The sequence below is a fragment of the Geodermatophilus arenarius genome, from assembly GCF_042654585.1.
GTDB lineage: Bacteria > Actinomycetota > Actinomycetes > Mycobacteriales > Geodermatophilaceae > Geodermatophilus > Geodermatophilus arenarius.
Genome location: NZ_JBHSGR010000013.1, coordinates 1 through 112,328, shown reverse-complemented (window position 1 = coordinate 112,328; position 112,328 = coordinate 1). Strand labels below are relative to the sequence as shown.

109 protein-coding genes and 1 riboswitch (1 of these 110 running past the window's edge) are annotated in these 112,328 nt (G+C 75.6%); of the genes, 50 read left to right on the top strand and 59 right to left on the bottom strand.

The genetic code is table 11. The features are described from left to right. A protein-coding gene (locus ACFO3M_RS13315; protein WP_387989277.1) for an AMP-dependent synthetase/ligase crosses the window boundary here: on the top strand, positions 1-1,264 show its 3' portion. The gene continues 536 nt to the left of window position 1, outside the view; the window shows 1,264 of its 1,800 coding nt (coding positions 537-1,800); its start codon lies off the left edge, out of view; the stop codon is at positions 1,262-1,264. A gap of 124 nt (positions 1,265-1,388) precedes the next feature. Here ACFO3M_RS13315 and ACFO3M_RS13310 read toward each other — a convergent pair whose 3' ends face one another. From ACFO3M_RS13310 to ACFO3M_RS13290, 5 genes are all read right to left on the bottom strand, one after another. Next, positions 1,389-2,531, bottom strand: a complete 1,143-nt coding sequence (locus ACFO3M_RS13310) for a glycosyltransferase family 4 protein (protein ID WP_387989274.1) — start codon at positions 2,529-2,531, stop codon at positions 1,389-1,391. Beyond that, positions 2,528-3,853, bottom strand: a complete 1,326-nt coding sequence (locus tag ACFO3M_RS13305) for a M48 family metalloprotease (protein WP_387989271.1) — start codon at positions 3,851-3,853, stop codon at positions 2,528-2,530. The genes ACFO3M_RS13310 and ACFO3M_RS13305 overlap by 4 nt, the downstream gene beginning before the upstream one ends. Before the next feature lie 170 nt (positions 3,854-4,023). Then, complete coding sequence (locus ACFO3M_RS13300) at positions 4,024-5,214, bottom strand: C40 family peptidase (protein ID WP_387989268.1); 1,191 nt, start codon at positions 5,212-5,214, stop codon at positions 4,024-4,026. A 16-nt stretch (positions 5,215-5,230) separates the two neighbouring features. Next, a riboswitch (cyclic di-AMP (ydaO/yuaA leader) is annotated at positions 5,231-5,410 on the bottom strand. Positions 5,411-5,566: 156 nt separating this feature from the next. Further along, positions 5,567-5,854: a hypothetical protein gene (locus ACFO3M_RS13295; protein WP_387989265.1), complete on the bottom strand. Its 288-nt coding sequence runs from the start codon at positions 5,852-5,854 to the stop codon at positions 5,567-5,569. 111 nt (positions 5,855-5,965) lie between these two features. Then, complete coding sequence (locus ACFO3M_RS13290) at positions 5,966-7,696, bottom strand: D-alanyl-D-alanine carboxypeptidase family protein (RefSeq protein ID WP_387989262.1); 1,731 nt, start codon at positions 7,694-7,696, stop codon at positions 5,966-5,968. A gap of 165 nt (positions 7,697-7,861) precedes the next feature. On the opposite strand from ACFO3M_RS13290, the gene ACFO3M_RS13285 reads away from it, so the two are divergent. Then, on the top strand, positions 7,862-9,814 hold the full coding sequence (locus ACFO3M_RS13285) for a DEDD exonuclease domain-containing protein (protein WP_387989259.1): 1,953 nt from the start codon (positions 7,862-7,864) through the stop codon (positions 9,812-9,814). Between the two features lie 10 nt (positions 9,815-9,824). Then, the gene (locus ACFO3M_RS13280; RefSeq protein WP_387989255.1) at positions 9,825-10,109 is read left to right on the top strand and encodes an Lrp/AsnC family transcriptional regulator; all 285 of its coding nucleotides are present in this window, start codon (positions 9,825-9,827) and stop codon (positions 10,107-10,109) included. Between the two features lie 21 nt (positions 10,110-10,130). Here ACFO3M_RS13280 and trpD read toward each other — a convergent pair whose 3' ends face one another. Together trpD and ACFO3M_RS13270 are read right to left on the bottom strand one after the other, a co-directional pair. Continuing rightward, a complete protein-coding gene (gene trpD, locus ACFO3M_RS13275; protein WP_387989252.1) occupies positions 10,131-11,189 on the bottom strand; it encodes an anthranilate phosphoribosyltransferase in 1,059 nt (352 codons plus the stop codon). After that, on the bottom strand, positions 11,186-11,599 hold the full coding sequence (locus tag ACFO3M_RS13270) for a hypothetical protein (RefSeq protein ID WP_387989249.1): 414 nt from the start codon (positions 11,597-11,599) through the stop codon (positions 11,186-11,188). Before ACFO3M_RS13270 ends, trpD begins: the two co-directional genes overlap by 4 nt. A 144-nt stretch (positions 11,600-11,743) precedes the next feature. On the opposite strand from ACFO3M_RS13270, the gene ctaE reads away from it, so the two are divergent. Genes ctaE through qcrB form a run of 4 tightly spaced genes read left to right on the top strand, consistent with a single transcriptional unit; the run spans position 11,744 to position 16,074 of the window. Then, positions 11,744-12,358 (top strand): aa3-type cytochrome oxidase subunit III, encoded by a 615-nt coding sequence (gene ctaE, locus ACFO3M_RS13265; protein ID WP_456903167.1) that lies wholly within the window; start codon positions 11,744-11,746, stop codon positions 12,356-12,358. A gap of 7 nt (positions 12,359-12,365) precedes the next feature. After that, complete coding sequence (qcrC, locus tag ACFO3M_RS13260; RefSeq protein ID WP_387989243.1) at positions 12,366-13,247, top strand: cytochrome bc1 complex diheme cytochrome c subunit; 882 nt, start codon at positions 12,366-12,368, stop codon at positions 13,245-13,247. Further along, positions 13,244-14,356, top strand: a complete 1,113-nt coding sequence (gene qcrA, locus ACFO3M_RS13255) for a cytochrome bc1 complex Rieske iron-sulfur subunit (protein ID WP_387989240.1) — start codon at positions 13,244-13,246, stop codon at positions 14,354-14,356. The genes qcrC and qcrA overlap by 4 nt, the downstream gene beginning before the upstream one ends. Beyond that, positions 14,356-16,074: a cytochrome bc1 complex cytochrome b subunit gene (qcrB, locus tag ACFO3M_RS13250; protein WP_387989238.1), complete on the top strand. Its 1,719-nt coding sequence runs from the start codon at positions 14,356-14,358 to the stop codon at positions 16,072-16,074. The genes qcrA and qcrB overlap by 1 nt, the downstream gene beginning before the upstream one ends. Before the next feature lie 733 nt (positions 16,075-16,807). Here qcrB and ACFO3M_RS13245 read toward each other — a convergent pair. Together ACFO3M_RS13245 and ctaC are read right to left on the bottom strand one after the other, a co-directional pair. Then, the gene (locus ACFO3M_RS13245; protein ID WP_387989235.1) at positions 16,808-17,212 is read right to left on the bottom strand and encodes a cytochrome c oxidase subunit 4; all 405 of its coding nucleotides are present in this window, start codon (positions 17,210-17,212) and stop codon (positions 16,808-16,810) included. A 54-nt stretch (positions 17,213-17,266) separates the two neighbouring features. Beyond that, a complete protein-coding gene (gene ctaC, locus ACFO3M_RS13240) occupies positions 17,267-18,139 on the bottom strand; it encodes an aa3-type cytochrome oxidase subunit II (RefSeq protein ID WP_387989232.1) in 873 nt (290 codons plus the stop codon). Positions 18,140-18,394: 255 nt separating this feature from the next. Here ctaC and ACFO3M_RS13235 point away from each other — a divergent pair, with 255 nt between their 5' ends. From ACFO3M_RS13235 to asnB, 3 genes are read left to right on the top strand one after another with little or no spacing between them, the layout of a single operon-like run. After that, positions 18,395-18,760 carry a metalloprotease gene (locus tag ACFO3M_RS13235; RefSeq protein WP_387989229.1) on the top strand — a complete coding sequence of 122 codons (366 nt, stop codon included), beginning with the start codon at positions 18,395-18,397 and terminating at the stop codon, positions 18,758-18,760. Beyond that, the gene (locus ACFO3M_RS13230) at positions 18,750-19,094 is read left to right on the top strand and encodes a DUF3817 domain-containing protein (RefSeq protein ID WP_387989226.1); all 345 of its coding nucleotides are present in this window, start codon (positions 18,750-18,752) and stop codon (positions 19,092-19,094) included. The genes ACFO3M_RS13235 and ACFO3M_RS13230 overlap by 11 nt, the downstream gene beginning before the upstream one ends. Before the next feature lie 31 nt (positions 19,095-19,125). After that, entirely contained in the window at positions 19,126-21,060 is a 1,935-nt protein-coding gene (gene asnB, locus ACFO3M_RS13225; RefSeq protein WP_387989223.1) for an asparagine synthase (glutamine-hydrolyzing), read from the top strand. A 65-nt stretch (positions 21,061-21,125) separates the two neighbouring features. On the opposite strand, the gene ACFO3M_RS13220 is transcribed toward asnB, so the two are convergent. Continuing rightward, the gene (locus ACFO3M_RS13220; protein ID WP_089402984.1) at positions 21,126-21,482 is read right to left on the bottom strand and encodes a HesB/IscA family protein; all 357 of its coding nucleotides are present in this window, start codon (positions 21,480-21,482) and stop codon (positions 21,126-21,128) included. 143 nt (positions 21,483-21,625) lie between these two features. On the opposite strand from ACFO3M_RS13220, the gene ACFO3M_RS13215 reads away from it, so the two are divergent. After that, positions 21,626-22,240 carry a DUF3043 domain-containing protein gene (locus ACFO3M_RS13215; protein ID WP_387989220.1) on the top strand — a complete coding sequence of 205 codons (615 nt, stop codon included), beginning with the start codon at positions 21,626-21,628 and terminating at the stop codon, positions 22,238-22,240. 21 nt (positions 22,241-22,261) lie between these two features. Continuing rightward, positions 22,262-23,245 (top strand): aldo/keto reductase family protein, encoded by a 984-nt coding sequence (locus ACFO3M_RS13210; protein WP_387989217.1) that lies wholly within the window; start codon positions 22,262-22,264, stop codon positions 23,243-23,245. Between the two features lie 31 nt (positions 23,246-23,276). Here ACFO3M_RS13210 and ACFO3M_RS13205 read toward each other — a convergent pair whose 3' ends face one another. Beyond that, positions 23,277-23,489 carry a hypothetical protein gene (locus ACFO3M_RS13205; protein WP_387989214.1) on the bottom strand — a complete coding sequence of 71 codons (213 nt, stop codon included), beginning with the start codon at positions 23,487-23,489 and terminating at the stop codon, positions 23,277-23,279. A 124-nt stretch (positions 23,490-23,613) separates the two neighbouring features. On the opposite strand from ACFO3M_RS13205, the gene ACFO3M_RS13200 reads away from it, so the two are divergent. From ACFO3M_RS13200 to ACFO3M_RS13185, 4 genes are read left to right on the top strand one after another with little or no spacing between them, the layout of a single operon-like run. Beyond that, positions 23,614-24,051: a phage holin family protein gene (locus ACFO3M_RS13200; protein WP_387989211.1), complete on the top strand. Its 438-nt coding sequence runs from the start codon at positions 23,614-23,616 to the stop codon at positions 24,049-24,051. Then, positions 24,048-24,515 (top strand): DUF3618 domain-containing protein, encoded by a 468-nt coding sequence (locus tag ACFO3M_RS13195; RefSeq protein ID WP_387989208.1) that lies wholly within the window; start codon positions 24,048-24,050, stop codon positions 24,513-24,515. The genes ACFO3M_RS13200 and ACFO3M_RS13195 overlap by 4 nt, the downstream gene beginning before the upstream one ends. Then, entirely contained in the window at positions 24,512-24,787 is a 276-nt protein-coding gene (locus ACFO3M_RS13190) for a DUF4235 domain-containing protein (protein WP_387989205.1), read from the top strand. Before ACFO3M_RS13195 ends, ACFO3M_RS13190 begins: the two co-directional genes overlap by 4 nt. 41 nt (positions 24,788-24,828) lie before the next feature. Continuing rightward, positions 24,829-25,965, top strand: coding sequence for a YihY/virulence factor BrkB family protein (locus tag ACFO3M_RS13185; protein ID WP_387989202.1), 1,137 nt, complete (start codon positions 24,829-24,831; stop codon positions 25,963-25,965). Positions 25,966-25,990: 25 nt separating this feature from the next. On the opposite strand, the gene gcvT is transcribed toward ACFO3M_RS13185, so the two are convergent. Further along, the gene (gene gcvT, locus ACFO3M_RS13180) at positions 25,991-27,100 is read right to left on the bottom strand and encodes a glycine cleavage system aminomethyltransferase GcvT (protein ID WP_387989199.1); all 1,110 of its coding nucleotides are present in this window, start codon (positions 27,098-27,100) and stop codon (positions 25,991-25,993) included. Between the two features lie 102 nt (positions 27,101-27,202). On the opposite strand from gcvT, the gene ACFO3M_RS13175 reads away from it, so the two are divergent. From ACFO3M_RS13175 to ACFO3M_RS13160, 4 genes are all read left to right on the top strand, one after another. Then, on the top strand, positions 27,203-28,714 hold the full coding sequence (locus ACFO3M_RS13175) for a leucyl aminopeptidase (protein ID WP_387989196.1): 1,512 nt from the start codon (positions 27,203-27,205) through the stop codon (positions 28,712-28,714). 141 nt (positions 28,715-28,855) lie between these two features. Next, a complete protein-coding gene (gene lpdA, locus ACFO3M_RS13170; protein WP_387989193.1) occupies positions 28,856-30,235 on the top strand; it encodes a dihydrolipoyl dehydrogenase in 1,380 nt (459 codons plus the stop codon). Between the two features lie 60 nt (positions 30,236-30,295). Continuing rightward, positions 30,296-32,182 (top strand): 2-oxoglutarate dehydrogenase, E2 component, dihydrolipoamide succinyltransferase, encoded by a 1,887-nt coding sequence (sucB, locus tag ACFO3M_RS13165; protein WP_387989190.1) that lies wholly within the window; start codon positions 30,296-30,298, stop codon positions 32,180-32,182. Between the two features lie 72 nt (positions 32,183-32,254). Beyond that, positions 32,255-33,166, top strand: a complete 912-nt coding sequence (locus ACFO3M_RS13160) for a TIGR01777 family oxidoreductase (protein ID WP_387989187.1) — start codon at positions 32,255-32,257, stop codon at positions 33,164-33,166. A gap of 14 nt (positions 33,167-33,180) precedes the next feature. Here the strand turns inward: ACFO3M_RS13160 and ACFO3M_RS13155 are convergent, their stop codons facing one another. After that, a complete protein-coding gene (locus ACFO3M_RS13155; RefSeq protein WP_387989184.1) occupies positions 33,181-34,806 on the bottom strand; it encodes a serine/threonine-protein kinase in 1,626 nt (541 codons plus the stop codon). A 118-nt stretch (positions 34,807-34,924) separates the two neighbouring features. On the opposite strand from ACFO3M_RS13155, the gene ACFO3M_RS13150 reads away from it, so the two are divergent. From ACFO3M_RS13150 to ACFO3M_RS13135, 4 genes are read left to right on the top strand one after another with little or no spacing between them, the layout of a single operon-like run. Continuing rightward, the gene (locus tag ACFO3M_RS13150; RefSeq protein ID WP_387989180.1) at positions 34,925-36,190 is read left to right on the top strand and encodes an NAD(P)/FAD-dependent oxidoreductase; all 1,266 of its coding nucleotides are present in this window, start codon (positions 34,925-34,927) and stop codon (positions 36,188-36,190) included. Further along, a complete protein-coding gene (locus ACFO3M_RS13145) occupies positions 36,190-36,924 on the top strand; it encodes a Type 1 glutamine amidotransferase-like domain-containing protein (protein WP_387989177.1) in 735 nt (244 codons plus the stop codon). The genes ACFO3M_RS13150 and ACFO3M_RS13145 overlap by 1 nt, the downstream gene beginning before the upstream one ends. 22 nt (positions 36,925-36,946) lie before the next feature. After that, positions 36,947-37,606: a lipoyl(octanoyl) transferase LipB gene (gene lipB / locus ACFO3M_RS13140; protein WP_387989175.1), complete on the top strand. Its 660-nt coding sequence runs from the start codon at positions 36,947-36,949 to the stop codon at positions 37,604-37,606. Continuing rightward, complete coding sequence (locus tag ACFO3M_RS13135; RefSeq protein ID WP_387989172.1) at positions 37,606-37,989, top strand: PPOX class F420-dependent oxidoreductase; 384 nt, start codon at positions 37,606-37,608, stop codon at positions 37,987-37,989. Before lipB ends, ACFO3M_RS13135 begins: the two co-directional genes overlap by 1 nt. A gap of 79 nt (positions 37,990-38,068) precedes the next feature. Here ACFO3M_RS13135 and leuS read toward each other — a convergent pair whose 3' ends face one another. Further along, positions 38,069-40,963 carry a leucine--tRNA ligase gene (gene leuS, locus ACFO3M_RS13130; RefSeq protein WP_387989170.1) on the bottom strand — a complete coding sequence of 965 codons (2,895 nt, stop codon included), beginning with the start codon at positions 40,961-40,963 and terminating at the stop codon, positions 38,069-38,071. Positions 40,964-41,232: 269 nt separating this feature from the next. Here leuS and ACFO3M_RS13125 point away from each other — a divergent pair, with 269 nt between their 5' ends. The 5 genes from ACFO3M_RS13125 to ACFO3M_RS13105 all read left to right on the top strand — a co-directional run bounded on the left by ACFO3M_RS13125 (position 41,233) and on the right by ACFO3M_RS13105 (position 48,798). Next, positions 41,233-43,455, top strand: a complete 2,223-nt coding sequence (locus ACFO3M_RS13125; protein WP_387989166.1) for a putative bifunctional diguanylate cyclase/phosphodiesterase — start codon at positions 41,233-41,235, stop codon at positions 43,453-43,455. Positions 43,456-43,510: 55 nt separating this feature from the next. Continuing rightward, positions 43,511-45,598, top strand: a complete 2,088-nt coding sequence (locus ACFO3M_RS13120; RefSeq protein WP_387989163.1) for a GGDEF domain-containing protein — start codon at positions 43,511-43,513, stop codon at positions 45,596-45,598. An 88-nt stretch (positions 45,599-45,686) separates the two neighbouring features. Continuing rightward, the gene (locus tag ACFO3M_RS13115; RefSeq protein WP_387989160.1) at positions 45,687-46,853 is read left to right on the top strand and encodes a hypothetical protein; all 1,167 of its coding nucleotides are present in this window, start codon (positions 45,687-45,689) and stop codon (positions 46,851-46,853) included. Between the two features lie 82 nt (positions 46,854-46,935). Then, the gene (gene lipA, locus ACFO3M_RS13110) at positions 46,936-47,910 is read left to right on the top strand and encodes a lipoyl synthase (protein WP_387989157.1); all 975 of its coding nucleotides are present in this window, start codon (positions 46,936-46,938) and stop codon (positions 47,908-47,910) included. A gap of 51 nt (positions 47,911-47,961) precedes the next feature. After that, complete coding sequence (locus ACFO3M_RS13105; RefSeq protein ID WP_387989154.1) at positions 47,962-48,798, top strand: DUF4191 domain-containing protein; 837 nt, start codon at positions 47,962-47,964, stop codon at positions 48,796-48,798. A 61-nt stretch (positions 48,799-48,859) separates the two neighbouring features. Here the strand turns inward: ACFO3M_RS13105 and ACFO3M_RS13100 are convergent, their stop codons facing one another. Both ACFO3M_RS13100 and ACFO3M_RS13095 read right to left on the bottom strand, forming a co-directional pair. Next, entirely contained in the window at positions 48,860-49,357 is a 498-nt protein-coding gene (locus ACFO3M_RS13100) for a GNAT family N-acetyltransferase (RefSeq protein ID WP_387989151.1), read from the bottom strand. Continuing rightward, positions 49,354-49,776, bottom strand: a complete 423-nt coding sequence (locus ACFO3M_RS13095; protein WP_387989148.1) for an RDD family protein — start codon at positions 49,774-49,776, stop codon at positions 49,354-49,356. Before ACFO3M_RS13095 ends, ACFO3M_RS13100 begins: the two co-directional genes overlap by 4 nt. Before the next feature lie 168 nt (positions 49,777-49,944). Here ACFO3M_RS13095 and glnA (ACFO3M_RS13090) point away from each other — a divergent pair, with 168 nt between their 5' ends. Beyond that, the gene (glnA, locus tag ACFO3M_RS13090) at positions 49,945-51,378 is read left to right on the top strand and encodes a type I glutamate--ammonia ligase (protein WP_387989145.1); all 1,434 of its coding nucleotides are present in this window, start codon (positions 49,945-49,947) and stop codon (positions 51,376-51,378) included. Between the two features lie 255 nt (positions 51,379-51,633). Here glnA (ACFO3M_RS13090) and wecB read toward each other — a convergent pair whose 3' ends face one another. The 4 genes from wecB to ACFO3M_RS13070 form a co-directional block, all read right to left on the bottom strand. Continuing rightward, a complete protein-coding gene (gene wecB / locus ACFO3M_RS13085) occupies positions 51,634-52,800 on the bottom strand; it encodes a non-hydrolyzing UDP-N-acetylglucosamine 2-epimerase (protein ID WP_387989142.1) in 1,167 nt (388 codons plus the stop codon). A gap of 26 nt (positions 52,801-52,826) precedes the next feature. Beyond that, positions 52,827-53,471 (bottom strand): 3-keto-alpha-glucoside-1,2-lyase-like domain-containing protein, encoded by a 645-nt coding sequence (locus tag ACFO3M_RS13080; protein ID WP_387989139.1) that lies wholly within the window; start codon positions 53,469-53,471, stop codon positions 52,827-52,829. A gap of 55 nt (positions 53,472-53,526) precedes the next feature. Beyond that, complete coding sequence (locus tag ACFO3M_RS13075) at positions 53,527-54,873, bottom strand: glycosyltransferase (protein ID WP_387989136.1); 1,347 nt, start codon at positions 54,871-54,873, stop codon at positions 53,527-53,529. Positions 54,874-55,124: 251 nt separating this feature from the next. Beyond that, complete coding sequence (locus tag ACFO3M_RS13070) at positions 55,125-56,780, bottom strand: DUF2334 domain-containing protein (protein WP_387989133.1); 1,656 nt, start codon at positions 56,778-56,780, stop codon at positions 55,125-55,127. Between the two features lie 584 nt (positions 56,781-57,364). Here ACFO3M_RS13070 and ACFO3M_RS13065 point away from each other — a divergent pair. After that, positions 57,365-58,027: a 3-keto-alpha-glucoside-1,2-lyase-like domain-containing protein gene (locus tag ACFO3M_RS13065; RefSeq protein ID WP_387989130.1), complete on the top strand. Its 663-nt coding sequence runs from the start codon at positions 57,365-57,367 to the stop codon at positions 58,025-58,027. A 457-nt stretch (positions 58,028-58,484) separates the two neighbouring features. Here the strand turns inward: ACFO3M_RS13065 and ACFO3M_RS13060 are convergent, their stop codons facing one another. Next, positions 58,485-58,931 carry a hypothetical protein gene (locus ACFO3M_RS13060; RefSeq protein ID WP_387989127.1) on the bottom strand — a complete coding sequence of 149 codons (447 nt, stop codon included), beginning with the start codon at positions 58,929-58,931 and terminating at the stop codon, positions 58,485-58,487. A 276-nt stretch (positions 58,932-59,207) separates the two neighbouring features. On the opposite strand from ACFO3M_RS13060, the gene ACFO3M_RS13055 reads away from it, so the two are divergent. The 4 genes from ACFO3M_RS13055 (at position 59,208) to ACFO3M_RS13040 (ending at position 64,446) form a co-directional block, all read left to right on the top strand. After that, a complete protein-coding gene (locus tag ACFO3M_RS13055; protein ID WP_387989125.1) occupies positions 59,208-59,903 on the top strand; it encodes a hemerythrin domain-containing protein in 696 nt (231 codons plus the stop codon). A gap of 1 nt (position 59,904) precedes the next feature. Continuing rightward, entirely contained in the window at positions 59,905-60,324 is a 420-nt protein-coding gene (locus ACFO3M_RS13050) for a hypothetical protein (protein WP_387989123.1), read from the top strand. A 38-nt stretch (positions 60,325-60,362) separates the two neighbouring features. Further along, a complete protein-coding gene (locus ACFO3M_RS13045) occupies positions 60,363-60,899 on the top strand; it encodes a DoxX family protein (protein ID WP_387989121.1) in 537 nt (178 codons plus the stop codon). Positions 60,900-61,116: 217 nt separating this feature from the next. Beyond that, positions 61,117-64,446 (top strand): SpoIIE family protein phosphatase, encoded by a 3,330-nt coding sequence (locus tag ACFO3M_RS13040; RefSeq protein ID WP_387989119.1) that lies wholly within the window; start codon positions 61,117-61,119, stop codon positions 64,444-64,446. A gap of 18 nt (positions 64,447-64,464) precedes the next feature. On the opposite strand, the gene ACFO3M_RS13035 is transcribed toward ACFO3M_RS13040, so the two are convergent. The 3 genes from ACFO3M_RS13035 to ACFO3M_RS13025 form a co-directional block, all read right to left on the bottom strand. After that, positions 64,465-65,547 (bottom strand): CDP-glycerol glycerophosphotransferase family protein, encoded by a 1,083-nt coding sequence (locus ACFO3M_RS13035; RefSeq protein ID WP_387989117.1) that lies wholly within the window; start codon positions 65,545-65,547, stop codon positions 64,465-64,467. 62 nt (positions 65,548-65,609) lie between these two features. After that, positions 65,610-67,169: a GNAT family N-acetyltransferase gene (locus ACFO3M_RS13030; RefSeq protein ID WP_387989115.1), complete on the bottom strand. Its 1,560-nt coding sequence runs from the start codon at positions 67,167-67,169 to the stop codon at positions 65,610-65,612. Between the two features lie 119 nt (positions 67,170-67,288). Further along, positions 67,289-68,542, bottom strand: a complete 1,254-nt coding sequence (locus tag ACFO3M_RS13025) for an alpha/beta fold hydrolase (RefSeq protein ID WP_387989113.1) — start codon at positions 68,540-68,542, stop codon at positions 67,289-67,291. A gap of 178 nt (positions 68,543-68,720) precedes the next feature. On the opposite strand from ACFO3M_RS13025, the gene ACFO3M_RS13020 reads away from it, so the two are divergent. Further along, on the top strand, positions 68,721-70,226 hold the full coding sequence (locus ACFO3M_RS13020) for a mannitol dehydrogenase family protein (RefSeq protein WP_387989111.1): 1,506 nt from the start codon (positions 68,721-68,723) through the stop codon (positions 70,224-70,226). Then, on the top strand, positions 70,223-70,963 hold the full coding sequence (locus ACFO3M_RS13015) for an HAD family hydrolase (protein WP_387989109.1): 741 nt from the start codon (positions 70,223-70,225) through the stop codon (positions 70,961-70,963). Before ACFO3M_RS13020 ends, ACFO3M_RS13015 begins: the two co-directional genes overlap by 4 nt. A 2-nt stretch (positions 70,964-70,965) precedes the next feature. Here ACFO3M_RS13015 and ACFO3M_RS13010 read toward each other — a convergent pair whose 3' ends face one another. The 4 genes from ACFO3M_RS13010 to ACFO3M_RS12995 all read right to left on the bottom strand — a co-directional run bounded on the left by ACFO3M_RS13010 (position 70,966) and on the right by ACFO3M_RS12995 (position 74,325). Continuing rightward, positions 70,966-71,676 carry a CPBP family intramembrane glutamic endopeptidase gene (locus ACFO3M_RS13010; protein ID WP_387989107.1) on the bottom strand — a complete coding sequence of 237 codons (711 nt, stop codon included), beginning with the start codon at positions 71,674-71,676 and terminating at the stop codon, positions 70,966-70,968. A 17-nt stretch (positions 71,677-71,693) separates the two neighbouring features. After that, the gene (locus ACFO3M_RS13005; RefSeq protein WP_387989105.1) at positions 71,694-72,266 is read right to left on the bottom strand and encodes a dihydrofolate reductase family protein; all 573 of its coding nucleotides are present in this window, start codon (positions 72,264-72,266) and stop codon (positions 71,694-71,696) included. Positions 72,267-72,384: 118 nt separating this feature from the next. Continuing rightward, a complete protein-coding gene (locus ACFO3M_RS13000) occupies positions 72,385-73,737 on the bottom strand; it encodes a dicarboxylate/amino acid:cation symporter (RefSeq protein WP_387989103.1) in 1,353 nt (450 codons plus the stop codon). A 222-nt stretch (positions 73,738-73,959) separates the two neighbouring features. Then, positions 73,960-74,325, bottom strand: a complete 366-nt coding sequence (locus tag ACFO3M_RS12995) for a hypothetical protein (protein ID WP_387989101.1) — start codon at positions 74,323-74,325, stop codon at positions 73,960-73,962. Positions 74,326-74,513: 188 nt separating this feature from the next. On the opposite strand from ACFO3M_RS12995, the gene yidD reads away from it, so the two are divergent. Then, on the top strand, positions 74,514-74,936 hold the full coding sequence (gene yidD / locus ACFO3M_RS12990; RefSeq protein WP_387989099.1) for a membrane protein insertion efficiency factor YidD: 423 nt from the start codon (positions 74,514-74,516) through the stop codon (positions 74,934-74,936). On the opposite strand, the gene ACFO3M_RS12985 is transcribed toward yidD, so the two are convergent. Together ACFO3M_RS12985 and ACFO3M_RS12980 are read right to left on the bottom strand one after the other, a co-directional pair. Then, positions 74,927-76,057: a 5-methyltetrahydropteroyltriglutamate--homocysteine S-methyltransferase gene (locus ACFO3M_RS12985; protein WP_387989097.1), complete on the bottom strand. Its 1,131-nt coding sequence runs from the start codon at positions 76,055-76,057 to the stop codon at positions 74,927-74,929. The two genes, yidD and ACFO3M_RS12985, sit on opposite strands and share 10 nt — an antisense overlap. A gap of 47 nt (positions 76,058-76,104) precedes the next feature. Next, positions 76,105-76,638: a DUF1353 domain-containing protein gene (locus ACFO3M_RS12980; protein WP_387989095.1), complete on the bottom strand. Its 534-nt coding sequence runs from the start codon at positions 76,636-76,638 to the stop codon at positions 76,105-76,107. 121 nt (positions 76,639-76,759) lie between these two features. Between ACFO3M_RS12980 and ACFO3M_RS12975 the strand changes: the two genes are divergently transcribed. Further along, positions 76,760-77,815 (top strand): iron-containing redox enzyme family protein, encoded by a 1,056-nt coding sequence (locus tag ACFO3M_RS12975; RefSeq protein WP_387989093.1) that lies wholly within the window; start codon positions 76,760-76,762, stop codon positions 77,813-77,815. A 121-nt stretch (positions 77,816-77,936) separates the two neighbouring features. Next, positions 77,937-78,266, top strand: coding sequence for a hypothetical protein (locus tag ACFO3M_RS12970; protein WP_387989091.1), 330 nt, complete (start codon positions 77,937-77,939; stop codon positions 78,264-78,266). 57 nt (positions 78,267-78,323) lie between these two features. On the opposite strand, the gene ACFO3M_RS12965 is transcribed toward ACFO3M_RS12970, so the two are convergent. Continuing rightward, positions 78,324-78,653 (bottom strand): CDGSH iron-sulfur domain-containing protein, encoded by a 330-nt coding sequence (locus ACFO3M_RS12965; protein WP_387989089.1) that lies wholly within the window; start codon positions 78,651-78,653, stop codon positions 78,324-78,326. Between the two features lie 85 nt (positions 78,654-78,738). Between ACFO3M_RS12965 and ACFO3M_RS12960 the strand changes: the two genes are divergently transcribed. Further along, positions 78,739-79,389, top strand: coding sequence for a chemotaxis protein CheB (locus tag ACFO3M_RS12960; RefSeq protein WP_387989087.1), 651 nt, complete (start codon positions 78,739-78,741; stop codon positions 79,387-79,389). A gap of 45 nt (positions 79,390-79,434) precedes the next feature. Beyond that, positions 79,435-80,235 (top strand): Crp/Fnr family transcriptional regulator, encoded by an 801-nt coding sequence (locus tag ACFO3M_RS12955; RefSeq protein ID WP_387989085.1) that lies wholly within the window; start codon positions 79,435-79,437, stop codon positions 80,233-80,235. On the opposite strand, the gene ACFO3M_RS12950 is transcribed toward ACFO3M_RS12955, so the two are convergent. From ACFO3M_RS12950 to ACFO3M_RS12925, 6 genes are all read right to left on the bottom strand, one after another. Then, positions 80,217-83,339, bottom strand: coding sequence for a bifunctional [glutamine synthetase] adenylyltransferase/[glutamine synthetase]-adenylyl-L-tyrosine phosphorylase (locus ACFO3M_RS12950; RefSeq protein WP_387989083.1), 3,123 nt, complete (start codon positions 83,337-83,339; stop codon positions 80,217-80,219). The two genes, ACFO3M_RS12955 and ACFO3M_RS12950, sit on opposite strands and share 19 nt — an antisense overlap. Before the next feature lie 4 nt (positions 83,340-83,343). Then, entirely contained in the window at positions 83,344-84,084 is a 741-nt protein-coding gene (locus tag ACFO3M_RS12945) for a type 1 glutamine amidotransferase (RefSeq protein WP_387989081.1), read from the bottom strand. Between the two features lie 86 nt (positions 84,085-84,170). Beyond that, positions 84,171-85,511: a type I glutamate--ammonia ligase gene (glnA, locus tag ACFO3M_RS12940; protein WP_387989079.1), complete on the bottom strand. Its 1,341-nt coding sequence runs from the start codon at positions 85,509-85,511 to the stop codon at positions 84,171-84,173. A gap of 116 nt (positions 85,512-85,627) precedes the next feature. Continuing rightward, entirely contained in the window at positions 85,628-86,851 is a 1,224-nt protein-coding gene (locus tag ACFO3M_RS12935) for an NAD(P)/FAD-dependent oxidoreductase (protein ID WP_387989077.1), read from the bottom strand. Between the two features lie 14 nt (positions 86,852-86,865). Beyond that, positions 86,866-87,531: a GTP cyclohydrolase I FolE gene (gene folE, locus ACFO3M_RS12930; RefSeq protein WP_387989075.1), complete on the bottom strand. Its 666-nt coding sequence runs from the start codon at positions 87,529-87,531 to the stop codon at positions 86,866-86,868. Between the two features lie 56 nt (positions 87,532-87,587). Next, complete coding sequence (locus ACFO3M_RS12925) at positions 87,588-88,265, bottom strand: helix-turn-helix transcriptional regulator (protein ID WP_387989073.1); 678 nt, start codon at positions 88,263-88,265, stop codon at positions 87,588-87,590. Between the two features lie 123 nt (positions 88,266-88,388). Here ACFO3M_RS12925 and ACFO3M_RS12920 point away from each other — a divergent pair, with 123 nt between their 5' ends. Beyond that, positions 88,389-89,219: a slipin family protein gene (locus ACFO3M_RS12920; RefSeq protein ID WP_387989071.1), complete on the top strand. Its 831-nt coding sequence runs from the start codon at positions 88,389-88,391 to the stop codon at positions 89,217-89,219. A 3-nt stretch (positions 89,220-89,222) separates the two neighbouring features. Here ACFO3M_RS12920 and ACFO3M_RS12915 read toward each other — a convergent pair whose 3' ends face one another. Continuing rightward, positions 89,223-89,672, bottom strand: coding sequence for a hypothetical protein (locus ACFO3M_RS12915; protein ID WP_387989070.1), 450 nt, complete (start codon positions 89,670-89,672; stop codon positions 89,223-89,225). 88 nt (positions 89,673-89,760) lie between these two features. Here ACFO3M_RS12915 and ACFO3M_RS12910 point away from each other — a divergent pair, with 88 nt between their 5' ends. Further along, on the top strand, positions 89,761-91,593 hold the full coding sequence (locus tag ACFO3M_RS12910) for an NAD+ synthase (RefSeq protein WP_387989068.1): 1,833 nt from the start codon (positions 89,761-89,763) through the stop codon (positions 91,591-91,593). Further along, positions 91,590-92,420: a 3-methyl-2-oxobutanoate hydroxymethyltransferase gene (gene panB, locus ACFO3M_RS12905; protein ID WP_387989066.1), complete on the top strand. Its 831-nt coding sequence runs from the start codon at positions 91,590-91,592 to the stop codon at positions 92,418-92,420. Before ACFO3M_RS12910 ends, panB begins: the two co-directional genes overlap by 4 nt. A gap of 74 nt (positions 92,421-92,494) precedes the next feature. Here the strand turns inward: panB and ubiG are convergent, their stop codons facing one another. The 5 genes from ubiG to ACFO3M_RS12880 all read right to left on the bottom strand — a co-directional run bounded on the left by ubiG (position 92,495) and on the right by ACFO3M_RS12880 (position 95,522). Next, positions 92,495-93,283 carry a bifunctional 2-polyprenyl-6-hydroxyphenol methylase/3-demethylubiquinol 3-O-methyltransferase UbiG gene (ubiG, locus tag ACFO3M_RS12900; RefSeq protein WP_387989064.1) on the bottom strand — a complete coding sequence of 263 codons (789 nt, stop codon included), beginning with the start codon at positions 93,281-93,283 and terminating at the stop codon, positions 92,495-92,497. Further along, positions 93,258-93,815 carry a DUF2784 domain-containing protein gene (locus ACFO3M_RS12895; RefSeq protein WP_387989062.1) on the bottom strand — a complete coding sequence of 186 codons (558 nt, stop codon included), beginning with the start codon at positions 93,813-93,815 and terminating at the stop codon, positions 93,258-93,260. Before ACFO3M_RS12895 ends, ubiG begins: the two co-directional genes overlap by 26 nt. Positions 93,816-93,991: 176 nt before the next feature. Continuing rightward, positions 93,992-94,693 carry an NADPH-dependent F420 reductase gene (gene npdG / locus ACFO3M_RS12890; protein WP_387989060.1) on the bottom strand — a complete coding sequence of 234 codons (702 nt, stop codon included), beginning with the start codon at positions 94,691-94,693 and terminating at the stop codon, positions 93,992-93,994. An 87-nt stretch (positions 94,694-94,780) separates the two neighbouring features. Further along, a complete protein-coding gene (locus tag ACFO3M_RS12885; RefSeq protein ID WP_387989058.1) occupies positions 94,781-94,963 on the bottom strand; it encodes a hypothetical protein in 183 nt (60 codons plus the stop codon). Between the two features lie 88 nt (positions 94,964-95,051). Continuing rightward, positions 95,052-95,522, bottom strand: a complete 471-nt coding sequence (locus ACFO3M_RS12880; protein WP_387989056.1) for a cupin domain-containing protein — start codon at positions 95,520-95,522, stop codon at positions 95,052-95,054. 104 nt (positions 95,523-95,626) lie between these two features. On the opposite strand from ACFO3M_RS12880, the gene ACFO3M_RS12875 reads away from it, so the two are divergent. Both ACFO3M_RS12875 and ACFO3M_RS12870 read left to right on the top strand, forming a co-directional pair. Further along, on the top strand, positions 95,627-96,796 hold the full coding sequence (locus ACFO3M_RS12875; protein WP_387989054.1) for a GGDEF domain-containing protein: 1,170 nt from the start codon (positions 95,627-95,629) through the stop codon (positions 96,794-96,796). A 49-nt stretch (positions 96,797-96,845) separates the two neighbouring features. Then, entirely contained in the window at positions 96,846-98,174 is a 1,329-nt protein-coding gene (locus ACFO3M_RS12870; protein ID WP_387989052.1) for a M24 family metallopeptidase, read from the top strand. Between the two features lie 61 nt (positions 98,175-98,235). On the opposite strand, the gene ACFO3M_RS12865 is transcribed toward ACFO3M_RS12870, so the two are convergent. From ACFO3M_RS12865 to ACFO3M_RS12835, 7 genes are read right to left on the bottom strand one after another with little or no spacing between them, the layout of a single operon-like run. Beyond that, complete coding sequence (locus ACFO3M_RS12865) at positions 98,236-99,234, bottom strand: SDR family oxidoreductase (RefSeq protein ID WP_387989050.1); 999 nt, start codon at positions 99,232-99,234, stop codon at positions 98,236-98,238. A 24-nt stretch (positions 99,235-99,258) separates the two neighbouring features. Next, positions 99,259-99,684, bottom strand: coding sequence for a ChaB family protein (locus tag ACFO3M_RS12860; protein WP_387989048.1), 426 nt, complete (start codon positions 99,682-99,684; stop codon positions 99,259-99,261). A 29-nt stretch (positions 99,685-99,713) separates the two neighbouring features. Continuing rightward, complete coding sequence (locus ACFO3M_RS12855; protein WP_387989046.1) at positions 99,714-100,175, bottom strand: cupin domain-containing protein; 462 nt, start codon at positions 100,173-100,175, stop codon at positions 99,714-99,716. 31 nt (positions 100,176-100,206) lie between these two features. Beyond that, positions 100,207-100,590 carry an acyl-CoA thioesterase gene (locus tag ACFO3M_RS12850; RefSeq protein WP_387989355.1) on the bottom strand — a complete coding sequence of 128 codons (384 nt, stop codon included), beginning with the start codon at positions 100,588-100,590 and terminating at the stop codon, positions 100,207-100,209. A gap of 26 nt (positions 100,591-100,616) precedes the next feature. Next, a complete protein-coding gene (locus ACFO3M_RS12845) occupies positions 100,617-100,847 on the bottom strand; it encodes a hypothetical protein (protein WP_387989044.1) in 231 nt (76 codons plus the stop codon). A gap of 10 nt (positions 100,848-100,857) precedes the next feature. Then, the gene (locus ACFO3M_RS12840; protein WP_387989042.1) at positions 100,858-101,115 is read right to left on the bottom strand and encodes a DUF2795 domain-containing protein; all 258 of its coding nucleotides are present in this window, start codon (positions 101,113-101,115) and stop codon (positions 100,858-100,860) included. A 14-nt stretch (positions 101,116-101,129) separates the two neighbouring features. Beyond that, a complete protein-coding gene (locus ACFO3M_RS12835) occupies positions 101,130-102,263 on the bottom strand; it encodes a baeRF2 domain-containing protein (protein WP_387989041.1) in 1,134 nt (377 codons plus the stop codon). 138 nt (positions 102,264-102,401) lie between these two features. On the opposite strand from ACFO3M_RS12835, the gene ACFO3M_RS12830 reads away from it, so the two are divergent. Further along, the gene (locus ACFO3M_RS12830; RefSeq protein WP_387989039.1) at positions 102,402-102,764 is read left to right on the top strand and encodes a DUF8129 domain-containing protein; all 363 of its coding nucleotides are present in this window, start codon (positions 102,402-102,404) and stop codon (positions 102,762-102,764) included. A 58-nt stretch (positions 102,765-102,822) separates the two neighbouring features. Here the strand turns inward: ACFO3M_RS12830 and ACFO3M_RS12825 are convergent, their stop codons facing one another. From ACFO3M_RS12825 to ACFO3M_RS12785, 9 genes are all read right to left on the bottom strand, one after another. After that, positions 102,823-103,722 carry a type II secretion system F family protein gene (locus ACFO3M_RS12825; protein ID WP_387989038.1) on the bottom strand — a complete coding sequence of 300 codons (900 nt, stop codon included), beginning with the start codon at positions 103,720-103,722 and terminating at the stop codon, positions 102,823-102,825. Beyond that, entirely contained in the window at positions 103,722-104,660 is a 939-nt protein-coding gene (locus ACFO3M_RS12820) for a type II secretion system F family protein (RefSeq protein WP_387989036.1), read from the bottom strand. The genes ACFO3M_RS12825 and ACFO3M_RS12820 overlap by 1 nt, the downstream gene beginning before the upstream one ends. Beyond that, complete coding sequence (locus ACFO3M_RS12815; RefSeq protein ID WP_387989034.1) at positions 104,660-106,093, bottom strand: CpaF family protein; 1,434 nt, start codon at positions 106,091-106,093, stop codon at positions 104,660-104,662. The genes ACFO3M_RS12820 and ACFO3M_RS12815 overlap by 1 nt, the downstream gene beginning before the upstream one ends. A gap of 60 nt (positions 106,094-106,153) precedes the next feature. Then, positions 106,154-107,344: an AAA family ATPase gene (locus ACFO3M_RS12810; RefSeq protein ID WP_387989032.1), complete on the bottom strand. Its 1,191-nt coding sequence runs from the start codon at positions 107,342-107,344 to the stop codon at positions 106,154-106,156. Then, complete coding sequence (gene cpaB, locus ACFO3M_RS12805; RefSeq protein ID WP_387989030.1) at positions 107,341-108,153, bottom strand: Flp pilus assembly protein CpaB; 813 nt, start codon at positions 108,151-108,153, stop codon at positions 107,341-107,343. Before cpaB ends, ACFO3M_RS12810 begins: the two co-directional genes overlap by 4 nt. Positions 108,154-108,163: 10 nt before the next feature. Further along, on the bottom strand, positions 108,164-109,150 hold the full coding sequence (locus tag ACFO3M_RS12800) for a pilus assembly protein TadG-related protein (protein ID WP_387989028.1): 987 nt from the start codon (positions 109,148-109,150) through the stop codon (positions 108,164-108,166). Beyond that, a complete protein-coding gene (locus ACFO3M_RS12795; RefSeq protein WP_387989026.1) occupies positions 109,138-109,533 on the bottom strand; it encodes a TadE/TadG family type IV pilus assembly protein in 396 nt (131 codons plus the stop codon). The genes ACFO3M_RS12800 and ACFO3M_RS12795 overlap by 13 nt, the downstream gene beginning before the upstream one ends. Positions 109,534-109,616: 83 nt before the next feature. Then, positions 109,617-109,841, bottom strand: a complete 225-nt coding sequence (locus ACFO3M_RS12790; RefSeq protein ID WP_387989024.1) for a Flp family type IVb pilin — start codon at positions 109,839-109,841, stop codon at positions 109,617-109,619. A 181-nt stretch (positions 109,842-110,022) separates the two neighbouring features. Then, on the bottom strand, positions 110,023-110,745 hold the full coding sequence (locus tag ACFO3M_RS12785) for a prepilin peptidase (RefSeq protein WP_387989022.1): 723 nt from the start codon (positions 110,743-110,745) through the stop codon (positions 110,023-110,025). 140 nt (positions 110,746-110,885) lie between these two features. Between ACFO3M_RS12785 and ACFO3M_RS12780 the strand changes: the two genes are divergently transcribed. Then, positions 110,886-111,731: an alpha/beta fold hydrolase gene (locus ACFO3M_RS12780; RefSeq protein WP_387989020.1), complete on the top strand. Its 846-nt coding sequence runs from the start codon at positions 110,886-110,888 to the stop codon at positions 111,729-111,731. Positions 111,732-111,871: 140 nt separating this feature from the next. Continuing rightward, positions 111,872-112,138: a DUF1905 domain-containing protein gene (locus ACFO3M_RS12775; protein WP_387989018.1), complete on the top strand. Its 267-nt coding sequence runs from the start codon at positions 111,872-111,874 to the stop codon at positions 112,136-112,138. The last annotated feature ends 190 nt before the right edge of the window (positions 112,139-112,328 follow it).

The window sequence follows — 112,328 nt, the reverse complement described above, 5'->3', positions numbered from 1 at the left end:
CCTGGCGACGCTCATCTACACCTCGGGCACCACCGGTCGCCCCAAGGGCTGCGAGCTCACCCACGGCAACTTCCTGTTCGAGGTCGGCAACGGCATGAGCCTGCTCGACCGGTTCATGAACGTGCAGGGCTCGCTGCTGCTGTTCATCCCCCTGGCGCACGTGCTGGCCCGCGTCATGCAGGTCGGCGCGGTGAAGACCCGCACCGTCATCGGCCACACGCCGGACGTGAAGAACCTGGTCGAGGACCTCGGCAGGTTCAGGCCGACGTTCGTCCTGGCCGTCCCGCGCGTGTTCGAGAAGGTCTTCAACCAGGCCAAGGCCAAGGCCGAGGCGGACAGCCCGGTCAAGGGGAGGATCTTCGACCGGGCCGCCCAGGTGGCCATCGCCTGGTCCCGCGCCCAGGACACCGGCGGCGCGGGCCTCGGCCTGCGCGTCCAGCACGCGGTGTTCGACCGGCTGGTGTACAGCAAGCTGCGCGCCGCTCTCGGCGGCCGCTGCCTCGGCGCCATCTCCGGCGGCGCCCCGCTCGGCGAGCGGCTCGGCCACTTCTTCCGCGGCGCCGGCGTCACCGTCTACGAGGGCTACGGCCTCACCGAGACCACCGCCGCCGCCTCGGTCAACCACGACCGCGCACTGCGGATCGGCACGGTCGGCCGCCCGCTGCCCGGCGTCTCGTTCCGGATCGCCGACGACGGCGAGATCCTCATCCGCGGCGGCGTCGTCATGCGCGGCTACTGGAGGAACGAGCAGGCCACCGCCGAGGCGATCGACCCCGACGGCTGGTTCCACTCCGGGGACATCGGCGAGATCGACGCCGACGGCTTCACCCGGATCACCGGCCGCAAGAAGGAGATCCTGGTGACCGCCGGCGGCAAGAACGTCGCCCCCGCGGTGCTCGAGGACCGGCTGCGCGCCCACCGGCTGGTCAGCCAGTGCATCGTCGTCGGCGACCAGCGGCCGTTCATCGCGGCGCTCATCACCCTGGACGCCGAGGCCCTGCCCGCCTGGCTGGAGAGCAAGGGCAAGCCGGCCGACACCCCGGCCTCCGCGCTCGTCGACGACCCCGAGGTCAGGGCCGAGATCGACGCCGCCGTCGCCGACGCCAACAGGGCGGTGTCCCAGGCCGAGGCGATCAAGAAGTACCGCGTCCTCGCCACGGACTTCACCGAGGACAACGGGATGCTGACGCCGAGCCTGAAGCTCAAGCGCGCGGTGGTCGTGAAGGAGTTCGACCAGGAGGTCGAGGCCCTCTACAATAGCTGAACCGGACCGACCGAGCCCCGTCCCGCCGCTGCGTGGGGCGGGGCTCGGTCGTCGCGGGGCCCGGTCGTCGCGGGGCTCGGTCGTCGCGGGGCTCGGTCGTCGCGGGGCCCGGTCGTCGCGGGGCTCAGTCGTCGCGGGGCTCCAGGAGCCCGGCGAACTGCGCGGCGATCGTCGTCCACGACCAGCGCCGCTCCACCCACGCCCGCCCGGCGGTGCCCATGGCCCGCGCCCGGGCCGGGTCGTCGAGCAGCGCGGTGACCGCGGCGGCGACCGCGTCCGGGGAGCGCGGGTCGGGGACGACCGTGCCGGTCTCGCCGTCGCGCACCGCCTCCGGCGCCCCGCCCGAGGTGCCCGCGACGACGGGCAGCCCGACGGCGGCGGCCTCCAGGTAGACCATGCCCAGGCCCTCGACGTCCAGGCCGCCGCGGCGGGTGCGGCAGGGCATGGCGAACACGTCCCCCGCCGCGTAGTGCTCGGGCAGCCGGTCCGGGGTCACCGGGCCGGTGAGCACCACCGAGTCGCCGAGCCGCCGGTCGGCCACCGCGCGGTGCAGCCGGGCCTCGTCCGGGCCGCCGCCGACCAGCAGGAGCCGCGCGCCCGGGTGCCGCGCGAGGACCTGCGGCCAGGCGGCCACGAGCACGTCCTGCCCCTTGCGCGGCACCAGCCGGGACACGCAGACGACGACCGGCGACTCCCCCAGCCCGTGCCGCCGCCGCACCGCGGTGCCGTCGACCGCGGGGGTGAACCGGTCGACGTCGACCCCGGGCGACAGCTGCGCCAGCCGGGTGCACCCGCCGAGCGCCGGCTCCAGGCGGCTGCGGGTGTACTCGCTGATGTAGGTCAGCACGTCCAGGCCGCTGGCGATGCGGCGCATGAGCCGGCGGGCGCCGGGCAGCGCCACCCAGCCGGTCTCGTGCCCGTGGGTGGCGCCGACCAGGTGCCGCACCCCGGCGTCGCGGAGGGTGGGCGCCAGAAGGCCCAGCGGCGCGGCCGCGCCGAAGAAGGCGGTGTCGCAGCCGTGCTCGGCGGCCAGGGCCGTCGCGGCCCGGGCGGTCGCCGGCGTGGGCAGCAGCACCGCCGTCCGCTGCCGGACCACCCGGTAGGGCAGCCGCGCGTCGTACGCCTCCCAGCCCGGTGAGCGGGAGGCCAGCACGACGAGGGAGTCCGGCGGGCGGCGCTCGAGCAGCGCCGCGACGAAGGTCTGGATGCCGCCCTGCCGCGGCGGGAAGTCGTTGGTGACGACGAGCGTGCGGCCGCGGTCGCTCACCGGTCGCCCCGCCGCAGCCAGTCCTCGGCCATCGCGACCCGCTCGGCCGCCGTCGGGTGGGAGCCGAAGAACCACTGCCACGGCGCCGGCGGGCTCGGGTCGGAGACGTTGGTCTCGGCCAGCCGGCGCTGCATCTCGATGAAGGCGGCGGCGTCCCGGGTGAGGTCGAGCGCGGCCAGGTCCGCCCGGGCCTCGACGTGCCGGGAGACGAGGTTCTGCACCGGCGTCGACACGAGGGACCCCACCGCGACGAGGAGCAGCACCAGCGGCACCACGCGCGGGTCGCCCGCCGAGTCCGCGCCGGCGCGGCGCAGCAGCGGCGCCCAGGTCAGGAGCCAGCCGAGCAGGGCGACGGCGGCGGCCGCGCCGAGCGCCCCGATGAGCGTGCCGGTCAGGACGTCGTCGGTGGCCACGTGCCCGAGCTCGTGGGCGACGATCGACTCGATCTCGTCCGGGGGGACGTCGGCCAGCAGGGTGTCGTAGAGCACCACCCGGCGGGTCGAGCCGAACCCGGACACGTAGGCGTTGAGCGACGTCGTCCGCCGGGACGCGTCGGCGACCAGGACGTCCTCGACCGGGGAGCCGCTCTCCTCGGCCAGCCGGAGCAGGTCGGTGCGCAGCTCGCCGGCCGGCAGCGGCGTGAAGCTGTTGAACGCGGGCTCGATGACCACCGGGTAGAGGAAGGAGCCGACGACGACCAGCGCGGCCGCGCCGCCGGCCGCCCACGCCCACCAGGCGCGGGGGGCGCGGCGGGCCAGCGCGACGAGCACCAGCAGGCCCAGGGCGGTGAGCCCGGCGTCGATGGCGGTGGAGACCGCGACGTCGCGCAGCCACAGCGGCCAGGAGCGCGTGGACAGCCCGTAGCGGTGCCGCACGACCTCGCCGTAGGCGGAGATCGGCAGCGTCGCCAGCCGGCCGACGACGACCAGCGTGACCGTGCCGAGCAGCACGGTGAGCGGCCAGCGGCGGCCTCCCGCCCGGCCGACCGCGGTGACCAGGCGGCTGCCCAGGCGGGTGAGGCCGAGCAGCGCCGAGACCGCGAGCCCGAGCACCAGGTTGGTCAGCGACGCGGGACGGATGTCGGCGGCGAGGGCCTCGGCGCGGCGGACGACCTCGGCGGGCAGCCCGGCGTCGTCGGTGACCGGGGAGGCGCCGCCGGGCGGGGTGGGCAGCGGCGTCCAGGGCGTCCGGAGCGCGATGACGAGGACGAGCGCCGCGCCGAGCACGAGCGCGACCAGCAGCGCGGCCCGGCGGGAGCCGGTGCGGTCCGGCCGGGTGGCCTCGGGGCCGGGGCGGGTGCTCGTCCCGCCCGCCCTGCCCACCCGGCCGATCCTAGGCGCGCGCCGGTGCCGCACCGTGCACTCCCCCGGCGGACGCCGAGGGCCGGCGACCCGTCCGGGTCACCGGCCCTCGGCCTCGCGACGTGCTGGAACGGCCTCCCTGCAGGGGCCCGCCGGGAGCTCGCGAGCGGTGGGGGCGGGGAGGTCCTCCGTCAGGCGATGCGGCGCATGGCGGTGATGCCGCCCATCGAGTCGACCGACACGACCTTCACCGGCTGCCCCGACGTGGAGGCGTGCACCATCTGGCCGTTGCCGATGTACATCGAGACGTGGCTGACCGGGCTGTAGTAGAAGATCAGGTCACCCGGCTGCAGGTCCGCCCGCGAGACGGCGGTGCCCATGCGCGACTGCATGCTGCTGGAGTGCGGGAGGCTGATGCCGGCCGCGGCGTAGGCGTACTGGGTCAGGCCCGAGCAGTCGAAGGCGTTCGGCCCGCCGGCGCCCCACACGTAGGGGTCGCCCACCTGGGCCAGCGCCGTCTGCACCGCGGTCTGCGCGGCACCGCTGCCGCCGCTGCCCGCCGACGGCGCCGGGGCCGGAGCGGGGGCCGCGGCCCGCGTGCCCGCGGTGGCCGGCGCGCTCTCCCCACCCGCGCCGCCGCCGGCGCCCGGCCCGGCCGGCGCGCCGGTGGCCAGGCCGGCCGCCTGCGCGGCGAGCGCCGCCTGCCGCTGCGCCTCGGTGAGCGCGGCGAACTGCGCCTGGTAGTCCGCGATGTCGCCCTGGAGCTGCGCCTCCTGGGCGCTCAGGTCGTCGAGGGTGCGCTGCGCCTCGGTCTCGGCGGCCTCGGCGTCGGCCTGCGCCTGCCGGGCGGCGGCGGCCGCCTCGTTCACCTGGTCGAGGACCGAGGTGGTGTGGTCGGCGATCTGGCCGAGGGTGGCCAGCGAGGCGACGAAGTCCTCGGCCGAGTCGCTGGTCATCAGCAGGTCGAGCCCGGCGAAGCCGTCGCCGTTGCCGGCGGTGTAGGCGCTGCGGGCCACCTCGCGGATCCGGCCGTCGAGGTCCTGCAGCCGGTCCTGCGCCTCGGCGGCGGCCTGGTCGGCCTCGCCGGCGGCGGCCTGCTGCTGGGCGAGGACCTCGCGGGCCTCGTTGACCTGCTCGGTGACGACCTCGAGCCGGTGACCGGCCTCGGCGGCGAGCTGGGCGGCCTGCTCCGGGGTGCCGGCCCGCTCGGGGTCGGCGGCCGCGGTGCCGGACAGCAGGGTGAGGGTCAGCGCGGCGGTGGTGCCGACCAGGGTGACCCGGCCGAGGCGGCGGGCCCGCGACGGGCGGTGCAGGCCGGCGATCCGGGTGGTGGGTGTGGACTTCTCGCGTGCATGCCCCAGGGCAGGGCGGGGGGTCGCCACGGGCGGCGGCTCTCCGTTTCTTCCTCAGCAACCGCCTACCGAGTTAGCTGACGGGTTCGGGCTGGGAAGACGTGCCCTATCTCCGCGCCCCGGTCGGGACCGGCGCGCGCGAGAACTCACCCCAGTGCTGCGGTGGGTCCCCGGCTCACCTCGCGCACCTCCGGGAGGGCGTCCGGTGACTCGGCGGTGTCGGCCGAGGTCACCCTGCGTCGGGTGACGACCACCCGGCCGGACGGCGCCACAGTACGGACGTGATGCAGTTGTGACAAACGGGGGGTGCGGGAACTGTGAGGACACACACGGTCAGCAGCCGCGCCACTCCGGTGCGTACCCGATCGGGTGTCCGCGCCGGTCAGCCCGTGCGCCGGCGCCCGTCCCGCGACGGCCGGTGCCGCAGGGGCGGCACCAGGCCGCCCTCGGCCAGCGCCCGCACGGCCCGCCGCTCGACGTCGTCGAGCTCCACGACCACGCCCGGGCGCGGCAGTGCGCCGTCCGCCGTCCGGGCCGCCGGGACGGAGGGCACCGGCAGCAGCACGGGGCCGGTGTCCCGCTCCGCGGGCGGGGCGCCCAGCAGGGCGGTGACGACGCAGTCGGCGCAGCCGGCGCCGCGCGCGGTGCACGAGTCGCAGTCGATGAGCATGGCCGTGTCCCTCCGGTGCCCCGGCCGCGCCGCCCGGTGCCGGGCCGCGGTCGGGACGGGTCTCCCTGTCGGTCGACCAGCACGCTAGGGACGGCCACCGACAGTCCCGGCTCAGCCGCCCGCGTACTCCCAGTGCCAGGGCTCCTCGCGGCCGTTGCCCGGGTCGGCCCAGGTCGGGTGCAGCCACCCGAACCGGCCGGCGTTGGCGACCATCCACGCGTACTGCGGCGTGCCGAAGCCGTCGATGCCGCCGCACAGGTCGACCGCCAGCCCCCAGCCGTGGTTGCTGGTGCCCGGGACCGCGGCCAGCGCCGGCTTCTCCCCGTACAGGCGGACCTGGCCGGCGTAGGTGCGGTAGGAGTCGGTGATGCAGATCGGCTGCCCGAACGCCGACGCGAACGCCGCGCTCATCGCCCGCCAGGCCGCCGCGGCGTCGCAGCGCAGCGAGTGGCCGCCCACCCCGATCGGGCACAGCGCGCTCGGCGGGATGAGGCCGTTGGGGTAGCCGCCCCAGGCCCGGGCGCCGTCGAAGCTCGGCGGGTAGACGGTGTTGCCGCACTCGACCCGCAGGGCTCCGCCGACCGGACCGGGGGCGGGCACCTCCGGCCGCGGGCCGAGGCTCGGCCGCCCGACGTGGACCACCTGGTCGGCCGGCAGCCGGCGGACGACGACGGCGCCGGCCCGCGCGTCGGCGGCGAGCACGGTCTGCGCGTCCAGCGCGATGCCGACGTGCCCCAGGCCCGCCTCGGGGGTCCCGAGGAAGACCAGGTCGCCGGGCAGGACGTCGGCCGGGTCGACGGGCGTGGTGACCGCGAACAGGCCGGCCTGGTCGGCGGGCAGGTCGATGCCCGCGTCGCGGTAGACGGTGGAGACCAGCGAGCCGCAGTCCCAGGAGTCCGGGCCGGCCGTCCCCGGCGCGTAGGGCCGGCCCAGGGCGTCCATGGCCGCGGTGACCGCGGCCAGCGTCTCGGCGGGCAGCACGAGCAGCGAGAGCGGACGGCGCGGCTGCTGCGCGGCGCCGCGCTGCGCACCGCCGGCCGCCGCGCCGATCGGCGTGAGCCCCGCGGGCAGGCCCCGGACCAGGTCGAGCAGCTCGGCCGCCGGCAGCGCGGTCACCCCGGCCTCGCGCAGCTGGCCGAGGTAGGCCCGCCAGTTGGCCGCCGTCTGGGTGTTGACGTCGACCTGCTGGCGCTGCAGGTCCGACAGCTGCCGGTCGACGTCGCCGAGAGCGACGTCGAGCTCCGCGGTGACCGCGTCGGCGGAGGCCTCCAGCTCGGCCACCTCCGCGGCCAGCCGGTCGGCCCGCTGCCGCGCCTCGGCGAGGACGGCGTCGGCGGAGGTCTGCCGGTCGACCGCGGTCCGCCGCTGCTGCTCGGCGGCACCGACCACCTCCGTGGTGTGCGCGTCGACGGCCTCCAGGTAGCCCAGCGCCGCGACGACGTCGGCCGGGTCGCCGCCGGTGAGCAGCACGGTCAGCGGGGTCAGCGCGCCGCCGTCGCGGTAGACCGCCGACGCGTACCGCGCCACCACCGACCGGTGCTGCGCCAGCTCGCCCTCGGCGGCGTCGACCGTGGCGCGGGCGGCGTCGACGTCGGCCTGCGCGTCGGCCAGCTGCTGCCGGGCGGCGGCCACCTCCGTCTGCCGCTGCTGCAGGTCGGCCTGGACCTCGGCGGCGCGCCGCTGCAGCCGGTCCAGCGCCTCGCTGTCGAGGACCCCGCTGGTCCCGCCGGGCTGGTCGCTGGGCGCGGCGGCCGCCGGGGCGGCGAGCAGGACGGCCACCACCGCCGTGACCAGCACGGACACCACGCCCCGCCGGGTGCGCCCCAGGGAACGCGCGCGCATCGGACCACCTCTGCAGTTCCGGACCCCGCCGGTCCGCCCGGGGATCGTCATCTCCGTGGAGCCGCTGCCGCAAGCGCGACGCGCCCCGCCGGTCCCCCGGTCGGGCGAGGTCTCCCCCGGGCGCGCGTCCCCGGGACTGTCCGACCCCCGGCCTACCGTCCCGCCGTGCTCTTCCCCGCCAGCGGCACGGGCTCCTCGGTGCCGCGCCACGAGCAGGCACCCGCCCACGGCGCGCGGCCGCTCCCCCGCACCCCCTACGTCCAGGCGAGCATCGACGACCTCGGCACGCCACTGGCCGGCGTCACCTTCGTCGTCGTCGACCTGGAGACCACCGGCGGGTCGCCGAAGGACAGCGCGATCACCGAGATCGGGGCGGTCAAGGTGCGCGGCGGCGAGGTGCTCGGGGAGTTCCAGACGCTGGTCGACCCCGGCTGCGAGGTCCCGCCCTACATCAGCGTGCTCACCGGGATCACCACGGCGATGGTCGCCACCGCCCCGCGGATCGACGCCGTGCTGCCGGCCTTCCTGGAGTTCGCCCGCGGCGCCGTCCTCGTGGCGCACAACGCCCCCTTCGACCTGGGGTTCCTGAAGGCGGCCTGCGAGCAGACCGGCACGCCGTGGCCCGCGGCCGCCTCGGTCGACACCGCGGTCCTCGCGCGGCGGCTGCTCTCCCGCGACGAGGTGCCCAACTGCAAGCTCGCCACCCTGGCGCCCTACTTCTCCGCCTCCACCTCGCCCTGCCACCGGGCCCTCGACGACGCCCGGGCGACCGTCGACGTCCTCCACGGCCTGTTCGAACGACTCGGCCCGCTCGGGGTGACGTCGCTGGAGGAGCTGCACGGGCTCACCCGCCAGGTCGACCCCGTCCGCAGGGGGAAGCGCCACCTGGCCGACGGCGTCCCGTCCGGCCCGGGCGTCTACGTCTTCCGCGGGCCGCGCGAGGAGCCGCTGTACGTCGGGACGTCGAACGACCTGCGCACCCGCGTCCGCAGCTACTTCTCCTCCGGGGAACAGCGCAGCCGGATGACCGAGATGGTGGCGCTGGCCCAGCGCGTCGAGGCCGTCCCGTGCGCGCACGACCTCGAGGCCGCCGTCCGGGAGCTGCGGCTGATCGCCGAGCACAAGCCGCGCTACAACCGCCGCTCCCGCTTCCCCGAGCGCGCGCTGTGGCTGCGGCTCACCGAGGAGCCCTTCCCCCGGCTGTCGACCGTGCGGCGGGTCCGCCCCGACGCGGGGCTCTTCCTCGGCCCGTTCGCCGACCGGCGGGCCGCGGAGATGGCCACCGCCGCCATCCACGAGGCGCTCCCGCTGCGGCAGTGCACCGCCCGGCTGTCCCCGCGGGTGCGCACGAGCACCTGCGCGCTGTTCGGCATGGGGCGCTGCGGCGGCCCGTGCGGGGGCCACCAGTCGGTCGAGGAGTACGCCGCGGTCGCCGCGGTGCTGCGCGCGGCGGTGGCCGGCGACCCGAGCGCCCTGGTCGCGCCGCTGCTGGACCGGGTCGACCGGCTGTCGGCCGCCCAGCGGTTCGAGGACGCCGGGGTGCTGCGCGACCGGGTCGCGGTCCTCGTGCGCGCGGTGCGCCGGCGGCAGCGGCTGGAGTCGCTGGCCGCCGTCCCGGAGGTGGTCATCGCCCGGCCCGACGGCGCCGGCGGGTGGGCGCTGTCGGTCGTCCGGCGGGGCCGGCTGGTCGCGGCCGGGTGCGCGCCGCGCGGGACGTCGGTCCGCGACACCCTCGCCGTCCTGCGCGCCACCGCCGAGACCACCCCCGACGACGGCGGGCTGGCCGCCACCGTCGACGAGACCGAGCTGGTCATGCGGTGGATGGAGAAGCCCGGCACCCGGCTGGTCGAGGTCACCGGCACGCTCGCCTGCGCCGCGCCGGGCACCGGCGGGCTCAGCGGGTTCCTCGCCCGGGTGGAGGCCGGCCGGGCACTGCGCGACCCCTTCCACGACGGCCGACAGCTGGGCACCCGCACCCGCCCCGAGCGCGTCTCCCCCGAGGGTCCGGCCGCCGCGGGTCCGGCGCCCGGCGGCCCGGTGACGTCCTGGAACGGCCCTCCCGCAGGGGCCCGCGCCGAGCGGAGCGAGGCGTGGGGGGCAGGAGGGTCCTTCAACTAGCATCCGGGGCGTGATCACCGCCATCGTGATGATCGACGCGGCCACCGACGCGATCCCCGAGGTGGCGGCGGCGATCGCCGACCTCGACGGCGTGAGCGAGGTCTACTCGACCGCCGGGGAGGTCGACCTGATCGCGATCGTGCGGGTCCGCGAGTTCGACCAGGTGGCCGAGGTGATCGCCGGGCGCGTCAACAAGGTGCCCGGCGTGCTGGAGACCGAGACGCACATCGCCTTCCGCGCCTACTCGCGGCACGACCTGGAGGCGGCGTTCTCCCTGGGCCTCGAGAACCAGTGACTCGAGGGCTCGTGACCGGCCTCAGCGGCCGGCGGCCTCGCGGCTGACGGCCACCCACCGGTCCAGCAGCGCGGCGGCCCGGCCGTCGTCGACCGCGGCGGCGGCCCGCTCGATCCCCGCGCCGAGCAGGTCCCCGAGCTCGCCGCCGCGCTCGTCGAAGGCGGCCAGCGCCGCGGCGGCGTTGAGCAGGACGGCGTCGCGCACCGGTCCCCGCTCGCCGTCGAGCACCCGCCGGAAGACCGCCGCGTTGTGCGCCGGGTCCCCGCCGCGCAGCGCGTCCGGCCCCGCCGGGGCGATGCCCAGGGCGGCCGGGTCCACGCGCCCGGGCACCACCGCGCCGTCGCGGGCCACCCACACGCTCGACGTCGTCGCGGTGGTCAGCTCGTCCAGCCCGTCGTCGCCGCGGAAGACCAGCGCACGGGCGCCGCGGCCGGCGACCACCTCGGCGAGGACCGGCGCCATCCGCGGGTCGGCGCAGCCGATCGCGGCGGCCACCGGCCGCGCCGGGTTGGTCAGCGGCCCGAGGAAGTTGAAGACGGTCCCGATGCCCAGCTCCCGCCGCGGCGCCGCGGTGTGCCGGAAGCTGGGGTGGAACACCGGCGCGAAGAAGAACCCGATGCCGGCCTCCTGCACGCAGCGGGCGACGGCCGGGGCCGGCAGGTCGATGACGACGCCCAGCGCCTCCAGCACGTCGGCGGCCCCCGAGGACGACGACGCGGCGCGGTTGCCGTGCTTGGCCACCGGCACCCCCGCGGCCGCGGTGACGACGGCGGCCATCGTCGAGATGTTCACCGTGTGCGCGCCGTCGCCGCCGGTGCCGACGACGTCGACGGTCGGGACCGGCACCTCGACCGGCGTCGCGCGCTCAAGCATCGTCGCGGCGAGCCCCGCGACCTCCTCCGGCGCCTCGCCCTTCGCCCGCAGGGCGACCGCGAAGCCGGCCACCTGCGCCGGCGTCGCCTCGCCGGACATCACCTCGCGCATCGCCCAGGCCGTGTCCGCGGCGGTGAGGTCCTGGCGGGCCAGCAGGCGCGTCAGCAGGCCGGGCCACGTCGGCCCGGCGGTGGTGCCCGCGCTCACCGCGAGACGGGACGGCGGCCCGCGTGCGCGCGCAGCAGGCCGGCGACGACCTCGGGGGCGACCAGCGGGTCGACCGGGAACGCGAGCGTGGCGTCGGCCTGCGACCAGTGGGCCAGCCAGCGGTCGGGCTGGCGGGCGATCAGCACGCACAGGGCCGGCCGGTCGGCGACCTCGACGGTCAGCTGCCGGGCCAGTGCCAGGCCGCCGGTCGGCTGCGCCTCGCCGTCGAGGATGCACAGGTCCACGCCGCCGCCGTCGACGGTGTCGACCACGTCCTCGCCGGTGGCGCACTCGATCCAGGTCAGCGGCCCGACGTCGGGCGCCGGCCGGCGGCCGACGGCGGTCCGGACGGCCTCGCGGACCTCGGGCCGGGAGCTGTAGACCAGGACGGTGGCCGGCGCGTCGCTCACGCCCGGCAGCCTAGTGCCCGCGCGGCTCCCGTCCGGGTCGACGCGGACCCCCGTCCGGGGGACGGTCTCGGGCCGGTCACGGCGCGGCCACGCCGTGCCACCCACGGTCTGTGCACGTCGGCGGCCGATGCCATGATGGGCGGCGTGACAACGGCCCCCGTGGCGAGCAGCACCTTCGACACCTCGCGGGTGCACTCCCTGACCCGACCGAACATGGTCAGCGTCGGCACGATCATCTGGCTCTCCAGCGAGCTGATGTTCTTCGCCGGGCTGTTCGCCATGTACTTCACCGCGCGGGCGCGCTCGACCGAGGGCTGGCCCCCGGAACCCACCGAACTGAACCTGCCGTACGCGCTGGTCTTCACCCTGATCCTGGTGGCCTCCTCGGTCACCTGCCAGATCGGCGTGTTCGCGGCCGAGAGCGGCAACGTCTACGGCCTGCGCCGGTGGTTCACGATCACCTTCGTCATGGGGCTGGTCTTCGTGCTGGGCCAGGCGAACGAGTACCGGGTGCTCGTCACCGACCACGCGACCACCATCTCGAGCAGCACCTACGGCTCGGTCTTCTACCTGACGACCGGCTTCCACGCCCTGCACGTCATCGGCGGCCTCGTGGCCTTCGTCTACGTGCTCATCCGGTCCACCATGGGCCGCTTCACGCCGGCACAGGCGACCTCGGCGATCGTGGTCTCCTACTACTGGCACTTCGTCGACGTCGTGTGGGTCGGGCTCTTCGCCACGATCTACCTGATCCGCTAGGGAACCGGTGTCCACCACGAACCCGCAGTCCGACACCCTGCCCGACGAGGAGCCGCGGCGGTCGCGCTGGTCGCGCCGCCGTCCGGCCGAGGGGACCCCGGCCGCCGCCGCCCGCGCCCGCCGCCGCTCCAAGCAGCGCCGCCGCATCGGCAACGTCGCCGCGCTCATGGCCGGGCTGGTCCTGACCGGCGCGCTCTACTCGACCCTCGCCCCGGGCGCCCAGGCCGCCGACGAGGGCAGCGAGTCCAGCGCCGAGGCCGCCGGCCGCGAGCTGTACGAGCGCAGCTGCATCAGCTGCCACGGCGAGAACCTCGAGGGCGTGCCCAACCGCGGCCCGTCGCTCATCGGCGTCGGCGAGGCCGCCGTCTACTTCCAGGTGCACACCGGCCGCATGCCGCTGGTGCGCCAGGCGGAGCAGGGCCCCGACAAGCCGGCCGTCTTCTCCGACGAGGAGATCGACCAGCTGATGGCCTACGTCCAGGCCAACGGCGGCGGCCCGACCCTCCCCTCCGGGGACCTGCGCGACGGCGACCTGGCCGCCGGCGGTGAGCTGTTCCGGCTCAACTGCTCGCAGTGCCACAACTTCGTCGGCCAGGGCGGCGCGCTCTCGTCCGGCAAGTACGCGCCCAGCCTCGAGGACTCCAACGACCTCGAGATCTACACCGCCATGCTGACCGGCCCCGAGAACATGCCGGTCTTCGGGGACAACCAGATCACCCCCGAGGAGAAGCGGGCGATCATCAACTACGTGCAGACGATCACCGACATGCCCGACCCGGGTGGCGCGGGCATCGGCCGCATCGGCCCGGTCAGCGAGGGCCTGGTCATCTGGACCGTCGCGATCTCCGCGCTGATGTTCGGGATCTTCTGGATGGGGAGCAAGGCGTGACCACGCACGACACCCGCCCCGGCTCGACCGGCGGGGCGGACACCCCGGGCCCGCTGCACGGCGGCCCGGACGACGACTACACCCCCGAGCAGCTCGCGGCACTCCCCCGCGAGGAGCTCGACCGCCTCGGCGCCCGGTACGACGGCGTGCAGATCCTGCACGTCGAGCCGGGCCCCGAGCCGGGGTCGGCGATCGAGCGGCGCGCCGTCCGCCAGGTCGGCCTGATGTTCGGCCTCGCCGGGCTGTCGGCGTTCGCCTTCGTCGTCGTCTACGCCGGCGCCGGCTGGTTCCTGCCCGACTGGCAGTGGGAGCTGGGCAGCAGCACCTTCAGCACGCTCTACACCCCGCTGCTCGGCGCCCTCATGGGCCTGGCGTTCACCTTCTTCGGCGTGGGCCTGGTGCTCTACACGAAGAAGCTGCTGCCGCACGAGACGGCAGTGCAGGACAAGCACGACGGCTCGCACTTCGACCGCGTCACCACCGGCGCCACCCTCGTCGGCGGGCTGCACAACAGCGGCCTGAAGCGGCGCAAGCTCCTCACCCGCAGCCTCCTGTTCATGGGCGGCGGCCTGGGCCTGATGCTGATCGCCCCGCTGGGCGGCCTCATCAAGAACCCGAACCGGGGCAACCCGCTGGGCACCACCGAGTGGGCCGAGGGCGTCCGCCTCGTCCGCGACGACGGCACCCCGATCCGCCCCGGCGACCAGGTCCCCGGCTCCCTGGAGACCGTCTTCCCGGCCGTCCCCGGCGGCAACCGGCTCTCCGACGCGGCCACGATGCTCATCCGGCTGCGCCCCTCGCAGCAGGAGGAGTCGGTCCCGCGGCAGGGCCAGGAGGACTTCGGCTACGGCGACTACGTCGCCTACTCCAAGATCTGCACGCACGCCGGCTGCCCGGTGTCGCTGTACGAGCAGGAGACCAGCCGGATCCTCTGCCCGTGCCACCAGTCGCAGTTCGACGTCACGCAGGGCGCCAAGCCGGTCTTCGGGCCCGCCACCCGCTCGCTCCCGCAGCTGCCCATCACGGTCGACGACGAGGGATTCTTCGTCGCGCGCAGCGACTACATTGAAGCCGTGGGTCCCACCTACTGGAACCGGGAGCGCATCTGATGGCTCGCACCGCCACCGCGCCGGGAGCGCCCACCACCCGCATCGGCAAGGCCGCTCTCGAGGTCGACGACCGTCTGATCGTCGCCGGCTGGACCCGCCGGACGCTGAACAAGGTCTTCCCCGACCACTGGTCGTTCCTGCTCGGGGAGATCGCGCTCTACTCGTTCATCATCCTGCTGCTCACCGGCACGTACCTGACGTTCTTCTTCCAGGCCTCGATGACCGAGGTCACCTACGACGGCTCGTACGCGCCGCTGCGCGGCGTGCACATGTCGATCGCCTACGCCTCGACGCTGGACATCTCCTTCGACGTCCGCGGCGGCCTGCTCATGCGGCAGATCCACCACTGGGCGGCGCTGCTGTTCATGGCCGCGATCGTCTGCCACATGCTGCGGATCTTCTTCACCGGCGCCTTCCGCCGGCCGCGCGAGACCAACTGGCTCATCGGTGTCGCCCTGCTGATCCTCGGCATCTTCGAGGGCTTCGCCGGCTACTCGATGCCGGACGACCTGCTCTCGGGCACCGGCCTGCGGATCATGTCGGCGATCATCCTGTCGATCCCGGTCGTGGGCACCTGGGTCCACTGGGCGGTCTTCGGCGGTGACTACGTCGGCGAGCTGATCGTCGGGCGGCTCTACATCGCCCACGTGCTGCTCATCCCGGCGATCATCCTGGCGCTGATCGCCGTGCACCTGCTGATCCTGGTCAAGCAGAAGCACACCCAGTTCCCCGGCCCGGGCCGCACCGAGCACAACGTGGTCGGCAACCGGCTGTTCCCGACCTTCGCCGGCAAGGCGACCGGTCTGCTGCTGGTGGTCTTCGGTGTCTGCGCAGCCCTCGGTGGCCTCGTGCAGATCAACCCGGTGTGGCTGTGGGGCCCGTACAACCCGGCGCAGGTGTCCTCGGCGTCGCAGCCCGACTGGTACGTCATGTTCCTCGACGGCTCGACCCGCCTGTTCCCGGCCTGGGACATCTACCTGCCGGGCAACTACAACATCCCGGCGCTGTTCTGGCCGACGGTCGTGCTCCCCGGCATCATCTTCACGCTCCTGCTCGCCTACCCGATGCTGGAGCGGAAGCTGACCGGCGACACCGCCTCGCACCACCTGCTCCAGCGCCCGCGCGACGTGCCCGTGCGCACCTCGCTCGGCATGATGGCGATCGCCTTCTACGTGGTGCTGCTGCTGTCGGGTGCGAACGACGTCATCGCCGACAAGTTCCAGATCAGCCTCAACGCGATGACCTGGATCGGCCGCATCGGCCTGATCGTCCTGCCGCCGATCGCGTACGTGCTCACCTACCGGATCTGCCTCGGTCTGCAGCAGCACGACCGCGAGGTCCTCGAGCACGGCATCGAGACCGGTGTCATCCGCCGGCTGCCGCACGGTGAGTTCATCGAGGTGCACCAGCCCCTCGGCCCGGTGGACGCGCACGGCCACAGCCAGCTGGCCTACGGCGGTGCTCCGGTGCCCAAGAAGATGAACCAGGTCGGTGGCGCCCGCCGCGCCATCCGCGGGTTCTTCTCGCCGATCGAGGAGCCGACCGCGGTGGAGCTCGAGCAGCGCGGCGAGGAGCGGGGCCTGTCCGCGGCCGAGCCGGGCCGCGAGCTCACCACCAGCGGCCGTCCCTCCGACGGCGGGCGCCCGGCGGAGGGTGGTCGGCCGGCCGAGGGTGGACGCCCCTCCGAGGGCGGACGCCCGCAGGAACCGCGCGACTGACGCGACGCACAGCGCACGCAGGGCCCCGGTGGAGCACTCCACCGGGGCCCTGCTGCATCTCCGGGCACGAGTGCGCCCACACGAGGCGGCCACGCCGAGCCCGGGCACAGCCGCCCCTGGCCGCACGACACCAGGACGGTCCCGGGACAGCCCGGGCGGCGTCGGCCGCGACGAGGGCCCTGGGCGGGACCGCGGGCCGCGGACCCGCACGGCGTCGACCGGGACGACGGTCCCGCGGCCGGCGTGACGGCACGGGGGGGGGGGGGGGGCAGGAAGCGCCGGGAGGGGGCGGCCCGTGCGGCCTCCGGTCCCCCGCAGCGGCGACGGCGGTCGTCCTCCGCCCGTAGCGCCGTGTCGGAGGACGGCACGCAGGCCACTCCCCCACCGCGGCGAGCGGCGTTCGCGTCCCGTCGCAACGCCCGCCCGTCGCGGCCGGACCCTTCCCCCCGGCGACGGCCACCGCGCTCCGCCCCGTGCGTCGTCGGCCCGGACCGGTGGCCGCTCGTCGGCGCCCCGGCGGGCACGGGGCGGGGTGACCGCGGACGCTGCCACGGCGGCCACACGGCGTTCCCGGAGCGCCCGGGAGGCCGGCCCAGACCCGTACTCGACGTCCGCCCGCGGGGGTGGCGCTCCCGGGTCCCCGGCCGCCACGGAGCCGCCGGCGTCCGGCGCCGGGAACGCACGAGGGCCCCCTCCCGCGGTGCGGGAGGGGGCCCTCGTCAGCGAGCGGACGTCAGCTGGACTGCGCGTTCTGCCCGACGTAGAACTCGAACAGCAGGCCGCCGATGGTCACGAGCAGGCTCACGACCCCGATGATGATCAGCCAGTCGTACCAGAAGGCCAGACCCAGGCCCGTGACGGCCGCGGCCGAGGCCAGGCCGAAGGGCCAGTAGCTGGCCGGGGGGAAGAAGCCCAGCTCGCCGGCGCCCTCGGCGATCTCGGCGTCCTTGCGGTCCTCGGGGCGGGCGTCGATGCGGCGGGAGATGAACCAGAAGAAGCCGCCGATGAGGCCGGTGAGCCCCCCGGACAGGATCAGCGCGGTGGTGCCGATCGGCTCCTGCGACCAGAAGCCGTAGACGGCCGCGGCGACGATGCAGAACACCGCGATGAGGTTGAAGATGAGCGCCTCGACCTTCACGGCCGTCCTCCCTGCGCAGCGTCGGTGCGGTGGTCCTCGGTGCCGGCGGACACGTCAGTCGGCCGCACGCTGGTAGTAGCCGTCGCCCACGCGGAACGGCCGGGTCGTGGTGGCCTCGCCGTCCTGGCCGATGCTCTCGAGCGCCTCGCGGGTGCTCTGACCCGCCTCACGGGCGGCCAGGTAGGCCTCGTAGTCCTCGGCGCTGACGATGCGGACCTCGAAGTTCATGTACGCGTGGTACGAGCCGCAGAGCTCCGCACAGCGCCCGACGTAGGCACCCGTCTCGTTCGGGTGCAGCTCGAAGACGTTGTCCCGGCCGTTCTCGTTGCCCGGGATGACGTCGAGCTTGAAGAGGAACTCCGGCACCCAGAACGAGTGGATGACGTCGGCGGAGGCGACCTCGAAGCGGATGTCCTGGTCGACCGGCAGCACGAGGATCGGGATCTCGTCGGTCGAGCCGACCGTGTTCACCGGCTCGCCGTCGGGACCGGTGGTCTCCGGGTAGACGAACTGCCAGTTCCACTTGAAGGCGTTGACCGCGATCGTCGTGTCCGGGTCGTCGCTGCGCTCCTGCACGTCGTTCTGCACCGAGGTGGTGAAGAAGAACAGGGCGGCGATGATGATGAACGGGAAGATGGAGTACGCGATCTCCAGCGGCAGGTTGTACGCCGTCTGCCGCGGCAGGTCGTCGCCCTTCTTCCGGTGCACGATCACCGACCAGATGATCAGCCCCCACACGATGAAGCCGACGATCAGCGCCGCGATGACCGACCCGGTCCACAGCTGACGGATCGCCGTGGCTTCCTCGGTCACGCCCTCGGGGAACCCGAAGCGCCAGAACTCGTTGTTGAGGTCGCACCCGGTGAGGGTGAGCACCCCCAGGAGACCGAGCGCGGCGACCCGCGCGAGCCTGCTGCGTCGAGCCACTGCTCGCTGCCTCCTCGTCCTCCGCCCGGCGGTTCCCGGGCGGCTCTCCCGGCGCGGCCACGGGCGGGAGCCCGCCCTGGTCCGTGCGCCGACCTCAGTCTGGGCCGAGACTAGCCGACCCCGCACGGCGGCCGACCACCGGAGACCCGGTACCGGCGGGTCGGCCGGGACCGCCGGGACGCCGGTGACGGGGCCGCTCGTGGCCCTCCTCACCGTGCCGCCTCGCCGGCGGCCGGGGCGGTTAGAGTCGAGGGCGTGTGGACGCGGCTGCTGACCCCCCGCTGGGTGCTGCTGCACCTGCTGGTGGCCGCCCTGTTCGTCGCCACGTTCTTCCTCGGGTACTGGCAGCTGACCAAGGCCGAGGCCGGCGGCGGCGCGGTCAACTGGAGCTACGCGCTGCAGTGGCCGCTGTACGGGCTCATGGGCCTGTGGTTCTACGTCCGGATGGTCCGCGTCGAGCTCAACCGGCACCCCGACGAGGACGAGCCGACCACCGCCGTCGTGCTGTACCAGCGGCCGCGGGTCGACACCAGCGGGGACCCGGAGCTGGCCGCCTACAACGCCTACCTCGCCGAGCTCAACGAGCGGGCGCTCGGTCAGCGGGGTCCGAGTGGCCGCTGAGCCGCAGCAGGGAACGCTGACCCCCCAGGTGGCCGGCGCGCTCACCCGCTACCGCGTCATGGCCTACGCCGTCGGGGTGATGCTCCTGGTGCTCGTCGCCGTCGCCATCCCGCTGCGCTACGCGGCCGGGATCCCCGAGGTGTCCGCGGTCGTCTCGCCCGTCCACGGGCTGCTCTACATCGTCTACCTCGTCACGGCGTTCGACCTGGCCCTCAAGGCGCGGTTCACCGCCAAGGGGACCCTGCTGGTGCTGCTCGCCGGCGTCGTCCCCCTCGTGTCGTTCGTCGCGGAGCGCCGGGTGACCACCCGCGTCCGCGCCGGCCGGCCCCTCTGACCGTCCTCCTCACTCCCGGGAGAACCCCCGCATGTGCGGCCTGCTGGCCTACCTGTCCACCGACGCGCCCCGGGTCGCCGAGCGGCACGTCGACGACGTCCGCGAGGCGCTGCACTGCCTGCACCACCGCGGCCCCGACGACACCGCGGTCTGGTCGGACCAGAACGTCGTCCTGGGTTTCAACCGGCTGTCGATCATCGACGTCGAGGGCAGCCCCCAGCCCCTCCCCTACGCCGGTGACCGCTACCGGATCCTGTTCAACGGGGAGATCTACAACTACGTCGAGCTGCGCGAGGAGCTGCAGGCCGCCGGCGCGCAGCTGGCCACGCACGGCGACACGGAGACGATCGTCGCGGGCTACCACCTGTGGGGCCAGGACGTCGTCCGGCGGCTGCGCGGGATGTTCTCCTTCGTCATCTGGGACACCGAGACCCGCACCGCGTTCGGCGCCCGCGACCCGTTCGGCATCAAGCCGCTGTTCACCGCGCGCCTGGCCGACGGCGGGCTGGTCTTCAGCTCGGAGAAGAAGGCGCTGCTGCAGCTGCTCGGCGGGAGCGCGGCCGCGGGTGGGGTCGACCCGGCGTCGCTGCAGCACTACCTGACGCTGCAGTACGTGCCGGAGCCGGCGACGCTGCACCGCGGCATCCGCCGGATCGAGAGCGGCACGAGCTTCACCGTCGTCGACGGCGAGCTGTCCACCGCGCGCTACTTCCACCCCGCCTGGACGCCGCAGCCGGTGCCCGCCGGCCGGGAGCAGGAGCTCTACGACCGCATCGCCGAGGTCCTCGACGAGTCGGTGGCCAAGCACATGCGGGCCGACGTCACCGTCGGGTCGTTCCTGTCCAGCGGCATCGACTCCACCGCGATCGCCGCGCTCGCGCACCGGTACAACCCGGACCTGCTGACGTTCACGGTCGGCTTCCAGCGGCAGGCGCAGTCGGAGATCGAGATCGCCGCCGAGTCGGCGTCGATCCTCGCCGTCAAGCACGTGCCGGTCGAGGTCAGCGCCGAGCAGTTCGCCGCGGCCATCCCCGAGGTGGTCTGGTACCTCGACGACCCGGTCGCGGACCCCGCGCTCGTGCCGCTGTACTTCGTGGCCCGCGAGGCGCGCAAGCACGTGAAGGTCGTGCTGTCCGGCGAGGGCGCCGACGAGCTGTTCGGCGGCTACACCATCTACCGCGAGCCGATCAGCCTCGCGTGGGCGTCGAAGCTGCCGCCGGCCGCCCGCCGGGCGATGGCCCGGATCGCCGACGTGCTGCCCGAGGGCGTCCGCGGCCAGGACCTGCTGCGCCGGGCGTCGATCCCGCTCGAGCAGCGGTACTACGGCAACGCCCGCAACCTGCGCGACGACGAGCTGGCCGCGCTGCTGCCCGGCCGCGACCCCGACCTGTCGCACGTGGCGGTCACCGAGGACCTGTACCGGCGCACCCGCGAGGCCGGCTACGACGACGTGACGGCCATGCAGTACGTGGACCTGTTCACCTGGCTGCGCGGCGACATCCTGGTCAAGGCCGACAAGATGACCATGGCCAACTCGCTGGAGCTGCGGGTGCCGTTCCTCGACCCCGAGGTGTTCGCGGTCGCGAGCACGCTCCCGGTCGAGCAGCGGGTGCCGCGCCGCGGCGACGCCACCAAGTACGCGCTGCGCCAGGCGATGCGCCAGATCGTGCCGCCGCGGATCATGAACCGCCGCAAGCTCGGCTTCCCCGTGCCGACGGCGGACTTCCTCGCCGGGCCGCTGCACGAGTGGGCCCGCGAGATCGTCACCTCGAGCCAGACGCAGGAGTGGCTCGACCGCGACGTCGTCCTCGGCCTGCTGGACCGGCTGCGTGCCGAGGAGGTGCCGAGCAAGCGGATCGCCCGTCAACTGTGGTCGGTGCTGGTCTTCATGGTGTGGCACGGGATCTTCGTCGAGGAGCGGATCGTCGTCGACGTCCCGGAGACGGTCTACCCCGTCAAGCTCTGAGGACGCGGAACGGCGCCCGCCCCCACGGGGGGACGGGCGCCGTTCTCGCGCTCAGGCGCAGGCGCTCAGTGGAACGAGTCGCCGCACGCGCAGGAGCCCTGCGCGTTCGGGTTGTCGATCGTGAAGCCCTGCTTCTCGATGGTGTCGACGAAGTCGATCACCGCGCCACCCAGGTACGGGCCGCTCATCCGGTCGACGATGACCTCGACGCCACCGAACTCGTAGGTCTGGTCGCCGTCGAGGAACCGCTCGTCGAAGAAGAGCTGGTAGCGCAGGCCGGAGCAGCCACCGGGCTGGACGGCGATGCGCAGACGCAGGTCGTCGCGGCCCTCCTGGTCCAGCAGCGCCTTGACCTTCGAGGCGGCCGGCTCGCTGAGCAGCACGCCGGTGCTGCCGGTGGTCTCGGTGTCCTGCACCGTCATGTCGTTGTCCTCCCACATCCGAGGGCGTCCGTTGCGGCAGTCCCTGCCGCGGGTCAACACCGCCGTGGCGGGCCCTCTTCCCACTGTACGGCGCGCACCGCGGGAGGCCAGTCCCTCACGGGGCCGCACGTAGACTCGCAGCCGTGAAGCTCCGCCTGCCCGGGCGCCGGGACCGCGCCGCCGAGACCGCCCCGGACACCGCCGCCGACCTGACCGAGCAGCAACTGGTGAAGGCCGGCGGCAAGGGCCGCCCGACGCCCAGGCGCGCCGAGGCGCAGGGCCGCCGTCCCGGTCCTCCCCCGCCGCCGCCCACCACGCGCAAGGAGGCCTACGCCCGCATGCGCCAGCAGCAGGCGCAGCGGCGGGCCGACACCCGGGCGGGCATGGCGCGCGGCGACGACGCCTACCTCCCGGCGCGCGACCGCGGCCCGGTGCGCAAGCTCGTGCGCGACCTGGTCGACGCGCGCCGCAACGCGGGCAGCTTCTTCCTGCCCGTCGCCGCGCTGGTGCTGGTCGGGTACTTCATCCCGAACCCGGCGGTGCAGAACTACACGGTCTTCGTCTGGTTCCTGTTCTTCCTGGTGATCATCGTCGACTCGGTGTTCCTGGGCCGGCGGATCTCGAGGACCGTCCGCCGGCGCTTCCCCGACCAGCCGCACCGGATGAAGGGCCTGGTCTGGTACGGCGTCAGCCGGGCGACGATGATCCGCCGCTGGCGGTTCCCGAAGCCCGAGGTCGCGGTCGGCGCCGAGGTCTAGCCGGCACTAGCGTCGGGGCACGTGGAGTACCGACGCCTCGGCCGTTCCGGCCTGACCATCTCCGAGATCGCCTACGGCAACTGGCTCACCCACGGGGGCCAGGTCGAGGAGGACGCCGCGCAGGCCTGCGTGCGCGCCGCCCTCGACGCCGGCATCACGACCTTCGACACCGCCGACGTCTACGCCGGCACCCGCGCCGAGTCGGTGCTCGGCCGCGCCCTGGCCGGCCAGCGCCGCGAGGGCCTGGAGATCTTCACCAAGGTCTACTGGCCCACCGGCCCCGGCCCCAACGACCGCGGCCTGGGCCGCAAGCACGTCACCGAGAGCTGCGACGCCTCGCTGCGGCGGCTGCAGACCGACCACATCGACCTCTACCAGGCGCACCGGTACGACCCGACGGTGCCGCTCGAGGAGACGATGACCGCCTTCGCCGACCTGGTGCGGGCGGGCAAGGTCCTCTACGTCGGCGTCTCGGAGTGGCGGGCCGAGGAGATCGCCGCCGGCGCGGCGCTGGCCCGCGACCTCGGCATCCAGCTGATCAGCAACCAGCCGCAGTACTCCATGCTGTGGCGGGTCATCGAGGACGAGGTCGTCCCGACGTCGCAGCGCGAGGGCGTGTCGCAAATCGTCTGGTCGCCGCTGGCCCAGGGCGTGCTCACCGGCAAGTACCGGCCGGGCGAGCAGCCGCCGGCCGACAGCCGGGCCGGGCACAGCGAGGCCGGGCAGTCGATGCGCGGCTTCCTGCGCGACGACGTCCTCAGCCGCGTGCAGGAGCTGCGGGCCGTCGCCGACGACCTCGGCCTGTCCATGGCCCAGCTCGCCGTCGCCTGGGTGCTGCAGAACGACAACGTGGCCGCGGCGATCATCGGCGCGACCCGCCCGGAGCAGGTGCACGACAACGTGAAGGCCGCGGGTGTGCGCCTCGAGGACGACGTCATGGCGCGCATCGACGAGGTGCTCGGGGACGTCGTCGAGCGCGACCCGGCCAAGACCGCCCGGGGCTGACCGACCCCCGGCCTGGACCTCAGGTCGAGGTTCAGGCCGGGGCCAGCGCCATCGGCCCGTACGCCTTGGTGTCGCCGTCGAACAGGCTCACCGTGGCCACGCCCCGGGCCAGCAGGTCCCGCCAGTTCTCCCCGAGCCACGACTCGGCGTCGCCCTGGTTGTCCGCGGGCGGCACCTCGACGCCGAGCGCCGCCGGGTCCAGGGTCGCGCCGGTCGGGTCCTCCAGCCGCCACGTCCAGCTCATGGCGCGAGGGTAGTGACCGCGCCGTCCGCCCGCGTCGTGTCCGGGGTGTGACCACCCGCGGGGTTACGCCGCCGATCTCCCCGGGCATGGGAGGTCATCGACCGCCCCGTTCCCCGGAGGACCGATGACCGTGCCCCCCGCGGGCGCCTCGCGCGCCACACCCCCGCCGCCGTCGACCGACGAGGCCTCGACCGGCCAGCTGATCAGCCAGCTGACCGAGCAGGTCTCCCGCCTGGTCCGCGACGAGGCGCGCCTCGCCCAGGCCGAGATGACGCAGAAGGCCAAGCGCCTGGGCATCGGCGCCGGCCTGTTCGGCGGCGCCGGGCTGTTCGGCTTCCTCGGGCTGTGCGTGCTGGTCGCCACCGCCGTCCTGGCCCTGGACGTCGTCCTGCCCGCCTGGCTCGCCGCCCTGATCGTGGCGGTGGTGCTGTTCGCCGTCGCCGGGGTCCTGGCGCTGGTCGGCAAGAAGGACGTGCAGAAGGGCACGCCGCCGGTGCCGACCGAGGCGATCGCCAGCACCAAGGCCGACATCGCGACGGTGAAGGAGAGTGCGCGCCGATGAGCACCCCGACCGGCGGCTCCCGGCCCGACGACGCCGCCGCGAACGGCCCCACCGACCCCGAGGCCATCAAGGCCGAGATCGAGGCCACCCGGGAGCAGCTCGGCCGCACCGTCGACGAGCTCAGCCACCGCCTCGACGTCCCCGCCCGGGCCAAGGAGGGGGCGGCCCGGGCCAAGGACACCGCCGTCGAGACCTACCGCGAGAGCCCGCCCACCGTCATCGGCGCCGGTGCCGCGCTCGCAGGCCTGGTCGGGCTGCTCGTCTGGCGGCGGCGGCGCCGGCACCGCCGGGCCGCGGCCGCCGCCACCGGGTCGACGACCGCCGTGGCACAGGCCCGCGCCGAGGCCCACCGGGCCCGCAAGGAGGCCGCCCGCGAGGCGGCCCAGGCCCGCCGGGCGGTGGCGAGGAACGCGCGGAGGACGAGGCAGCGGACCCGGAAGGCCGCGAGGAGGGTGCGGAAGTGAGCAGCAAGGGCGCGAAGCTCGTCTACCGCCCGGTCGGCCTGGTCGGGGGCATCCTCGCCGGTGTCGTCTCCGGGGCGGTCTTCAAGCAGGTGTGGAAGCGCATCTCCGGGGAGGACGACGCCCCCGACGCGCTGCAGAGCGAGTACCGCATGCGCGAGGTGGTCCTCGCCGCGGCGATCCAGGGCGCAATCTTCGCCGCCACCAAGGCGGCGATCGACCGCGCCGGCGCGCGCGGCTTCACCAAGCTCACCGGCAGCTGGCCGGGCGACTGACGCCGCCCGGCCGGACGGCGACCGACGGGAGGGGGCGGCAGATGGGCGGGACCAGGCAGCGCGACAGCGCGGTCGACCGCATCCGCGAGCGGGTCGAGGAGAAGGCCGCCCGGCGGGCGGCCGCGCGGGAGGCGGCGCAGCGGGCCGCCCGGGGTGAGGAGGCGGCCGATCCGGGCCGGGTGCCACCCGGCGGCCCAACGCCGGCCGAGCTCCCCGGGATGCACGCGGACAAGCCCACCGAGATCCCGGCCCGGGGCTGGAAGCAGATCGTCAAGCGGGCGTGGGCGGAGAACAACGCCGACAACATGCCGATCATCGCCGGCGGCGTCGCGTTCTTCGCCTTCCTCGCGATCTTCCCGGCGCTGATCGCGACGATCTCCATCTACGGGCTCGTGGCCTCGCCGGAGACCGTCGCCCGGCAGGTCGAGAGCCTCTCGGCCCAGCTGCCCGACGAGGCGGCGGCGCTGATCGGCGACCAGCTGACCGCGATCACGCAGAACAGCGGCGGCGCGCTGTCGCTGTCGCTCGTGGTCTCGGTGCTCGCGGCGCTGTGGTCGGCGTCCGGCGGCACGGGCAACGTCATCACCGCGGTGAACATCGCCTACGACGAGGTGGAGACCCGCGGCTTCGTCAAGCGCAAGGCGATGGCGCTCGGGCTCACGCTCGGCGCCATCGTGTTCGTGCTGGTCACCTTCGCGCTGGTCGCGGTGGTGCCGGTCGTGATGGACGCGCTCCCCCTCGGCGTCGTCGGCACGGTCCTGGCGCAGGTCCTGCGGTGGGTCCTGCTGCTCGGGGTGTTCGCCGGCTCGCTGGCGGTGCTCTACCGGGTCGCTCCCGACCGCGACGCGCCGCAGCTCAAGTGGGTGAGCCTCGGCGCGATCGTCGTCACGGTCATCTGGGCGCTGGTCAGCCTGGGCTTCAGCTTCTACGTCAACAACTTCGGCTCGTACGACAAGACCTACGGCGCCATCGCCGGCGTCATCGTGCTGATGCTGTGGCTGTACCTGACCTGCTACCTGGTCCTGCTCGGCGCGGAGATCAACTCCGAGGCCGAGCACCAGACGGCCGAGGACACCACCGAGGGCCCGCCGGTCCCCATGGGCCAGCGCAACGCCACGATGGCCGACGAGCTGCCCGACCCGCCGGAGCCGACGAAGGAGTCGAAGCAGAAGGCCTGAGCCCCTCCCCGGCGGGCTCCTGCGCTCAGCGCACGTGGGAGGGCACGAACGGCGGCCGGACGGCGACGACGGGCTGCGGGCGGCCCCGGACGTCGACGGCGAGCGGGGTGTCCGGGGCGATGCCGGCCGCGGCGTCGAGCAGGGCCAGCGCGATCCCGGTGCGCAGCGTCGGGGAGAAGGTGCCGCTGGTGACCTCGCCGACGCGGCGGCCGGCCTCGTCGAGCACGTCCATGCCGGGACGCGGGATCCCGCGGCCGGTGGCGCGCAGGCCCCACAGCAGCCGCGTCGCGCCGGCCTCCCGCTCGGCCAGCAGCGCCTGCCGCCCCCAGAACGCGGGCTTCCTCCACCCGACCGCCCAGCCGCTGCGCGCCTGGTTGGGGGTGATCCGGCGGGACAGCTCGTGCCCGTGCAGCGGGTAGCCCATCTCGGTGCGCAGCGTGTCCCGCGCGCCCAGCCCGCACGGGCGGATCCCCTCGGCGGCGCCGGCCTCGAGCAGCCGGTCCCACAGCGCGCCGGCCCGCTCGGCGGCGACGAGCAGCTCGTAGCCGTGCTCGCCGGTGTAGCCGGTGCGGCAGACGGTGACCTCCTGCCCCTCCCCGCCCGCGAACGCCATGTAGTCCAGTCCGGCGGCCAGTCCGGCGGCCTCGAGGACGGCGGCGGAGCGCGGCCCCTGCACGGCGAGGACGGCGACCTCCTCGTGCCGGTCGGTCACCGTGACGCCGTCCGGCGCGGCGGCCGCGAGCCGCGCCAGGACCTCCTGCGCGTTGGCGGCGTTGGGCACGAGCAGCACGTCGTCGGGTGAGTGCAGGTAGACGATGAGGTCGTCGACCACGCCGCCGGCGTCGGCCTCGCCGTCGGGGACGCAGCACAGCGTGTACTGCGCCTGCCCCGGCCCGATCCGCCCGAGGTCGTTGGTCAGGCAGGCGTCGACCAGGGCCGCGGCACCGGGCCCGCGCACGGTGCCGGTGCCCAGGTGCGAGACGTCGAACAGGCCCACCGCCTCCCGCACGGCGGCGTGCTCGGCGAGCACCCCGCCGCCGGCGTACTCGATCGGCATCGACCAGCCGCCGAAGTCGGCCAGCTTGGCGCCGGCCGCCACGTGGCGGTCGTGGAGGGGCGAGGTCCGCGCGGTCACCCCCGCACGCTATCCGGCGACCTGCTGGAACGGCCCCCGTGCACGGACCCGCGCCGGGCCTGCGAGGCGTGGGGCACACGGGGGTCCTTCTAGGATCGAGCGGTGCCGCCCACGATCACCGCCACCGACCGCCCGCTCGAGAAGACGCCCGCCGACGCCGTCGTCGTCGGCATCGGGAAGGGGTCCGCCGGCCCGCTGCCCACGCCGGGCGCGGAGGCCGTGGACCGGCTGCTCGGCGGCCGGCTGCTGCCCGCCCTGGCCGACCTCGGGGCGCGCGGCGCCCAGGACGAGGTCACCCGGGTGGCCAGCCTCGGGCAGGGGCCGTTCCCGGTCGTCGCCGCCGTCGGGCTCGGCGCCCCCGAGGCCACCGGCGGGTACTCCCCCGAGGCGATCCGGCGTGCCGCCGGCGCCGCCAGCCGGGCGCTGACCGGCCGCGGTTCGGTCGTGACCCTACTGGCCGCGGTCGGCGGGACCCCCGACGCCGAGCGGCTGCACGCCGTCGGCGAGGGCGCCCTGCTGGGCGCGTACGAGTTCACCGCCTACAAGTCCGACCTGCCCGCCGACCGGCCCACCCCGCCGCGCGAGTTCACGGTCGTCGTCCCCGACGCCGGTGCGGCCAAGGCCCCGCTGGCGCGGGTCCGCGCCGTGGCCGACGCGGTCGCGCTGGTGCGGGACCTGGTCAACACCCCGCCCAACGACCTCCACCCGGCCGAGCTCGCCTCCCGCGGCGCCGCGGCCGGCAAGGCGGCCGGCCTGAAGGTCGAGGTGCTCGACGAGGACGACCTCGTCGCCGGCGGCTACGGCGGCATCCTGGCCGTCGGCGCCGGCTCCGCGCGCGGCCCGCGGCTGCTGCGGATGACCTACACGGGCAAGAAGGCGCAGAAGAAGGTCGCCCTCGTCGGCAAGGGCATCACCTTCGACAGCGGCGGCCTGTCGATCAAGCCCGCCGCGAAGATGGACGAGATGAAGAGCGACATGGCCGGCGCCGCGGCCGTGATCGCCACCGTGTGCCTGGTCGCCCAGCTCGGCCTGCCGGTCGAGGTGACCGCCACCGTCCCGATGGCGGAGAACCTGCCCAGCGGCACCGCGTACCGCCCCGCCGACGTGGTCACCTTCCGCAACGGCAAGAAGGCCGAGATCACCAACACCGACGCCGAGGGCCGGGTGATCCTGGCCGACGCCATCGCCCGCGCGGCCGAGGACTCCCCGGACGTCCTGCTCGAGACCTCGACCCTCACCGGCGCCCAGCTGGTCGCCCTCGGCGCGCGCACCGCCGGCGTCATGGGCAGCGACGACATGCGCGACGCGGTCGTCGCGGCCAGCCGGCGCAGCGGCGAGCCGATGTGGCCGATGCCGATGCCCGAGGAGCTGCGGCGCGGCATCGACTCGCCGGTCGCCGACTTCGTCAACGCCAACGCCGACCGGATGGGCGGCATGCTCGTCGGGGCGCACTTCCTCGCCGAGTTCGTCCCGGCCGGGCTGCCCTGGGCGCACGTCGACATCGCCGGCCCCAGCTTCAACACCGGTGCGCCCTGGGGCTACACGCCCAAGGGCGGCACCGGGGTGCCGGTCCGCACCCTGCTGGCGACCATCGAGGACCTGCTGACCCGCTGACCGCCCGTGCGGCCGGGGACCCCGGCCGCACGCGGCGCGCAACCGCCCTCGGCCTGCGCCGTCACGTGGAGTGGCAGGATGGTCGAGGACCATCCCCCACCCGTTCCGGTGGGGCAGGCCGAGAGCATCGAGGAGCACGTCGTGAGCGCACCCACCACCCCCGCCGACCTGGTCATCCTCGGTGGTGGCTCGGGTGGCTACGCCGCCGCACTGCGGGCCGCGGAGCTGGGGATGTCGGTCGTCCTGATCGAGAAGGACAAGGTCGGCGGCACCTGCCTGCACCGCGGGTGCATCCCCACCAAGGCCCTGCTGCACGCCGGTGAGGTCGCCGACCTGGCCCGCGAGGGCGAGCAGTTCGGGGTGAAGACCTCGCTGGCCGGCATCGACATGGACGGCGTCAACTCCTACAAGGACGGCGTCATCTCGCGGCTGTACAAGGGCCTGCAGGGCCTGATCAAGAGCCGCAAGATCACCTACGTCGAGGGCGAGGGCCGGCTGGTCTCCCCCACCGCGGTGGCGGTCGACGGCCAGACCTACGAGGGCCGCCACGTGCTGCTGGCCACCGGCTCCTACTCGCGCTCCATCCCGGGCGTCGAGCTCGACGGCGTCCGCGTCCTGGACAGCGAGCAGGCCCTCGCGCTCGACCGCGTCCCGACCTCCGCGATCATCCTGGGCGGCGGTGTCATCGGCTGCGAGTTCGCCAGCGCCTGGAAGTCCTTCGGCGTCGACGTCACGATCATCGAGGGCCTCAAGCACCTGGTGCCGCTGGAGGACGAGAACTCCTCCAAGCTCCTCGAGCGCGCCTTCCGCCGCCGGAAGATCAACTTCGAGCTCGGCAACATGGTGTCCTCGGTGCAGTCCACCGAGAACGGCGTCAAGGTCAGCCTGCAGAACGGCAAGGAGTTCGAGGCCGAGATCGTGCTGGTGGCCATCGGCCGCGGCCCGGTCAGCCAGGGCCTGGGCTACGAGGAGGCCGGCGTCGCGATGGACCGCGGCTACGTGCTGGTCGACGAGTACTGCCAGACCAACGTCCCGACCATCTCCGCCGTCGGTGACCTCATCCCCACCCTGCAGCTGGCCCACGTCGGGTTCGGCGAGGGCATCCTCGTCGCCGAGCGGCTGGCCGGCCTCCCGGTCGTGCCGATCGACTACGCCGGCGTCCCGCGCGTCACCTACTCCGACCCCGAGGTCGCCTCGGTCGGCCTGACCGAGACCCAGGCCCGCGACAAGTACGGCGACGTCGAGACCCTCGTCTACGACCTGGGCGGCAACGGCCGCAGCCAGATCCTCAAGACCCAGGGCGCGGTCAAGCTGATCCGTCAGAAGGACGGCCCGGTCGTCGGCGTGCACATGGTCGGTAGCCGGGTCGGCGAGCTCGTCGCCGAGGCGCAGCTGATCTTCAACTGGGAGGCCCTGCCCGACGAGGTCGCCTCCCTGATCCACCCGCACCCCACGCAGAGCGAGGCGATCGGCGAGGCCCACCTGGCCCTGGCCGGCAAGCCGCTGCACGCCCACAGCTGAGCCGGCCGGCTCCGCTCCCCGTCTCCCCCACCCGCGCCACCACGAAGGAGCCCCGCCCCGATGCCGACCTCCGTCACCATGCCCGCCCTGGGCGAGAGCGTCACCGAGGGCACGGTCACCCGATGGCTGAAGCAGGAGGGTGAGCAGGTCGAGGCCGACGAGCCGCTGCTCGAGGTCTCGACCGACAAGGTCGACACCGAGATCCCCTCCCCCGCGGCGGGTGTCCTCACCAAGATCCTCGTGTCCGAGGACGAGACCGTCGAGGTCGGCGCCGAGCTGGCCGTGATCGGCGGCGAGGGTGACGGCGCGGGTGCCGGCGGTCCGGCCTCCGCCGACGACGCCACCACCCCGCAGACCCCGGTCGAGCAGGTGGAGGACGCCGGTCCCGGCGCCGCCGACGAGCCGCAGCCCGCCCCCGCCGCCGAGGCCCCCGCCCCCGCCGACCAGGGCGGCGGTCAGGGCGGTGGCGAGGGGACGCCGGTGACCATGCCGGCGCTCGGCGAGAGCGTCACCGAGGGCACCGTCACCCGCTGGCTCAAGGCGGTCGGCGACGAGGTCACCGCGGACGAGCCGCTGCTCGAGGTCTCGACCGACAAGGTCGACACCGAGATCCCGGCCCCGGTGTCGGGGACGCTGCTGTCGATCACGGTCAACGAGGACGAGACCGTCGAGGTCGGCGCCCAGCTGGCGGTGATCGGGTCCGGCGCCGCCGGTGGCGGTGCCCCCGCTGCCGCCCCCGCCGCGCAGGCACCCGCCCCGCAGGAGGCCCCCGCCCCCGCCCCGGCCCCGGCTCCCGCTCCGGCGCCGCGTCAGGAGCAGCAGCCCGCGCCCCAGCCGCCGGCCGCGCCGCCGTCGGTCCCCGCCGGGGCCGACTACGGGTCCGGCGAGGCCGAGACCGTCCGCGCGCAGCAGAGCAACCAGCCCTCCCAGCCCGCGCGGGCCGAGGCCCCGTCCTCGGCAGGCGCGGCTCCGGCGAGCGCGGCCCCGGCCGACGGTGGCGGCACCTACGTGACGCCCCTGGTGCGCCGCCTGGCCGCCGAGCACGGCGTCGACCTGGCCGGCATCACCGGCACCGGCGTGGGCGGCCGCATCCGCAAGCAGCTCGCCCTGGCCGCCGCGGAGGCCGCCTCCGCTCCGGCGGCGGCTCCGGCGGCGGCTCCGGCCCCGGCCGCCGCCGGCCGGCCCACCACGCCGTCGCCGGCTGCCCGGCCGGACACCGCGCTGCGCGGCCGCACCGAGAAGATGTCCCGCCTGCGCGGGGTCATCGCCCGGCGGATGGTCGAGTCGCTGGCGGTCAGCGCCCAGCTGACCACCGTCGTCGAGGTCGACGTCACCCGGATCGCCAAGCTGCGCGACCGGGCCAAGCGGGACTTCGAGGCCCGCGAGGGCGTCAAGCTGTCGTTCCTGCCGTTCTTCGCGAAGGCGGCGGTCGAGGCGCTCAAGGCCCACCCGGCCGTGAACTCCTCGGTCGACATGGAGGCCGGCACGGTCACCTACCACGACCAGGAGAACCTGGGCGTCGCCGTCGACACCGAGCGCGGCCTGCTCGTGCCGGTCATCCACGGCGCCGGTGACCTGAGCATCGGCGGGCTCGCCCGCAAGATCGCCGATCTCGCCGAGCGCACCCGCCTGAACAAGGTGACGCCGGACGAGCTGGGCGGCGGCACGTTCACGCTGACCAACACCGGCAGCCGCGGCGCCCTGTTCGACACGCCGATCATCAACCAGCCGCAGGTGGCGATCCTGGGCACCGGCACCGTGGTCAAGCGCCCGGTCGTCGTGCAGGACCCGGACCTCGGCGAGGTCATCGCGGTGCGCTCGATGGTCTACCTGGCCCTCACCTACGACCACCGGATCGTCGACGGCGCCGACGCCGCCCGGTTCCTCGGCACGGTGAAGGAGCGGCTCGAGGCCGGACAGTTCGAGGGCGAGCTCGGCCTGAGCTGACGTCCCCCGGTCGGGCCCCGGCGCACGCGCCGGGGCCCGACGTCGTACCGGGCAGGGGGGACGAGGAGGGTCATGAAGATCGCCGTCACGGGGGCCTCCGGGCTCATCGGGTCGACGCTGGTGCCGGAGCTGCGCGCCGACGGGCACGAGGTCATCCGGCTGGTCCGCCGCACCCCCCGCACCGCCGACGAACACCGCTGGGACCCCCAGCACCGGCGGATCGACCCGGCGCTGCTGCGCGACGTCGACGCGGTGGTGAACCTCGCCGGCACGCCGATCCGGCCGCGCCCATTCACCGAGGCGTACCGGCGGGACCTGCTGGCCAGCCGGGTGGACAGCACCACCACGATCGCCGAGGCCCTCGCCACCGCGGCCGCCGAGGACCCCTCGCGCAGGCGGGTGCTGCTGTCGGCCTCCGCGGTCGGCTACTACGGCGACACCGGGGACCGGGTGGTCGAGGAGGACGCCCCGCCGGGGGACGACTTCCTCGCCCGCGTGTGCGTGCAGTGGGAGGCCGCCACCGCTCCCGCAGCCGAGGCGGGCGTCCGGGTGGTCACGCTGCGGACCGGCCTGGTCATCGGCCGCGGCGCCATGCTGGTGCGCATCCTCGGCACGGTCTTCCGGCTCGGCCTCGGCGGCCGGGTGGGGTCGGGGCGGCAGTACTGGCCGTGGGTGAGCCTGGACGACGAGGTGGGCGCCATCCGCTTCCTGCTGACCGCCGGAGAGGTGTCCGGGCCGGTCAACCTCACCGGCCCCGACCCCGTGCGCAACGACGAGTTCGTCCGGGAGCTGGGCCGGGCCGTGCACCGTCCGACGGTCCTGCCGGTGCCCGGCTTCGCCATCCGGTCGGCGCTCGGCGAGTTCGGGCGCTCCAACGTCCTCGCCGGGCAGCGGGCCGTGCCGGCGCGGCTGCTGGCGGCCGGCTACCCGTTCCGGCACCGGGACCTGCCCTCCGCCCTCCGCGAGGCGCTCGACCGCGGCTGACGCCTCCGCCGGGCTCACGCCAGCCGCCCCGCGGTCCCGATCCGCCAGCCGCCGCTCCCGGGGACCAGCACCATCGTCACCGGCGCCTCCCCGCGGCCCGCCTCCGTGCGCAGCACCGGGCCGTCCGGGGACGCGGCCGCCACGACCGCGTACTCCGGCCAGCTGTCGACCAGCCGCACCTGCACGGACCCCTCCCCGGTGGTCGCGGCCCCGACCGTCACGCCGGAAACCGAGGGTGTGAAGCCGCGCAGCACCTCGCCGGCGGCGGTGAGGGAGCTCAGGCGGGCGCGGTCGGCGGCGAGCAGCGGGCTGTCCGCGGTGTAGACCTCGTCCAGCAGCGCCGGTGAGCCGGTGGCGAACGCCCGCGCGCGGCGGTCGTAGAGGTCGGTGAGGACGGCGCTCCAGTCGACCTGCTCCGCCGACGGCGGCGCGGCCGGCGCGGAGGACGGGACCGGCGCCGACGCCGCGGTCGCCGCGGGCGACGGGGCCGCCGCCGCCGCCGGCGCCGGTCCCGCGGACGCCGGAGCCGGAGCGGCCGCCACCGGTCCGCCGGGCCCGGAGCGGGTCAGCGCCAGCCCGAGCGCCACCGCGCCCAGCACCAGGGCGGCGACCGCGATGCCCGCGGCAGCCCGCCGCACGAACGGTCCCCCCGGCCGCCAGGACCGGGCCGACGGTGCGGGGACCTCGGCGGGCGCGGGCCGGCGACGCCGGCCGGGCACCTGGTGGGTCAGCTCGGTGCGCGGCCCGCGGCCGGTCCGCGCCAGGTCGGCATCGGGGACCCCCGGCGTCGGCAGCCGCACCGGCTCCGGGCGGCAGGCGTGCCGCAGGTCGAGCGCGAAGGCCGCCGCCGACCCCCGCGCGTGCGGATCGGCCGACAGGCCGCGGCCGACCACCTCGAGCAGCGCGCGCGGCGTGCCGGGAGCCAGCTCGGCGAGGTCGGGCAGCTCGCCGGCGGCGGCGACGGCGAGGGTGTCGGCGGGGGTCGCAGCGTTCCACGGCGGGACACCGGTCAGCGCGTGGAAGGCGGCCGCGGCGACGCCGAAGACGTCCGAGGCCGGGCCGGGTGCGCTCCCGCGGGCGACGGCGGGGTCGACGTAGGCCGGGGTCACCTCACCGGCCGCGTCCTCACCGAGGACCCGCGCCACGCCGAGGTCGGTGAGCACCGGGCGTCCCTCGGCGGTGAAGACGACGTTCCCCGGGGACAGGTCGCCGTGGACGACGCCCTGCTCGTGCGCGCAGGCCAGCGCGGCCGCCACCGGCGCCAGCGCGGTGACCACCTCACCGGGGCGCAGCCGGCCGCGGCGGGCCAGCAGCGCCGCCAGGCTGCCGCCCTCGAGCAGGTCGAGGACCAGCGCCACCCGGGCCGGGCCGCCGCGCCGGGGCTGGTGCACCACCTCGTGCAGCCGGACCAGGTGCGGGTGGTCCAGAGCACCCAGCAGCGCCGCCTCGCGCGCCTGCCGCCCGGCGTCGCCGGCCACGAGCAGCTTCACCGCCACCGGCGCGCCGCCGTCACGCGGCCTCGCGCGCCAGACCTCGCCGGACCCGCCGCGGCCGAGCAGCCGGTCGAGCCGGTAGCCGGGGACGACCGGCGGCGCCGGGGCGTCGTCGGGGCCGGCGCTGGGCGAGGGGGTGGTGGGCACGGCGGGGACCGTAGGCCGCACCGGCCCCGCCCCGCCCCCGCCGTCCACAGGCCCGGGCGGCGTCCACAGGCGCCGTCCCGGACGGGTGCCCGGCGCCGACTGCACCTAGGTTCGGGACATGCCGCTGCCCGCCCGTGCCGAGGTCGTCGTCGTGGGCGCCGGGCTGGCCGGTCTGTCGGCGGCCACCCGCCTGGCCGCCGCCGGGATCGACGTGCACCTCCTGGAGGCCTCCGCCTCCGCGGGCGGCCGGCTGGCCACCGAGCGGGTCGACGGGTTCGTCGTCGACCGCGGCTTCCAGGTGTTCAACACCGGCTACCCGCGCGCCGCCGACCTCGACCTGCCCGCCCTCGACCTCGGCTTCTTCGCCCCCGGGGCGGTCGTCCGCGTCGGCGACCGCGCGCACCGGGTCGCCGACCCGCGCCGCCGGCCGTCCGCGGTGGCCGACACGCTGCGGTCGCCGGTGGGGTCCCTGAGGCACAAGGCGGCGATCGCCGCGTTCTCCGCGCGGGCCGGGTACCGGCCGGTCCCGAGCCTGCTGGCGGCCCCGGAGACCTCCGCGGCCGAGCACCTCCGGCGGGCCGGCGTCGGCACCACGGCCCTGGAGCGGTTCTTCGGGCCGTTCTTCGCCGGCGTGCTGCTCGAGGACCGGCTGGAGACCTCCAGCCGCTACCTGGACCTGCTGTGGCGCAGCTTCGTCCGCGGCGGCACCGGCCTGCCGGCGCAGGGCATCCAGGCGATCGGCGAGCAGCTGGCCGCCCGGGTCGGCGAGGGGCGCGTCCACCACGGGGTCCGGGTCACCGCGGTCTCGGGCACCTCGGTCGACAGCGACGCCGGTCCGGTGCGCGCCGACGCCGTCGTGGTGGCCACCGACCCCGACACCGCCGCCGTCCTCGTGCCGGCGGTCGAGGCCGCCGCGCCCCGCCAGGTGACGACCCACTACCACGTGCTGCCGGCCTCGCCGTGGCCCGAGCCGCTCATCGTCCTGGGGACGCCCGGCGGCCGCCTGGTCAACAGCGTGGTGCTCACCGACGCCCAGCCGGCCTACTCCCCCGACGGCCGCGCCCTGGTGGCCAGCAGCTCGCTGGCACCGACGCCGGAGGCCGAGGTCCGCGAGGAGGTGGCCCGGCTGCACGACGTCGCGACGGCGGACCTCGGGCACCTGACATCGGTGACCGTGACCGGCGCACAGCCGGCCGCGCTCCCCCCGCTGCGGCTGCGCCGCCCGGTCGACCTCGGCGGCGGCCTGTACGTCTGCGGCGACCACCGGGACACCCCGTCCATCCAGGGCGCCATGGCCAGCGGCCGCCGCACCGCCGCCGCGGTGCTGCGCCGGCTGCGGCCCGCGACCGCAGCCGCGGCCGCGGCCGGGGCCGGGGCCGCCTGATGCCCGCCACCGCCCCGACGATCGTGGCCACGAGCATCGGCTTCGACTCCCGCGGCCGGGGCCCCTACGACTGGGCGCCGGGCCCGGTGTTCGACCTGGCCGTCGAGCTCGCCGGGGCGCCCGCGCAGCCGCGCCTGTGCTACCTGGGCACCGCCACCGGCGACGACCCCGCGCGCCTGGCCGGCGTGTACGGCGCCTTCGCCGGCAGCGCGGTCCGGCTCAGCCACCTGAGCCTGTTCCCGATGCCCACCGTCCCCGACGTGCGCGCGCACCTGCTGGCGCAGGACGTGATCTGGGTCGGCGGCGGCAGCGTGGCCAACCTGCTGGCGGTGTGGCGGGTGCACGGTCTCGACGAGGTCCTGGCCGAGTGCTGGCGGGCCGGGGTGGTGCTCGGCGGGGTGTCGGCGGGGTCGCTGTGCTGGCACGTCGGCGGCACCACCGACTCCTACGGCCCCGACCTGCGGCCGGTCACCAACGGGCTGGGACTGATCCCCACCTCCAACGGCGTCCACCACGACTCCGAGGAACAACGCCGCCCGCTGTACCGGCGGCTGGTCGCCGAGGGCACGCTGCCCGCCGGGCACGCCACCGACGACGGCGTGGGCCTGGTCTACCGGGGGACGGCACTGGTCGAGGCGGTCGCCGACCGGCCGGGCAAGGCGGCCCACCGGGTGGAACGGGGTCCCGACGGCACCGCCGTGGAGACCCGCCTCGAGCCCCGCCGGCTGCGGTGATCGCGGGCATAGGCTGGGTCCCGTGACCGAACTGCGCGTCGTCCGGGCCGGCACCGTCCCCTACGAGGAGGCCTGGGCGCGCCAGCGCGAGATCCACGCCGCGCGGATCGCCGGGGAGGCGCCGGACACGCTGCTGCTGCTCGAGCACCCGTCGGTCTACACCGCGGGCCGGCGCACCGAGCCGCACGAGCGCCCGCTCGACGGCACGCCGGTGGTCGACGTCGACCGCGGCGGCAAGATCACCTGGCACGGGCCCGGCCAGCTGGTCGGCTACCCGATCGTGGCCCTGCCCGACCCGGTCGACGTCGTGGCCCACGTGCGCCGGCTCGAGGACGCGCTCATGGAGGTGTGCGCCTCGGTCGGCGTCGCGACGATGCGCGTCGACGGGCGCAGCGGCGTCTGGGTGGCCGCCGACGCCCCCGGGCCCGGCAGCCGGTTCCGGCCCGAGCGCAAGATCGCCGCGATCGGCGTGCGGGTCGCGCGCGGGGTGACCATGCACGGGTTCGCGCTCAACTGCGACCCCGACCTCGGCGCGTTCGGCGCGATCGTCCCGTGCGGCATCGCCGACGCCGGGGTCACCTCGCTGAGCGCCGAGCTGGGCCGCGACGTCCCGGTGGCCGAGGTGGTCGACACGGTCGAGGCGGCGATGCGGCGGGTGCTCACCCTCGCCCCCGCCGCCTGATGGCCGGCCTGCCGGACAGCACCTACGTCAGCCTGACCACGTTCCGCCGCACCGGCGAGCCGGTGCCCACGCCGGTGTGGGCCGCACCCGACGGCGACACGCTCGTCGTCTGGACCCGCGCCGACTCCGGCAAGGTCAAGCGGCTGCGGCACACCGCTCGGGTCACCGTGGCGCCGTGCGACGTCCGCGGCCGGGTGACGGGGCCGGTCGTCGAGGCCACCGCCGAGCTGCTGCAGCCGCACGAGTGGCGGCAGGCGCGGGCCGCGCTCGCCCGCCGGTACGGCTGGCGGTGGCGGGTCTCCTACGGCAGCGCGCGCCTGTGGCAGCGGCTGACCCGGCCGGGCACCGAGCGGCACGCGGTCATCCGCGTCCGCCCCGCCTGAACCGGGGTACCGGGCGGGGCCGGCCCCGCCCGGAGGCTCGCCGCGAGCTCGCGAGCGGTGAGGGGGACGGGGTCCTCGGTCAGGCGACGACGAAGTTGACCAGCCGGCCGGGGACGGCGACCACGCGCCGCACGGTCCGGCCGTCCAGCTGCGCGGCGACCTTCTCGTCGGCCCGCGCCGCCTCCTCCAGCGCCGCGGCGTCGGCGTCGGCCGGCACGGTCACCTGCGCCCGCACCTTGCCGTTGACCTGGACCGCGACCTGCACGGTGTCCTCGACCAGCCACCGCTCGTCGGCGACCGGGAACGGCGCCCAGGCGACCGAGTCGGAGTGCCCGAGGCGGGCCCACAGCTCCTCGGCCAGGTGCGGGGCCAGCGGCGCCACCAGCAGCACCAGCGGCTCGGCCACCGCCCGCGGCACCGGGGACTCGGCGCCGTAGGCCGCGGTCAGCGCGTTGGTCAGCTCGGCGATCCGGGCGATGGCGACGTTGAACCGCAGCGTCGCCATGCCGTCGCGCACGCCGGCGATCGCCTTGTGCAGCGCCCGCAGCACGTCCTCGGACGGCGCGGCGCCGTCGGCGGCCCGGACCGCGCCGGTCCCCTCGTCGACGACGACCCGCCAGATCCGCTGCAGCAGCCGCTGCGAGCCGACGACGGCCTTGGTGTCCCACGGGCGCGACTGCTCCAGCGGCCCGGTCGACATCTCGTACACCCGGAACGTGTCGGCCCCGTAGGCGCCGATCATCTCGTCGGGCGTGACCATGTTCTTCAGGGACTTGCCGATCTTCCCGTACTCGCGGTTGACCGGCCTGCCCTCGAAGAAGAACTGCCCGTCCTCCTCGACCACCTCGGCGGCGGGCACGTAGAAGCCGCGCTCGTCGGTGTAGGCGTAGGCGGAGATGTAGCCCTGGTTGACCAGCCGACGGAACGGCTCCTCGCTGGACACGTAGCCCAGGTCGTGCAGCACCTTGTGCCAGAAGCGGGCGTAGAGCAGGTGCAGGACCGCGTGCTCCATGCCGCCGACGTAGAGGTCCACGCCGCCGACGTCGCCCGGCGACTGCGGGCCCAGCCAGTACCGCTCCAGCTCGGGGTCGACCATCTGCGTGTCGTCACCCGGGTCCAGGTAGCGCAGGTAGTACCAGCACGATCCCGCCCAGTTGGGCATCGTGTTGGTCTCGCGCCGGTAGGGCTTCGGCCCGTCGCCCAGGTCGAGCTCGACGGTCGTCCACTCGGTGACCCGCGACAGCGGCGGCTCGGGCTGGGAGTCGGCGTCGTCGTCGGCGAAGGTCTTCGGCGAGTAGTCGTCGACGTCGGGCAGCAGCACCGGCAGCAGCGACTCGGGCACCGCGCGCGGCAGGCCGTCGGCGTCGTAGACGATCGGGAACGGCTCGCCCCAGTAGCGCTGCCGGCTGAACAGCCAGTCGCGCAGCTTGTACGTGGTGGTCGCCTCGCCGTGCCCGGCGGCCACCAGCCACTCGCTCACCCGGGCGATGGCGGCGGCCTTGTCGGTCAGCCCGTCCAGCGAGACGTGCTCGTTCGACGAGTTGATCATCGGGCCGCTGCCGGTGTACGCGCCGCCGTCGAAGTCGGCGGGCGGCTGCACCGTGCGCACGATCGGCAGGCCGAAGGCCTGCGCGAACTCCCAGTCGCGGGTGTCCTCGCCCGGGACGGCCATGATCGCGCCGGTGCCGTAGCCGGTCAGCACGTAGTCGGCGGTGAAGACGGGCAGTTCCGCCCCGGTGACCGGGTTGACGGCGGTGGTGCCCAGCCACACGCCGGTCTTCTCCCGGCTCTCGTTCTGCCGGTCCAGCTCCGAGCGCCGGGACGCCTGCCGCTGGTACTCGCGCACCGCCTCGGCCGGGGTCGCCGCGCCGCCGGTCCACCGCGGGTCGGTGCCGTCGGGCCACGCGTCGGCGGTCAGCGTCCCCACCAGCGGGTGCTCGGGCGCGAGCACCACGTAGGTGGCGCCGAACAGGGTGTCGGGACGGGTGGTGAACACCTCGATCGTCTCGTCACCGGCGGCGAAGCGGATGCGGGCACCGGTCGAGCGGCCGATCCAGTTGCGCTGCATCTGCTTGACCGAGTCCGACCAGTCCAGCCGGTCCAGGTCGGCCAGCAGCCGCTCGGCGTAGGCGGTGATCCGCATCATCCACTGGGTCAGCGGGCGCCGGAACACCGGGAAGTTGCCGCGCTCGGAGCGGCCGTCGGGGGTGACCTCCTCGTTGGAGAGCACCGTGCCCAGGCCCGGGCACCAGTTGACCGGCGCCTCGTGCAGGTAGGCCAGCCGGTGGGCGTCGACGACCTTGCGCTTGTCGACGTCGGACAGCTCGGCCCACGGCCGCCCCGAGGGGTTGGTGCCCGGCGCGGGCTCGCGGGTGCCGGCGTCCAGCTCGGCGACCAGCTCCTCGACCGGGCGGGCGCGACCGGCCTGCTCGTCGAACCAGGCGCCGAAGATCTTCAGGAAGATCCACTGGGTCCACCGGTAGTAGCCCGGGTCGATCGTGGCGAAGGTGCGGCGCTCGTCGTGGTCGACGCCCAGCCGGCGCAGCTGCGCCCGGATCGCCGCGATGTTGGCCTCGGTGGTGATCCGCGGGTGCTGCCCGGTCTGCACGGCGTACTGCTCGGCGGGCAGGCCGAAGGCGTCGTAGCCCATCGGGTGCAGCACGTTGTCGCCGTCCATGCGGCGGAACCGGCTGGTGACGTCGGTGCCCAGGTAGCCCAGGGGGTGGCCGACGTGCAGGCCCGCACCCGAGGGGTACGGGAACATGTCCATGATGAAGGTCTTGGGCCGGCCCTCGACCCGCTCGAAGCCCTCGGACAGGCGGCCCACCGGGTTGGGTGTGTGGAACGTCCCCTCCCGCTCCCACCGGTCCTGCCACTCCAGCTCGATCCGCTGGGCGAGGGCCGGGGTGTAGCGGTGCGGGGGGACGCCCTCCTCGGCCGGCTCGGTCGTGGGCTGGCTGGCCGTCTGGCTCATCGCGGTGCTCCCGGGGTCATCCGTCGGCGGACATGAAAAGACCCCTCACACAGGAGGGGTCGCCGTGCTGACTGGTTGCTCAGGTCAGCACGGCCGGAGAAGCAGGCGTCCGCCGGTCACGGCCGCGAGTCTACCGCCCGGGGCCTCACCCGGACGGGTCGGTCGGGCGCTCCGGGCTGCACCCGGACGGCGGACGAGCCGTTGTCGTCCTCGTGCGGCGCGCTCAGGTGTCCCTCCGGCGTGCGGGGACCGGTCCCCGCGGCCCCCTCGTGGTGGTCGCGGCGCTCGCCGCCGCCCTCTTCGCCACCGGCGTCGGCCCACGCCCGCCCGGACACGCCTGGGACGTCCTCTACGACGTCGTCCTCTACCACCTGTCCTGGCTGGCGGCCGGCGCCGCCTGCTGGCTGACCGCCCGGCGGGCTCCCCGCGAGGCGCTCGCCTGGCGGGCGCTGGCCACCTCGCTCGTCGTCGGCGCGGCCGGGAACGTCGCGCGCATCCTCGAGACCGGCCAGGCGGGCACCACGCCGTCCCCGGTGGCCGACACCTGCGTCGCCGTCGCCTACGGCAGCCTCTACGTCGCGCTGTTCGTGCTCATCCGCGCCCGCGTCGCGCGGTTCCTGCCCAGCATGTGGCTCGACGGCGTCGTCGCCGCGCTCGGCACCACGGCGGTCGGCACCGGGTTCCTGCTCGGGCCCTACCTCACCGACAGCAGCCACGTCTCGGTCGCCCAGCTCGCCTGGCCCGGTGCCGACGTGCTGCTGCTGTCGCTGCTGGTCGGCGTCAGCGCCATCCTCGGCGTGCACCTGGACCGCACCCTGCTGTGCATCGCCGGGGCCATCGCGCTGTTCTGCGTCGCCGACGCCGCCCTGTTCGTGCTGAGCGCCGAGGGCCGCTACGCCGACGGCGGGCCGCTGGAGCTGGTGTGGCAGGCCGGCGTGCTGCTGGCCGCCGTCGCCGCGTGGCGCACCACCGGCGACCCGCGGCGCGCCGCCGGGCAGGAGGGCGTGCGGATCACCTGGCGGCTGGTCGCGCTGCCGCTGGCCGGCACGCTCGCCGCCCTCGCCGTGCTCGCCGCCGGCTACGGCGACGACCTGCCCGACAGCGCCGGGTGGCTGGCGGTGGGCTGCGTGCTCGCCGCGCTGGCCCGCACCGCGGTCACCTTCCGCGAGGTGCGGACGTTCGCGGTGGTCCGGCAGGAGGCGCGCACCGACGAGCTCACCGGCCTGCCCAACCGGCGCGCGCTGCTCGAGCGCGCCCGCACCGTCGTCGCCGGGGCGACGACCACCTCCCCCGCCGCGCTGCTGCTGCTGGACCTCGACGGGTTCAAGGAGGTCAACGACAGCCTCGGGCACGGCGCCGGCGACCAGCTGCTGTGCCAGGTCGGCCCGCGGGTGACCCCCGCGCTGCGGCCGGGCGAGGTGCTCGCGCGGCTCGGCGGCGACGAGTTCGCCGTCCTGCTGCCCGCCGTCGACCTGGACACCGCCGCCGAGCGCGCCGGCGTCGTGCACGACCTGCTGCGGCAGCCGTTCGAGGTCGACGGCATCCGGCTGCACGTCGGCGTGAGCATCGGCGTCTCGACCGCGCCGGTCCCCGCCGACGACGTCCAGGAGCTGCTGCGCTGCGCCGACGTGGCGATGTACGCGGCCAAGACCGAGCGCGCCGGCGTGCACGTCTACGTCCCCGACCCGACCAGCGGGTCGGGCGAGCGGCTGCGCACGATGGAGGAGCTGCGCACCGCGCTGGCCGAGGACCAGCTCGACGTCCACCTGCAGCCGCAGGTCGCCATGGACGACGGCCGCACCGTCGGCGTCGAGGCGCTGCTGCGGTGGCACCACCCCGGGCGTGGGCTGCTCGGCCCCGCGCAGGTGCTGCCCGCCGCCGAGCAGGCCGGCCTGCTGCGCCCGCTGACCGACACCGTGCTCGAGCGCTCCCTGGACGCGGTCGCCCGCTGGTGGGACGAGCACCGGGTGCCGGTGTCGGTGAACCTGTCCGCGGCCAACGTCGCCGACCTCGACCTGCCCGGCAAGGTCGCCGCGGAGCTGGCCCGGCGCGGGCTGCCCCCGGCGGCGCTGACCCTGGAGCTGGTCGAGGACACCCTCATGGCCGATCCCGAGCGCGGCCGCACCGTGCTCGGCGAACTGCGCCGCCTGGGCGTGCGCACCTCCATCGACGACTACGGCACCGGCTACAGCTCGCTGGCCTACCTGCGCCGGCTGCCCGCCGACGAGCTCAAGCTCGACCGCAGCCTCACCGCCGACGTCGACCGCGACGAGCGGGCCGCCGCGATCGTGCGGCACACCGTCGCGCTCGCCCACGACCTGGGCCTGAGCCTGGTCGCCGAGGGCGTCGAGGACCTCACCACCGCCGCCCGGCTCGCGGCGCTGGGCTGCGACGTCGCCCAGGGCTACGCCGTCGCCCGGCCCATGCCGGTCCCCGACCTGCTGCGCTGGCTGGCCGCCCACCGCGCCGCCACCGCCCGTGTCCGGGACTGAGACGGTGCCGAGCCGGTCCGCCGCCGGCCGGCCGGCGCCGTGGCGGGGTGGCGCCGTGGTCGCCGCGCGGGGGCAGCGGACCGGCACCCGCCGCCCGGTGGTCTGGCTGACGGCGGCCCTCGTCGCCGTCTACCTCACCGGCGTGGACCGGGCCCGCAGCGGTCCGGCGGAGACGCTGCTGTACGACGTCGTCCTCTACAACGCCGTCCCGGTCCTGGCCGGCCTCCTCTGCTGGCGCACCGGCGGCCGGTCGCCCGCCGAGCGGCGCACCTGGCAGGCGGTGGCCGTGGCGTGGGGCCTGATCGTGGTCGGCAACCTCACCTACGTCCTGGTCGTGGTCCCGCAGGCGCAGCCGCCATTCCCCTCGGTGGCCGACGCGTGGTGGCTGGCCGCCTACCCGCCGCTGTTCGCCGTCCCCCTGTTCCTCGTCCGCAGCCGGGCGCCGCGGGCGTCGGCGGTGAGCTGGCTCGACGGGCTGATCGGCGCGCTCGCGGTCGCCGCGGTCACCGCGACCTGGGTGCTGGGGCCCACGCTGTCCTCCCCGGCGCACGACCCGCTGGCGGTCGCCGCCAACCTCGCCTACCCGGTGGCCGACCTGCTGCTGCTCGCGCTCGTCGGCGCGGTGTTCGCGGTCCTGGGCGCCCGCGTCGACCGGACCGTCCTCCTGCTCTGCGCCGTCCTGACCGGGAAACTGGTCGCCGACGTGCTCATCGCCGCGGCCCAGGCCGGGGGCACCTACGTCCCCGGCGGCTGGGGCGACCTGGCCTGCGTGCTCAACGCGGCGCTCACGGTGGTCGCGGTCGTCACGGCCCCCCGGCCCGCCGCCCCCGAGCCGGTCGCGCAGGTCCGCACGGGCTGGCGCTGGGTGGGCATCCCGGTCGGCTGCAACGTCGCGGCGCTGCTCGTCCTGAGCGTCGAGTGGAGCCGGCCCGGCGCCGGGCTCGGGGAGCTGTGCGCCCTGGGCTGCCTGGCCGCGTCGCTCGCCCGCACGGCGCTGACCCTGCGGGAGCTGCGGGCGCTGACCGAGGTCCGCCGGCAGGCGCACACCGACGAGCTGACCGGCCTGGCCAACCGGCGGGCGCTGGCCGAGCGCGCCGCCGCGCACCTGGCCCCCGGCCGGCCCGCGGGCGTGCTCCTGCTCGACCTGGACGGGTTCAAGGCGGTCAACGACGGCCTCGGCCACGCCGCCGGCGACGACCTGCTGCGGACCGTCGGGGCGCGGCTGCGCGGGGCCCTCCGCCCGTCCGACGTCCTGGCCCGGCTCGGCGGGGACGAGTTCGCCGTCCTGCTGCCGGGCGCCGACGCCGTCCTGGCGCGGGAGTGCGCCGCCCGGCTGCACGGCGTCCTCGTCGAGCCGGTGGCGGTCGCCGGGCGGGTCGTCCGGGTCGGCGCCAGCATCGGCCTGGCGACCGCCCCCGGCGACGGGCGGACGATCGAGAGCCTGCTCGCGGCCGCCGACGCCGGGATGTACGCCGCCAAGGCCGGGGGTGGCGGGGTCGCCGCCGACCCCGCCACCCCCCTGCCGCTGCCGCGGGACCCCGAGGGCGCAGCCGCGGCCGACGTCGTCCTCGTGCCCCTGGTCGACCCGTCGGGACGCCCGGCCGCCCGGGAGGCGCGGACGCCCGACGGACGCCCGGCCGACCTGACCGCCCTCACGCGCGCCCTGCCCCTCCTCGGCCTCGTGGACGCCGCTCCCCCGGTCTGGACGACGCTGTCGCCCGCCGACGTCGCGGGCACGCGCACCGCCGACTCCCTGGCCGCGGCGCTGCTGCGGGCGGGGGTCCCGCCGGAGTCGGTGGTCTGCGTGCTGCCGCGCGACCTGCCCGGCCCGCTGCTCCCCGCGGCGGCCGACCTCCTGGCGGGGCTGCGCGCCCGCGGCCTGGGGACGGCGGTCGACGGCACCGTCCTGCAGGTCCTCGGCCACGCCGGCGACGGCGCACTGCCCGCCGACGTCGTGCGGCTCGACCTCACCGGCGGCGCCGTGCCCGCCGCGGCGGTGACGCACGCCGTCGCGCTGGTGACCGCGCTCGGCGGCCGCGTCGTCGCCGTGACCGACGACGCCGACCCTCCTGACGTGCCGGGCTGCACCGTGCTGCGGACCGCCGGCGCGGACCGTGCCGCCCCGGGGACGCGCGCGTCCTGACCGGCCCGGCGGCGGGTCGGCCCGGGGATGTGCCTTCCCGCCGGAGCGGGCAGGATGGCCGGAGTCGATCAACCCGGAGGTGCATCCCGTGTCCCGCACACAGTCCCGCGGCCAGGTCACACAGTCCCGCGGCCAGGTCATCGGGGCCGAGCTCCAGGAGGGGCTCAGTCACCTCGGCGCCGCCGTCACGGAGGCCGGCCGGGCCGCCGCGGAGCAACTGGCCCCCCGCGTGGACGCCGCGCGCGAGGCGGCCGCGGCCGTGGTCGCCGCCGCCGTCCCGGTGGCCGCGCTCGCCGTCGCCGCGGCCCGCGAGGCCCTGGCCCCGCGGGTGGACGCCGCCCGCGGCGCCGCGAGCCCGGTCCTCGACGCCGCCCGCGAGCGCGTCGACGCCGCCGTCGTGGCGCTCACCCCGCGCGTCGTGGCCGCCCGGGAGGCCGCCAACCCCGTCCTCGACGCCGCCCGTCAGCGCGTCGACGCGGCCGTCGACGCGCTGACCCCGCGCGTGGCCGCCGCCCGCGAGTCCGCCGGCCCGGCGGTCACCTCGGCGCTGACCGCCGCCGGTGCCGCCGCCGCCAAGGCCGCCGCGGACCTCGCGCCCCGGGTGGAGGCCGCCTCGGCCGCCACCCGCAAGGCGCTGGCCACCGAGGTCGCCCCCCGGGTGGCCGCCGCGAGGGACACCGTCGTCCCGGCCCTGGGCAGCGCCCGCGACAGCCTGGTCGCCGGCGTCGGCACCGCGCTCGGCGAGCTCGAGCACCGCCGGGCCGAGCTCGTCGGCGGCGCCGCGCAGACCGGCCGCAAGGCGACGAAGGCCGGCCGGAAGGCCACGCGGAAGACCGCGAAGAAGGCTGCGCAGGCGAGGCGGAAGGTGGGTACGGGATCCGAGCCGCGCCGCTGGCCGTGGGTGCTCCTCGCGCTGGCGGTCGGCGCGGCGGCGTTCTCGTTCCTGCGCCGCAAGACCGAGGACCCGTGGACGCCGGCCCCCGCCGGCGACGGGCCCGTGCCCAGCTACCGAGAGGACCCCGTGCCCAGCTCCCCGAGCAACGACGACTCCGGCAAGACCGTCTCCGACGCGATGTTCGTCGCCGGCGACTCGGCGCCCCCCGAGTCCGACATGGGCATCCGCGATGCCCAGAACGTGGCCGGCGACGACGACGCCGGCGCCACCGACCCGACCCGGACCGCTCCCGAGCCGTTCACCAGCGGCGGCGGGGCGGACGAGGGCCCGACCGCCGGGCCCGCCGCCGGCCAGGCCTGACGGCCCGCCGTCAGCACGCCGATCGCCCCCGCTGCCCTCGAGGCGGCGGGGGCGATCGCCGTCCGGGAGTACGGTGGGGATCATGAGCGAGACGGTGACGACCAGTACCTCCGAGCCGTCCCGGATCGGTCCCTCGGGCCGCAAGCTGCTGCGCCTGGAGGTGCGCAACAGCCAGGTCCCGATCGAGCGCAAGCCGGAGTGGATCAAGACCCGGCTGAAGACCGGCCCGGAGTACACCGAACTCAAGTCGCTGGTCCGCCGCGAGGGCCTGCACACCGTCTGCGAAGAGGCCGGCTGCCCCAACATCTACGAGTGCTGGGAGGACCGGGAGGCCACCTTCCTCATCGGCGGCGACCAGTGCACCCGGCGCTGCGACTTCTGCCAGATCGACACCGGCAAGCCCGCCGAGTTCGACGCCGACGAGCCCCGCCGCGTCGCCGAGAGCGTCGCGACGATGCAGCTCCGGTACGCCACCGTCACCGGCGTCGCCCGCGACGACCTGCCCGACGGCGGCGCGTGGCTCTACGCCGAGACCGTCCGCCAGATCCACGCCGCCGTCCCCGGCTGTGGCGTCGAGCTGCTCATCCCCGACTTCAACGCCGACCCCGGCCAGCTGGCCGAGGTGTTCTCCTCCCGGCCCGAGGTGCTGGCGCACAACGTCGAGACCGTGCCGCGGATCTTCAAGCGCATCCGCCCCGGCTTCCGCTTCGAGCGGTCCCTCGCGGTGATCACCGCCGCCCGCGAGGCCGGGCTGGTCACCAAGTCCAACCTCATCCTCGGCATGGGTGAGGAGCCCGACGAGGTGGTCGAGACCATGCGCGCGCTGCACGAGGCCGGCTGCGACCTGCTGACGATCACCCAGTACCTGCGGCCCTCGCCGCGGCACCACCCCGTGGTCCGCTGGGTCAAGCCCGACGAGTTCGTCGGCTTCCAGCAGGAGGCGGAGAGGATCGGCTTCCCGGGCGTGCTCGCCGGGCCGCTGGTGCGCAGCTCCTACCGGGCCGGGCGGCTCTACCAGCAGGCCGTCGAGGCCCGCGGTCTCACCACTCGGGGCTGACCGCCCCGCGGGCTCCCCGGGACCGCTGCGCGACGCCCCTATCCTGGGGACATGGCACGCAGCAAGCCCACAGACTCCCCCGCTCCCGCCGGCAACGCCGGCCGGGGCCCCGCCGCGGGGCGCGGCCGGTCCACGGGCGGTGCCACCGCGGCGGGGAAGGCGGGCAAGCCCGCGAAGACCGGCAAGGACGGCGAGCCGAAGGTCGGCCGGCTGAAGAAGGTCGGCAACCAGGTCCGCATGATCAAGCAGGCCTACTCGCTGACGCGGAAGAACGACCCGAAGCTGCCGTGGTACATGCTCATCGCCTTCGTGGCGGTGGCCGGTGTGGTCGAGCTGCTGGCCATCCTGTTCGGGGCGCCGTTCCTCTTCCTGCCGATCGCGGTCGTCCTCGGCGTGCTGGCGGCGATGATCGTCTTCGGCCGCCGCGCGCAGGGCTCGGCCTACCGCCAGGTGGAGGGCCAGCCCGGCGCCGCCGCGTGGGTGCTGGAGGGCATGCGCGGTGACTGGCGGGTGTCCGCCGGGGTCGCCGGCACCGCCCAGCTGGACGCGGTGCACCGGGTGCTCGGCCGCCCGGGCGTCATCCTGGTCGGCGAGGGCTCGCCGGTCCGCGTCCGCGGCCTGCTGGCGCAGGAGAAGAAGCGCATCGCCCGCGTCGTCGGCGACACCCCCATCTACGACGTCACCGTCGGCGAGGAGGAGGGGCAGGTCCCCCTCCGCAAGCTCAGCGCCCACGTGATGAAGCTGCCCCGCAACCTGTCCGCCGGTGAGGTCAACACCCTCGGCCGGCGGCTGGCCGCGCTCGGCGGCGCGCGCCCGCCGGTCCCCGGCGGCCCGCTGCCCGGCGGCCGGCAGATGACCGTCAGCCAGCGGCAGGTCCGCCGCCGCTGAGGGAGGACCTCCCCGCGCCCCACCGCTCGCACGCTCGCGGCGGGCCCCTGCGGGGAGGCCGTCACAGCCGGCCGAAGGGCTCCGCGTAGCGGAAGGTGCCGCGCTGCTCCGGACCGGCCAGCCGGCGGGCCTGGAAGTGCCCGCCCCAGGCGGGGTCCGGCGGCTCGACGCCCAGGTCCGAGGCGCGCACGAAGCCGGCCCGCGCGTAGAAGGCCGGGTCGCCGAGCAGCGCCACCAGGCGCTCCCCCGCCGCCTCGGCGACGGCGACCAGCGCGTGCACCAGCACCGTCCCGACGCCCCTCCCCTGCCGGTCCGGCCGCACGCCGAGCGGGCCCAACCCCAGCGCCGGGGCGTCGAGGGGGTCGATCCACCCGCGGGTGGCGACCACGTGCCCGACGACGTCGTCCCCGTCGGCGGCGACCAGCGACAGGTGCGACAGGAAGCCCGCGTCCGCGCGGAGCTCCCGCACCAGCCGGGCCTCGACGTCGGTGGGGAACGCCGCCCGGTGCACCGCGTCGACGGCGGCGGCGTCGGCCGGCCGCTCGCGGCGGACGATCACCTGTCGAGGACGACGGCGGTGTCGGTGACGCGGTCGTGCAGGCCGCGGCCGTCGGCGTCGACCACCAGCGCCGGCACCAGCAGCATGAGCAGCCCGGTGCGGACGACGGCCCGCCAGGGCGCCAGCCGCGACGCGGGGTGCGGGTGCGCCAGCCGCAGACCCAGCAGCCGCATCCCCGGCGTCTGCCCGACCGCCACGAGGAACACGACGTAGACCACCGCGAACGACAGCAGGCTCCAGTTGCCCGGCAGGTCCGGGGCGGTGAACAGGCCCGCGACGACGGCGGAGAGGAAGGCGTCGACCAGGAACGCCAGCACCCGGGTGCCGAACGGCGCCAGCGACCCGGGCCCGCCCTCCGGCAGGCCCAGCGACGCACCCCGCCGGCGCTCCTGAGAGGGTGGCTGTGCGTCCCTGACCATGCCCACCAGCGTAGGACCCGCCCGCCGCACGCCCGGCCGCTCGCGCGCGACGGCGTCCGGTGCGACACGCCGGAGCCGTTGTTACCGCCCCGAAACAGACGGGACACCCCGGGGCAACTCCCCGGTCATAGCTTGCGAGTCGGCTGTCCGCCCCACACCGGAGGATCGATGTTCACCAGTCCCGACGAGGTCGCCGCCTACATCCGCGACAACGACGTCGAGTACGTCGACGTGCGCTTCTGCGACCTGCCCGGCGTCATGCAGCACTTCACCATCCCGGCGTCGACGTTCGGTGAGGACACCTTCTCCGACGGCCTCGGCTTCGACGGGTCGTCGATCCGCGGGTTCCAGGCGATCAACGAGTCGGACATGCTGCTGCTGCCCGACGCCAACAGCGCCTTCCTCGACCCGTTCCGGAAGCACAAGACGCTGAACGTCAACTTCTTCATCCACGACCCGATCACGCGCGAGGCCTACAGCCGCGACCCGCGCAACGTGGCGAAGAAGGCCGAGGCGTACCTCGCCAGCAGCGGGATCGCCGACACCGCCTACTTCGGCCCCGAGGCGGAGTTCTACATCTTCGACTCGATCCGGCACTCGACCGGCATCAACGAGGGCTACTACCACATCGACTCGGTCGAGGGCTCCTGGAACTCGGGCGCCCTGACCGGCGAGAACGGCGGCCCCAACCTGGGCTACAAGACCCGCGCCAAGGGCGGCTACTTCCCGGTCGAGCCCTTCGACCACTACAGCGACCTGCGCGCCACGATGATGTCCAACCTCACCGGCGTGGGCCTCGAGCTCGAGCGCGGTCACCACGAGGTCGGCACCGGTGGTCAGGCCGAGATCAACTACAAGTTCGACACCCTGCTGCGCGCCGCCGACAGCCTGATGCTGTTCAAGTACGTCATCAAGAACACCGCCTGGGCGCACGGCAAGACCGTCACCTTCATGCCCAAGCCGCTGTTCGGCGACAACGGCTCGGGCATGCACTGCCACCAGAGCCTCTGGAAGGACGGCGAGCCGCTCTTCCACGCCGAGACCGGCTACGCGGGCCTGTCCGACACCGCCCGCCACTACATCGGCGGCCTGCTGGCCCACGCCCCGTCGCTGCTGGCCTTCACCAACCCGACGGTGAACAGCTACCACCGCCTGGTGCCGGGCTACGAGGCGCCGATCAACCTCGTCTACTCGGCCCGCAACCGCTCGGCCTGCTGCCGCATCCCGATCTCGGGCGACAACCCGAAGGCCAAGCGCATCGAGTTCCGCGTGCCCGACCCGTCGGCCAACCCCTACCTCGCCTTCTCGGCGATGCTCATGGCCGGCCTCGACGGCATCAAGAACAAGATCGAGCCGCCGGCGCCGGTGGACAAGGACCTCTACGAGCTGCCGCCCGAGGAGGCCCTGGGCATCGAGAAGGTCCCGGCGTCGCTGGACGCCGTCCTCGACCGGCTCGAGGTCGACCACGAGTACCTGATCGACGGCGGCGTCTTCACGCCCGACCTGATCGAGACGTGGATCGAGTACAAGCGGGAGAACGAGATCGACCCGATCCGCCTCCGCCCGCACCCGCACGAGTTCGCCATGTACTACGACATCTGATCCGTCCCGGCACACGACAGGGGCCGGTGACCTGGACGAACAGGTCACCGGCCCTTCTCGTGCTCGACATGGCTCCCGGTGCAGGTCACCACCCGGCCGGGCTGGCAGTGCACACCGCGCGGGCTCGACGGCGCCGCCGGGGAGGACGTCTCCCGCAGCGGCCCGGCTCGCACGCCTCGTACCGACCAGGGAAGGGGTCGTGCCGGACCGCAGGAGTCACCGGCGCCGGCCCGTGCGGAGGACCGGCGGACCCCGTCAGACCGCTCCGACAGTCAGGACCCGGGGTCGGAACTCCTCCGCGGCGGGCCCCAGCCCGAACAGGTGGCGCACCGCCTGGACGCAGCGGCCGGCGGCAGCGCCGTCCCCGTAGGGGTTGACCGCACGAGCCATCGCCGCGTGGGCGGCAGGGTCGGTGAGCAGCTCCTCCGTGGCGGGGACGAGGACACCGGGATCGGTGCCCACGAGCCGGACCGTGCCCGCCTCCACAGCCTCCGGCCGCTCTGTGTTGTCCCGCAGGACGAGCACCGGCTTGCCGAGGCTGGGCGCCTCCTCCTGGACGCCCCCGCTGTCGGTGAGGACGAGCGTGGCGCGGGCCATGAGCCGGGCGAAGTCCCCGTAGGCCAGCGGTTCGACGACGAGCACGTTCGGCAGGTGCTCGAGATGTGGCAGCAACGCCTCCCGCACCACGGGGTTGCGGTGCACCGGCAGCACGACCCGCAGCTCCGGGTGGCGCCGGGCGATGGTCGCGACCGCCCGGCCGACGCCGCGCATCGGCTCGCCCCAGGACTCGCGGCGGTGGGAGGTGACCAGCAGGACCGGCCGGTCGTCCTCGTCCAGGGCTGCCAGGGCCGGCTCGGCGTAGGAGCGGCTGCGGCCCACGACGTCGATGAGTGCGTCGATGACGGTGTTGCCGGTGACGACGATGCGCCCTGCGTCCACCCCCTCTCGAAGCAGGTTGGCGCGGCTGGCCTCCGTCGGCGCGAGGTGCAGCGTGGCCAACTGGGTGGTCAGTCGCCGGTTCATCTCCTCGGGGAAGGGGGAGGTGACGTCGCCGGTGCGCAGACCCGCCTCCAGGTGCACGACGGGGACCCGCTCGTAGAAGGCGGCGAGTGCTGCGGCGAGCGTCGTGGTCGTGTCCCCTTGCACCAGGACGGCATCGGGCTGCCGGTCGTGGATCAGGGGGACGAGGCCCGCCAGCGCCCGCACGGTGATCCCCTCGAGGGTCTGTCGGGGCTCGATGATGTCCAGGTCGTGCTCGGCGGTGATGTCGAACAGTTCGTTGACTTGGTCGAGCATCGACCGGTGCTGGCCGGTGAGCACCACCGAGGCGCTCAGATCCGGGTCGTCGTCGAGCCCGCGGACGACGGGCGCCATCTTCACCGCCTCCGGACGCGTGCCGTAGACGACCATCACGTGCTTCATGTCCTACCTCCGGGCGGTCGAGTGACCTAGACGGCGGTGAGTTGGATGTCCTCGAACTCGACGGCGGCGTCCTCGGTGTAGAGCCCGACGGACCCGCCCCTGTACGGCTCGCCGGGGTCCACGACCCGGGCCAGCAGCACCCCGTCGACGGTGACCTCCATCTCGGCGCCCACCTGCCGGACCGTCACCTCGTACCAGGGCCCCACCGGGAACGTCGGGGCCGTACCGGTCGCGAGGAACTGCTGCGAGCCAGCGAACGCAGGGTCGGCCTTTCCGATCTCCCACCCGTTGGGCTTCAGGGTGAGGTAGTAGAAGTGCTCGTTGTCGGTGTGGTGCCACACCAGCCAAGCGACCTCCCAGGGGTTTCCCCCAGACCGGCGCAGCTGCTCGCGCGTCCTCAGCCGCACCGAGACCTCGACGTCCTCGAACTCCTGCTCGCTCAGCGCCAACGCAGCTGCCGTGTCGCTCTCGTGGTCGACGGCTCGAGGCGCCAGCCGGTACCGCCAGCCGTCCGCGCGCTGTACGCCGCTGGCGGTGCCGTAGCCGTCGAAGGCCAGCCGCCACCCGCCGCACCGGTCCGACTGATGCCAGGGGTCGCAGACGACGGGATCGGTGGCACCTGCATCGGGGGGGACGTCGCCGTTGCCGCACGCGGGGAGAAGGGCACACACGAGCAGGCTGCCGATCAGTGCTCGGGCAAGCCCTCTGCGGCCGGTGCCCACCGCGTCAGGCCCCCCGGCCGGTGGAGGCGGGCCGGGCACCGGTGCCCTCTTTGCCGGGGAAGGAGACGACGACGCCGTCCGACCCGGCCCGGGCGTAGCCGGGCTTGCCGCGGTCGGGCAGGCGCTCGGTCTTGAACCACGAGCGGCGGCCCCGCAGCACCCGGAGGACCGCCCACCAGCCCGCAGCCATCCACAACAGGCCGAAGAGCACGAACACGTGCCCGTAGAGGACGACACGCCACCGACGGATCCGATCGCCTCGACGCCGGTACACGTGGGCGAAGAGGACGCCGGGCAGGAAGGTCAGCACGTACCAGGACAGGAGCACCGGCCATTGGAGCAGTTGCGCCCGTGCCAGCGGCGAGGCCGCGAGGCCCACGACCGAGGCGACGAGCGACAGGACCATCAGCGAGCTGACCAGGATGAGGACCGGCATCAGGATGGTGTGCAGGATCTCGGCGGCCACCCGCCCGGACGAGTGCCGCAGCACCTGCGGGACCAGGCGCCAGGCCTGCAGGTTGCCCTGGAACCAGCGGGACCGCTGCCGGACCAGCCGGCGCAGGCTCGTCAGTCCCTGCTGGTGGACGGCGACGATCGGGCAGTGCATCGTCCACCAGCCGGCCAGCTGCAGGCGCACGCCCAGGTCGAGGTCCTCGGTGAGGACGTCGGACCACGGCGCACGACCCAGGCTCGTCAGCGCGGACAGCCGGGTGAACTGGCCGTTGCCGCCCAGCCCGGCGATACCGAGCCGGTTGTGGGCCACCTGGAAGATCGACGTGTAGGTGACGAACTCCATGTCCTGCAGGCGGGTGAGCACCCCCGCGCGCCGGTTGTCGATGCGGACGGCGACCTGCACTCCGCCCACCCTGGGATCGGCGAAGTAGGGGACGACGGCCTCCAGGGCGTGCTGGTCGAGACGGCCGTCGGCGTCGAGGAGGCCGACGACGACCTGGTCCGGAGCGCGGTTCACCAGGTCCGTCGTCAGCAGGTGGTCCACCGCGGCGTTGAGGGCTGCCCCCTTCCCCTGTCGGGCGTTCGGCGGCGTACGCCGCAGGACGTGCACGCGGCGGTCCGGGTACGACCGGGCGATCTCGGCGGTGGCGTCCGTCGAGCCGTCGTCGATGACGAGGACGAGGAAGTCCTGCAGCGGCAGGGAGGTCAGACGCTGGAGGGTGCCGGCCAGCACCTCCTCCTCGTCCAGGCACGGGACCAGGAACACGAAGAAGGGGGCGTCGAACCCTGATCGCTGGAGTCGCAGGGGCACGACCCCGCTCTCCAGGTACATCCCCAGGGCGTAGGTGAGGCTGCAGATCACCGCTGCCGATGCCGCCAGGAGGAGGAGACCGGTCATCGTCACCGGCTCCCCACCCCGGAACCGCGCGCACGCCTCCGGGCCCGCGGGAACGGGAGATGCCGGGGCCGGGGGTGGAGGTACCGGCTGGCCACGACGAGGCAGACGAGCACGAGCAGGTAGCAGAGGAAGGCAGCGCCGGCGGTCGCAAGGGCCCAGCGCGCGAGCCAGAACGCCCAGTCACCCATCGGTCCTCCCCCACGCGGCGGGACCGTCGGCGGACCTGTGACGGGTGGGCGCAGGGGCGGACGTCACAGCTCTCCCGGGGGGACGAACTCGTAGCCGAGCTCCTGGAACCGGTCGATGATCCACTCCAGCCGCTCGGTGCCCAGGTAGGGGTGGTAGAAGAAGCTCGCGACGCCGTCCCGGACGACGAGGTTGGATCGTGCACCGTCCACGATGGCCTGCATCGACCCAGGCCCGCCGACGGGGACCGGAGGTCCCTCGACGAAGCCGAGGTTCTCCGGGATGACCGTGCTCCCGTAGCCGTCGCGTACGACGTAGGGCGCGTACTGAGCGAAGAGGAAGTCGTTCATCGGACCTGCCCGCCACCCGCCTGACAGGTAATAGGGACGGTCGTAGCGTGCGTCGAAGAGCCGTCCGGCCGCTTCGTACGAGGCCGATGATGCGGCGTAATGGGGGAACTCGAACACCCGCGGCCTCGGCAGACCGGTGCCGGTGACCTCGGCGATGGCCGACTCGAGGCGATCGGTGGCCCACGCGGGTGAGTCCCCCGGGACCGGCCCCTGGTAGACCAGCGCGCCGTCTGGCGTGCGGTCGACCCGGAAGAACTCGAAGTCCGCGCCGCTCCCGCCGGTGTCCGGGTTCCGCTGGGCGCCGAACTGGTGGGTGTACCCGTGGAGCACCATCGTGCCGCCGCGCTGGATCATGTAGGCGACCGCCTCGACCACGTCCGGCCGCTCGGACAGCCTCACCGTACGACGTGGCTCGGCTTCCAGCCCATCCACGGCCACTGGGTAGAGGGCGAAGCTGAAGGGCACGCCGGCGCGGTCCAGTGCGTCGGCCTGGCGGCGGAGCTCTCCGGGATCGGACAGGGGGTTGACGTCCTCCAGACGCACGAGGGCGCGGTGCCGGGTAGTGGTGTCCGGCCGGAGCAGGTCGAAGAAGAGGTCACAGACGACGAGGTAGCGGTCCCCGCTCTCCCCGGCGGGGTCCAGGGCGACCTCGGCGACGTAGATGAGAGCACCCGACCGCACCGCCCAGGGGGTCCTGCTCCCGTCTTCGTGGACCGTCTCGGCCAGGACCTGCACCCGCGCGGGATCGGTCACGGTGACACCGGCGGGAGCACCGGCGTCGGCGGGGCGGGAGAGCTCGGCGCCCTTGTAGGCGACGCGCGGCGCCGGGTGCGGATCAGCGGGCAGCCACGTCATCCCCAGGGCCTGGCGCAGGTCGGCCGACGCGGCCGGTAGCTCGTCGAGGTTGGCGCCCAGCCAGAGCACCGGGGTACCGCCGTTCCGCACGTCGGCGACGAAGGAGGGCGGGAGCACCTGGTCGGCGTTGGTACCGAGGTAGACCACCCCGCGGTAGGTGCCCATCTCACCCGGCGCGTAGGTCGAGATGCCGTGCACGTGCGGTGTGCCGAAGTGGGAGGCGAGCGCGGCCGCGAGCGTGCCGTACAGCTGGGACAGCGGCAGGAACTCACCCGTGTCGTCGTAGAGGACGAGCGAGGACGCCGTTCCCGACGGCGCGAGCGGGGCCCGCACGGCACTCGACGGGAACTCCAGCCCGGAGAGGTCCGCGCGATGCGGCCCGGCCGGTGCGACCGGGACGGCCGTGGACAGGCCCACCAGGACGGCGGACGAGAAGAACGCTGCGCACACGACGAGTGCGAGGAACCACCGGACGAGGATCCTGGGTCGCGGCGTCCCGTCGTCCGTGTCGACCATGCGACGACCACTCCCCGTTCGCGTCCTCGGCCGTCACCACAGGGTCCCGACCCCGGAACGCCTCCACCACGTCCTGATGAGTGTGGCGGTTGGGACAGTGCAGAAATAGAAGCAGTCGACGTGCATTGCGTACAGGGGTACCAGCCATTCTCCTTCTGCACACGGAGTAATCGATCAATGGCACCGCGCAGGAAGACAGGAGATGTCCTGCGAGTGGTGACTGATCGCGACTGCTCTTCGACGCCCTGTCGCTCCACGGGACGTCTCGGACACCGCACGCGCGATCGCGTCCTGCCGAGCGAGTCGGAGACCAATGCATGTGACCAAGCGGCTACATTGCGTGGCGACCGTCCGCTCGACCCTCGCCCGAACCTCCCGGCCCCGGCACCGGAGCCCTGCCGTCCGTGGCCCGTCGTACACCGGGGTCCTCGCCGTCACATCGGAGCTCCTGCATGCGTGTGTCCCGAGCGACCGGTGCAGCCGTCGCCGCCTCCCTGCTCCTCGCACCGGCCCTCTCCAGCTGTGCCGGCGCCGTCGATCCCGTGCGGGACGTCGCCAGGGGCGGCACCGCCACACTGGAGACCGTGGACCGGTGGGCCGAGGACCCGGTGGACGGCGCGAGCGCCGCGCAGGACGACGTCCTCCTCGCCGAACCGTTCACCGGGATCGCGACCGACGATCCCTGGGTGGACGGCAGCCGGCACGGCGCCTGGCAGTCGGTGTACGACGGCTACGGAACCGTCCTGCTCCGTGGCGGTCAGCCGGTGGCGCTCTCGCAGCGCCCGATGGCCGCGACGTCGGAGGAGGAGACCCATGCGGCGCTCGCCGTCACGGTCCAGGAGTACTCGGCCGTCGACGTGACCGTTCGGCAGCGGACCGTCGAGCAGCTCCGCGTTCCGGACCCGAACACGTGGGAGGTGCCGTGGTTGTTGTGGGGTCACTCCGACGACGAGCACTTCTACTACCTCGTCCTCAAGCCCAACGGGTGGGAGCTCGGCAAAGCAGACCCCGCATACCCGGGCGCCCAGCGCTTCCTCGCCACCGGCTCCAGCCCCACGTTCGGTGTCGGGGACTGGCACACCGCCCGGGTCCGACACACCGGCGACACGATCGAGGTGTGGGGTGACGGTCAGTTTTTGACCAGGTTCGTCGACCGCGAGCGGCCCTATCGAGGTGGGCACGTCGGCCTCTACACGGAGGACGCCCACGTGGAGCACGTGGACCTGGTGATCCGCCGGGCGGACTGACGTCGCTGCGCCGTCCGCCCTGAACGCCCCGCCTGCTCGGGCGGGTCCCGCCCCGCTCCTGACAGGCGGCTCTCCTCAGAGCTGCCCTTGCGTGATCGGCTCTCAGCCGGCACCGCGGCCGCCTGATGCGGTTCCTCCGGAACGTGGCTCGCGTCGGCATCGTCACCGGCACGACCGTCGAGGCGACCGAGGGCTGGGGTCTGCACGCCCGACCTGATCGCGTACGAGCGAGAACGGGATCGACCCCATCCGCCTCCGCCCGCACCCGCACGCGTTAGCGATGTACTACGACAAAGATCCACCCGACACACTCCAGGAGCCGGTGACCAGCACGAGCGGTCACCCGCCCCTCTGGTGTCCTCGCCCTGCGCTCAGCGCAGGTGATCACCGCAGTCGCGAGAAGCGTCGCACCGCCTCACTCCTCAGCCAGAGACGGTCACGGGCGGCCACCTCCGGGTCACCCCGGGCTGCGGAGCAGACGGCGGGCCCGGACCGCCGCGAGCGCCCCGACGCCCGAGGTCACCCCGACCAGCAGGAGCTGCACACCGAGGAGGTGGCGGGGCAGCCCCGGTCTCCCGAGCTGACCGTCGAAGAAGCCGGAGAGGCTGCTGAGCAGGCACACGGCGGCGAGCAGTCCGGCCGCCGCGGCCCCCCGCCGGCCGGGCCGGCGGACCGCCGCGGCGGCGAGTGCGGCCTGCGCGACCATCACCGGAGCGGGCGCGGCGGCGACGGCCCGTCCGCTCCAGGCCTCGGCCGGGGTGTTCCAGCCGGACGCCACGGCGAGGCCGCCGCCGACGCCGTCGAGCAGGAGCATGCCGGCGGTGGCCAGCCCGAGCCTCCGGCCGCTCCTGTCGGTGGGTCCCGGCGGCTCGACGACCCGCCGGCTCGTGGTGCGGCCGACCATCACGGCGGGACCTCCTGCTCGGCCGATCGACGACCGCAGGGTAGGCGGGACCTCGCGCGGTGGGTACCGGTGTGGTCGCCGCACCCGATGCCGACCCCGGTCACCCGGGACGACCCGGGCCGGCCCTCGGCCTCCCCGTCCCGCCGGCTCGCGCACCGCAGCACGCGTGGTCAGAGTCCAAAGTCGGTTCCGCGCGCCACGCCCCGCTGGCAGGGTGGGCACGCGGCAATCCCTGACGTGCAGCAGGTCGTCCACGGGGGAGAGACGGGGCCTCCCATGACCGCCGACACCCGGCCGGACCTCCGCCCCAGCTACCTGGAGCACCGTGCGATGCGCACGGACGCGGAGCGGCTGCGGACGCTCGTCGCCTCGGCCCGCCCGGCCGACGCGGACCGGCTGTCCGCGCTGGCCGCCTGGTACGCGAGGTACGAGGGCGCCATCCACGACCACCACACCGCCGAGGAGGCGGTCGTCTATCCCGCGCTGCTGGAGCGGGACCCGACCTTCGCCGATGCGGACGGCGAACTGGAGGGAGAACACCGGGTGCTGGCCGATCGCCTGGCGGTCATGGGCCAGAGCCTCCAGGCACTGCCCGCCGCAGCCGGGGGCGGCAGCTGGGAACGGGACCTGGAGGAGGCGGTCCGTGCCGCGGAGGCGCTGCAGGAGATCCTCGGTGTGCACCTCCCCCACGAGGAGGACGTCGCCTTCTCCCGGTACCAGCGGGAGTTCACGGCCGAGGAGTTCACGGCCCTGGGCGAGGCCGCGTGGAAGGTCGTCGGCGCGCGCGCCGTCGTGTTCGCCGGGCCGTGGGTGCTCGACCACGCGACCCCGGCCGAGCGCGCGGAACTGCTGGCCGCTCAGCCGCTGCTGCTCCGGGTCCTGTACCGGCTCGCGCTCCGCCCGCGCTACGAGCGCCTGGCCCGCCCGGTGCGCACCCCTGCTCCCCCGGCGTCCGCACACCCGGAGGCCTGACGTGCCCACCGTGCCGTGGCGTCGCCGCCTCTCCCCGGTCCCGGGTGACGAGTACCTGGTGCTGGCCAGCCGGCTGCCGCTCCGGTCGTTCGCCCAGGTCCCGCGGTTCCTGGGGCTGACCGTCGCGGTCGTCCGTCAGCTCGAGCGCACCGAGGGACTCGTCGGTTACAGCCTGCGGGCCCAGCCGCTCGCCAGGACGTTCTGGACCCTGTCCGCGTGGACCGACGACGCGGCGCTCGGCCGCTTCGCGCGGGAGATGCCGCACGCGGCGGTCATGGCGACGCTGCGCCCGCACATGAGGCCCACGCGGTTCGAGTCGTGGACGGTCCGCGGCGACGAGCTCCCCGTGGCGTGGGACGACGCGGTCGAGCGCCTGCTGCGACCGGCCGGCTCCTCACCGCCGCCGTCCCCGGTCCCCTAGGGAACGGTCACCCGGAGAACGGACCGGGAGGTCCAGCGATGGTGCTCCTCGTCGTGCTGGTCGGGACCTACGCCCTCGCCCGGCTGCTCCCCTCGCGCCTGCACCGCCGCCGCCCGCCGCCGGACGCTGCGCGGGTGGCGATGGCCACCGCGATGGCCTTCTCGGGGGTCACCCACGTCGTGAAGCCCGAGCCCTTCGTGCAGCACCTGCCGGAGTTCGTGCCCGCGCGGGAGCGGGTGATCCTCTGGACCGGGCTGCTCGAGGTGCTGTTCGGCGTGGGCCTGGCGGCACCCCACCGCCGGCGCCAGGAGGTGGCTCTCGCCCTCGCGGCGTACCTGGTCGCCGTGTTCCCCGCCAACGTCTACGTCGCCGCGGCGGGCGTCCGGATCGAGGGCCTCCCCGGCGCCTCGCACCCGTGGCTGCGACTGCCCCTCCAGTTCGTCTACATCGGCTGGACCTTCTGGGCCGTCCCCGGTGCGTGGCAGCTCGCCCGCAGCCGGGCTGCGCAGCTGCGGGACGCGACGGCGCCACCCCTCCGCGACCGGGAGACGGTCCTGGCCGGGGCGACGTCGTGACCGCGGGCACGGACCCCGGCCCGGCGTCGTCGCCCCGGGACCGCGGGCGGGAGCCCTCCTGCTGCTGACGGGGACCGCGTCCCGTCGCGGGGCGGCCCCCCGGGAGCCCCACCGGGACCGAGGTCCCCACCAGGGGGTTCGCAGACGGCGTCGCGCGGGGCAGAATCCCGGGGAGCGGCTCAGACGGGGGGCGGGCACCCGACCGACGGGAGACGCCGTGCACGCGTCCGACGCGCCGCACCATCCTGACGACGCAGCGCACCGCGCCGACGGCGCGGAGCTGCGGCGGTACCGGGCGCTGGTCGAGTACGCCCCGGACGCCGTCGTGATCCTCGACCTCGACGCGGGCCGGTTCGTCACGGTCAACCGGGCCGCCGAGGAGCTGTTCGGCATGAGCCGGGCGGAGCTGCTGCAGGTGGGGCCGGTCGAGGTCAGCCCGCCGGAGCAGCCCGACGGGCGGTCCTCGCGGGAGGCGGCGGCGGCGCAGCTCGACCGGGCGCTGGCCGGCGAGCGGCCCCGCTTCGACTGGACCCACCGCCGCGCCGACGGCACCGACGTCCCGTGCGAGGTCACCCTGCTGCGGCTGCCCGACCCCGACCGGCGGCTGGTCCGCGGCAGCGTCCTGGACGTCACCGAGCGGCGCGCCACCGAGACCGCCCTGGCCGCGCAGGCCGCCCGCCGGATCGCGGAGCAGATCGCCCGGCGGGCCGCGGAGGCGAGCGTGGCCCGGCTGCAGGCGACCGTCGCCGGCCTCAACGCGGTCGTGTGGGAGCGCGACCCGGCCACGCTGCGGCTGACCTTCGTCAACGAGCGGGCCGAGGAGCTGCTCGGCTACCCGGCCTCGCGGTGGCTGGCCGACGAGGGGCTGTGGTCGCGGATCCTGCACCCCGACGACCACGACGCGGTGCTGGACCGGGTGCGCCGCGAGGTCGACGCGGGCGCGGTGGACTTCACGCTGACCTACCGGGTGTGCACCGCCGACGGCCGGTGGGTGTGGCTGCAGCACCTCGGCCACGTCGCCCGGGACGAGGACGGCACCGCCCGCACGCTGCACGCGGTCCTGTTCGACGTCACCGAGGCCCGGCGCCGGGAGCGGGCCGCGGGGCTGCTGGCGGCCGCCGGCCAGGCGCTGGCCGCCCCGGGGGCGGTGGAGGACCGGCTGGCCGCGGTGGCCGCCCTCGCCGTCGAGGAGCTGGCCGACCGGGCCCTGGTCTGGCTGCGCGGCGACGACGACCGCCACAGCGTCGTCGCCGCCGCCCCCGCCGACGCGGCGCGGGGACTCACGGGCGTGCCGCTGCTCGTCGTGCCCGAGGAGCTGCGCCCGTCCGTGGAGGCCGGGCAGCCGTTCGTCGTCGGCACGGTGACCGAGGCGCTGCGGGACGAGGCCACCGGGCGCTCGCCGCTCCGGCTGCCCGCCGACCCGCTGCCGGTCGGCCCCCGCCTGGTGGTGCCGCTGGTGACCGGCGGGGAGCGGGTCGGGCTGCTGTCCCTGGCCGTCGCGGACCCCGGCCGCCGCTTCGACGACGCGGACCGGGCGCTCGCCGGCGACCTCGGCCGGCTGGTCGCGACGACGGTGGCCGCCGAGCGGCTGGCCGAGCGGCAGCGCCAGCTGCACGACCTCGCCGTGGCCCTGGCCGCCGCCGGCACCGCCGCGGAGGCCGGTGCCGAGCTCACCGCGCGCCTGCACGAGTCGCTGGGCGCGGCGGTGGTCGCGGTGTGCGCCCTCGGCGAGGACGGCCTGCTGCACACCGTCGACGTCCACGGCGACTCCCCCGGGTGGACCGCCGGGTTCAGCACCATCCGGCTGTCCGCGCCGGCCCCGCTGGCCGAGGCCGCCCGCACCCGCCGCCCGGTGTGGCTGCCCGACCGCGAGGCCCTGGTGTCCGGCTACCCGGAGATGGCGCCGTTCCTGCGGCCGGAGACCCAGGCGACGGCGTCGCTGCCGCTGCTGGCCGGTCCCCGCCTGGTCGGCGCGGTTGCGGTGGTCTTCGACCGGCCGCGGGCCTTCGACGCCGCCGAGCGCGCGTTCCTGCTCACCGTCGCCGGACAGGTCGCCGGGGCGCTGGAGCGGGCCGCGCTGGCCGACGTGCGCCGGGAGGTGGCCGACACCCTCCAGCGCAGCCTGCTGCCCGCCCGCCTGCCCACCTCCGACCGGCTGGGCGTGACCGCCCGCTACCTCCCCGCGGTGACGGGCACGTCCGCCGGCGGCGACTGGCACGAGGTGGTGCCCGTGCCCGGCGGCCGGACGGCGCTGGTCGTCGGCGACGTGGTCGGCCACGGTGCCTCGGCGGCGGCGGTGATGGGCCGGCTGTCCAGCGCGCTGTCCGGCGTGCTGCTCACCGGGGAGGGGCCGGCGCGGGCGCTGGAGCTCCTCGACGGCTTCGCCGGGCGGATCGACGGCGCCGCGCTGGCCACCGTCGCCTGCCTGGTCCTCGACCCAGCCACCGGCCGGCTGACCGCCAGCACCGCCGGCCACCCCCCGCCGCTGCTGGTCGCCCCCGACGGGTCGGCCGTGCTGCTCGACGGCGGGCACGGCCCGGCGCTCGGCGTGGCCGGCACCGGCCGGCGCCCGGAGACGGTCAGCGTCCTGCCCGCCGGCGCCACCCTCCTGCTCTACACCGACGGGCTGGTCGAGCGGCGCGGCAGCCTGCTCGACGAGGGCCTCGCGCGGCTGGCGGCGGCGGCCGGGGCCCGGGCGACGGCGCCGTTGCCGGCGCTGGTCGACGGCGTCCTCACCGACCTGCTCGGCGGCGGCCACGGCGCCGACGACGACGTCGCCGTGCTCGCCGCCCGGGTGCACCCCGCCTCCCTGCGCCTCGAGCTGCCCGCCGAACCCCTGCAGCTGGCGCGGCTGCGGCGGGAGGTGTCCCGGTGGGCGCGCGAGGCCGCCCTGTCCCCCGACACCACCGAGGACCTGCAGCTGGCGGTCGGGGAGGCCGCGGCCAACGCCGTCGAGCACGCCTACCGCGACGCGACCGAGCCGGGCCGCGTGCTGGTCGAGCTCGTCGCCGACCCCGACGGCGGGGTGGCGGCCACCGTCACCGACGGCGGCACCTGGCAGCCGGCGGCCGCCGACCGGGGCTTCCGCGGCCGCGGGCTGGACATGATCGCGGCGCTCGCCGGCGGTGTCGACGTCCTCCCCGGCCCGGGCGGCACCGCTCTGCGGTTCCGGCTGGCGGCACCGGGCCCGGTGCCGCCGCCGGCCCCGGGGTCCGCCGCGGTGGCGGGCGCCCCCGTGGTCCTGCGGGCCGGGGACGAGCCGTACGGCCGCCGGCTGGAGCTGGCCGGCGACCTGGACCTCGCCGGCGTCACGGAGGTCCGGGCGGCGCTGCTCGCCGAGGTCGCCGACGACCGGCCGCTCCTGCTGGACCTCACCCGGCTGGGCTTCGTGGCGAGCGTCGGCGCCGGCCTGCTGCTCGAGGCCGTCCGGACGGCGGGCGGCCACCTCGAGGTCGTGCTGCCGCCCGGCGGGTCGGCCCGGCGGCTGCTCGACCTCACCGGGCTCACCGGCGTCCTGGCCGGCGGGGACGGGAGCGCCGCCTCCTGACGTCGCCGACGCGCCGGCTCACCCGGCCGCGACCGCCGGTGCGGGGAACACCAGGTCCAGCACGCGCTCCGTGGCGTGGCCGTCCTCGCGCGAGCAGAACCGCTCCCTGAACCGGTCGTAGCGCGCGCGGTGGCGCTCGGCCAGCGCGTCGAGGTCGCCGAGCGCGTCGAGCACCTCGTCGACGGTGCCCAGCAGCGGGCCGGGGGCGAGTTCCTCGAGGTCGAGGTAGAAGTGCCGCAGGTCGCCGCGGTAGTGGTCGAGGTCGTAGGTGTAGTAGAGGATCGGCTTGCCCGTGACGGCGAAGTCGAACTGCAGGGACGCGTAGTCGGTGACCAGCACGTCCGCCGCCAGCAGCAGGTCCCGGATGTCGGGGTGGTCGGACACGTCGACCACGTGCGGCACGTCGACGCCGTCCAGCGCGTCCGTGACCTGGTAGTGCAGCCGCACCAGCAGGACGTGGTCGGACCCGAACCGGTCGGCGAAGCGCCGCAGGTCCAGGCGCAGGCGGTGGGAGGGGCCCTCCTCGTCGGCCAGCTCGTCGTCGCGCCACGTCGGGGCGTACAGCACGACGGTGCGGTCGGCGGGGACGCCGAGTTCGGCGCGGACCAGCTCGCGGGCCCGCGCGGGGTCCGGCCGGGAGAGCACGTCGTTGCGCGGGTAGCCGGTCTCGTGCACCGGCCCGTGGTAGCCGAAGACCCGCGGCAGCAGCGTGCTGCCGTCGGGGTTCTGCGCCAGCAGCAGGTCCCACCGGGCGATGTCCCGGTCGATCACCGCGGGGACCTCCGGGTCGAAGGTGACGTCGCGGTGCACCGCCTTCAGCGGCGTGCCGTGCCAGGTCTGCAGGTAGGTCGCTCCCGGCCGCTTGTCCCAGTCCACGGACAGGTGGGTGTTCGACACGACCAGGTCCGCCGACTCCAGCGCCGCGACCGCCTCGTCCCCCTCGACCGGGACGGTCGCGGCGTCCGCCGGGAACTCGTCGGCGTGCGCCTCGGCGCGCATCCAGACGTGCTCGACGTCGTCGCCGCGGGCGAGCAGCGCCTCGTGCAGCGCGCGGGGGTTGTCGGAGTACCGGCCGTCGAAGCTGCGGTAGACGATCTTCACGTGTGTCCTCGGGTCGTCGGGGCGTGCGGTGCCGATCCGGCCCCGGTCGGGGACCGAGGGGGTCAGCGGCTGCGGGTCTCGGGGAAGAGCAGGTCGAGGACGCGGGCGGCGACCGGTCGCGGGAGGTGGTCGGCGAGGTCCGGCCGCGGGGTGGCGCCCACGAGGACGTACCCCGGTGCTCCGGCGTCGGGGACGCGGAGGTCCAGGCCCGCGACGGGCAGCCCGAGGGCCCGGCTCGCGCGGACGGCGGCCGCGGCGACCTCCGGGTGCAGCCGGTCGGTGACGTCCTCGACGGTGCCGCCGTCGTCGGCGCCCGGCCGGACGGGGATGCGCTCGCCGGCCGGCGGGACGTCGTCCATCGCCCAGCCGGCCTCGGCGACGGCGGCGGCCGTCCCCTCGTCGAGCGGGATGCGGGACCGCCCGCCGGTGGCCCGCTCCCGGCGCCGGCCGGCCCGGCGGACCAGCGCCGCGACGTCGGAGACCCCGTCGCCGACGACCGTGGCGGGCCGGCGCACCCCCGCGGCGACGACCGCGGAGTCGACGACGACGACCCGCAGCTCCTCCCCCGCCGGCACGGCGTCGGCAGCCACGCGGACCCCGGCGCGGGCGGCGACCCGGCGGGTCACCCGCGGGTCCGCGCAGCGGCTCAGGGCCACGGCCGAGGTGAGCTCGGGCATCGACCCGCAGGTGAGCGCGCTGCGGGCGCCGAGGGTGTGGCGCAGCTCGCCCTGGTCGGCGTCGGTGACCTCGACCCGCACCCCGCGGCGCAGCGCCTCGTCGGCGAGCAGCCGCGCGCAGGGCGCGAGCCGGTCGAGCCCGGCCGGGGTGGGGACGAACAGCGGCGCGTTGACCGCGTTGCGGCGCTTGACCACCAGCGCGGGCACCCGGCGGAAACCCAGCTTGCGGTAGAGGGCGATGGCGGGCGTGTTGTCGTGCAGCACCGAGAGGTCGAGGTAGGCGCGGCCCCGGGCGAGGTAGCGCTCGGCGAGCACCCGGACCAGCGCCTCCCCGGTGCCCGGCGGGGCCTCCTCCGGGTCCGCGGCCAGGCACCACAGGCTGCTGCCGCCCTCGGGGTCCCCGAACGCCCGGACGTGGTCGACCCCGGTGACCGTGCCGACGACCCGCCCGGTGCGCCGGTCCTCCGCCACGAGGTAGCGCACCGTGCGGGTGGAGTGGTCGTGCCAGACGGTGGCCGGGTCCCCGGGGACCATGCCGGCCAGCCGGACGATGCGCTCCATCTCGGCGACGTCGTCCGGGCAGGTCACCGTGCGCACGAAGACGTGCGGGACCAGCTCACGGCGCGGCCGGTACCGGTACAGGTCCAGCCGGAGGGTCAGCGAGGGGTCGAGGAACAGCTCGCCGGGCGCCAGCCCGAGCAGGACCTGCGGGTCGCGGGGGTAGACGCAGATGTCGCGGCGGCCGTCGGCCTCGTCCCGGAGGGTGTCGGCCAGCCGCTGCGTGTCGGCGAACGTCTGGCCGAACAGCAGCCGTCCCCAGCCGAGGTCGAGGGTGGCGTCGGCGTCCATGCCGCGCAGCTGGTGCTCCGACGGCGGCTGCCACGGGATGCCGGTGATCGTCGGGACGGCCGTCAACGGCCGCCGCCGCGACGTACTGGTGCTCACGATGGGTCGCCACCCGGGGTCGTGCCCGGCTCGTCAGGCGGCGTGCTGCACCCGGCCGTGCCGCCCCACCATGCCCCTCCTGTCGCGGACGAAACCGACCCGGAACGACCGGGTCCCGGTCAGCGCCCGACCGGGACCAGCCGCGCCGGGCCGGCCGGTGCCTGCGCCGTCGCCGCGCGCAGGAGCTCGTAGGTGCCCTGGGCGGCGGCCGCCCACCGCCCAGCCACCGGCTCGCCCCGCAGCCAGGTCGCGGCCGCGACCAGCAGCTGCCAGCCGGCCGCCGCCTCCAGGTTGAGGTGGACCGGCAGCGGCAGCACGCGCAGCAGCCCGGCGGGGTGGTCCGTGAGCAGCGTGTCGGCCAGCCCCGCCGCGCCGGAGGCGGCCAGCAGCAGGCGGGTCCGCGGCCCCCACGGCCGGGTCCACGGCACGGTGAGCAGTGCCAGCGTGCTCACCACGTCGAGGACGGCGTGCACCGTCGGCGGCAGCGGCCGGACCGGGGCCAGCGGGTCACCGGGCCGTGACCGGGGCAGCACGACGTCGTCGTCGATGGGCTCGCGGCGGTCCAGCTCGCCGGAGAGGAAGACGTCCACCAGCCGGGCGGTCACGTCCGGCGCCGACCAGTGGGCGTTGTGCGCGGCGCCCTCGATCACGACCAGCCGGCCGTCGGGCAGCAGCCGGGTGACCTCCTCGGCCCACTCCTGGCCCAGCGTCCGGTCGTGCCGGCCGCGCACCACCAGGGTCGGCGCGGCGACGTCGGGCAGCCGCTGCTCGATCGGGTCGTCGGCGCTGCGGACGAGCTGCTGCACCATCCGGGCCACGCCGGTGGACAGGTACTCGACCTGCATCACCGGCTGCAGCGTGGGGACCTCGAAGACCTGGTTGCGCAGCACCTGCGGGTACTGCCGCCAGGGCCGGCGGTAGCGGGGGTCCGGCGTCGAGCCGGACAGCACCAGCCGCTCCACCCGCTCGGGGTGGCGGGCGGCGAGCTCGACACCGACCTGCGCGCCGATCGAGTTGCCGAAGAAGCTCGCCCGGCGGATCCCGCAGGCGTCGAGCCAGGCCAGCAGGTGGCCGGTCTGCGTGGCGACGTCGGGGCCGCCGGGCCAGCGCAGGTGCGGGTCCCGCGGCGAGCGGCCGAACCCGGGGAGGTCGGGCGCGAGGACGTCGTGCCCGAGGGCGGCCAGACGCCGTCCCAGCGGGACCAGGTACCGGCTGGACAGACCCAGCCCGTGCAGCAGCACGACCGGCACCCGCTCGCCGCCCGCACCGGAGCGCCAGGTGCGGGAGTGGACCCGGGCGCCGACCGCGGGCACGGCGGTCCGCACGTGGCGCGGAGGCGGGCCGGCGGGGCGGAGGGAGGTCAGGACGGGCACGGGTCCTCCGGAGGGAGGTGGGACGCCCCTCGGCTCGGGGCGCCGACCCCGTACCCGGACGCAGGGGACGAACCACACCGGGCCGTTCCGGATTGGGACGGCGAGCCGGTGGGCATGGGTCCGGGGCCGGTGCGGGTGAGCAGCCACTCCTCGCCGTCCCTCCTCCCGAGAGCCCGTGATGACGCCTGCCCGGACCCGGGCGACGGCACCCGCCGTCCCCCTGTCGGACCGCACCCTCCGCGACCTCCCGCCCGACGTCTCCGTCCCGGACTACGACCGCGCCGCGCTGCGCCCCGGGATCGTGCACGTCGGCGTCGGGGGCTTCCACCGCGCCCACCAGGCCGTCTACCTCGACGAGCTGGCCCGCCTGGGCGAGACCGGCTGGGGCGTGGTCGGCGTCGGCCTGCACAGCCGCGAGATCGGCGAGGTCCTCGCCGGCCAGGACCGGCTGTGGACCGTGGTCGAGCGCTCCGTCGACGGGGACCGCGCCACCGTCGTCGGCGCGCTGACCCGGTACCTCTACGGCCCGGACGACCCGGAGGCGGTGCTCGCGGCGCTGACCGACGGCGGCACCCGGGTGGTCACGCTGACGATCACCGGGACCGGCTACCGCGTCGACGCGCACACCGGGGAGTTCGACGCCGACGACCCGCACGTCGCCCACGACCTCGAGGACCCCGGCACACCCGAGACCGTCTTCGGCTACCTGGTCGAGGCGCTGCGCCGGCGGCGGGAGGCGGGGACGGCGCCGTTCACGGTGCTGTCCTGCGACAACATGCAGTCCAACGGTGCGGCGGCCCGCTCCGCGGTGGTGTCCTTCGCCCGGCTGCGCGACGAGGACCTGGCCGACTGGATCGACGCGAACGTCGCCTTCCCCAGCAGCATGGTCGACCGGATCACCCCGAGCACGACCCCCGAGGACCGGGACGCCGTCGCGCGGGAGACCGGCGTCGACGACCGGTGGCCGGTGGTCACCGAGCCGTTCCGCCAGTGGGTGGTCGAGGACGCGTTCTGCAACGGGCGGCCGCCGCTGGAGCGGGTCGGCGTCCGGTTCGTCGACGACGTGTCCCCCTACGAGACGGTCAAGACCCGGCTGCTCAACGCCGGGCACTGCGCCATCGCCTACCTCGGCTACCTCGCCGGCCACCGGACCACCGCCGACGTCATGGCCGACCCGGTCTTCCGCGGCTTCCTCACCCGGCTGATGGCCGAGGAGATCGCCCCCGGGCTGCCCGAGGTCCCCGGCGTCGACCTGGACGGGTACCAGGCCACGCTGCTCGACCGGCTGGCCAACCCCCGGATGGCCGACCAGCTGGCCCGGCTGGGCCGCCGGGGCTCGTCCAAGATCCCCAACTACCTGCTGCCGTCGGTGCGGGCCGCGATGGAGGACGGCCGGCCGCACCGGCTGCTGTGCCTGGCCGTGGCCGGCTGGCTGCGCTTCCTCCGCGGCTCCGACTACGCCGGCGAGGAGGTGCCGATCCAGGGCCCGCGGCCCGACCTGGTGCCGGTCGCCCGGGAGGCGGGCGGCGACGCGAGGCCGCTGCTGTCGGAGCGGGCGGTCTTCGACCACGTCGGCCAGGACCCGCGCTTCGCCGGGTGCGTGCAGCGGGCCCTGACCGCGCTGGACCGGCAGGGACCGCGCGAGGTCATCGAGGAGTTCCTCGCCGACGGCGGTGGCGCGTGACGGCCGGGCGCCACCTCGCCCTCGACGCGGCCGCGGTCACCACGCTGCTCTGCGACGCCGACGGCACGCTGTTCCCCTCCGAGGAGCCGGCGTACGCCGCGTCGGCCGACGTCACCAACCGGTTCCTCGCCGGGCTGGGGGCCGGGCGCACCTACGCCCCCGACGAGCTGCAGCGCACGACCAACGGCAAGAACTTCCGCGCGGCCGCCGCGGAGCTGGCCACCGCCCACGGGCGCGAGCTCACCCGCGCGGACCTCGAGGAGTGGGTGACCGAGGAGAGGGACGTCGTCACCGCCCACCTGCGCACCGTCCTGCGCCCCGACCCCGCGGTCCGCGGGCCGCTCGAGCGCCTGGCCCGCCGGTTCGCGCTCGCGGCGGTCACCTCGAGCGCGTCGTCGCGGCTGGCCGCCTGCCTGGAGGTGACCGGCCTCGCCCCGCTGTTCGCCGGTGACCGCCGGTTCAGCGCGGAGGACTCGCTGGCCGAGCCCACCAGCAAGCCCGACCCGGCGGTCTACCTGTACGCCGGCGCCACGCTCGGCACCGGCCCCGCGGAGGCGGTCGCCGTCGAGGACTCGGTGAACGGGGCCCGGTCGGCGGTGGCGGCCGGGTACCCGACCGTCGGCATCCTGCAGTTCGTCCCGGACGCCGACCGGCCGGCCCGCGGCGAGGCGCTGCGGGAGGCCGGCGTCGCCGCGGTCGCGGACTCGTGGGCCGACGTGGAGCGGCTGCTGGGCTGACCTCAGCGGCGCCCGGCCGCCGCGGCCGCCAGCGCCCCGAGGTCGTTGGCCGCCAGGTGCAGCAGCGCCGGCGCCAGCAGGCTGCCGCTGCGCTCGCGCAGCCGGTCGACCAGCACGCCGGCGCCCGCCGTGCCGAGGCAGGCGGCGGCGACCGCGCCGACCCGGCGCGGCCGGTCCGCGGCCGGCGGGTCGAGCGCGAGCGTGCGCACGGTCGGGGTCACGTGCCACAGGCCGAACAGCGCCGCCGCCGCGGTCCGCGCCTGCCGCGCGGGCAGCACCCGCCGCAGCACCGGGGGCAGGACGCCGCGGAAGGCGACCTCCTCCCACAGCACGGTGCCGACCGGGATGCGCACCAGCACCCGGACGGCCAGCGCCCGCGCGCCGAGCCCGGTCACGCGGGCGTCGGCGAGCAGGGGCCGCAGGGCCGGGACGGCGAGGGCGGTGGCGTACCCGGCGCCGACGACGGCGGCCCAGGCCCCGCCCGCCCGCGCCCCCGCCCCCAGCCGCCGCGGGTCCAGGCCGAGCTCGGCCCAGCTGATCCCCCCGGAGCGGGCCGCCGCGAGCAGCGTCGCCGCGGCCGCGGCGTTCACCGGCGCGTACGCCCGCTCGGGCAGCCGCGGCACCAGCAGGTCGTTCCAGGCCGCGAGCAGCACGGCCAGGCCGGCGGCCCGGCGGGCGTCGGAGCGGCGGACGTCGGAGCGGCGGCCGGCCACGTGCTCCCCCGGCCGGGTCAGCGGGAGCGCGACCAGGTGAGGACGGCGGGGCCGCCGGGGAAGGTCCGCACGTCGTCCAGGACGAACCCGGTGGGGGCGAACCCGGTGTCGAACAGCGGCCGGCCGGCACCGGCCACCACCGGGTACTGCTTGAGCACCAGCCGGTCGATCTCGGGGAGCAGCTCACCGGCGAGCTGCCCGCCGCCGGCGAGGTAGACGTCGAGGCCGGGCGCCTCCTTGAGGGCGCGCACGGCGGCCAGCGGGTCCTCCCGGACGACGGTGACCTCCGGGGCCGGGGGTTCCAGCGACCGGGAGACGACGACCTGCCGCAGGTGGGCGTAGGGGCTGACGATGCCCGCGGCGAGGCCGGGGTCGTAGGTGCGCCGGCCCATGACGACCGTGTCGAACCGGCGCCGGAGCGCGGCGTCGACCCCCAGCGCCCGGCGCACGTGCGTGGGCAGCGCGTCGGCGTACTCGGTCGCCATCCACTCGGTGAACGGCTCGGTGAGCGGGTAGAAGTCCACCTCGTCGTCGGGGCCGGCGATGAAGCCGTCGATCGACACCCCGACGTAGTAGACGAGGTCGCGCACGTCCCACCTCCACCGTCGTCGCCGACGTCACGCTCCCGTGGTGTGGCACCGGTGCGCAAGCGGCGACGGGCCGGGGACCCCGAGGGGTCCCCGGCCCGTCGCCGGGTGGAGCGGAGGATCAGGCGACCGCGGGCTGCCGCAGGTCGGTGTCGACGCCGCCGGTCTCCGCGACGACCGGGGCGGACGCCCGGCCGGTGCGGAACCGCTCGAGGTCGAGGATGCCCTCGCGCCGGGCGACGATCGTCGGGACCAGCGCCTGGCCGGCGACGTTCACCGCGGTGCGGCCCATGTCGAGGATCGGGTCGATCGCCAGCAGCAGGCCGACGCCGGCCAGCGGCAGGCCCAGGGTGGACAGCGTCAGGGTCAGCATCACCACCGCGCCGGTGACGCCGGCCGTGGCGGCCGAGCCGACCACCGACACCAGCGCGATGAGCAGGTAGTCGGTGAGCGACAGGTCCACGCCGAAGAACTGCGCCACGAAGATCGCCGCCAGCGCCGGGTAGATCGCGGCGCAGCCGTCCATCTTCGTCGTCGCGCCCAGCGGGACGGCGAAGGAGGCGTAGGACCGCGGCACGCCCAGGTTCTGCTCGGTGACCCGCTCGGTCACCGGCAGGGTGCCGATCGAGGACCGGGAGACGAAGGCGAGCTGGATGGCCGGCCAGGCGCCGGCGAACCACCGCAGCGGCGAGAGGCCGTGCAGGCGCAGGAGCACCGGGTAGACGACGAACAGCACCAGCGCGAGGCCCGCGTAGACCGAGCCCGCGAAGACGCCGAGGGAGCCGAGCGAGTCCCACCCGTAGGTGGCCACGGCGTTGCCGATGAGGCCGACGGTGCCGACCGGGGCCAGCAGGATGACCCACCACAGCAGCTTCTGGACGACGGCGAGGGCGGAGCGGACCAGGCCGAGGAACGGCTCGGCCGGCTCGCCGACCTTGAGGATCGCGACGCCGATCGCGACCGACAGCACGATCAGCTGCAGGACGTTGAACGACAGGCCGACGGAGCCGTCGTCGCCCGCCGAGGCCTGCAGGCCGAGGACGTTGCCCGGCACCAGGCCGGTGAGGAAGTCCCACCAGGAGCCGGTGGTCTCGGGCGCGGCCTGGGCGGCGGCGTCGACGCTGCTGTTGCGGCCGGGCTGGGTGAGCAGGCCCAGGCCGATGCCGATGGTGACGGCGACCAGCGCGGTGATCGCGAACCACAGCAGGGTCTGGCCGGCCAGCCGGGCGGCGTTGGAGACCTGGCGGAGGTTGGCGATGCTGACGATGACCGCGGTGACGACGAGCGGCGGGACCAGGACCTTGAGCAGCGTGACGAAGGTCTGGCCGACGGTCTGGAGGGTGCTGGTGAGCCAGTTCGGCGTCCCGTCGGCGACGGGGCCGAGGTCGCGGGCCACGAGGCCGAGCGCGACGCCCACCACGAGGGCGAGGAGGACCTGCGCCGCGAACGGGACGCGGCGGAGACGTGCGAGCACTGAGGTGCCTTTCGGGGGTTCTTCGGGAGGGGACGGCGGCGCGGGCGGCGTCAACAGCCGGCGGTCGTCACCCGGCCGAAGTCGAGCTCACGGCGGCGCGTGAGTCCCCAGACGTTCTGCACGCCAGGGAGCAATGCGGATGCGGCACCGCGGCATCCCGGATGTGCGCGGACTCACCCGCCGGCGTGGACCTCGGCCCCCCGGAACCGGGCCGCTGACGCCTCAGGCGGCGTCGTCGACGGCGGGCTCGTCCTCCAGCGCCACCATGACCTCGTTGGTCTGCAGGGTGACCAGCCAGGCCAGCGCGTGGTCCTCGACCGGGCGGCCGGACACGTGGGCGATGGCGTCGAGCTGGGCGGCGACGAGCCCGCGGGCGGCCTGGTAGACGTCGGCGGCGGACACCGCCATCTCCAGCTCGTCGAGCCACAGCCGCCCGTCGGGCAGCACGCGGACGTCGGGCTGGCTGCCGACGCCGAGGTCGGCGGCCGCGCTGCCGAGGACCGACATCCCGGCACGCAGCTCGGTGAGCCGGCGGGAGCGACGGCCGGACGGGGCGGGCTGCGACGGAACGGGCTGCGACTCGGACATGCGGCTGCCTCCTGTCGGACCGGCCCCGCGGTCGTGGGGCCCGTCCCCAGGGTCGGCAACCGGAGTGCGGCACCGGACCACGCCTGGGACGGGGCGGGCGGCTGGGACGCGAGGGACGAGACGTTGCAGGCCCGACCCGTGCAGCAACCCCTTCCCCGGTCCGGCGGTGGCCTGCACGATGCCCCGCCGTGACCAGCCGCCCGGGGTGCACCCGCCGTCGCCGCCGCCGCTCCGCCCGCTCCTCCCGCAACTCCTGCGACGGCTGGGACGGCTGCTCGGAGGGCTGTGACGCGATCGGCCTGTTCACCCTGCTCTGGCTGGCCCTGCCCGCGGCACTGGTCACCCCGGCACCGGCCGGGACGCCGTGGGCGGCGCGCTGGCCCGTCCGGCTCGTCGTCGCCTACCGGGAGCGGGTCAGCCCCACCCGCCCGCCGGTGTGCCCGTTCACGCCGACCTGCTCGACCTACGGGCTCGAGGCGCTGCGGCGCCACGGCGCGCTGCGCGGGCTGTGGCTGACCCTCGACCGGCTGCGCCGCTGCCGCCCCGGCGCCGGCGGCAGCGACCCGGTGCCCCGGGCCCGGGCCCGGGGCCGGGGCCGGACTCAGGCGTAGCCCCAGACCTCCTGGGCGACCTCGACGACGAGCGCCAGCTTGGCCACCTGCTCGTCGCGGGTCAGCGCGTTGCCCTCGACGGTCGAGGAGAAGCCGCACTGCGGCGAGATCGCCAGCTGTTCCAGCGGCACGTACCGCGCGGCCTCGTCGATGCGCCGCTTGAGCGCGTCCTTCGACTCCAGCTCCGGCCGCTTCGTCGTCACCAGGCCCAGGACGACCCGCTTGCCCGGCGGGACGAACCGCAGCGGCTCGAAGCCGCCGGAGCGGGCGTCGTCGTACTCGAGGAAGAAGCCGTCGACCTCCAGGCCGCCGAACAGCGCCTCGGCGACGAAGTCGTAGCCGCCCTCGGCCACCCAGGAGGAGCGGAAGTTGCCGCGGCACATGTGGGTGGTGACCGTCAGCCCCTCCGGGCGGCCGGCCAGCGCGGCGTTGATCTGCCGGATGTAGCGCTCGTGCTGGTGCTCGGCGTCGCGGCCCTGGGCGGCGAGCTCGGCGCGCTGGGCGGGGTCGTTGAGGTAGGCCAGGCTGGTGTCGTCGAGCTGCAGGTACCGGCAGCCCAGCGCGGCGACGCCGCGCACCTGCTGCGCGTACGCCGCCGACAGGGCGTCCCAGAACGCGTCCTCGTCGGGGTAGACGGCCGGGTCGATCGCGGCCGCGCCGCCGCGGTAGTGGACCATCGACGGCGAGGGGATCGTCAGCTTCGCCGTCTGCCCCTCCCCCACCTGGGACTGCAGGTAGGCGAGGTCCGCGCCGAAGACCGGCTCGCCGATCGACAGCGGGCCGTCGACGTGCAGCCCCGCAGGGGTGAAGTCGATCGTGCCGTCGGCGTTGCGGAAGTGGACGACGATGTCCTCGCCGGTCACCTTGCTGATGCCGTCGATGGCGTAGATGAAGTCCATGTGCCACGAGGCGCGGCGGAACTCGCCGTCGGTGGCGGTGCGCAGGCCGACGTCGCCCTGCAGCCGGACGACGTCGGCGATCGCCTCGTCCTCGATCCCGCGCAGCTCGGCGTCGTCGATCTCCCCGGCGGCGTGCCGGGCGCGGGCCTCGAGCAGCGACGCGGGGCGCAGCAGGCTGCCGACGTGGTCGGCGCGGAAGGGCGGGCCGGAGGTGTCGGTCATGCCGCGAGCCTGGCGCAGGACGGCCCCGGACGCGCGCCGGCGGCGGATCAGGCCCGCGGGCGTGACCAGGGCCGGACCCCGGAGTCGCCGGACACCAGCCGCTCCGCGGCGGCGTAGACCAGGAGGGCCGGTACGGCCAGCAGCGACGGCGGCAGCACCAGCGGCGCCGCCAGCGCCGTGATCGCCAGCACGCCCGGCGCGCTGAGCAGCCAGCCGCGCCGCCGCCGCGGATCGGTCAGCGCACCCCACCGCACGCCGGTCCACATGAGCCAGCGCAGCAGCACCGGCACCCCGGCCTCCCGCATCGCCCGGCGGAAGACCCCGTCGGCCTGCCGCGCGGTGACCACGCCGGTGGCGATGCCCTCCTGGCACAGCCAGTCGTGCAGCACCGCGGCCAGCGTGTACCGCCCGGACTCCGGGACCAGCCACCGCACCGGCCGCGGCACGGACGCGAGGTCCGTGCGGAAGCCCGCCGGGACGACGAAGGTGTCGCGCTTCCCGTGGTAGGTGAGCGGCTCGACGAGCGTCCAGCCGCCGGCGCCGGCGGTGCTGAGCACGCCGGCGGGCGGGTCGAAGGGCACGTCCGTACCCTCCTCCCCGCCCGCCGCGTCCGCTCGGGGGAGCGGTCGGTACCGGGGTCGTCGGTACCGCGGCCGGGCCCACCCCTCCGCGCGGGTGCCCACGGATGTGCGACATCCCATCGTGCGCGGTGCATCGAAGTCCGCGGCGCTGGGCATGGGCCGGACCATGCGCCTGCCTCACGCCCGGGGCCCCCTGTCCGCGGCCCTCCGCGACGCCCTGCTCGCCGGGTCGGTCTCCCCCACCACCGTCGACCTCGCCCGCACGACCGCCGGGGCCGCGACCGACCCCCTGCACGACGACGACCTGCAGCTGGCGCTGGCGCTGTGCTACGAGCTGCACTACCGGGGCCTCGACGACGTCGACGACGCCCTCGAGTGGGACCCCGGCCTGATCACCCTGCGCGCGCACCTCGAGCGCCGGCACCTGGCCGCCCTGTGCGAGCTCACCGGCCCGCCCTCCCCCACCGGCGAGCCGGTCGACCGGCAGCTGACCGCGCTGATCGCCGCCGACGACGGCCCGTCGCTGTCGTCGTTCATGGCCAAGCGCGGCACCGCCGAGCAGTGGCGCGAGTACCTGACCCTGCGGTCGGTCTACCACCTCAAGGAGGCCGACCCGCACACCTTCGCCGTCCCCCGGCTGTCGGGCCGGGCCAAGGCCGCGATGGTCGAGATCCAGGCCGACGAGTACGGCGGCGGCGCGCCCGAGCGCATGCACAGCGAGCTCTTCGCCGGGATGATGCGCGACCTGGGCCTGGACGCCGGGTACGGCGCCCTGTGGGACGACGCCCCCGCCGTCGCCTTCACCTCGGTCAACACCATGTCGCTGTTCGGCCTGCACCGCCGCTGGCGCGGGGCGGCGCTGGGCCACCTGACCTGCGTGGAGATGACCTCCTCCGAGCCCAGCCGCCGCTACTCCGCGGGGCTGCGCCGGCTCGGCCACGACGGGACGACGACCGTCTTCTACGACGAGCACGTCGAGGCCGACGCCGTCCACGAGCAGATCGCCTCGGTGGACATGTGCGGCTCCCTGGTGGCCGAGGACCCCTCGCTCCTGGGTGACGTGCTCTTCGGCGCGGCCTGCTCCCTCACCCTCGACGGGCTGGCCGCCCGGCACCTGCTCGGCGCCTGGGAGGCCGGGCGCTCGGCGCTGTACACCCGGACCGCGCTCGCCGCCTGAGTCGCGATCCGGTCTCGGAGCCGGGTTGCGGCTCACGATCGGCTGCAGTCCGCGGCGGCGCTGCCGAACCTCTCGGCGCAGGACCCTCCGGACCCGGGGTCCCCGACCCCGGAGGACGACCATGTGGCGGCGCACCGACCCGGACCCGTCCGGCACGCCGGAGACCAGGGCGACGCCGCGGGACGTCGAGGTCCTCGAGAGGGTGGTCGAGGCCCTCACCGAGGCGTCGACGTCGATCGGCGAGGTCGAGGACCTGGCCCGGGAGACCGCGGCCGCCACGCAGCGGGTGTCGGACCGGATCGCCGGCATCCGGACCAGCAGCGACCGGGTCACCGCCGGCACCCACGCGACCAGCGAGGTCGTCGGCCGGCCCGACGCGGTGCAGGCGCGGATCACCGACGTGCTCGAGGAGCAGGTCCGGATGGCCCGCGCGGTCGGGTCGGCCGCCTGAGCCGGGGTGCGGGCCGGGCACGGGGGCCGGCCCGCACCCCTCCGGTCCTCCCCGCCCTCAGTCGGCCCGGCCCTCCGGCCGCCGCGCCTGGCGCAGGATCGCCGCCGCCGGCCTGGGCCGGCTCGGCGCGCTCGGGGCGGAGAAGCCCGAGCGCTTGTGGCTGCCGTCGCAGAACGGCTTGATGCCGGACTTGCCGCACCGGCACAGCGCCACCGTCGTGCGGCCCGGGTCGATCTCGGCGCCGTCCTGGTCGACCAGCCGGAAGTCGCCGCGCACGATCAGCGGGCCGTCGCGGTAGGGCGTGATGGTGGCGGCGCCCTCGGCGGGCCGGTCGTCGCCGGGCAGGTCCTCGTCGGGCAGGTCGTCCGCGGGCAGGGCTGAGCTCACCCCGACAGCGTGCCCCGCCTCCGGGTGCGGCACACCCGGGCGCGGCCGTATGTCAGGTGCCGTACACACGCGTACGCTCGACCGCGTGCCGGGCTCGGTCCCCCTCGACGGTCAGGCGCCCTTCGGCGTCGTGGTGCTGGCTGCCTCCGCCGGCGGCGTCCGGGCGCTGCGCACCGTCCTCGGCGGCCTGCCGCGCGACTTCCCCGTCCCCGTGCTCGTGGTCCAGCACCGCGCGGCGGGGACGACCGACCTGCTGGTGCCGCTGCTGCGCGCCGTCACGGACCTCCCGGTCCGCGCGGCGGCCGCCGGTCCGCTCCGGGCCGGCGTGTCGGTGCTCCCGGCCGGCACCACCGGCCTCCTGGAGCCGGGCGGGGACCTGATCCCGGTCGAGCACCCCAACCTGGGCGCGGCCGACCGGCTGATGACCAGCGCCGCCCGCGCGTACGGCCGGCGGGTGCTGGCGGCCGTCCTCACCGGCCGGCTGGACGACGGCGCGGCCGGCGTCCGCGCGGTCCGCCGCGCCGGAGGCCGGGTGCTCGCCCAGGACCCGGCCGACGCCGAGGCGCCGGGGATGCCCAGCGCGGCCCTGGCCACGGGCTGCGTGGAGCACGTCCTGCCGCTGCGGCTGGTCGCCCCGGCGCTGGTCGCCTACGCCATGGCGCCGGGCGCCGCCGAGCTGCTCGCCGTACCGTTGCCGCCGTGGGCGCGGCTGGGCGCCGGCGCCCTGCCCGCCTGACCCCTGAGCCCGCGGAGAGCTCCACCCGGCACCGGGAGGTCCGCCGTGACTCCGCCCGACCACCCCCGCGAGGAGGCCCGCCACGCCCCGCGGCGGAGGGACACGGAGGACCCGCGGCGCAACCTGATCCTGCGGGCCCTGCCCGACGAGGAGTACGAGCGCCTGCGGCCGGCCCTGCGGCCGGTGACGCTGCAGGTCCGCGACCAGCTGTACCGCCGCGACGGCGACATCGACGCGGTCTACTTCCCCGTCGACGGCGTGCTGTCCGTCGTCGCGTCGGTCGACGGCGAGCCGGCCGTCGAGGTGGCCACCGTCGGCTACGAGGGCGTCTCCGGCCTGCCGGTGTTCCTGGGGGCGGCGACCAGCCCGCACGACTGCTTCTGCCAGGTGGCCGGCGACGCGCTGTGCCTCCCCACGGCCGACCTCCGCCGGTTCCTGTCCGACGACGGCGCCCTGCACGACCTGCTGCACCGCTACACACAGACGATGGTGGTCCAGCTGTCGCAGAACGTCGCCTGCAACCGGCTGCACAGCACCGAGGAGCGCTGCGCCCGCTGGCTGCTGCAGACCCGCGACCGCGTCGGCGCCAACGAGTTCCAGCTCACCCAGGACTTCCTCGGCCAGATGCTCGGCGTGCGCCGGGGCACCGTCTCGCTGGTGGCCGGGCTGCTCCAGCAGGCGGGACTGATCCGGTACTCCCGGGGGCGGATCACGGTGGTCGACCCCGAGCACCTGCACGAGGCCGCGTGCGAGTGCTACGACGTCGTGCAGGCCGAGAACCGCCGCGTCGGGCTGGTCCCCGAGCCGCCGGACGGCGCCACGACCGGTCACTCCCCCGGCGACTGACCGTAGAAGACCCGCTCGACCACGGCGCGGGCGTGCCGGGTGGTGCGCCGGTAGTCGTCGAGGAACCGGCCCGGGTCGACGTCGGGGCCGTACCCGCTGGCCCGCGCCACGCCGGCCAGCTCCAGCCCGGGCCGGGGCAGCTGGTCGCCGGGCCGGCCGCGGACGAGGAAGACGGCGTTGCGCGCCCGGCTGGCCAGCTCCCACGCGTCGCGCAGCGACCCGGCCTGCTCGACGGTCAGCAGGCCGTTCCCCGACAGCTCGGCCAGCGCCCCGACGGTTGAGGGCACCCGCAACCCGGGGACCGCCGCGGCGTGCTGCAGCTGCAGCAGCTGGACGGTCCACTCGACGTCGGCCAGGCCGCCGCGGCCGAGCTTGGTGTGGGTGGCCGGGTCGGCGCCGCGCGGCAGCCGCTCCCGCTCCACGCGCGCCTTGATCCGGCGGATCTCCGCGACCTGCTCGGGCGACAGCCCGCCCTCCGGGTAGCGCAGGGGGTCGACCAGCTCCAGGAACGCCGCGCCCAGCTCGGGGCTGCCGGCCACCGGCGCCGCGCGCAGCAGCGCCTGCACCTCCCACACCGACACCCAGCGCTCGTAGTACTCGCGGAAGGCGTCCAGGCTGCGCACCAGCGCGCCCTGCCGGCCCTCGGGGCGCAGGTCGGCGTCGACCTCGAATGCTGGGTCGGGAGCGGGCTCGCCGAGCAGCCGGCGCAGCGTGTGCGCGACCGCGTTGGCCGCCTGGGTCGCCTTCGCCTCCTCCGCTCTGCTGTCCCCCGACCCACCATCCCCGACGGCCCTGGGACGGTGGACGAACAGCACGTCGGCGTCGGAGCCGTAGCCCATCTCGCCGCCGCCGAGCCGGCCCATGCCGATGACGGCGAGCTCCATCGGCACGTCGGCCGGGTCGATCCCCGCCTCGCGCGCCCACGCGCGCACGGCGGCGTCGAGCCCGGCCTGCAGCGTGGCGACGGCGACGTCGGTGAGCGCCTGCCCGACCCGGACGACGTCGAGCAGGCCGAGCAGGTCGGCCGAGGCGATCCGCAGCAGCTCCTGCCGGCGCAGCCCGCGCAGCACGCCGATGCCGGCCTGCGGGTCGGCGGCGCGGGCGACGGCGGCGCGCCAGGCCCCGGCCAGCGACGCGGCGCTCCGCGGCTCGAGCTCGTCGTCGTCGGCGAGGAGGCGCAGCGCCTCGGGGGTGCGGGTGATCAGCGCGGCCACGTACCGGCTCGACCCCAGCAGCCGGGCCAGCCGCTCGGCCACCTGGCCCTCGTCGCGCAGCAGCCGCAGGTACCACTGGTTGCCGCCGAGGGCCTCGCTGACCTGGCGGTAGGCCAGCAGCCCGGCGTCGGGGTCGGCGCAGTCGGCGAGGGTCTGCAGCACCACCGGCAGCAGGTACTTCTGCATCGACGCCGACCGGGACACCCCGCCGGTGAGCGCGCCCATGTGCCGCAGCGCGCCCTGCGGGTCGGCGAAGCCGAGCGCGCGCAGCCAGTCGCCGGCGGCCTTGCTGCCCAGCTGCGCGGCCTCGGCCGGCACCCGGGCCACCGCCGACAGCAGCGGCCGGTAGAAGAGCTTCTCGTGCAGCCGGCGCACCTCACGGGTGTGCAGCGCCATCTCCGCGCGCAGCACGTCGACGGCGGTGCCGCGGGCGTCGGGCTTGTAGCCCAGCGAGCGGGCCAGCCAGCGCAGCTGCTGCTCGTCGGTGGGCAGCAGGTGGGTGCGCCGCAGCCGCAGCAGCTGCAGCCGGTGCTCGACGGTGCGCAGGAAGCGGTAGGAGGCGATGAGGGTGTCGGCGTCGTCGCGGCCGACGTAGCCGCCGGCCCGCAGGGCGTGCAGCGCCGGCAGCGTGCCGCCGACCCGCAGCCGGGCGTCGACCCGGCCGTGCACCAGCTGCAGCAGCTGGACGGCGAACTCGACGTCGCGCAGGCCGCCGCGGCCGAGCTTGATCTCCCGGTCGGCCTGCGCCGGCGGGATGTTGTCCTCCACCCGCCGCCGCATGGCCTGCACCTCGGCGACGAAGCCGGGGCGGTCGCCGGCCTGCCACACCATCGGGAACAGCTCCTCGACGTAGCTGCGGCCGAGGTCCGGGTCGCCGGCCACCGGGCGCATCTTCAGCAGCGCCTGGAACTCCCACGTGCTCGCCCACTGCCGGTAGTAGGCGGTGTGACCGGCCATGGTGCGGACCAGGGCGCCGGCCTTGCCCTCCGGGCGCAGCGCCGCGTCGACCTCCCACGCCGCCTCGTGGCAGATCCGCATGAGCGCCGCGGCCACCCGGGTGGCGCTCTGCAGCGCCGGCGCCTCCGGGTCGGTGGGGTCGACCGGCTCGGCGACGAACACGACGTCGACGTCGCTGACGTAGTTGAGCTCGCGGCCGCCGGTCTTGCCGAGCGCGATGACCGCCAGGCGGCAGGGCGCGGCGGTGTCGGGCTGCTCCGCGACGGCGAGCGCGAGGCCGGCGGTGAGCACCGCGGCGGCGACGTCGGCGAGCTCGGCGGCGACGTCGTCGGCCGACAGGCCCTCCCCCAGGTCGCGCCCGGCCAGGCTGAGCACCGCCCGGCGGTAGGCCAGCCGGAGCGCGGCGACCCGCTGCGGCGAGGCGTCCGGCGCGGCACTGCCGAGCCGGACGCCCCACGGCGGGTCGTCGGGGTCGGCGCCGACGGCGAGCAGCATGTCCCGCTCGAGGGCGTGGGCGGCCGGGCGCACCGGGCCGTGGTCCTCGTCGTCGAGGACCGTCCAGTCGCCGGGGTGGGCGGCGAGGTGGTCGGCGAGCCCGGCGCTGGCGCCGAGCACGGCCAGCAGCCGGCTGCGCAGCGCGGCCGAGCCGCGCAGGCGGGCGAGCAGGGCGGCGGCCGCCCCGCCCGTGTCGTCGGCGGCGTCCAGGGCCTCCACCAGCCGGGCCAGCGAGCGGACGGCGAGGTCGGGGTCGCCGGCGCGGGCCAGCGCGGAGACGACCGGGCCGGCCTCGGGGTCGGCGGGCTCGTTGCGCTCGAGGTCCCACAGCCCCAGGGCCGGGTCGGACAGCAGCAGCGCGGCCCTCTCGCCGTCCTCGAAGCCGAAGCGGGCCAGCCGCACGACCGCGCGGCGGGGCACCTCCCGGGACGTGGTCACCGGCTCAGACCGCGGCGCCGCGACCCGCGCGCACGAGGTCGGCGAAGCGGGCCGCGAACGGCGCCCACACCTCCTCGAGGTCCGGGTGCACCGCGTCGGTCAGCCGGCAGAGCGTCTCGCGGTCGTACGGGCTCGCCGCGACGCCGACGGTGTCCCGGTCGGCCCACTCGCGGACGATCTCCGGCGTCGTCTCGACGTGGAACTGCAGCCCGTAGACGCGCCGGCCCACCCGGAAGGCCTGGTTCGCGTACACGGGGCTGCTCGCCAGCAGGGTGGCGCCGGAGGGCAGCTCGCTGATCTCGTCGTGGTGGAACTGGATGACGTCGGGCGAGAGCGGGAGCGGGCCGAACACCGGGTCCCCGGCCGCGGCGTCCCGCTTGGCCACGAGCGACGCCCCGACCTCCGGACCCTCGATGCCCTCGCGCACCCGCCCGCCGCCGGCCTGCGCCAGCAGCTGCGCGCCCAGGCAGACGGCCAGCGTCGGGGCGTCGTCGGCGAGCGCGCGGGCCAGCAGGTCGCGGACCGGGCCCAGGCCGCTGGTGGCGTCGTCGTCGAGGCTGGACTGCGGGCTGCCGGTGACCAGCAGCCCGTCGAAGCCGGTCAGGTCGGTCGGGACCTCGTCGCCGGCGTCGAGGTGCCGCTCGTCGAGCTCCAGGCCGGCCGCGCGCAGCCAGTCCCCCAGCCGGGCCGGCGGGGCGGTGTCGCTGGGGACGACGACGAGGAGGCGGGCGGGGGTCTCCGGCACGGTGCCGAGGTTAGTGGAAGGACCTCGTCGCCCCCCGCGCCCCGCAGGCTCGGCACGGGCCCCTGCGACGAGGCCGTTCCACACCCTCAGAGGCCGGGGAGGTAGCGCTTGAGCTCGAAGGGCGTCACGTTCTGCCGGTAGGAGTTGAACTCCTCCCACTTGTTGCGCAGGAAGAACTCGAAGACGTGCTCGCCGAGGGTCTCCGCGACCAGCTCGCTGCCCTGCATCGCGGTCAGCGCCTCGCCCAGGGAGACCGGCAGGTCCTCGTAGCCGGCGGCGCGGCGCTCGGTGTCGGTGAGCGACCAGACGTCGTCCTCGGCCTCCGGCGGCAGCTCGTAGCCCTTCTCGATGCCGCGCAGCCCGGCGGCCAGCAGCACCGCGAAGGTCAGGTACGGGTTGCACGCGGAGTCCGGCGAGCGGACCTCGACCCGCGCCGACTGGCCCTTGTTCGGCTTGTAGGAGGGCAGCCGCACCAGCGCCGAACGGTTCGCCCGGCCCCACGTGGCCGCCGTCGGCGCCTCGGTGCCGGCCAGCAGCCGCCGGTAGGAGTTCACCGTCTGGTTGGTGACGGCGGTGAACTCGCGGGCGTGGGTGAGCAGGCCGGCGATGAACTGGCGCCCGGTGGCCGACAGCCGGATCGGGTCCGAGGGGTCGTGGAAGGCGTTGCGGTCGCCCTCGAACAGCGACACGTGGGTGTGCATCGCCGAGCCGGCCAGGTCGGTGAACGGCTTGGGCATGAACGTCGCGTGCACGCCCTGGGCCAGGGCCACCTCCCGGACGACGTGCCGCAGCGTCATCACGTTGTCGGCCATCGACAGCGCGTCGGCGTAGCGCAAGTCGATCTCCTGCTGGCCGGGCGCGACCTCGTGGTGGCTGAACTCCACCGAGATGCCCATCGCCTCGAGCGCGAAGACCGCCTCGCGGCGGAAGTCGTGCGCCACGTTGTGCGTGGACAGGTCGAAGTAGCCGCCGGTGTCGGCGGGCTCCGGCGGCCGCCCGTCGGTGGGCAGGTCCTTGAGCAGGAAGAACTCGACCTCGGGGTGGGTGTAGAAGGTGAACCCCATGTCGGCGGCCTTCGACAGCGCCCGGCGCAGCACGTGCCGCGGGTCGGCCCACGACGGTGACCCGTCGGGCAGCGTGATGTCGCAGAACATCCGCGCGGTGTCGCTGGGCTGGCCCTTGCTCGCGGGCATCACCTGGAAGGTGCCGGGGTCGGGCTTGGCGAGCATGTCCGACTCGTAGACGCGCGCGAAGCCCTCGATCGCCGAGCCGTCGAAGCCGATCCCCTCGGCGAACGCCGCCTCGATCTCGGCCGGCGCTACGGCGACCGCCTTGAGGTAGCCCGAGACGTCGGTGAACCACAGCCGCACGAAGCGGATGTCGCGTTCCTCCAGGGTGCGCAGGACGAACTCCTGCTGCCGGTCCATGCTGGCCATGATCGGGTCCGCTCGTTTCGTCGCCGTGTCGTCCGTGCACAGCCTGCCCGGTCCCGGCGCCGGGCACACCGGTGGGGCGCCCCGTGTCGCCCTGCCCGGTGGGCCGGTCAGACGACGAGCGACTCCAGGGGCGCGTCCGGGTCGGCGAGTGCGGCCGCCGGCACCCGCTGACGGCTGCGGACCAGCGCCTGGAGGGGCGCCGTGACGTCCCGGACGTCCACGCTCATCGCCGCGGTGACGCGGCCGTCCGAGGTCCAGAAGGCGATGAACCCGCCGTCCTCCGGGTCGCCGCGGCAGACCACCGTGTCCCCGGGCGCACCCAGCCCGGAGTACTCCATCCCCAGGTCGTACTGGTCGGTGAAGAAGTAGGGCACGCGGTCGTACCGGACGTCCTGCCCGAGCATGGAGCGCGCGGCGGCCGGGCCGCCGTGCAGCGCGTTGGCCCAGTGCTCCACGCGGAGGTGCCGGCCGTAGGAGGGGTGGAACGACGCCGCGACGTCGCCGGCGGCGAACACGCCGGGCGCGGAGGTCCGCAGGGCGTGGTCGGTGACCACCCCGTTGTCGACCTCGAGGCCCGCGGACGCCGCCGGCTGCGTGTTCGGCACGGCGCCGATGCCGACGACGACCAGGTCCGCGCTCAGCCCCACGTCCCGGTCGGTCACCACCGCGGTGACCCGCCCGCCGGCTCCACGGATCTCGCGCACGGTCGTCCCGGTGAGCAGGTCGACACCGTGGCGCCGGTGCAGGCGGGCGAAGACCTCCCCCATCCGCGGGCCCAGCACGGCGTACAGGGGCGTGGGCTGCGGCTCGACGACGGTCACCTCGTTGCCGTGGGAGCGGGCGGCGGCCGCCACCTCGAGCCCGATCCACCCGCCGCCCACGACCACGAGCTGCCGGCCGCCGCCCGTGAGGTCGGCGCGCAGCCGGTCGGCGTCGGCGAGCGTGCGCAGGTACCGGACGCCGTCGAGCTCGGCGCCGGGCACGGGCAGCCGCCGGGCCGAGCACCCGGTGGCCAGCAGCAGCCGTGACCAGGCGAGCTCCTCGCCGGTGTCCAGGGTCAGCCGGTGCGCGCCCGGGTCGAGCCCGACCGCGCGCACGCCCAGCCGCAGGTCGACGTCGTGCTCGCCGTACCAGCCGGGGTCCAGCACCTGCGCCGCCTCGCGGGGGGCGGTGCCGAGCAGGTATCCCTTGGACAGCGGCGGGCGCTCGTAGGGGACCTCGGGCTCGCCCGCGACGACCACGAGCGGCCCGTCGAAGCCCTCGGCGCGCAGGGTCTCCGTCGCCTCGGCGCCGGCGAGGCCGCCGCCGACGACCACCAGGGGAGCGTCCACGGATCCGGCTCCCCTCAGGCGGCCGTGCCGGTGGGCGCGGTACCGGCCAGCGCGAGGAACTCCTGCCGCGACCGGGCGTCCTCGCGCAGCACGCCGTGGAGGGCGGAGGTGACCGTGCGGGACCCGGTGGCGCGCACCCCGCGCAGCGTCATGCACTGGTGCTCCGCCGTGATGACCACCCCCACGCCGCGGGGCGCGAGGTGGTCCCGCAGCCAGTCGGCGACCTGCCGGGTCAGCCGCTCCTGGACCTGCAGGTCCCGGGCGAAGGACTCGAGCACCCGGGCCAGCTTGGACAGGCCGAGGATGCGCTCGCCCGGCAGGTAGCCGATCGCGGCGACGCCGGTGAACGGCAGCAGGTGGTGCTCGCACAGCGACCGGACGGGGATGCCGGTGGCGACGACCAGCTCGTCGTACCCGCCGTCGTTGGGGAAGGTGGTCAGCTCGAACGGCCGTCCGGTGAGCAGTTCGGCGAGGGTGTCGGCGACCCGGCGCGGGGTGTCGGCCAGGCGCGGGTCGGCGGGGTCCCTGCCCAGCGCCCGCAGGAGCTGGGCGACCGCCCGCTCGGCCGCGGGCAGGTCCACCGCCCCGGTCTCGCGGACGAAGCGGAGGGCCCGGCGGGAGCCGGGGACCGCGGGCTCGGCGACGGGGGCGCCGGTGCGTCGGATCGCGTGGGTGGTCATGGGACCTCCTCTAAAACCAACGATGACTGGCAGTAGAGACTCGGACCCGCGGTCTGTCAACCGTCGCGCGCGCCGTCCAGCCGCACGCAGCACGCGCCGTCCTCCGGCTGCAGACGGGCGGCCAGCCCGCTGGGTTCCGCGGCGTCGAGCACGCCCTCGACCAGCCGCAGGTTCATGCCGCAGACCAGCTCGGTGTGGGCGCGGGCGAGGGTGTGGAACGGGCAGTTCCGGAGGGTGACGGCGTCCCCGGCGACCCGCGGTTCGTAGCCGTGCGCCTCCAGCACCCGGAGGACGGCGTCCCGCCCCCGGGCCCCGTCGGCGGCGGCGAGCTCCCGCCCGCGGTCGTGCGCCCGCCGGCCGAGGACGGCCGCGGGCCGCTCGCCCGACGCCTCGGCCTCGGTCAGGGCCGCGGCGAGCAGCTCGCCGGCCAGGTCGTAGTGGCGCTCCGGCAGTGAGACGGCCACCGGGTCCCCCGACCGCCGGTAGAGCTTCGCCGGGCGGCCGGCGCCCGGGCCGGTGCGCCCGGAGCGCCGCTCGAAGTGCACGTCGAGCAGCCCGTCGGCCACGAGCCGGTCGAGGTGGAAGGCGACCGTCGCCCGGGGGACGCCCAGGGCGGCGGCCACCTCGTCCCGGCCGACCGGCTCCGCCTGGCGGACGACGTGGTCGTACAGCCGGCGGCGGGTGGGCTCGGCCAGCGCGGCGACGGCGGCGACCTGGGCCGCACGGTGGTCCACCCGGCCACTCTAGAAGCAACGATCGTTCGTCGAACAGTTCCACGGGACGGGGTGCGGGCCTACGCTGACTCCCGCGTCACCGGTGCGTCCGCGGCTGGCACCGGGACGGCGACGGAGGACGACATGGACGCGATCCTCGTGATCCTGGCGGTCGTGGTGGTGGGTCTGCTCCTGCTGGCGGGGGTCAGCGTCCGGGTGGTGACGCAGTACGAGCGCGGGGTGGTGCTCCGGCTGGGGCGTCTGCTCGGCGAGCCCCGGCCGCCCGGCCTGACCCTCATCCGGCCCGGCGTGGACCGGCTGCACAAGGTGAACATGCAGGTGGTCACCCTGCCGGTCCCCGCCCAGGAGGGCATCACCCGGGACAACGTGACGGTCAGGGTCGACGCGGTCGTCTACTACCGGGTGTTCGACCCGGTGCGGGTCGTCGTCGACGTGCAGAACTACCAGGCGGCGATCGCCCAGGTCGCCCAGGCGTCGCTGCGGTCGATCATCGGCAAGAGCGACCTCGACGACCTGCTCTCCAACCGGGAGCGGCTCAACCAGGGCCTGGAGCTGATGCTGGACTCCCCCGCCGTCGACTGGGGCGTGCACGTCGAGCGCGTCGACATCAAGGACGTCGCACTGCCGGAGTCGATGAAGCGTTCGATGTCCCGCCAGGCCGAGGCCGAGCGGGAGCGCCGGTCGCGGGTGATCACCGCCGAGGGCGAGCTGCAGGCCTCGCAGAAGCTCGCGCAGGCCGCCGGGGTCATGGCCGCGCAGCCGGCCGCGCTGCAGCTGCGCCTGCTCCAGACGATGGTCGAGGTGGCCGCGGAGAAGAACTCGACGGTCGTCCTGCCGTTCCCGGTGGAGCTGCTGCGCTTCCTGGAGCGCGCGGCGCCGCCACCGGCCCCCGCGGAGGTGCCCGCGCCACGGCCGGCGTCGGACGGCGCGGTCGTGCCCCCCGACGGCCGCTGAGGGTCAGTCGCGGACCGGGTCGGGGTCGAGGTCGTCGGCGTCGAGGTCGTCCGGGTCGTCGTCCCGTGCCGGCGGGTCGACGGTCAGCCGGGCGACGTGCTCCGGTCCCGGCTGCAGTGGTGCGGCCGCGCCGGCGGCCGGGCGGGGCCGCGGCCGGCGCGGGACGGACACGCCGGCCCCGCCGCCGCGCCCGCGGTAGACCAGCAGGCCGGCGACGGGGTCGGGGACGGCGTCCAGCGCGGCCCGGACGGCGGGCAGCGCGCGGAACCGCTCCAGCGGCTCGTCGTCGGCGAAGGCGACCTCCCACACCACGCCCCAGCGGGTGTCGTGCCACTCCCAGTACAGGGCGCCCCGGGTGACCGCGGCCTCGACGAGGCCGTCCTCGTACGCCCGGCGCCAGGTCGACGCCGGCTCGTCCCCGTCGAGGACCTCGACGGTGAGCCACTCGGCCACGGCGGTCACGCTGGGCCGGTCCCCGGGCCGGGTCCACCTCCCCGTCCCCGGTCTGGCCGGTCCCGGGGGCCGGTTGTTGGATGGTGCCGTGACGGTGCAGCTGAGAGTCGCGATGGCCCAGGTCGACACCCGCGTCGGCGACCTGGAGGGCAACGCCGCGCTCGTCGTCGAGTGGGCGCGCAGGGCCGCCGACGACGGCGCGCACCTCGCCGTCTTCCCGGAGATGACGCTCACCGGCTACCCCGCCGAGGACCTCGTGCTGCGCGAGTCCTTCGCCCGCGCCAGCGAGCAGGCGCTCACCGGCCTCGCCGCCACGCTGGACCAGGAGGGGCTGGGCGGGCTCGCCGTCGTCGTCGGGTACCTGGCGCACACCGAGGGCCCGGCCGCGATCGACACCCCGCCGAGTGACGAGGAGACCCTCGACGACGAGCGGCCCGGCGACGCCAACCCCCGCCGCATCCAGCCCCGCAACGCCGCCGCGCTGCTGCACGGCGGGCGGGTCGTGGTCCGCTACGCCAAGCGGCACCTGCCCAACTACGGCGTCTTCGACGAGGCCCGCTACTTCGTGCCGGGCACCGAGCTGCCGGTGGTGCGGCTGCACGGCGCCGACGTCGCGCTGACCGTCTGCGAGGACCTCTGGGTCGAGGGCGGGCCGTGCGGCGTGGCCGGGCGGGCCGGTGTCGACCTCGTCGTCTCGCCCAACGCCTCCCCCTACGAGCGGGCCAAGGACGACCTGCGGCTGCCGCTGGTCCGCCGCCGCGCCGCCGAGGCGAACGCGCCGATCGTCTACTGCAACCAGGTCGGCGGGCAGGACGAGCTGGTCTTCGACGGCGACTCGCTGGCCGTCTCCGCCGACGGCGAGCTGCTCGCCCGCGCGCCGCAGTTCGTCGAGCACCTGCTCTGCGTCGACCTGGCCCTCGACCCGGCCCGGGTGCCCGAGCGGCGGGAGGGCCGGATCGGGCCGATGACGGTCACCCGCACCGTCGTCTCCGAGGACCCCGTGCCGGCGTTCGAGCCGCGGCCGGGGTCGGTGGCCGAGCCGCTGGGCGACTGCGAGGAGGTCTGGCGGGCGCTGGTGCTGGGCCTGCGCGACTTCATCGACAAGAACGGCTTCCCGTCGGTGGTGTTCGGCCTGTCCGGCGGCATCGACTCGGCCCTGGTGGCCGCGCTGTCGGTGGACGCGCTCGGCGCCGACCGGGTGCACGGCGTCGCGCTGCCGTCGCGGTGGTCCACGGAGCACTCGATCTCCGACGCCGAGGACAGCGCCCGGCGGCTGGGCCTGCACTTCTCCACCGTGCCGATCGCGCCGGTGGTCGACGCGTTCGAGTCGCAGGTCGAGCTGTCGGGGACGGCGGCGGAGAACCTGCAGGCGCGCATCCGCGGCACGCTGCTCATGGGGCTGTCCAACCAGCACGGCCACCTGCTGCTGGCCACCAGCAACAAGAGCGAGGTCGCCGTCGGCTACTCGACGCTCTACGGCGACGCCGCCGGCGGGTTCGCCCCGATCAAGGACGTGCCCAAGACCCTGGTGTGGGAGCTGGCCCGCTGGCGCAACGCGCACGCCCGCGACCGCGGCGAGACCGAGCCGATCCCGCAGAACTCGATCGACAAGCCGCCGTCGGCGGAGCTGGCACCCGGGCAGAAGGACAGCGACTCGCTGCCCTCCTACGAGGAGCTCGACGCCGTCATCGCCGACTACGTCGACCGCGACCTCGGGATGGCCGAGCTGCTCGAGCGCGGCCACGACCCGGAGGTCGTGGCGCGGGTGCTGCGGCTTGTCGACGTCGCGGAGTTCAAGCGCCGGCAGTCCGCGCCCGGCACGAAGATCAGCCTCAAGGCGTTCGGCCGCGACCGGCGGCTGCCCATCACCAACCGCTGGCGGGAGAGCCTGCCCAGCGTCCGCGAAGGAGCCCAGGCGTGACCGAGTCGGTGCTGTACGGCGGGACGTCGACCGCGCGGGTGCGCATCCACCACCTCCAGCAGGCCAAGGAGCGTGGTGAGAGGTGGGCGATGCTCACCGCCTACGACACCTACAGCGCGCAGGTGTTCGAGGAGGCCGGCATCCCGGTGATGCTGGTCGGCGACTCGGCCGGCAACGTCGTGCTCGGCCACTCCTCGACCGTGCCGGTCACCGTCGAGGACCTGCTGCTGATGACCAAGGCGGTCACCCGCTCGACGAAGCGGTCGCTGATCGTGGCCGACCTGCCGTTCGGGTCCTACGAGGCCTCGCCGCAGCAGGCGTTCGCCACCTCCGTCCGGATGATGAAGGAGGGCGGCGCGCAGGCGGTCAAGCTCGAGGGCGGGGTGCGGGTGGCGCCGCAGATCCGGATGCTCACCGAGAACGGGATCCCGGTGATGGCGCACGTCGGCTTCACGCCGCAGAGCGAGCACGCCCTCGGCGGGTTCCGGGTGCAGGGCCGCGGCGCCGGCGCCGAGCAGCTGCTGGCCGACGCGCACGCCGTGCAGGAGGCCGGCGCGTTCGCCGTCGTCCTGGAGATGGTGCCCGCGGCGATCGCCGCCCAGGTGACCAAGGAGCTGTCCATCCCGACGGTCGGCATCGGCGCCGGGCCCGACTGCGACGCCCAGGTGCTGGTCTGGCCGGACATGGCCGGGCTCAACGGCGGCCGGGTGCCGAAGTTCGTGAAGAAGTACGCCGACCTGCGCGCCGAGCTGCTGCGCGCGGCCCGCGAGTACGCCGACGAGGTGCACAGCGGCGTCTTCCCCGGCCCGGAGCACTCCTTCGACTGACGGTGACCGCCTGGGCCGTCGCCGGGCGCCTCGGCCGGGCCCGGACCGGACGGGGTTCGCCGGGCGCGGTCCGGTCACCTCGCGGCGGTCTCCTCCCGGGTCCCGTAGCCCATGTAGGACATCGCCCGGCTCCTCGTCGGTCCGAAGTCCAGCCTGCGGCTCAGCTCCCCGTAGGACATCCGTCCCCGCCTGGCCTGGACGAAGCCGAGGAGGACCGCCGGGTTCCTCGCCCGTGGCCCCAGACCCACCGTCTCGTGCAGGCGCAGACCGTGGCGGGCCATCGTGGAGCCGAGCTCCTCCGGCTTGATGAACATGTCCCACTCGTGCACCGGGGTGTCGAAGACGTGGGTGACGCGCCACTCCTGCAGGACCTTGATCGCCACCAGCTTGCTGACCGCGGTGCGGTTCACCGTGTCGAACAGGTAGACGCCACCGGGCTGCAGGGCACGAGCCGTCTCGCGGATGACCTGGTCCAGGTCGGTGACGTGCTCGAGCACGTCACAGCAGTAGACGAGGTCGAACTCCCCGTCCTGCACCGGGAGGTCCTCCCCGGAGCCGACGCGGTAGTCGATCTCCAGTCCGCAGCCCGCCGCGTGGTCGCGGGCGGTCTCGATCGAGGGCGCTGAGGGGTCGACGCCGACCACCCGGCACCCCAGCCGGGCGAACTCCTCGGCGAGGAAACCACCGCCACAGCCGACGTCCAGGGCACGGAGGCCCGACGGGTCGCGTCCGAGCCGTTCGAGGACGGCGACGAAGTAGGCGAAGCGCGCCGGCGTGACGCTCCCATGCAGCATGTTGAGCGGGTCGTCCTCGTCCCACCACCCGGCCGCGTGCCGGTCATACACGTCGTTGTCGATGGCCATCGGGGCTCCCGTGACTCCGGGGGAAGGCCCTCCTGACCGGGCCGCCCGGCCGTCGGAGTGTCCACCCACGCGGCACCCGTCGGTTGGACCGGGCGCGCGGGGAGCTCCGACCGGTGACCTGGAGGCCTCCGCCAGGACGGAGGTCCCCCGCTGCGGTCCGGACCGGACCGTCCGGAGCCGGCTCCCGGGCGCGGACCAGGACGAGCCCGTAGCCGACGGCGTTGAGGCCCAGCGCGACGGTGTAGGTGCCCACCTGGACGCCGGCCGAGTGCACGTCCAGGCCGAGCGGGCCGAACAGCACGTGGCCGAGGAAGCCGCCGTCGTAGGGCGGGGCGCCGGCCCGCTCCCGGAGCGCGAGCTCCAGCGTGGTGAGCGGGCACGGCGCGCCGGCCAGGTTGACCGCCAGGACGGCGAGGGCCACCGGGGCGTGCAGCCACACCAGCCGCGGCCACCGCAGGGCGAGCAGCGCGCCGGTGAGCATGAACAGGACGACGGCCGCGTGCAGGACCGCGACCGCGCTCGCGAGCAGCACGGCCCCATCCTCGCCGCCGTCCGGGCGCGGCGGAACGCCTCCCGGCTGGATCACACCTCATCGGCCCGGGCGTGTGCGCCGAGGCCGGGCTCCGGGCCGGAGGACGCGGCCCCTGCGCACACGCTCGGGGGTGCGTCGTCCCGGACCTGCCGGCGCCGGCCGGGCGGTGAGCGGGCTCAGACGTCGGTGACGCGGATGCCGGCGTGCGCCTTGTACCGGCGGTTGACCGAGACGAGGTTGATCGTCAGCGCCTCGACCTGCCGGGCGTTGCGCAGCCGGCCGGCGTAGATCCCGCGCATCCCGGGCAGCCGCCCGGCCAGCGCCTGCACCTGGTCGGTGGCCGCCCGGACGTCGCCGACGACCATGACGTCGCCGTCGAGGGTCGGCCTCGACAGGTCCTCGAGCAGCACCGCCGACAGGTGGTGGAACGCGCCGACGACGTGCGAGTCGGGCAGCAGCGCCGCGGCCTGCTGGGTCACGCTGCCCTCCTCGACGTCGAGCACGTAGGCGCCCAGCTCGTCGAAGCCCATCGGCACCACGCAGTCGACGACGACCTTCCCGGCCAGCGGGCGCGCGAGCTCCGCCAGCGTGTCGGCGTGCCCGGCGTAGGGGACGGCGACGATCACCAGATCGGCGGCGCCGGCGACGTCGAGGTTCGACCCGCCCTGCACCGAGACCTCGCCCCCGCCGGCGGCCGCGGCCCGCTCGGCCACCTGCGCGGCCACCTCGCGGGCGCGGTCGGCGTCCCGGGACCCGAGCAGCACCCGCTGCCCCACGGCGGCCAGCCGGACGGCGAGCCCGCGCCCCTGCGGGCCGGTCCCGCCCAGCACACCGACGACCAGGTCCTCGACGGGACGGCTCTCCGCTGCGGTGGTCACGCTGCCTCCTCCCGGGCACCGGCGGGTCCGGCGCACCGGGCCCGATCATGCCGGGCCGGTCGGGGGCGGCCGGTCAGCAGGGGCCGGTCAGCGGCCCTCCCACTCCCGGTCCTCCTGGTCCAGGCGCTCGTTGCGCTCGGCCACGGACTGCAGCGCGTGCTCGGCCTCCTCGCGCGTGGCGTAGGGCCCGAGGCGGTGCCGCTCGGCGCAGCCGTCCCGGGTCTCCACGGTGTGGTGCTTCAGGCAGTAGAACCACGGTCCCTCGGCCACGTGCGCCTCCTGTCAGCCGGTCCCCGCGTGCTGGGGACACCCGATCACGACTTGCCCGGAAACGGGGCCGCCATGCTCGCCGGGCCCGTCACTCCTCGACCATCACCTGGTCGTGCCGCGCATAGAAGGCGGTCATCTCCTCCGGGGACGGCCGCAGCCCGGTGCGGCGCATCTCCGCCATCTCGGCGAAGAACGACTCCCGCGCGATCCCCGGCGTGAACAGGATGAGGAAGGACGCCGGCTCGTCGGAGTCGTTGCGGAAGCCGTGCACGCCCCGCTCGTGGGCCAGCGCGAAGTCGCCGGGCCGGCACGGCTGCCAGCGCCCGCCGGCGTAGAGCGTCAGCTCGCCCGAGAGCACGTAGAAGGACTCGGAGAACGTCTGGTGGTAGTGCGGCGCCGCGCCCGGCGACCGCGGGCCGAGCCGGTACTCGACCAGCCCGAACCGGCCGGCGGTGGCCGCGCCCGGCGCGACCATGCGCAGCGCGGCCGAGCCGGCCTCGGTGAGCGGGTGGTCGGCCAGCGGGCGGACGTCGACGAGGCCGGGATCCGGGTGCGACATGCGGGCAGCCTGCCAGCGACGGCCCCGCGCCGCCGCCCCGCGCACCCGGGTGACCGGGAGCCGCGGACCTCCCGCGACGTCGCCCCGTGCGGCATCCTGCGCCGGTGAGCTCCGTCCGGCCGCCCGACCCCGACGCCCCGACGTCGGACGACGTCCTCGGGCCCGGCGGTCCCGAGAACCGGGTCGCCGCGCTGCTGCTCGCCGTCCTGCTCGTCGTCGGCGGCCTCACGGGCCTGGTCAACCTCGCCGTCGACGGCGTCGTCCGCGAGGGCGCCACGGGCGTGACCTACGGCGCCTCGATGGCCGCCTGCGTGCTCGCCGCGGTGCCGCTGATCGTGCGCCGCCGCATCGGGCTGTGGCAGACCTTCGGCCTGGTGCTGCTCGGCGACCTCGTCTATGCCGTCGTCGCGCTGTGCATCGAGGACCCGGTGCGCCACGCGACGCCGCTGGTGCTGCTGTTCCCCTCGGTGGTGGCCGCGTGGTTCCTGCGGCCGTGGATGCTCGGCGTGCACATGGCGGTCACGCCGGTCGTCGTCGCCGTGGCGGTGCAGCACAGCTACGCGAGCACGGCCGGGCTCGCCGTCCAGGTGGCCGTCTCCGCCGGGACGCTCGACCTCGTGGCGGCCGGCGTGCACCTGCTGCGCCGCCGCGAGCGGCGGCTGCTCGCGGCCACCGAGGCGCAGTCGCGGCGCGACCCGCTCACCGGGCTGGCCAACCGCCGGCACCTGGTCGAGGAGGCCTCCCGGATCTGGCGGCAGGCCCGCCGCGAGGGGCTGCGGGTGGCCGCGATGGTCATCGACCTCGACCACTTCAAGCAGGTCAACGACCGGCACGGGCACGCGGCCGGCGACACCGTGCTGCAGGCCGTCGCGGAGGCGCTGGCCCACACCGTGCGGCCCACCGACGTGCTCGCCCGCATCGGCGGGGAGGAGCTGGTGGTCCTCGGCCTGGTCGGCGACCCCGGCGAGGCCGCGCACCTGGCCGAGCGGCTCCGGCTCGCGGTGCGGGCCACCCGGGGGCGGCACGGGCTCGCGGTGACCGCCTCGATCGGCGTCGCGCTGACCCGGCCGGCCGACGGCGAGGACGCCTCCGGCGCGCTGTGGCGGCTGGTCGACCGGGCCGACGCGGCCATGTACCGGGCCAAGCAGGCCGGCCGGGACCGGGTCGCCACCGTCACGCCCCCGCAGCCGCGGCCCACCCCGGCCGGCGAGCGGCTCGGCCCGCCGACCGTCCCGGGGGCCGCGCGGCCCGGGACGGCACCCACCGGGGCCTGACCTCCCGTTCCACCGGGTGCGGGCGGCGGTTCTCTGCTTCCCTGTCCCCATGACGCTGGTCGTCCCGGACCCGACGCGGACGGTGCCGTTGCCGCGGCGCGAGCAGGCCGACGTCCGCGACCGGTGGCTGACCCAGCGGCTGCTCGACCTGCTGCCCGGCCTGATGGACCGCGCCGGCATCGACCTGTGGCTGGTCGTCGGCCGCGAGGGCGGCGAGGACCCGGTGCTGCCCACCCTGCTGCCGGCCAGCTGGCTGTCGGCCCGGCGGCTGGTCGTCCTGGTCCTGCACCGCAGCGACGACGGCGTCACGCCGGTCGCGGTCTCCCGCTACCCGGTCGGCCAGTTCCTGCCCGGCTGGGTCCCCGGCGACGACGGCGCCGAGGGCGCCGACGACGGGGGCGACGGCGAGGACGCGCAGTGGGCCGCGGTGCGGCGGATCGTCGCCCAGGCCGCGCCGCGGCGGATCGGCGTCGACGTCTCCGCCGGGTGCCCGCTGGCCGACGGGCTGTCGGTGGCCGAGCACCGGCGGCTCACCGCGGCGCTCGGCGACCTCGCCGGCCGGCTGGTGTCCGCGGAGGACCTCGTCGTCGGCTGGCTGGAGACGCGGCTGCCGGAGGAGGTCGCCGCCCTCGACGCGCTGGCCCGGTACACCGACCGGGTGCTGGCCGAGGTCCTCTCCCCCGCCGTGCTCGTCCCCGGCGTCACCACGGCGGCGGACCTGGCGTGGGAGGTGCACGAGCGCATGGCCGGCCGGGGCGTGCCGCCGTGGTTCCACCCCGGGGTCACCGTGCAGCGGGCCGGCGTGCCGCTGCTCCCCGACGGCGGGGTCGAGCTGCCGGCCGTGCCGCAGGACGCCGTCCTGGAGCCCGGCGACCTGGTGACCTGCGACGCCGGGCTGAGCAGTCTGGGCCTGGTCACCGACCTGCAGCGCAGCGCCTACCTGCCGCGCCCCGGGGAGGACGGCCCGCCGGCGGGGCTGCGGCGGGCGTGGGCTGCGGGGCGCCGCGCGCAGGAGCTCACCGCCGCGGCGCTGGTCCCGGGGCGGACCGGCAACGAGGCGCTCGCCGCCGCCCGGGCCGCGATGGCCGCCGAGGGCCTGGAGGCCGACGTCTACTCCCACCCGGTGGGCGTGCACGGGCACGGCGCCGGGCCGGTGATCGGCCGCTGGGACGACCAGCGCGGCGTGCCCGGCGAGGGCGACCGCGTGCTGCACCCGGACACCGTCTTCGCCCTGGAGCTCGCCGTCCGGGTGACGGTCCCCGAGTGGGGCGGCCAGTGCCTGCGGCTGGCGCTCGAGGAGGAGGTCGTCCTCACGTCCGCGGGGGCGTCCGAGCTGGGCACCCCGCAGCGCGCGCTGTGGACCGTCCCGGCGGGCTGAGTCAGCGGCGGGTGGGTCAGCGGCGGGTGGGTCAGCGGCGGGTGGGTCAGCGGCGGGTCGGTCAGCGGCGGGGCAGCCTCCGGCGCGCCCGCAGCAGCAGCTCGCCCGGGCGCGGCACCGCCCAGGCCGCGCGGCTCAGCGGGCTGGTGGTCAGCGCCTGGTCGGCGTACGCGCCGCGCACCCGGCCGGGTCCCGGGGTGGGGGTGTCGAGGATGTCGGTGCCGTCGTCGGGCCGGTCGGTCGCCTGGGCGCGCGGACCCACCACCGACAGGACGGCGTCGGTGAGCGCGGGGCTGACCTTCTGCCCGGTGAGGAAGCCGAACGCGGCGTCGCCGACCGGCACCTCGCGGCGCGGGTGCACGGCGGTGCGCACCACGGCCTCGGCCACCAGCTCGGGGGCGTACACCGGCGGCGGGGGCTTGGGCATCGCGCCGGTCTTGCTGCGCGAGTGCTCGAAGAACGGCGTCGCGATGCCGGCCGGCAGCACGGTGCTGACCGACACGGGGGAAGCGGCCTCGGCGAGCTCCATGCGCAGCGAGTCGTAGAACAGCCGCAGCGCCGCCTTGCTCGCCGAGTACGCCGCGTGCAGCGGCAGCGCGCGGTGGCTCTCCACCGAGCCGATGCCGACCAGCACGCCCGCGCCACCGCGCTCGAGCACCGGGACGGCGGCCTTCGCGGCCGCCACGTGCCCGAGGTAGTTCACCTCGGTGACCCGGCGGAACTCGGCCATCGTCGTGTCCCGGACGCTGCCGTAGACGCTGACCCCCGGGACGGTGACCCAGGTGTCGGCCCGCCCGAAGCGCGCCTCCACGGCCGCGGCGAGGGCGTCGACCGCGGCGTCGTCGGAGATGTCGGTGGGCACGGACACCGCCTCCGCGCCGTGGCCGGTGAGCTGGTCCACGAGCGTGGCCAGCGCCTCCTCACCGCGGGAGGCGACGACGATGCGGGGAACGCCGCGCCGGGCGAACTCGATCGCCGTCGCCCGCCCGATGCCGCTGGAGGCACCGAGGACGACGACGACCTGCTCGGACAGCGGCCGGGGGCGGTTCGCCTGCGTCATGCCGCCCCCGTACCCCGCCGGCGCCTACTTCTTACGGGCCTCGGCGGTCTTCCTGTCGCTGGCCTTCCGGACGGCGTCGACCAGCTCGTCCTTGGTCATCGACGAGCGGCCGTGGACGTCGAGCCGCTTGGCGAGGTCCATGAGGTGCTCCTTGGTGGCGTTGGCGTCGACGCCGCCCTCGGTCTCCCGGTCGGTGTCGGCGCCGCCCTCGGCCTGGGCGTCGCTCGGCCCGTTGTGGTCCTTGGGCTCCCAGTGGTCGCCGACCTTCTCGTGGGTGTGCTTGACCGCCGCCCACGCCACCCGGTTGGCCCGCTGCTCGTCGCCGTCGTAGCTCTCGACGGCGGAGTCGTGCGCCTTGGCGAAGGTGCGCTGCGCCTTCTCGTCCGAGCGCTGCAGCGTGCTGGGGATCTCGTCGGCCTTCGCGTCTCCGCTCTTCGTCGTCTTGGGCATGCCGGCGCAGGTACCCGCAGGTGGGGCGGTCAGTCGTCGGGGCCGAGCCAGGTGACGCCGTGCTCCCGGGAGGCCCGCCGGTAGGCCTCGTCGAACGAGCCGCCGGTCGCGCTGGCCTCGGCGAGGGTGCGGAAGAAGCCCTCGAAGCCGGCCGGGGAGGTCGCGCAGAGCAGCCGGCCCTCGCCCGGCACCACCCGCCGGTGGGAGTGCGGGACGCCGTGCGGGAGGAACGCCGTCCCGCCCGGGCCGACGCTGAACTCCCGCTCGCCGCACACGAAGACGTGCTCGCCCTCGATCACGTAGTAGAGCTCGTCGGTGTCCCGGTGCACGTGCCGGGAGGTGTCCAGCAGCGGGGTCTGCTCCTCGAACAGGGTGAAGGCCCCGGCGGTGGTGTCCGCGGACGCGCGGACGACGATCGTCGTCCCCCAGAAGACCAGCCGCTCCCCGCCGTCGTGGTCCCGGGCGAAGGGCGGCGCGGCAGCCTCGGCCATGGCGGGACGCTACGCCGGGAGCCACCCGGCGTCAGCGGTCCGCGGCGTCCCCCGGCCGGTCGACCAGCCAGCGCGACCAGTGGGCCCGCTGCGCCTCGGTCAGGGGCGCCGAGGCGTCGGCGGCGTAGTCGAAGTTGACCAGCACCATCTCCGCGCGCAGGGCCACCTGCCCGTCCTGGGTGAGCTCCTGGCACATGCCGATGGAGCTGCGGCCCAGCCGCGTGATCGACGTCGACACCGTCAGGTGCTCCCCGATCCGGTAGTGCACCTGCCGCAGGTAGTCGACCTCCAGCCGGGCGAGGATGATCCCCCCGCCCGGCGTGGGGTCGACCATGGCCAGCCGGGCGTCCTCGAGCAGGCCGAGGACGCGGGCGTGGTTGACGTGCCCGAAGACGTCGGTGTCCGACCAGCGCAGCTGGACCGGGTGCTCGTGCCGCTCGCTCAGGGCAGGTCCGCCGTCTCCGCCGACTGGCGGTGGGCGCCCTGGGCGTCGTCCGGGTCGGTGTGCACGGTGCGCTCCTCGGACTCGGCGAGGATGATCTCGGCGGCCACCTCCTCCATGCCGCTGCCCTTCATGCCGGCCTCCTCGGGCAGCAGGTCGGCGCGGGTCTCGATGTTGTGCTCGGTGACGTTGGCCAGGGCCTCGGGGCTCGGCTCCTTGTTCGTGGTCACGGGGACCGCCTCAGAAGCGCTGCTGCTCGGTGCCGATGCCCAGCGCGCGGGCGACGTCCTGGACGTTCTCGAACGTCTGGCCCTCGGGCAGCCGGCGCAGGTCGCCGAGCACGCGGTCCGTGGCGTTGGACTCCTGCGCCTTCGCCACGAGTGCGTCCCGGTCGGCCGGCCACACCTCCTTGCCGAGCGCCTCGGCGATCGCGGCGCGGCGCTCGAGGTCGGCCTGGTCGGTGCCGGGGGAGGTCGCGGACTGGTGCGGATCGGTCATCGGGGTCGCCTCCGTCACTGGGGGGTCGGGGTGGAGTCGTCGGTGTAGCGGAGGATCGCCGCGACCGGGATGTCGCCCGGCATGGCGGCCCGCGGCACGACCACGACGCCCGCGGTGCTCGCCACGGCGGCGGCCAGCAGCGCGCGCTCGGCGGGGACCGAGTGCACCTCCTGCACGCCGAGGGCGTCCATGTCGGCCTGGTCGACGCCGAGCTCCAGCGGCGAGGCGCCCACGAGCAGCTTCTCGTCGTCGGCGGGGTCGGCGAGGACGAGCGTCTCCACCTGGGCCTTGCGCAGCGCCTCGACGACGTTCGCCGTCCCGGTGACGGCCAGGCCGTGGGCGCCGGCGGAGCTGATCTTCTCGACGGCGTCGGCCTCGTCCCGCGCCTCGTGCTCTGCGACGAGTTCGGCGGCCTTCTGCTCGACCGGCTCCCGGTCGGCGCCGGCGGCCCGGCCGCCCTCGTCGATGGAGACGATCAGGTCCGCCCACAGGTCACTGGCGCGGTCGGTGAGGATCTGGCGGGCGCGCATGTCGCCGGCCAGCAGGACGAAGCGGGGGTGCACCCGGCGCACGACGGAGGCGATGTGCTCGGCGACGTCGTCGGCGTTGTGGACCCACTTGTTCTCGGCGTTGTGCTGGTACCGGTGGTGCGCCCAGCCGCCGCCCTGGAACTTGCGGATCTGGAAGGTGTCGCCCTTCACCGTCTCCTCCTCCTCGACCTGGCCCGGGGTGGAGAAGAGGGTGAGGTCCGCGCCGGTGCGGTCGGTGAGGACGACGACGTGCGGGACGCGGCCGGGCAGCGCGCGCAGCACCGGCAGCAGGTCCGGCTGCGGCGACCACTCGGCGAGCTCCTGCCGCGGCGCGTCGGCCAGCTGGGAGTCGAGGACCACGGTGCCGTCGGCGGCGACGACGACCGCGCGGCCGCGGATGGTGCCCGCCTCACCGCCGTCGTTGCCCTCCAACAGCCGGCCGCGCACCGCCTCGACGACGGCCTCCGGCGCGCCCTGCTCGGCGAGCTCCTCGGCGATCGCGCGGACGCGGAGGTCGAGCTCGGTGTCGGCGTTCTCGGTGACGTGCGTGACGTCGGCCGTGACGGTGGCGTAGGGACCTGCGGCCTGGAAGACCGGTGCCAGGAAGGACACGTCCATGGGGTGGGGACCACTTCCTCAGTGCTGATCGGGGGCGGTTCGGCGTCCGCTGCGGGGCGCGCTCCGCTCGCCGCCTACCCACCGACCCGACCGCCACACACCGTGTCGGATCGGAAGGGTCCGGGTAGGCGCTGCCCCATGACCGAGCACGACCAGCTGCCGCTGCCCGACTACGACCACCTGCCGGTGGAGGGACTGATCTCGCGCATCCGCACGCTGGACGCGACCGGCCTTTCGACCCTGCTCGACTACGAGAAGGCCCACGCGAACCGGCTGCAGGTCGTCATGGCGATGCAGAACCGCCTGGAGTCGCTCCACGAGGGCGCCCAGCCCTCCGGCGGCGACCCGGCGGCCGCGGCGGCCGACGACCCGGTGCACGCCTCCGCGGGCTCGAAGGTGTCCGAGGCCACGACCGGCCCCGCCGTCAACGCGCCCTCCCACGGCGACCCGACCAACCCCGCCCAGCCCCGCTCCAGCGGCACCCACCGCAAGGGCACCTGACCTCCCTCCGACCCGACGGCGGCCGCGCACCCCACCGGCTGCGCGGCCGCCGTCCCGCTCAGCTGAAGGCGTCGACGATGTCCATGGCGGCCGGGCCGAGCAGCACGACGAACAGGACCGGCAGGATGCACAGCATCAGCGGGAAGAGGACCTTGACCGGGATCTGCATGGCCTTCTCCTCGGCCCGCTGCCGGCGCTTGAGCCGCATCTCCTGCGCCTGGGTGCGCAGCACGTCGGCGATCGAGACGCCGTAGACGTCGGCCTGCACGACGGCCCGGATGAACCGCCGCAGGTCCTCCACCCCGGTGCGGTCGGCCAGCGCGAGGTAGGCCTCGCGGCGGGGCTGGCCCACGCCGATGTCCTGCAGCGTGCGCACCAGCTCCTCGGCCAGCGGCCCGCGCCCGTTCCGCCCGGCCCGCGCCATGGCGGCCTCGAACCCGAGACCGGCCTCCACGGCGATCGTCATCTGGTCGAGGGTGTCGGCCAGCTCCAGCCCGATGGCCTGCTGGCGTTCCTGGCCCCGGCTGTGGAGGAGCAGCTCGGGGACGAAGTAGGCGACGACCGTCGTGGCGACGGCCACGAGCACGGTGAGGCCCCCCGGACGGCCGCTCACGAGGAGCAGCCCGAGGGCCGCCGCGATGGCGGCCAGGACCAGCTTGGCGGCGACCAGCCGGGGGACGGGCCAGGCCGCCGGCCGCCCGGCGGCGCCGGCCATCCGGTCCAGCCGGACGACGGTGCCCGCCGGCGTCAGCACGGAGGCCAAGCGGGTCAGGAGGCCCGGGCGGACCCGGACGGCGGCCCGCGGGCCGGCACCCGGCACGTCGAGCCCGCGGGCGAGGTTGGCCCGGGACCGGGCGGCCGCGTCCTGCGGGCGGGCGAACAGCGCCCAGCCGAGCAGGGGGACGCCGGCGGCCACGGCGAGCACCGCGGCGAGGACGGGAGGGGGGACGGTGCTCATCAGAACCGGATCGCCACGGTCTTCTTGAGCCACAGCCCGCCGACGACCAGCAGGACCGCCGACACGGCGACCATGACCCAGCCCGCCAGGGACCCGGTGAACGCGGAGAGGTAGGCCGGGTTGGTGACCGCGAGGAAGGCGACGATGCCGACCGGCAGGGCCATGAGGACCCAGGCCGACAGCCGGCCCTCGGCCGACAGCGCCTTCACCTGGCGGCGGATCGCGTTCCGCTCGCGGATCGTGTGGCCGACGGTGTCGAGCACCTCGGCCAGGTTGCCGCCGACCTCCCGGTGGATGGCGATGGCCTGGGCGGTCCAGCGGAAGTCGTCGCTGTCCACCCGCGCGGCCACCTCGTCCAGCGCGGCGCCGAGGTCCCGGCCCACCCGGGTCTCGTTGACGATCCGGGCGAACTCCTCCCCGATCGGGGCCGGCGCCTGGTCGGCCACCGCGTCCACCGCGCGCAGCAGGCTGTGCCCGGCGCGCAGGCTGCTGGCCATCAGCTGCAGCGCGTCGTCGAGCTGGTCGGCGAACCGGACCTGCCGCCGACCGGTCCGCAGCCGCACCACCACCCGCGCGCCCAGCGGGACGAGCAGGGCGAGCAGCAGCCCGGCGAGCACACCGCCGAGCAGCCACCCGAGCGCACCGGCGACGAGCGTGGCCAGGCCGGTGAGCAGCACCACCTCGGCCGGCCCCGTCGCGATGCCGGCCCGCTCGAGCGCGGAGGCGACCGCCCCGACGCCACCCCGCCTCGCCAGCACCTGCTCGACGCCGTCCTGCGCCTGCGCGGCCACCCTGGTCAGCAGCGTCGGCGGCGGTGCGACCGTGGGGTCCAGCCGGGCCAGCGGCACCCGGCGCGGGCCGGCGGGCACCACGCCGAGCGCCAGGACGGCCAGCCCGCCGGTCACCAGCAGCAGACCGAGCAGCAGCGCCGGGGACATCAGGCCCACCGCCGCGCGTGCACCGGCTCGGGCGTCCCGAACACCGCCGGGGAGACCCGGATGCCGAGTTCCTCGAAGCGGTCGGTGAACCGCGGCCGCACGCCGGTCGCCACCGGCTTGCCGAGGAAGCGGCCGGAGGGGTCGACGCCGGCCGAGTAGTCGAACAGGAACGCGTCCTGCAGGGTCACCGTCTCCCCCTCCATGCCCTGCACCTCGGTCACGTGGGTGACCCGGCGGGTGCCGTCCCGCAGCCGGGTCAGCTGGACGACGACGTCCACGGCCGAGGCGATCTGCTCCCGGATGGCCCGCAGCGGCAGGTCCATGCCGGCCATGAGCACCAGGGTCTCCAGCCGGGCGATGGCGTCCCGCGGCGAGTTGGCGTGCACCGTCGACAGCGAGCCGTCGTGGCCGGTGTTCATCGCCTGCAGCATGTCCAGCGACTCCCCGCCGCGGCACTCCCCGACCACGATCCGGTCGGGGCGCATCCGCAGGCTGTTGCGGACCAGGTCGCGGATGGTGATCGCGCCCCTGCCCTCGATGTTGGGCGGGCGCGACTCCAGTCGGACGACGTGCTCCTGCTGCAGCTGCAGCTCGACGGCGTCCTCGATGGTGACGATCCGCTCGCCCTCCGGGATGAAGGACGACAGCACGTTGAGCAGCGTCGTCTTCCCGGTCCCGGTGCCGCCCGAGACGATGATGTTGAGCCGGGCCTCGACGCAGGCGTGCAGCAGCTCGGCCATCTCGGGGCTGAGCGTGCCGAAGCCGATGAGGTCGTCGACGCCGAACGGGTCCTTCGAGAACTTGCGGATGGTCAGCGTCGAGCCGGAGAAGGCCAGCGGCGGGATGATCGCGTTGACGCGGGAACCGTCGGCGAGGCGCGCGTCGACCATCGGCGAGGACTCGTCGATCCGGCGTCCCACCCGGGAGACGATCCGGTCGATCACCCGGCGCAGGTGCTCCTCGGAGGTGAACCGGGCCGCGCTGCGCACCAGCTTGCCGCCCTGCTCGACGTAGACCATCTCGGGGCCGTTGCACATGATCTCGGTGACCGTCGGGTCGTCGAGCAGCTTCTGCAGCGGGCCGAACCCGAGCACGTCGTCGGCCAGCTCCGCGGTCAGCCGGGCCCGCTCGTCCGGCGAGAGCGGCACCTTCTCCTCGTCGACGACGGTGTCCAGCTCGCCGAGGACGATGCCGCGCAGCGCCTCCTCCGACAGCGACGGGTCGTTCATCCGCGACCCCATGCGCTCGAACAGCGCCTTGGCGACGCGGTCCTTGAGCCGGGTGAGGGCGTCGGTCGGGGGCGCCGGGGCGGCCGTCGGCACCGGCCGGGGCGCGGGGACGACCGCCGGCGCCGGCGTCTGCACCGACGCGGGAGGAGCCGCCGGCTCGGCCGGCCGGCCCTTGGCGGCGGCGAGGCGGGAGGCGAGGTTCACGACGCCGCCCGGTGCGTCGAGGCGGAGGTCACGACGCCGCCCGGTGCATCGCGGCGGAGGTCACGACGCCGCCCGGTGCTTGGCGCGGTAGCGGCCGGGCTTGACCAGCGGGGTGGCGGCGAACCGGGAGACCAGCCGGCGCAGCTCCTTGGCCGCCGGGTCCTTGCCGTTGCCGGCGAGGATCGGCACGCCCTGGTTGGTCGACGCCGGGACCGCGGGCGACCGCGGGACGACGACGTCGACCCCGGTGCCGATCGCGGACTCGACGTCGCGCTGCGACAGCCCGCTCTTCGGGTCGGCCATGTTCATGACCACGTGCCGGCCGGCCGGGATCATGCCGAGCTCGCCCAGCACCTGCACCTCCTTGCGCAGGCCGCGGACGCCGGGCACGTCCATGCTGCTGAGCAGGACCACGTCGGTGGCGCCGTCGATGGCGGCCAGCGTGTGCTCCGAGAGCCCCGGTGCGGTGTCGACGACGACGTAGCGGAACTCCCGGGACAGGGCGGTGAGCAGCCGGGTGACGTCCTCGGCGGTGACCGTGTCCCCGGCGGCCGGCGACTCCGACCCGCAGACGGCGAACAGCCCGCTGGGGTGCTGGGTGAGGAAGGTCTTGAGGACCATGGTGTCCTGGCTGGCCGGGCCGTGGACGGCGTCGGGCAGCGTGTACTCGGGCACCAGGCCGAGCGCGGAGGCCACGTCGCCGAACTGCACGTCGAGGTCGACCAGCACGGTCCCCTGCGGGGCCGTGGCGGCCAGGCCGACGGCGAGGTTGGTCGCCACCGTCGTCTTGCCCACGCCGCCCTTCGGGGAGGCCACGGTGACGACGCGGCCGGTGAAGCGGGCGGTCTCGTCCAGCGGCCGCAGCACCCGGCGCCGGTCGGCGGCGGCCGCGCCGGCGCGCTCGACGGCCGCGGCAAGGTCGGCCGGCTCGGCGCGCGGTGGCACCAGGTCGCGGATGCCGGCCCGCATCGCCGCCTGCCACAGCTCCGGCGTGGGCTCGGCGACGAGGACGACGCTGATGCCTGGGCACTGCACGTCCAGCCGGCCGGCCAGGGTCAGCACCTCGTGCAGCGGCGCCAGCGGGCCGACGAGCAGGACGTCGGGCAGCTCGTTGTCGGTCAGCAGCTCGAACAGCCGCGCCGGGTCCCCGGGCAGCCGGCCGGGGGGCAGCACCTGGACGTCGCCGTCCACGGCGACCGCGACCGCCTCCCGCAGGTCGTCGCCGGCGCCGGCGAGCACGACGCGGCTCATTCGGTCGCCTCCGCGGCCACGGCGCCGAGAGCGGCGAGCAGGTCGCCGTAGACGTTGCCCTGGGTGACCACGCGGGTGCCGGAGGTGTCGGCGCCCTCGCGCTCGAGCGCCAGCCACACCTTCGCGTGCTCCATGCCGAAGACCACCCGCTCGGCGTCCCGGGCCGGCAGGGCCATGGTGACCATCACGTTGCCGGTCGGGGCGACGCTGGAGGCCGAGGCGGTCTCCACGTCACCGCCCTCGGTGCCGGCGGGCGCGGGCGCGCCCTGGACCTGGGTGACGAGGACGCCGTGCAGGGTGGCGTGCGTGGTGCCGATCTGCTCGTCCTCGGGGTCGGCGTCGATGTTGCCCTGCAGCTCCATCGAGATGTAGACGCCGATCTCGTCGCCGGCGGCCAGCCGGCCCCCGACCGCGCGCTGCGGCTCGAGGACCACGCTCACCTCCGACAGCCCCTCGGGCACCGGCACGGTGCCGGGCGCCTGCAGGTCGCCGGGCGCGGCGAACCGGCCGGCCAGCAGCTGCTCGCCGGGCTCGAGGTCCGCGGTGGCGACCCGGCCGGTGAGCTGGTCGAGGTCGGTCACCCGCCCCTCGACCGCCGCCTTGGCGGGCAGCACCTCGGTGCGGACCAGGTCGGCGACCTCCTCGGCCGGGGTGCCCTCGGGGATCGGCTGGTCGACCACGAGCACCTCGACCGTGCGCACCCCGGCGAGGGCGCGGGCGTCGGCGCCGCGCACGTAGGCCAGCAGCACCACGGTGCCGGCGGCCACGAGGACCAGCGCCGCGACGGCGGCGAGCAGTCGGCGTCTCACGGAAGGGCCCCTATCGGATCAGTCGGAGGACGGACGCGCCCAGGTCCGGGGCGTCGGTGCTGGTGTCGAAGGCGCCGGAGGCGTCGACGAAGCGGGTGAAGTAGCCGCGGATGCAGCGCTCCTCGCCCTTGCAGGGCTCACCGGAGTCGAAGAGCCCGCCGAAGTGGTAGCCGGTGATCGTGAAGGCGGCGTAGCCGTAGACCTCGTACCAGGCGCCACTGCCGGTGCCGCCGGCCTCGTCGAAGATCGGGAGCAGCACGGTCCGGCCGACCAGGGCCGCGACGTCGCCGACCGAGCAGCCCTGCGAGGGGTTGTTGCCCGGCTCGGAGTCGAAGCGGTTGCCCATCCGCGTGGTGGCCTTGCAGGTGTTGCCGCCGTCGGACTCCAGCCAGCCGAAGCCGCCGGGCACGAACATGCGCGAGGGGCCGGTGCAGCCGGTGTCGGACTTCTTGGGCAGCACGATGGTGCGTTCCGTGGTGCCCGAGGGCATGCCGCCGCCGGTCTGGGCCTGCCACTCGCACCAGGAGAAGATCAGCGGCAGCATCGCCGTCCCGCCGCTGGGCGCGCCCCAGGTGACGGTCGCCGTCGCCGAGACGGAACTCGCGTCGTGGCCGATGACCGGGGCGAACCAGTGCTCGCGGGGGGCGCTGCCGGTGACCGTCACGCGGGTGGGCCCGCTCTGCAGCACCGGCGGGGCCGCGGTGGCCGCGCCGGCGCCGGCGGCGGCCTCGTCGTTGGCGTCGACCAGCTCCTGGGCGGTGGCCTGCATGTCGCCGCAGGCGCCGCGGGCGCAGTCGCGGGCCACGGCGAGGGCGGCGGCGTCGGCGGCGACCTGGAGGCGGGCCTTGTCGGCGTAGAGGGCGCCGACGTCGACGGCGATCGCGGTGAAGCCGAGCAGCGGGACGAGCAGGACGGACAGCAGCACGGCCACCGCGCCGCGCTCGCCGGCCAGCCGGCGCCGGACGCGGGCCTGCAGGGGGCGGGTCAGCCGTTGCACCGCATGACCCCCGTCCCGGTCAGGTCGACGTCGGCGCCGAAGAAGCCGGTCAGGAAGGGCATCGGGTAGCTGATGGTCACCCGCACGTTGGCCGTCGTCGTGGCGGTCATCGGGCACGCGGCGGGCGTGATGGCGATCTGGGCGTCGGTGATCGCCGGGTCGAGGGTGGGGGCGGCGTCGCGGACGGCGGCGCGGGCGGCGGCCGGGTTGCTCTGCAGCGCCATGACCCGGGCGCCCTCGCGGGCCGCCGCGGACAGGGTCCCCTGGACCTGGAAGGCGTGGCCGAACTCGACGATCCCGAGGACCAGGATCATCAGCAGGGGCACGATCAGCGCGAACTCGACGACGCTGGCGCCGCGCTCGCGCTGCAACCGCTTCCTCATGTCAGCCTCCCTCCCTGGACGCTGCGGCCGGGCGTCGTGGCGACTCGTCGTCGCCACGACGCCCGGAGTGGGGTCTGGCTGGGTCAGCTGGCCCCGCCGGCGGCGTTGGCGCCCTCGAGGCCGGTCAGCACCTTGTCGAAGAGGTCCTTGAGCTCGGGGCCGAGCAGGACCAGGGTCGCGATGATCGCGACGGCGATCAGGCCGACGAGCAGGCCGTACTCGACGGCGGTGGCCCCCTTCTCCTCCCGCTCGACGCGGTCCTTGGCGAGGGAGACGAGGGTGACGAGGGTGGCGAGCGGGTTCAGCACGGTTCTCTCCTGTGGGGGTGGGCCGCCGGTCCGGATCGGTCGACCCGGCCAGCCACGGCGCTGGGGACACCGTCGGGCAGGAGGTGCGGAGACTTGAGGGTCCTTCACCCCGTCCACGGACAGGGTTCATCCTCCCGGTGCGCTCCGCAGCCGGGCGGTCACTGTGAGTGTTCGGGCTTCGTCAGGGAACGAGCGGGGCCAGGACCACCAGTCCGGTGCCCAGCAGCAGCGCCGGGCCGAAGGGCAGCTCCGTGCGCAGTCCCACGCGACGGACCGCCATCAGCACCAGGGCCAGCACCGCCTGGACGGCGAACCCGGTGAACAGGCCGAGCACGACGTGCGGCCAGCCCAGCCAGCCGAGGTACAAGCCGAGGACGGCGCCCAGCTTCACGTCCCCCATCCCCATGCCGCGCGGTGAGACCAGCGCCATGGCCAGCAGCACGCCGAACACCGCCGCGGCCGCGAGCACCGCGCGCAGCAGCGCCGGCCACTCCCCCGCGACCGCCGCGGCGCCGGCGAGCAGGACGCCGCCCGCGACCAGGGTGGGCAGCACGACCCGGTTGGGCAGCAGCGAGTGCCGCCGGTCGATCGCGGCCAGCAGCACCCCGACGATGGCCAGCAGGAGGTAGGCGGGCAGCTCGGCGGAGACGCCGAACCGCCACGCGGTCAGCGCACACAGCGCGGCGGTCAGGAGGACCAGGGCCGGCCGCGCCGCCGGCCGCTCCTCCACGTGCCGGTCCCGGGACGGGATCGCCGGTGCGCCCGCGGGCACCCGGGTGTTCCGGCTCCGGGTCCGCCGCCCGGCGGCCGGCCACGGGAAGCTCGCCGCAGCCCGGTCGACCGCCACGCCCGCGGCCAGGCCGAGGAGCGCGACGACCCCGGTGGCGGCAGCGGTGGCGGACACGGCGGTCACGATGGCACGACGCGACGTGCAGGCCGGTGAGCGAAATGCGCCCCCTTCGGGTGAGATCCCGGGCCCCGTCACGGTGGCAGGATCTCGGCGGCCGGCGAACGGGTCGGCCCGGGACCGCACGAGGAGGACGCATGGAGCCCGGGACGCCGTCCGCCCTCCGCCTGCCCGACGGGCGCGAGCTCGCCTGGTCCGAGTGGGGGCCGGCGGACGGGCGGCCGGTGCTGTTCTGCCCGGGGGCCGGGATGAGCGGCGTCCTCGGCTTCGGTACCGGTGAACTGTCCGGCCTGGGCCTGCGGCTGCTCGCGCTCGACCGCCCCGGCCTGGGGCGGTCCTCCCCGGACCCCGCGAAGACGTACGCGTCCTGGGCGGACGACGTCGGGCACCTGGTCGCCGCGCTGGGCCTGCAGCGCGTCCTCGGGGTCGGCTTCTCGCAGGGCGCCCCGTTCGCCGTCGCGCTGGCAGGCGCCGGCCTGCTGGACGCGCTCGCGCTCGTGGCCGGGCAGGACGACCTGCGCGCGCAGCGACGCCTGCTGGTGCCCGAGGTGGCGGGCATGCTCGACGCCGCCGACGCCGACCCGGCCGGCTTCGAGCGGGAGATCGCCCGGGTCGCGACGGCGGACTGGCTGTGGGACGTCGTCCTCACCACCGCCGCACCGGTCGACCGCGCCCGCTACGAGGGCACCGACCTCGGCGGCGCCGTCCGTGCCGCGCTCGACGACGGGTTCCGCCAGGGTGCCGCCGGTTACGCGCGCGACCTGGTGACCGCACTGGGGCACTGGCCGGTCCGCCCCGAGGACCTGACCGTGCCGCTGCACCTCTGGTACGGCGCGCACGACACCAGCACCGTCCACTCCCCCGACCTCGGCCGCGGCCTGGCCGCCCGGATCCCCCGCGCCCGGCACACCGTGCTCGACGACGAGGGCGGCGCGCTGCTGTGGACCCGCGCGCGGGACGTGCTCAGCGCGCTGGCTGCCTGACCACCGGCACGGTCCGTGCACGTCGTCCCGGGACTGTCGCAGGCGCTCCGTGCTCGTCTGCGTGCCGCTCGCCGCCACCGGGACTGTTCCTCACGGACCGAGGCGACCGGATCGTCGTCACCGTCGGGCAGGCTGCGCGCGTGACCTTCGACGCGACGCTCGTGCGGTGGCCCGGTGCCGGCGGCTGGGTGTTCGCGCCCGTGCCGCCGGAGCACGCGCCGGAGACCGCTGGTCCCTTCGGCCGGGTTCCGGTGACCGCGACCGTCGACGGGCGCACGTGGTCGACCAGCGTCTGGCGCGACCGCGCGGCGGGCTGGCTGCTCCCCGTGCCCGCGCGGATCCGGCGGGGCAAGGACGACGGCGACGTCGTCACGGTCGACGTCGAGGTGGATCCCGTCCGGTTGTGAGAACCTGTCGCTGACCTGCGGGAACTGTCGTACCCCGGCCGTAGCCTGCGGGATGTGGAGGAGGTCGCCGAGTACGTCTCGCCGGTGGAGCGCGCGCTCGCCGGCTGGCTGCTGGAGCGGCCGGTGTCGATCCCTCGGCTGCCGGTGGCGCTGCTGTCGCGGGAGCAGAAGGCCGCCGAGCTGCAGCGGG

What these genes read in the sequence shown, in the direction of transcription:
- ACFO3M_RS13295 (WP_387989265.1), bottom strand. Translation starts at nt 5,854, where the DNA reads ATGCTCATCGACTGCGACTCGTGCACCGCGCGCGGCGCCGGCTGCGCC.
- ACFO3M_RS13290 (WP_387989262.1), bottom strand. Translation starts at nt 7,696, where the DNA reads ATGCGCGCGCGTTCCCTGGGGCGCACCCGGCGGGGCGTGGTGTCCGTG.
- qcrB (WP_387989238.1), top strand. Translation starts at nt 14,356, where the DNA reads ATGGCTCGCACCGCCACCGCGCCGGGAGCGCCCACCACCCGCATCGGC.
- asnB (WP_387989223.1), top strand. Translation starts at nt 19,126, where the DNA reads ATGTGCGGCCTGCTGGCCTACCTGTCCACCGACGCGCCCCGGGTCGCC.
- ACFO3M_RS13220 (WP_089402984.1), bottom strand. Translation starts at nt 21,482, where the DNA reads ATGACGGTGCAGGACACCGAGACCACCGGCAGCACCGGCGTGCTGCTC.
- ACFO3M_RS13205 (WP_387989214.1), bottom strand. Translation starts at nt 23,489, where the DNA reads ATGAGCTGGACGTGGCGGCTGGAGGACCCGACCGGCGCGACCCTGGAC.
- ACFO3M_RS13200 (WP_387989211.1), top strand. Translation starts at nt 23,614, where the DNA reads ATGACCGTGCCCCCCGCGGGCGCCTCGCGCGCCACACCCCCGCCGCCG.
- ACFO3M_RS13195 (WP_387989208.1), top strand. Translation starts at nt 24,048, where the DNA reads ATGAGCACCCCGACCGGCGGCTCCCGGCCCGACGACGCCGCCGCGAAC.
- ACFO3M_RS13185 (WP_387989202.1), top strand. Translation starts at nt 24,829, where the DNA reads ATGGGCGGGACCAGGCAGCGCGACAGCGCGGTCGACCGCATCCGCGAG.
- sucB (WP_387989190.1), top strand. Translation starts at nt 30,296, where the DNA reads ATGCCGACCTCCGTCACCATGCCCGCCCTGGGCGAGAGCGTCACCGAG.
- ACFO3M_RS13160 (WP_387989187.1), top strand. Translation starts at nt 32,255, where the DNA reads ATGAAGATCGCCGTCACGGGGGCCTCCGGGCTCATCGGGTCGACGCTG.
- ACFO3M_RS13150 (WP_387989180.1), top strand. Translation starts at nt 34,925, where the DNA reads ATGCCGCTGCCCGCCCGTGCCGAGGTCGTCGTCGTGGGCGCCGGGCTG.
- ACFO3M_RS13145 (WP_387989177.1), top strand. Translation starts at nt 36,190, where the DNA reads ATGCCCGCCACCGCCCCGACGATCGTGGCCACGAGCATCGGCTTCGAC.
- ACFO3M_RS13135 (WP_387989172.1), top strand. Translation starts at nt 37,606, where the DNA reads ATGGCCGGCCTGCCGGACAGCACCTACGTCAGCCTGACCACGTTCCGC.
- leuS (WP_387989170.1), bottom strand. Translation starts at nt 40,963, where the DNA reads ATGAGCCAGACGGCCAGCCAGCCCACGACCGAGCCGGCCGAGGAGGGC.
- lipA (WP_387989157.1), top strand. Translation starts at nt 46,936, where the DNA reads ATGAGCGAGACGGTGACGACCAGTACCTCCGAGCCGTCCCGGATCGGT.
- ACFO3M_RS13105 (WP_387989154.1), top strand. Translation starts at nt 47,962, where the DNA reads ATGGCACGCAGCAAGCCCACAGACTCCCCCGCTCCCGCCGGCAACGCC.
- ACFO3M_RS13095 (WP_387989148.1), bottom strand. Translation starts at nt 49,776, where the DNA reads ATGGTCAGGGACGCACAGCCACCCTCTCAGGAGCGCCGGCGGGGTGCG.
- glnA (WP_387989145.1), top strand. Translation starts at nt 49,945, where the DNA reads ATGTTCACCAGTCCCGACGAGGTCGCCGCCTACATCCGCGACAACGAC.
- wecB (WP_387989142.1), bottom strand. Translation starts at nt 52,800, where the DNA reads ATGAAGCACGTGATGGTCGTCTACGGCACGCGTCCGGAGGCGGTGAAG.
- ACFO3M_RS13075 (WP_387989136.1), bottom strand. Translation starts at nt 54,873, where the DNA reads ATGACCGGTCTCCTCCTCCTGGCGGCATCGGCAGCGGTGATCTGCAGC.
- ACFO3M_RS13070 (WP_387989133.1), bottom strand. Translation starts at nt 56,780, where the DNA reads ATGGTCGACACGGACGACGGGACGCCGCGACCCAGGATCCTCGTCCGG.
- ACFO3M_RS13060 (WP_387989127.1), bottom strand. Translation starts at nt 58,931, where the DNA reads ATGGTCGGCCGCACCACGAGCCGGCGGGTCGTCGAGCCGCCGGGACCC.
- ACFO3M_RS13055 (WP_387989125.1), top strand. Translation starts at nt 59,208, where the DNA reads ATGACCGCCGACACCCGGCCGGACCTCCGCCCCAGCTACCTGGAGCAC.
- ACFO3M_RS13045 (WP_387989121.1), top strand. Translation starts at nt 60,363, where the DNA reads ATGGTGCTCCTCGTCGTGCTGGTCGGGACCTACGCCCTCGCCCGGCTG.
- ACFO3M_RS13020 (WP_387989111.1), top strand. Translation starts at nt 68,721, where the DNA reads ATGACGCCTGCCCGGACCCGGGCGACGGCACCCGCCGTCCCCCTGTCG.
- ACFO3M_RS12995 (WP_387989101.1), bottom strand. Translation starts at nt 74,325, where the DNA reads ATGTCCGAGTCGCAGCCCGTTCCGTCGCAGCCCGCCCCGTCCGGCCGT.
- ACFO3M_RS12985 (WP_387989097.1), bottom strand. Translation starts at nt 76,057, where the DNA reads ATGACCGACACCTCCGGCCCGCCCTTCCGCGCCGACCACGTCGGCAGC.
- ACFO3M_RS12970 (WP_387989091.1), top strand. Translation starts at nt 77,937, where the DNA reads ATGTGGCGGCGCACCGACCCGGACCCGTCCGGCACGCCGGAGACCAGG.
- glnA (WP_387989079.1), bottom strand. Translation starts at nt 85,511, where the DNA reads ATGGACCGGCAGCAGGAGTTCGTCCTGCGCACCCTGGAGGAACGCGAC.
- folE (WP_387989075.1), bottom strand. Translation starts at nt 87,531, where the DNA reads ATGACCACCCACGCGATCCGACGCACCGGCGCCCCCGTCGCCGAGCCC.
- ACFO3M_RS12920 (WP_387989071.1), top strand. Translation starts at nt 88,389, where the DNA reads ATGGACGCGATCCTCGTGATCCTGGCGGTCGTGGTGGTGGGTCTGCTC.
- ubiG (WP_387989064.1), bottom strand. Translation starts at nt 93,283, where the DNA reads ATGGCCATCGACAACGACGTGTATGACCGGCACGCGGCCGGGTGGTGG.
- ACFO3M_RS12880 (WP_387989056.1), bottom strand. Translation starts at nt 95,522, where the DNA reads ATGTCGCACCCGGATCCCGGCCTCGTCGACGTCCGCCCGCTGGCCGAC.
- ACFO3M_RS12870 (WP_387989052.1), top strand. Translation starts at nt 96,846, where the DNA reads ATGACGCTGGTCGTCCCGGACCCGACGCGGACGGTGCCGTTGCCGCGG.
- ACFO3M_RS12865 (WP_387989050.1), bottom strand. Translation starts at nt 99,234, where the DNA reads ATGACGCAGGCGAACCGCCCCCGGCCGCTGTCCGAGCAGGTCGTCGTC.
- ACFO3M_RS12860 (WP_387989048.1), bottom strand. Translation starts at nt 99,684, where the DNA reads ATGCCCAAGACGACGAAGAGCGGAGACGCGAAGGCCGACGAGATCCCC.
- ACFO3M_RS12855 (WP_387989046.1), bottom strand. Translation starts at nt 100,175, where the DNA reads ATGGCCGAGGCTGCCGCGCCGCCCTTCGCCCGGGACCACGACGGCGGG.
- ACFO3M_RS12840 (WP_387989042.1), bottom strand. Translation starts at nt 101,115, where the DNA reads ATGACCGATCCGCACCAGTCCGCGACCTCCCCCGGCACCGACCAGGCC.
- ACFO3M_RS12835 (WP_387989041.1), bottom strand. Translation starts at nt 102,263, where the DNA reads ATGGACGTGTCCTTCCTGGCACCGGTCTTCCAGGCCGCAGGTCCCTAC.
- ACFO3M_RS12830 (WP_387989039.1), top strand. Translation starts at nt 102,402, where the DNA reads ATGACCGAGCACGACCAGCTGCCGCTGCCCGACTACGACCACCTGCCG.
- ACFO3M_RS12825 (WP_387989038.1), bottom strand. Translation starts at nt 103,722, where the DNA reads ATGAGCACCGTCCCCCCTCCCGTCCTCGCCGCGGTGCTCGCCGTGGCC.
- ACFO3M_RS12820 (WP_387989036.1), bottom strand. Translation starts at nt 104,660, where the DNA reads ATGTCCCCGGCGCTGCTGCTCGGTCTGCTGCTGGTGACCGGCGGGCTG.
- ACFO3M_RS12810 (WP_387989032.1), bottom strand. Translation starts at nt 107,344, where the DNA reads ATGAGCCGCGTCGTGCTCGCCGGCGCCGGCGACGACCTGCGGGAGGCG.
- ACFO3M_RS12795 (WP_387989026.1), bottom strand. Translation starts at nt 109,533, where the DNA reads ATGAGGAAGCGGTTGCAGCGCGAGCGCGGCGCCAGCGTCGTCGAGTTC.
- ACFO3M_RS12780 (WP_387989020.1), top strand. Translation starts at nt 110,886, where the DNA reads ATGGAGCCCGGGACGCCGTCCGCCCTCCGCCTGCCCGACGGGCGCGAG.